Annotated in this window: 123 protein-coding genes and 2 pseudogenes (1 of these 125 only partly in view); 29 read left to right on the top strand and 96 right to left on the bottom strand. The window is 43.5% G+C overall.

Annotated elements, in window-relative coordinates:
• From JOJ89_RS11160 to cdaS, 4 genes are all read right to left on the bottom strand, one after another.
• Positions 1-136 carry the start of a C40 family peptidase gene (locus tag JOJ89_RS11160; protein ID WP_203287399.1) on the bottom strand. 893 nt of this gene lie to the left of the window's left edge, so only the first 136 of its 1029 coding nucleotides appear in the window; the start codon lies at positions 134-136; its stop codon lies off the left edge, out of view.
• A 410-nt stretch (positions 137-546) separates the two neighbouring features.
• Positions 547-1743 (bottom strand): MFS transporter, encoded by a 1197-nt coding sequence (locus JOJ89_RS11165; RefSeq protein WP_029280800.1) that lies wholly within the window; start codon positions 1741-1743, stop codon positions 547-549.
• A 131-nt stretch (positions 1744-1874) separates the two neighbouring features.
• Positions 1875-3209 carry an NCS2 family permease gene (locus tag JOJ89_RS11170; RefSeq protein ID WP_029280799.1) on the bottom strand — a complete coding sequence of 445 codons (1335 nt, stop codon included), beginning with the start codon at positions 3207-3209 and terminating at the stop codon, positions 1875-1877.
• 126 nt (positions 3210-3335) lie between these two features.
• Positions 3336-3938 carry a sporulation-specific diadenylate cyclase CdaS gene (gene cdaS, locus JOJ89_RS11175; RefSeq protein ID WP_051827199.1) on the bottom strand — a complete coding sequence of 201 codons (603 nt, stop codon included), beginning with the start codon at positions 3936-3938 and terminating at the stop codon, positions 3336-3338.
• 299 nt (positions 3939-4237) lie between these two features.
• Between cdaS and JOJ89_RS11180 the strand changes: the two genes are divergently transcribed.
• Positions 4238-5599: an MATE family efflux transporter gene (locus JOJ89_RS11180; RefSeq protein WP_029280796.1), complete on the top strand. Its 1362-nt coding sequence runs from the start codon at positions 4238-4240 to the stop codon at positions 5597-5599.
• Positions 5600-5676: 77 nt separating this feature from the next.
• Here JOJ89_RS11180 and JOJ89_RS11185 read toward each other — a convergent pair whose 3' ends face one another.
• On the bottom strand, positions 5677-6084 hold the full coding sequence (locus JOJ89_RS11185; protein ID WP_029280795.1) for an Lrp/AsnC family transcriptional regulator: 408 nt from the start codon (positions 6082-6084) through the stop codon (positions 5677-5679).
• A 116-nt stretch (positions 6085-6200) separates the two neighbouring features.
• Between JOJ89_RS11185 and JOJ89_RS11190 the strand changes: the two genes are divergently transcribed.
• Positions 6201-6959, top strand: a complete 759-nt coding sequence (locus tag JOJ89_RS11190; protein ID WP_029566372.1) for an MBL fold metallo-hydrolase — start codon at positions 6201-6203, stop codon at positions 6957-6959.
• Positions 6960-7009: 50 nt separating this feature from the next.
• Here the strand turns inward: JOJ89_RS11190 and bshB2 are convergent, their stop codons facing one another.
• The 4 genes and pseudogenes from bshB2 to rarD all read right to left on the bottom strand — a co-directional run.
• On the bottom strand, positions 7010-7675 hold the full coding sequence (gene bshB2, locus JOJ89_RS11195; RefSeq protein WP_029566373.1) for a bacillithiol biosynthesis deacetylase BshB2: 666 nt from the start codon (positions 7673-7675) through the stop codon (positions 7010-7012).
• Positions 7676-7691: 16 nt separating this feature from the next.
• Positions 7692-8042, bottom strand: coding sequence for a YojF family protein (locus tag JOJ89_RS11200; RefSeq protein WP_029280790.1), 351 nt, complete (start codon positions 8040-8042; stop codon positions 7692-7694).
• Positions 8043-8054: 12 nt separating this feature from the next.
• Positions 8055-8327, bottom strand: a complete 273-nt coding sequence (locus JOJ89_RS11205) for a hypothetical protein (protein ID WP_029280788.1) — start codon at positions 8325-8327, stop codon at positions 8055-8057.
• A 130-nt stretch (positions 8328-8457) separates the two neighbouring features.
• Positions 8458-9345: pseudogene (gene rarD, locus JOJ89_RS11210) on the bottom strand (EamA family transporter RarD); the annotation flags it as partial.
• A gap of 136 nt (positions 9346-9481) precedes the next feature.
• Between rarD and JOJ89_RS11215 the strand changes: the two are divergent.
• A complete protein-coding gene (locus tag JOJ89_RS11215) occupies positions 9482-9949 on the top strand; it encodes an Hsp20/alpha crystallin family protein (RefSeq protein WP_029280786.1) in 468 nt (155 codons plus the stop codon).
• Positions 9950-10021: 72 nt separating this feature from the next.
• On the opposite strand, the gene JOJ89_RS11220 is transcribed toward JOJ89_RS11215, so the two are convergent.
• The 4 genes from JOJ89_RS11220 to JOJ89_RS11235 all read right to left on the bottom strand — a co-directional run bounded on the left by JOJ89_RS11220 (position 10022) and on the right by JOJ89_RS11235 (position 11900).
• Entirely contained in the window at positions 10022-10261 is a 240-nt protein-coding gene (locus JOJ89_RS11220; RefSeq protein ID WP_029280784.1) for a hypothetical protein, read from the bottom strand.
• An 89-nt stretch (positions 10262-10350) separates the two neighbouring features.
• Positions 10351-10731 (bottom strand): DUF2188 domain-containing protein, encoded by a 381-nt coding sequence (locus tag JOJ89_RS11225; protein ID WP_029566375.1) that lies wholly within the window; start codon positions 10729-10731, stop codon positions 10351-10353.
• A 120-nt stretch (positions 10732-10851) separates the two neighbouring features.
• Positions 10852-11580 (bottom strand): SDR family NAD(P)-dependent oxidoreductase, encoded by a 729-nt coding sequence (locus JOJ89_RS11230; RefSeq protein ID WP_029566376.1) that lies wholly within the window; start codon positions 11578-11580, stop codon positions 10852-10854.
• Positions 11577-11900 (bottom strand): winged helix-turn-helix transcriptional regulator, encoded by a 324-nt coding sequence (locus JOJ89_RS11235; protein WP_029280780.1) that lies wholly within the window; start codon positions 11898-11900, stop codon positions 11577-11579. Before JOJ89_RS11235 ends, JOJ89_RS11230 begins: the two co-directional genes overlap by 4 nt.
• Positions 11901-12047: 147 nt before the next feature.
• On the opposite strand from JOJ89_RS11235, the gene JOJ89_RS11240 reads away from it, so the two are divergent.
• The 3 genes from JOJ89_RS11240 to JOJ89_RS11250 all read left to right on the top strand — a co-directional run bounded on the left by JOJ89_RS11240 (position 12048) and on the right by JOJ89_RS11250 (position 14858).
• Positions 12048-12671, top strand: a complete 624-nt coding sequence (locus tag JOJ89_RS11240) for a nitroreductase family protein (RefSeq protein WP_029280778.1) — start codon at positions 12048-12050, stop codon at positions 12669-12671.
• A 102-nt stretch (positions 12672-12773) separates the two neighbouring features.
• Positions 12774-14060, top strand: a complete 1287-nt coding sequence (locus JOJ89_RS11245) for a GntP family permease (protein WP_029280777.1) — start codon at positions 12774-12776, stop codon at positions 14058-14060.
• 21 nt (positions 14061-14081) lie between these two features.
• A complete protein-coding gene (locus JOJ89_RS11250) occupies positions 14082-14858 on the top strand; it encodes a 3-hydroxybutyrate dehydrogenase (protein ID WP_029280775.1) in 777 nt (258 codons plus the stop codon).
• Positions 14859-14898: 40 nt separating this feature from the next.
• On the opposite strand, the gene JOJ89_RS11255 is transcribed toward JOJ89_RS11250, so the two are convergent.
• The 3 genes from JOJ89_RS11255 to JOJ89_RS11265 all read right to left on the bottom strand — a co-directional run bounded on the left by JOJ89_RS11255 (position 14899) and on the right by JOJ89_RS11265 (position 18118).
• Positions 14899-15504, bottom strand: a complete 606-nt coding sequence (locus tag JOJ89_RS11255) for an alpha/beta hydrolase (protein ID WP_029280773.1) — start codon at positions 15502-15504, stop codon at positions 14899-14901.
• A gap of 61 nt (positions 15505-15565) precedes the next feature.
• Positions 15566-16177 (bottom strand): NAD(P)H:quinone oxidoreductase, encoded by a 612-nt coding sequence (gene wrbA, locus JOJ89_RS11260; protein WP_029280772.1) that lies wholly within the window; start codon positions 16175-16177, stop codon positions 15566-15568.
• A gap of 537 nt (positions 16178-16714) precedes the next feature.
• The gene (locus JOJ89_RS11265) at positions 16715-18118 is read right to left on the bottom strand and encodes a S41 family peptidase (RefSeq protein WP_203287403.1); all 1404 of its coding nucleotides are present in this window, start codon (positions 18116-18118) and stop codon (positions 16715-16717) included.
• A 178-nt stretch (positions 18119-18296) separates the two neighbouring features.
• On the opposite strand from JOJ89_RS11265, the gene JOJ89_RS11270 reads away from it, so the two are divergent.
• Together JOJ89_RS11270 and JOJ89_RS11275 are read left to right on the top strand one after the other, a co-directional pair.
• Complete coding sequence (locus tag JOJ89_RS11270) at positions 18297-18995, top strand: class I SAM-dependent methyltransferase (RefSeq protein WP_203287405.1); 699 nt, start codon at positions 18297-18299, stop codon at positions 18993-18995.
• A gap of 79 nt (positions 18996-19074) precedes the next feature.
• Positions 19075-19341, top strand: coding sequence for a hypothetical protein (locus JOJ89_RS11275; RefSeq protein ID WP_029280767.1), 267 nt, complete (start codon positions 19075-19077; stop codon positions 19339-19341).
• Between the two features lie 28 nt (positions 19342-19369).
• On the opposite strand, the gene JOJ89_RS11280 is transcribed toward JOJ89_RS11275, so the two are convergent.
• From JOJ89_RS11280 to deoD, 3 genes are all read right to left on the bottom strand, one after another.
• Positions 19370-19900 (bottom strand): mismatch-specific DNA-glycosylase, encoded by a 531-nt coding sequence (locus JOJ89_RS11280; protein WP_203287407.1) that lies wholly within the window; start codon positions 19898-19900, stop codon positions 19370-19372.
• Entirely contained in the window at positions 19900-20715 is an 816-nt protein-coding gene (locus JOJ89_RS11285) for a M15 family metallopeptidase (RefSeq protein ID WP_029280766.1), read from the bottom strand. The genes JOJ89_RS11280 and JOJ89_RS11285 overlap by 1 nt, the downstream gene beginning before the upstream one ends.
• 156 nt (positions 20716-20871) lie before the next feature.
• Positions 20872-21576 (bottom strand): purine-nucleoside phosphorylase, encoded by a 705-nt coding sequence (deoD, locus tag JOJ89_RS11290; RefSeq protein ID WP_029280764.1) that lies wholly within the window; start codon positions 21574-21576, stop codon positions 20872-20874.
• A gap of 180 nt (positions 21577-21756) precedes the next feature.
• On the opposite strand from deoD, the gene JOJ89_RS11295 reads away from it, so the two are divergent.
• Positions 21757-21900 carry a hypothetical protein gene (locus JOJ89_RS11295; protein WP_168713764.1) on the top strand — a complete coding sequence of 48 codons (144 nt, stop codon included), beginning with the start codon at positions 21757-21759 and terminating at the stop codon, positions 21898-21900.
• 33 nt (positions 21901-21933) lie between these two features.
• Here the strand turns inward: JOJ89_RS11295 and JOJ89_RS11300 are convergent, their stop codons facing one another.
• The 10 genes from JOJ89_RS11300 to JOJ89_RS11345 form a co-directional block, all read right to left on the bottom strand.
• Positions 21934-22242 carry a hypothetical protein gene (locus tag JOJ89_RS11300; RefSeq protein WP_203287409.1) on the bottom strand — a complete coding sequence of 103 codons (309 nt, stop codon included), beginning with the start codon at positions 22240-22242 and terminating at the stop codon, positions 21934-21936.
• Positions 22243-22294: 52 nt separating this feature from the next.
• Positions 22295-22918 carry a phosphatase PAP2 family protein gene (locus JOJ89_RS11305; RefSeq protein ID WP_203287411.1) on the bottom strand — a complete coding sequence of 208 codons (624 nt, stop codon included), beginning with the start codon at positions 22916-22918 and terminating at the stop codon, positions 22295-22297.
• Between the two features lie 24 nt (positions 22919-22942).
• Positions 22943-23089 carry a hypothetical protein gene (locus JOJ89_RS11310; RefSeq protein ID WP_161781200.1) on the bottom strand — a complete coding sequence of 49 codons (147 nt, stop codon included), beginning with the start codon at positions 23087-23089 and terminating at the stop codon, positions 22943-22945.
• Positions 23090-23432: 343 nt separating this feature from the next.
• Entirely contained in the window at positions 23433-24302 is an 870-nt protein-coding gene (locus tag JOJ89_RS11315; protein ID WP_051865313.1) for a sulfite exporter TauE/SafE family protein, read from the bottom strand.
• 89 nt (positions 24303-24391) lie between these two features.
• Entirely contained in the window at positions 24392-25426 is a 1035-nt protein-coding gene (locus tag JOJ89_RS11320) for a class I SAM-dependent methyltransferase (protein WP_029565873.1), read from the bottom strand.
• A 780-nt stretch (positions 25427-26206) separates the two neighbouring features.
• Positions 26207-26428 (bottom strand): hypothetical protein, encoded by a 222-nt coding sequence (locus JOJ89_RS11325; RefSeq protein WP_029280757.1) that lies wholly within the window; start codon positions 26426-26428, stop codon positions 26207-26209.
• 37 nt (positions 26429-26465) lie between these two features.
• Positions 26466-26756 (bottom strand): hypothetical protein, encoded by a 291-nt coding sequence (locus JOJ89_RS11330; protein WP_029280755.1) that lies wholly within the window; start codon positions 26754-26756, stop codon positions 26466-26468.
• Positions 26757-26933: 177 nt separating this feature from the next.
• The gene (locus tag JOJ89_RS11335; protein ID WP_029565874.1) at positions 26934-27704 is read right to left on the bottom strand and encodes a sporulation protein; all 771 of its coding nucleotides are present in this window, start codon (positions 27702-27704) and stop codon (positions 26934-26936) included.
• Positions 27691-28506: a serine/threonine protein kinase gene (locus tag JOJ89_RS11340; protein WP_029280751.1), complete on the bottom strand. Its 816-nt coding sequence runs from the start codon at positions 28504-28506 to the stop codon at positions 27691-27693. Before JOJ89_RS11340 ends, JOJ89_RS11335 begins: the two co-directional genes overlap by 14 nt.
• A complete protein-coding gene (locus JOJ89_RS11345) occupies positions 28506-28670 on the bottom strand; it encodes a hypothetical protein (RefSeq protein ID WP_087946320.1) in 165 nt (54 codons plus the stop codon). The genes JOJ89_RS11340 and JOJ89_RS11345 overlap by 1 nt, the downstream gene beginning before the upstream one ends.
• Positions 28671-28781: 111 nt before the next feature.
• Here JOJ89_RS11345 and JOJ89_RS11350 point away from each other — a divergent pair, with 111 nt between their 5' ends.
• Positions 28782-29876 carry a DUF2515 family protein gene (locus JOJ89_RS11350; RefSeq protein ID WP_203287412.1) on the top strand — a complete coding sequence of 365 codons (1095 nt, stop codon included), beginning with the start codon at positions 28782-28784 and terminating at the stop codon, positions 29874-29876.
• 24 nt (positions 29877-29900) lie between these two features.
• Here JOJ89_RS11350 and JOJ89_RS11355 read toward each other — a convergent pair whose 3' ends face one another.
• Positions 29901-30077, bottom strand: a complete 177-nt coding sequence (locus JOJ89_RS11355; RefSeq protein WP_081414131.1) for a YozD family protein — start codon at positions 30075-30077, stop codon at positions 29901-29903.
• 139 nt (positions 30078-30216) lie between these two features.
• Between JOJ89_RS11355 and JOJ89_RS11360 the strand changes: the two genes are divergently transcribed.
• Complete coding sequence (locus tag JOJ89_RS11360) at positions 30217-30387, top strand: hypothetical protein (protein ID WP_203287413.1); 171 nt, start codon at positions 30217-30219, stop codon at positions 30385-30387.
• On the opposite strand, the gene JOJ89_RS11365 is transcribed toward JOJ89_RS11360, so the two are convergent.
• Positions 30384-31058 carry a hypothetical protein gene (locus tag JOJ89_RS11365; protein WP_029280748.1) on the bottom strand — a complete coding sequence of 225 codons (675 nt, stop codon included), beginning with the start codon at positions 31056-31058 and terminating at the stop codon, positions 30384-30386. The genes JOJ89_RS11360 and JOJ89_RS11365 overlap by 4 nt on opposite strands.
• A 162-nt stretch (positions 31059-31220) precedes the next feature.
• Here JOJ89_RS11365 and JOJ89_RS11370 point away from each other — a divergent pair, with 162 nt between their 5' ends.
• Positions 31221-31343: a DUF4023 family protein gene (locus JOJ89_RS11370; RefSeq protein WP_029280747.1), complete on the top strand. Its 123-nt coding sequence runs from the start codon at positions 31221-31223 to the stop codon at positions 31341-31343.
• Positions 31344-31501: 158 nt separating this feature from the next.
• Here the strand turns inward: JOJ89_RS11370 and JOJ89_RS11375 are convergent, their stop codons facing one another.
• The 5 genes from JOJ89_RS11375 to JOJ89_RS11395 form a co-directional block, all read right to left on the bottom strand.
• Positions 31502-32215: a YwaF family protein gene (locus JOJ89_RS11375; RefSeq protein ID WP_203287414.1), complete on the bottom strand. Its 714-nt coding sequence runs from the start codon at positions 32213-32215 to the stop codon at positions 31502-31504.
• Positions 32216-32309: 94 nt separating this feature from the next.
• Positions 32310-33104: an ABC transporter permease gene (locus tag JOJ89_RS11380; RefSeq protein WP_029565879.1), complete on the bottom strand. Its 795-nt coding sequence runs from the start codon at positions 33102-33104 to the stop codon at positions 32310-32312.
• A gap of 14 nt (positions 33105-33118) precedes the next feature.
• Positions 33119-33907, bottom strand: a complete 789-nt coding sequence (locus JOJ89_RS11385; RefSeq protein WP_029280741.1) for an ABC transporter permease — start codon at positions 33905-33907, stop codon at positions 33119-33121.
• A 13-nt stretch (positions 33908-33920) separates the two neighbouring features.
• Positions 33921-34916, bottom strand: coding sequence for an ABC transporter ATP-binding protein (locus JOJ89_RS11390; protein WP_029280739.1), 996 nt, complete (start codon positions 34914-34916; stop codon positions 33921-33923).
• A gap of 325 nt (positions 34917-35241) precedes the next feature.
• Positions 35242-36963 (bottom strand): LTA synthase family protein, encoded by a 1722-nt coding sequence (locus tag JOJ89_RS11395; RefSeq protein WP_203287415.1) that lies wholly within the window; start codon positions 36961-36963, stop codon positions 35242-35244.
• 261 nt (positions 36964-37224) lie between these two features.
• Between JOJ89_RS11395 and JOJ89_RS11400 the strand changes: the two genes are divergently transcribed.
• Together JOJ89_RS11400 and JOJ89_RS11405 are read left to right on the top strand one after the other, a co-directional pair.
• The gene (locus JOJ89_RS11400; RefSeq protein ID WP_029565880.1) at positions 37225-40287 is read left to right on the top strand and encodes an efflux RND transporter permease subunit; all 3063 of its coding nucleotides are present in this window, start codon (positions 37225-37227) and stop codon (positions 40285-40287) included.
• Positions 40288-40367: 80 nt separating this feature from the next.
• On the top strand, positions 40368-40937 hold the full coding sequence (locus JOJ89_RS11405; protein WP_029280736.1) for a GNAT family N-acetyltransferase: 570 nt from the start codon (positions 40368-40370) through the stop codon (positions 40935-40937).
• A gap of 24 nt (positions 40938-40961) precedes the next feature.
• On the opposite strand, the gene JOJ89_RS11410 is transcribed toward JOJ89_RS11405, so the two are convergent.
• The 15 genes from JOJ89_RS11410 to JOJ89_RS11480 all read right to left on the bottom strand — a co-directional run bounded on the left by JOJ89_RS11410 (position 40962) and on the right by JOJ89_RS11480 (position 57307).
• The gene (locus JOJ89_RS11410) at positions 40962-42119 is read right to left on the bottom strand and encodes an MFS transporter (protein ID WP_029565881.1); all 1158 of its coding nucleotides are present in this window, start codon (positions 42117-42119) and stop codon (positions 40962-40964) included.
• A 232-nt stretch (positions 42120-42351) separates the two neighbouring features.
• Positions 42352-43815: an alpha/beta hydrolase gene (locus JOJ89_RS11415; protein ID WP_407656363.1), complete on the bottom strand. Its 1464-nt coding sequence runs from the start codon at positions 43813-43815 to the stop codon at positions 42352-42354.
• A 194-nt stretch (positions 43816-44009) separates the two neighbouring features.
• On the bottom strand, positions 44010-44303 hold the full coding sequence (locus JOJ89_RS11420) for a DUF3817 domain-containing protein (RefSeq protein ID WP_029280732.1): 294 nt from the start codon (positions 44301-44303) through the stop codon (positions 44010-44012).
• Positions 44304-44471: 168 nt separating this feature from the next.
• Entirely contained in the window at positions 44472-46100 is a 1629-nt protein-coding gene (locus tag JOJ89_RS11425) for an MDR family MFS transporter (protein ID WP_029280731.1), read from the bottom strand.
• A 10-nt stretch (positions 46101-46110) separates the two neighbouring features.
• Positions 46111-46536: a MarR family winged helix-turn-helix transcriptional regulator gene (locus JOJ89_RS11430; protein WP_029280729.1), complete on the bottom strand. Its 426-nt coding sequence runs from the start codon at positions 46534-46536 to the stop codon at positions 46111-46113.
• A gap of 508 nt (positions 46537-47044) precedes the next feature.
• On the bottom strand, positions 47045-47278 hold the full coding sequence (locus JOJ89_RS11435) for a YozE family protein (RefSeq protein ID WP_029280728.1): 234 nt from the start codon (positions 47276-47278) through the stop codon (positions 47045-47047).
• A gap of 84 nt (positions 47279-47362) precedes the next feature.
• Positions 47363-47644 (bottom strand): YokU family protein, encoded by a 282-nt coding sequence (locus JOJ89_RS11440; RefSeq protein ID WP_029565887.1) that lies wholly within the window; start codon positions 47642-47644, stop codon positions 47363-47365.
• A complete protein-coding gene (gene kamA / locus JOJ89_RS11445; protein ID WP_203287416.1) occupies positions 47637-49049 on the bottom strand; it encodes a lysine 2,3-aminomutase in 1413 nt (470 codons plus the stop codon). The genes JOJ89_RS11440 and kamA overlap by 8 nt, the downstream gene beginning before the upstream one ends.
• Before the next feature lie 429 nt (positions 49050-49478).
• On the bottom strand, positions 49479-50885 hold the full coding sequence (locus JOJ89_RS11450; protein ID WP_203290322.1) for a sigma-54 interaction domain-containing protein: 1407 nt from the start codon (positions 50883-50885) through the stop codon (positions 49479-49481).
• Between the two features lie 34 nt (positions 50886-50919).
• Positions 50920-51774, bottom strand: coding sequence for a putative beta-lysine N-acetyltransferase (ablB, locus tag JOJ89_RS11455; protein ID WP_035319141.1), 855 nt, complete (start codon positions 51772-51774; stop codon positions 50920-50922).
• Positions 51775-51848: 74 nt separating this feature from the next.
• Positions 51849-53279 (bottom strand): aldehyde dehydrogenase family protein, encoded by a 1431-nt coding sequence (locus JOJ89_RS11460; RefSeq protein WP_029565893.1) that lies wholly within the window; start codon positions 53277-53279, stop codon positions 51849-51851.
• Positions 53280-53345: 66 nt separating this feature from the next.
• Positions 53346-54614 carry a peptidase gene (locus JOJ89_RS11465; protein ID WP_029280714.1) on the bottom strand — a complete coding sequence of 423 codons (1269 nt, stop codon included), beginning with the start codon at positions 54612-54614 and terminating at the stop codon, positions 53346-53348.
• Between the two features lie 22 nt (positions 54615-54636).
• Positions 54637-55275, bottom strand: coding sequence for a 3-oxoacid CoA-transferase subunit B (locus JOJ89_RS11470; RefSeq protein ID WP_029280712.1), 639 nt, complete (start codon positions 55273-55275; stop codon positions 54637-54639).
• Positions 55254-55952, bottom strand: coding sequence for a CoA transferase subunit A (locus tag JOJ89_RS11475; RefSeq protein ID WP_277987887.1), 699 nt, complete (start codon positions 55950-55952; stop codon positions 55254-55256). The genes JOJ89_RS11470 and JOJ89_RS11475 overlap by 22 nt, the downstream gene beginning before the upstream one ends.
• A complete protein-coding gene (locus JOJ89_RS11480; protein WP_203287418.1) occupies positions 55952-57307 on the bottom strand; it encodes an aspartate aminotransferase family protein in 1356 nt (451 codons plus the stop codon). Before JOJ89_RS11480 ends, JOJ89_RS11475 begins: the two co-directional genes overlap by 1 nt.
• Before the next feature lie 231 nt (positions 57308-57538).
• On the opposite strand from JOJ89_RS11480, the gene JOJ89_RS11485 reads away from it, so the two are divergent.
• Entirely contained in the window at positions 57539-57733 is a 195-nt protein-coding gene (locus JOJ89_RS11485) for a DUF6954 family protein (protein ID WP_029280706.1), read from the top strand.
• Positions 57734-57770: 37 nt separating this feature from the next.
• Here the strand turns inward: JOJ89_RS11485 and JOJ89_RS11490 are convergent, their stop codons facing one another.
• Together JOJ89_RS11490 and JOJ89_RS11495 are read right to left on the bottom strand one after the other, a co-directional pair.
• Positions 57771-58214, bottom strand: a complete 444-nt coding sequence (locus JOJ89_RS11490; RefSeq protein WP_029280705.1) for a GNAT family N-acetyltransferase — start codon at positions 58212-58214, stop codon at positions 57771-57773.
• A 17-nt stretch (positions 58215-58231) separates the two neighbouring features.
• A complete protein-coding gene (locus JOJ89_RS11495) occupies positions 58232-58942 on the bottom strand; it encodes a nucleotidyltransferase domain-containing protein (RefSeq protein ID WP_203287419.1) in 711 nt (236 codons plus the stop codon).
• Positions 58943-59138: 196 nt separating this feature from the next.
• Between JOJ89_RS11495 and JOJ89_RS11500 the strand changes: the two genes are divergently transcribed.
• The 3 genes from JOJ89_RS11500 (at position 59139) to JOJ89_RS11510 (ending at position 61307) form a co-directional block, all read left to right on the top strand.
• Positions 59139-59798 carry a phosphatase PAP2 family protein gene (locus JOJ89_RS11500; protein ID WP_203287420.1) on the top strand — a complete coding sequence of 220 codons (660 nt, stop codon included), beginning with the start codon at positions 59139-59141 and terminating at the stop codon, positions 59796-59798.
• A gap of 116 nt (positions 59799-59914) precedes the next feature.
• On the top strand, positions 59915-60331 hold the full coding sequence (gene speD, locus JOJ89_RS11505; RefSeq protein WP_203287421.1) for an adenosylmethionine decarboxylase: 417 nt from the start codon (positions 59915-59917) through the stop codon (positions 60329-60331).
• Positions 60321-61307: a spermine/spermidine synthase domain-containing protein gene (locus tag JOJ89_RS11510; RefSeq protein ID WP_051827235.1), complete on the top strand. Its 987-nt coding sequence runs from the start codon at positions 60321-60323 to the stop codon at positions 61305-61307. The genes speD and JOJ89_RS11510 overlap by 11 nt, the downstream gene beginning before the upstream one ends.
• 596 nt (positions 61308-61903) lie before the next feature.
• On the opposite strand, the gene JOJ89_RS11515 is transcribed toward JOJ89_RS11510, so the two are convergent.
• The 10 genes and pseudogenes from JOJ89_RS11515 to JOJ89_RS11560 all read right to left on the bottom strand — a co-directional run bounded on the left by JOJ89_RS11515 (position 61904) and on the right by JOJ89_RS11560 (position 69040).
• The gene (locus JOJ89_RS11515; RefSeq protein WP_029280697.1) at positions 61904-62332 is read right to left on the bottom strand and encodes a MarR family winged helix-turn-helix transcriptional regulator; all 429 of its coding nucleotides are present in this window, start codon (positions 62330-62332) and stop codon (positions 61904-61906) included.
• A gap of 21 nt (positions 62333-62353) precedes the next feature.
• Positions 62354-63064, bottom strand: coding sequence for a GTP pyrophosphokinase (locus tag JOJ89_RS11520; protein WP_029280696.1), 711 nt, complete (start codon positions 63062-63064; stop codon positions 62354-62356).
• 40 nt (positions 63065-63104) lie between these two features.
• On the bottom strand, positions 63105-63512 hold the full coding sequence (gene spx / locus JOJ89_RS11525) for a transcriptional regulator Spx (RefSeq protein ID WP_029280695.1): 408 nt from the start codon (positions 63510-63512) through the stop codon (positions 63105-63107).
• A 337-nt stretch (positions 63513-63849) separates the two neighbouring features.
• Positions 63850-64439 (bottom strand): annotated as a pseudogene (locus JOJ89_RS11530) (GNAT family N-acetyltransferase).
• Between the two features lie 162 nt (positions 64440-64601).
• On the bottom strand, positions 64602-66095 hold the full coding sequence (locus tag JOJ89_RS11535) for an amidase (RefSeq protein WP_203287422.1): 1494 nt from the start codon (positions 66093-66095) through the stop codon (positions 64602-64604).
• Positions 66096-66126: 31 nt separating this feature from the next.
• The gene (locus JOJ89_RS11540) at positions 66127-66570 is read right to left on the bottom strand and encodes an NUDIX hydrolase (protein ID WP_087946321.1); all 444 of its coding nucleotides are present in this window, start codon (positions 66568-66570) and stop codon (positions 66127-66129) included.
• 170 nt (positions 66571-66740) lie between these two features.
• Positions 66741-67418, bottom strand: coding sequence for an amino acid ABC transporter permease (locus JOJ89_RS11545; RefSeq protein ID WP_029280690.1), 678 nt, complete (start codon positions 67416-67418; stop codon positions 66741-66743).
• Between the two features lie 15 nt (positions 67419-67433).
• Entirely contained in the window at positions 67434-68282 is an 849-nt protein-coding gene (locus JOJ89_RS11550) for a transporter substrate-binding domain-containing protein (RefSeq protein ID WP_203287423.1), read from the bottom strand.
• A 77-nt stretch (positions 68283-68359) separates the two neighbouring features.
• Positions 68360-68611, bottom strand: coding sequence for a DUF2164 domain-containing protein (locus JOJ89_RS11555; RefSeq protein ID WP_347401496.1), 252 nt, complete (start codon positions 68609-68611; stop codon positions 68360-68362).
• Between the two features lie 78 nt (positions 68612-68689).
• Positions 68690-69040 carry an avidin-fold protein gene (locus JOJ89_RS11560; RefSeq protein WP_203287424.1) on the bottom strand — a complete coding sequence of 117 codons (351 nt, stop codon included), beginning with the start codon at positions 69038-69040 and terminating at the stop codon, positions 68690-68692.
• Between the two features lie 114 nt (positions 69041-69154).
• Between JOJ89_RS11560 and JOJ89_RS11565 the strand changes: the two genes are divergently transcribed.
• Positions 69155-70120 carry a DMT family transporter gene (locus JOJ89_RS11565; protein WP_203287425.1) on the top strand — a complete coding sequence of 322 codons (966 nt, stop codon included), beginning with the start codon at positions 69155-69157 and terminating at the stop codon, positions 70118-70120.
• Positions 70121-70546: 426 nt separating this feature from the next.
• Here the strand turns inward: JOJ89_RS11565 and JOJ89_RS11570 are convergent, their stop codons facing one another.
• A complete protein-coding gene (locus tag JOJ89_RS11570) occupies positions 70547-71590 on the bottom strand; it encodes a serine hydrolase domain-containing protein (RefSeq protein ID WP_481825256.1) in 1044 nt (347 codons plus the stop codon).
• Between the two features lie 296 nt (positions 71591-71886).
• Between JOJ89_RS11570 and JOJ89_RS11575 the strand changes: the two genes are divergently transcribed.
• Positions 71887-72264 carry a KGG domain-containing protein gene (locus JOJ89_RS11575; RefSeq protein WP_203287426.1) on the top strand — a complete coding sequence of 126 codons (378 nt, stop codon included), beginning with the start codon at positions 71887-71889 and terminating at the stop codon, positions 72262-72264.
• A gap of 45 nt (positions 72265-72309) precedes the next feature.
• Here the strand turns inward: JOJ89_RS11575 and JOJ89_RS11580 are convergent, their stop codons facing one another.
• Together JOJ89_RS11580 and JOJ89_RS11585 are read right to left on the bottom strand one after the other, a co-directional pair.
• A complete protein-coding gene (locus JOJ89_RS11580; protein ID WP_242524596.1) occupies positions 72310-73674 on the bottom strand; it encodes a PstS family phosphate ABC transporter substrate-binding protein in 1365 nt (454 codons plus the stop codon).
• A 204-nt stretch (positions 73675-73878) separates the two neighbouring features.
• Positions 73879-74103, bottom strand: a complete 225-nt coding sequence (locus JOJ89_RS11585) for a helix-turn-helix domain-containing protein (RefSeq protein ID WP_242524597.1) — start codon at positions 74101-74103, stop codon at positions 73879-73881.
• Between the two features lie 159 nt (positions 74104-74262).
• Between JOJ89_RS11585 and JOJ89_RS11590 the strand changes: the two genes are divergently transcribed.
• Positions 74263-74541, top strand: a complete 279-nt coding sequence (locus JOJ89_RS11590) for a hypothetical protein (protein ID WP_203287427.1) — start codon at positions 74263-74265, stop codon at positions 74539-74541.
• A 345-nt stretch (positions 74542-74886) separates the two neighbouring features.
• Here JOJ89_RS11590 and cysI read toward each other — a convergent pair whose 3' ends face one another.
• Together cysI and JOJ89_RS11600 are read right to left on the bottom strand one after the other, a co-directional pair.
• The gene (gene cysI, locus JOJ89_RS11595) at positions 74887-76605 is read right to left on the bottom strand and encodes an assimilatory sulfite reductase (NADPH) hemoprotein subunit (RefSeq protein ID WP_203287428.1); all 1719 of its coding nucleotides are present in this window, start codon (positions 76603-76605) and stop codon (positions 74887-74889) included.
• 25 nt (positions 76606-76630) lie between these two features.
• Complete coding sequence (locus tag JOJ89_RS11600) at positions 76631-78454, bottom strand: assimilatory sulfite reductase (NADPH) flavoprotein subunit (RefSeq protein WP_203287429.1); 1824 nt, start codon at positions 78452-78454, stop codon at positions 76631-76633.
• Between the two features lie 195 nt (positions 78455-78649).
• Between JOJ89_RS11600 and JOJ89_RS11605 the strand changes: the two genes are divergently transcribed.
• Positions 78650-79558 (top strand): LysR family transcriptional regulator, encoded by a 909-nt coding sequence (locus tag JOJ89_RS11605; protein ID WP_029280670.1) that lies wholly within the window; start codon positions 78650-78652, stop codon positions 79556-79558.
• Positions 79559-79631: 73 nt separating this feature from the next.
• Here the strand turns inward: JOJ89_RS11605 and JOJ89_RS11610 are convergent, their stop codons facing one another.
• Together JOJ89_RS11610 and JOJ89_RS11615 are read right to left on the bottom strand one after the other, a co-directional pair.
• Positions 79632-79916: a hypothetical protein gene (locus JOJ89_RS11610; protein WP_029280669.1), complete on the bottom strand. Its 285-nt coding sequence runs from the start codon at positions 79914-79916 to the stop codon at positions 79632-79634.
• 19 nt (positions 79917-79935) lie between these two features.
• Positions 79936-80805 carry a cation diffusion facilitator family transporter gene (locus JOJ89_RS11615; protein WP_029280668.1) on the bottom strand — a complete coding sequence of 290 codons (870 nt, stop codon included), beginning with the start codon at positions 80803-80805 and terminating at the stop codon, positions 79936-79938.
• A 320-nt stretch (positions 80806-81125) separates the two neighbouring features.
• On the opposite strand from JOJ89_RS11615, the gene JOJ89_RS11620 reads away from it, so the two are divergent.
• Positions 81126-82310, top strand: a complete 1185-nt coding sequence (locus JOJ89_RS11620; RefSeq protein WP_242524598.1) for a M14 family zinc carboxypeptidase — start codon at positions 81126-81128, stop codon at positions 82308-82310.
• A 446-nt stretch (positions 82311-82756) separates the two neighbouring features.
• Here JOJ89_RS11620 and bioB read toward each other — a convergent pair whose 3' ends face one another.
• Positions 82757-83755, bottom strand: a complete 999-nt coding sequence (bioB, locus tag JOJ89_RS11625) for a biotin synthase BioB (protein WP_029280664.1) — start codon at positions 83753-83755, stop codon at positions 82757-82759.
• A 181-nt stretch (positions 83756-83936) separates the two neighbouring features.
• Between bioB and JOJ89_RS11630 the strand changes: the two genes are divergently transcribed.
• Entirely contained in the window at positions 83937-84428 is a 492-nt protein-coding gene (locus JOJ89_RS11630) for a hypothetical protein (protein WP_029565911.1), read from the top strand.
• A 26-nt stretch (positions 84429-84454) separates the two neighbouring features.
• Here JOJ89_RS11630 and JOJ89_RS11635 read toward each other — a convergent pair whose 3' ends face one another.
• Positions 84455-85342 (bottom strand): peptidylprolyl isomerase, encoded by an 888-nt coding sequence (locus JOJ89_RS11635; protein WP_203287430.1) that lies wholly within the window; start codon positions 85340-85342, stop codon positions 84455-84457.
• Between the two features lie 185 nt (positions 85343-85527).
• Here JOJ89_RS11635 and cls point away from each other — a divergent pair, with 185 nt between their 5' ends.
• Entirely contained in the window at positions 85528-86739 is a 1212-nt protein-coding gene (gene cls, locus JOJ89_RS11640; protein WP_051827243.1) for a cardiolipin synthase, read from the top strand.
• Here cls and brnQ read toward each other — a convergent pair.
• From brnQ to JOJ89_RS11665, 5 genes are all read right to left on the bottom strand, one after another.
• Complete coding sequence (gene brnQ, locus JOJ89_RS11645; RefSeq protein WP_203287431.1) at positions 86736-88055, bottom strand: branched-chain amino acid transport system II carrier protein; 1320 nt, start codon at positions 88053-88055, stop codon at positions 86736-86738. The genes cls and brnQ overlap by 4 nt on opposite strands.
• Positions 88056-88254: 199 nt before the next feature.
• A complete protein-coding gene (locus JOJ89_RS11650; protein WP_203287433.1) occupies positions 88255-88929 on the bottom strand; it encodes a DUF4352 domain-containing protein in 675 nt (224 codons plus the stop codon).
• 86 nt (positions 88930-89015) lie between these two features.
• Positions 89016-90416, bottom strand: a complete 1401-nt coding sequence (locus JOJ89_RS11655; protein WP_203287435.1) for an alkaline phosphatase — start codon at positions 90414-90416, stop codon at positions 89016-89018.
• A gap of 156 nt (positions 90417-90572) precedes the next feature.
• The gene (locus JOJ89_RS11660) at positions 90573-91763 is read right to left on the bottom strand and encodes an MFS transporter (RefSeq protein ID WP_203287437.1); all 1191 of its coding nucleotides are present in this window, start codon (positions 91761-91763) and stop codon (positions 90573-90575) included.
• On the bottom strand, positions 91760-92806 hold the full coding sequence (locus JOJ89_RS11665) for an ArsR/SmtB family transcription factor (protein ID WP_203287439.1): 1047 nt from the start codon (positions 92804-92806) through the stop codon (positions 91760-91762). Before JOJ89_RS11665 ends, JOJ89_RS11660 begins: the two co-directional genes overlap by 4 nt.
• A gap of 227 nt (positions 92807-93033) precedes the next feature.
• Here JOJ89_RS11665 and JOJ89_RS11670 point away from each other — a divergent pair, with 227 nt between their 5' ends.
• The gene (locus tag JOJ89_RS11670; RefSeq protein WP_029280648.1) at positions 93034-93381 is read left to right on the top strand and encodes a cyclic-phosphate processing receiver domain-containing protein; all 348 of its coding nucleotides are present in this window, start codon (positions 93034-93036) and stop codon (positions 93379-93381) included.
• Between the two features lie 572 nt (positions 93382-93953).
• Here JOJ89_RS11670 and JOJ89_RS21275 read toward each other — a convergent pair.
• The 7 genes from JOJ89_RS21275 to JOJ89_RS11700 form a co-directional block, all read right to left on the bottom strand.
• Complete coding sequence (locus tag JOJ89_RS21275; protein WP_267881646.1) at positions 93954-94082, bottom strand: hypothetical protein; 129 nt, start codon at positions 94080-94082, stop codon at positions 93954-93956.
• A 430-nt stretch (positions 94083-94512) separates the two neighbouring features.
• Positions 94513-95772, bottom strand: a complete 1260-nt coding sequence (locus tag JOJ89_RS11675; protein WP_029280646.1) for an FtsW/RodA/SpoVE family cell cycle protein — start codon at positions 95770-95772, stop codon at positions 94513-94515.
• Positions 95773-95776: 4 nt separating this feature from the next.
• On the bottom strand, positions 95777-96184 hold the full coding sequence (locus tag JOJ89_RS11680) for a PadR family transcriptional regulator (RefSeq protein WP_029565919.1): 408 nt from the start codon (positions 96182-96184) through the stop codon (positions 95777-95779).
• Positions 96185-96721 (bottom strand): sigma-70 family RNA polymerase sigma factor, encoded by a 537-nt coding sequence (locus JOJ89_RS11685; protein WP_203287441.1) that lies wholly within the window; start codon positions 96719-96721, stop codon positions 96185-96187.
• Positions 96722-96895: 174 nt separating this feature from the next.
• Positions 96896-97141 (bottom strand): hypothetical protein, encoded by a 246-nt coding sequence (locus JOJ89_RS11690; protein WP_203287444.1) that lies wholly within the window; start codon positions 97139-97141, stop codon positions 96896-96898.
• Positions 97142-97201: 60 nt separating this feature from the next.
• A complete protein-coding gene (locus JOJ89_RS11695; RefSeq protein WP_029280639.1) occupies positions 97202-98266 on the bottom strand; it encodes an undecaprenyldiphospho-muramoylpentapeptide beta-N-acetylglucosaminyltransferase in 1065 nt (354 codons plus the stop codon).
• Between the two features lie 14 nt (positions 98267-98280).
• Complete coding sequence (locus JOJ89_RS11700; RefSeq protein WP_203287446.1) at positions 98281-99159, bottom strand: LysR family transcriptional regulator; 879 nt, start codon at positions 99157-99159, stop codon at positions 98281-98283.
• Positions 99160-99267: 108 nt separating this feature from the next.
• Here JOJ89_RS11700 and JOJ89_RS11705 point away from each other — a divergent pair, with 108 nt between their 5' ends.
• Positions 99268-100374 (top strand): citrate/2-methylcitrate synthase, encoded by a 1107-nt coding sequence (locus JOJ89_RS11705; protein WP_203287448.1) that lies wholly within the window; start codon positions 99268-99270, stop codon positions 100372-100374.
• Between the two features lie 11 nt (positions 100375-100385).
• On the opposite strand, the gene JOJ89_RS11710 is transcribed toward JOJ89_RS11705, so the two are convergent.
• The 6 genes from JOJ89_RS11710 to JOJ89_RS11735 form a co-directional block, all read right to left on the bottom strand.
• Positions 100386-100781 carry a hypothetical protein gene (locus JOJ89_RS11710; protein WP_242524599.1) on the bottom strand — a complete coding sequence of 132 codons (396 nt, stop codon included), beginning with the start codon at positions 100779-100781 and terminating at the stop codon, positions 100386-100388.
• 270 nt (positions 100782-101051) lie between these two features.
• On the bottom strand, positions 101052-101657 hold the full coding sequence (locus JOJ89_RS11715; RefSeq protein WP_203287450.1) for a class D sortase: 606 nt from the start codon (positions 101655-101657) through the stop codon (positions 101052-101054).
• Entirely contained in the window at positions 101654-102847 is a 1194-nt protein-coding gene (locus JOJ89_RS11720) for a processed acidic surface protein (RefSeq protein WP_203287452.1), read from the bottom strand. Before JOJ89_RS11720 ends, JOJ89_RS11715 begins: the two co-directional genes overlap by 4 nt.
• Before the next feature lie 598 nt (positions 102848-103445).
• Entirely contained in the window at positions 103446-104501 is a 1056-nt protein-coding gene (locus tag JOJ89_RS11725) for a glycerophosphodiester phosphodiesterase (RefSeq protein WP_203287455.1), read from the bottom strand.
• A 126-nt stretch (positions 104502-104627) separates the two neighbouring features.
• Entirely contained in the window at positions 104628-105854 is a 1227-nt protein-coding gene (locus tag JOJ89_RS11730; RefSeq protein WP_203287457.1) for an efflux RND transporter periplasmic adaptor subunit, read from the bottom strand.
• Positions 105851-106531, bottom strand: coding sequence for a YIP1 family protein (locus JOJ89_RS11735; protein WP_203287459.1), 681 nt, complete (start codon positions 106529-106531; stop codon positions 105851-105853). The genes JOJ89_RS11730 and JOJ89_RS11735 overlap by 4 nt, the downstream gene beginning before the upstream one ends.
• 283 nt (positions 106532-106814) lie before the next feature.
• On the opposite strand from JOJ89_RS11735, the gene ppc reads away from it, so the two are divergent.
• Positions 106815-109565, top strand: a complete 2751-nt coding sequence (gene ppc, locus JOJ89_RS11740) for a phosphoenolpyruvate carboxylase (RefSeq protein ID WP_203287461.1) — start codon at positions 106815-106817, stop codon at positions 109563-109565.
• A gap of 18 nt (positions 109566-109583) precedes the next feature.
• On the opposite strand, the gene JOJ89_RS11745 is transcribed toward ppc, so the two are convergent.
• On the bottom strand, positions 109584-110150 hold the full coding sequence (locus tag JOJ89_RS11745) for a hypothetical protein (RefSeq protein WP_203287463.1): 567 nt from the start codon (positions 110148-110150) through the stop codon (positions 109584-109586).
• A 252-nt stretch (positions 110151-110402) separates the two neighbouring features.
• Here JOJ89_RS11745 and JOJ89_RS11750 point away from each other — a divergent pair, with 252 nt between their 5' ends.
• Entirely contained in the window at positions 110403-110792 is a 390-nt protein-coding gene (locus JOJ89_RS11750; RefSeq protein WP_029280620.1) for an SET domain-containing protein, read from the top strand.
• Positions 110793-110820: 28 nt separating this feature from the next.
• On the opposite strand, the gene JOJ89_RS11755 is transcribed toward JOJ89_RS11750, so the two are convergent.
• The 5 genes from JOJ89_RS11755 to JOJ89_RS11775 all read right to left on the bottom strand — a co-directional run bounded on the left by JOJ89_RS11755 (position 110821) and on the right by JOJ89_RS11775 (position 113899).
• Positions 110821-111177 carry a glyoxalase superfamily protein gene (locus JOJ89_RS11755; protein ID WP_203290328.1) on the bottom strand — a complete coding sequence of 119 codons (357 nt, stop codon included), beginning with the start codon at positions 111175-111177 and terminating at the stop codon, positions 110821-110823.
• A gap of 677 nt (positions 111178-111854) precedes the next feature.
• On the bottom strand, positions 111855-112448 hold the full coding sequence (locus JOJ89_RS11760; protein ID WP_242524600.1) for an ABC transporter permease: 594 nt from the start codon (positions 112446-112448) through the stop codon (positions 111855-111857).
• Entirely contained in the window at positions 112432-113301 is an 870-nt protein-coding gene (locus tag JOJ89_RS11765) for an ABC transporter ATP-binding protein (protein WP_203287465.1), read from the bottom strand. Before JOJ89_RS11765 ends, JOJ89_RS11760 begins: the two co-directional genes overlap by 17 nt.
• Before the next feature lie 24 nt (positions 113302-113325).
• A complete protein-coding gene (locus JOJ89_RS11770; protein ID WP_407656364.1) occupies positions 113326-113670 on the bottom strand; it encodes a DUF2178 domain-containing protein in 345 nt (114 codons plus the stop codon).
• Positions 113660-113899: a helix-turn-helix transcriptional regulator gene (locus tag JOJ89_RS11775; protein WP_203287468.1), complete on the bottom strand. Its 240-nt coding sequence runs from the start codon at positions 113897-113899 to the stop codon at positions 113660-113662. Before JOJ89_RS11775 ends, JOJ89_RS11770 begins: the two co-directional genes overlap by 11 nt.
• Between the last annotated feature and the right edge of the window lie 148 nt (positions 113900-114047).

Consider the following 114047-nt stretch of genomic DNA (forward strand, 5'->3'; position numbering starts at 1 on the left):
TTGTTTTATAGTCACGTGACAATTTCCACAGCGAATCGCCTTTTTGTATGGTTACACTTGCTGCTGAAGCTGCAGAACCAATGAGGCCTGAGCCTATGACAGCTGAAGCAGTCAACCCGAGAATCTTCTTTTTCATCTTCTGCTATGTACCTCCTTTTTTCTTACTTCACTATTTTAATAGATTAGGGCATTAATTACTACAAATTTCTAAAAATAGTATGATTTTCTTACTTTTTACGACGGAAAATGTCAATTTTATCCCGAAAAATCCCCGTAAAATGACATACTGATGCTTTTTTCCCTGGAGCATCTTTTGTCTCAGGAACATATACTATTTAAAAGGAAACAGGGTGTTTGGGATGGCAAAAAGATCAAGAGGCAAGACTTTATGGAGAATGGCATCACGGGCCAGGGGAACGTGCCCAATATGCGGAACACAGCGTATTAAGCTCCTTTACCCGAGCCTTCAGGACGGACAGAAGCTGACAGTCTGCAAAAAGTGCAGAAATAAATAAAACGAAAAAAAGAGAGGTCTCACCTCTCTTTTTACTTGCTTTCACTTAAACCAGCAATCTCATTTCTCTGAAAATACTTCATACCGTATAAAATGACGAGCAGGAGCGAAAGCGTGCCGAATATAAGGACCATAAACTGCAGTCCAATCGTATCAAGAAACAGCCCTGTACCCAGCAATACGATCTGAAACATGACCCGGTCAAGCATATTCCTGAATGAAAAGAAGCGTCCGTGATACTCTTTTGGTATTTTTGTCTGAAAGATGGTTGAAACGATTGGGAAGAAGCATCCGACGCCAAGTCCAAATACCCCAAACGAAACAAGTGACATCCACATAATATCACTGAAGAATAAACTTAAATGAGCAATGGAAATAACGAGCGCAAAGACAAACAGCATGTGAACAGATGAAAAACGGTGCGTAATTTTCTTAACGAAAAAGGCGCCGATCATAAAAGCAATTCCCTCTACCGTATACAGCAGTCCTTTAATGGATGTGCTGTCCTGCAGTTCACTGATGTTGATGACCATGAGATTAAAACCGCCGATAAAAAGCACTGGTATAATTGTCAGGACAAGCGCTGTGATCGCGATAGGCGCAGCCTTCAGCACCGGAAGAACTTCTCTGAAGGAACCCGAACCTCCTGTACCGTTCTTTTCTTTTTTCTCTTCCTCAAAATCAAGCAGGAACGTTGCTCCGAACAGTATGGCATAGGCAGCCATAGAAAGAGCATAGATGGATGTTAAACTCATAAAGACAAGCAGTGCCCCTGCCAGTGCCGTCCCAATGACCCTTGCAATGGTCGCAACGTTCATATGGACCCCGTTCATCTGTATCAGATCCTGATCCTTGACGATAATCGGAATAACAGCCTGCAAAGCAGGAAAATAAAAAGCAGCCGACAGCTGAATGCTGATCATAAACAAAACCATAAATAAGAGTGAGTCAAGACCGATTGCAATAAACATAAACACGACACTCACCATCCGCCCGAGGCCGGAGTAGATCAGCACCGTTTTTTTCGAACAGCTGTCAATCAGTCTCCCCGCCAATGGACCGACAAGCACTCCGGCAAGCAGACCAGTAAACAGAATGAGCGATTTCATAAAGTCTGATGGTACATTTTTCTGCATGAACTCAAGGTTACCAATAATTCCAAACCACAGTCCCAGTCCGGCAATGAACTCTCCGCTAAGCACAATCCAGACATTTTTATTTTTCCACATCGTATTGTCCCCGTTTTCTTAGCTGATCCAGCTGAATATTTTCTATCTATACTATAGCACCGGCTGATTTATTTCGCCACACGAAAAAAGTTGCTTTTCATACGAAAAAAAGAGACCGTTTTTGGTCTCTATTAAATCATTGTATAAAAGTTGATTAAGAACGCAGCCGTAATGACATACATCATCCAGTGAAGCTCTCTCACTCTGCCTGTAAATACTTTTAGGAGTGTATAGGAAATAAATCCGAAAGCCACTCCTTCCGCGATGCTGAATGTAAGAGGCATCATAATAATCGTTAAAAAGGCAGGTATCAATTCTGTCAGATCATCAAAGTGTATTTCCTTCAGCTCTGTCAGCATGAAGGCGCCGATGATGACAAGGACAGGAGCGGTAGCTGCATTTGGAATGAACTGAATGAGCGGTGTGAACAGGAGTGTCAGCAAAAACAGCAGCGCGGCGAAGACTGCTTTCAGACCCGTTCTTCCGCCTTCTGCAATTCCGGTTGCATTTTCAATATATGTGTTCATGGCTGTGCTGCCGAAAACGGCGCTTATCATGGTGCCGAGTGCACCTGTTGTAAGTGCACGCTTCATATGAGGTGTTTCACCGTTTTCATCGGTCAGATTGGCTTTTTTCGTCAGCCCGATTAATGTAGCAAGCGTGTCAAAAAGTTCAACAATCGTGAATGAAAAAATGACTGAGAAAATCCCGTATCCGATGGCTGCCATAATATCCAGCTTCAAAAACGTCAGTTCAACAGAAGGCCAGTCCGTCGAAAAGATGTCGCCTGCTGATGCCGGAACAGGCGAATGGCCGGTTGCCATTGAAAGAATGGTAATAATAAAAATGCTCAAAATCAAGCCGCCTTTGATGTTTCTCGAAACGAGAGCGGCTGCCAGTATAAGTCCAAGAAGCGAAAGCCACGTACCTTTATCCGAGATGTTTCCCAGTGCAACATAAGTGGATTCATCAGGTACAATAATTCCTCCGTTTTTCAGGCCGATAAAGGCTACAAAAAGGCCGATTCCGGCTGTAATCGATGCTTTAAGCGTTTTTGGGATAGCCGAAACAACTTTAGAACTTACCCCGGTAACCGAAAGCAAAAAGAAAACGAGTCCCGAGATAAACACAGCGCCAAGTGCTGTTTCCCACGAAAGGCCCTGTCCAAGCACCACCGTGTATGTAAAAAAGGCGTTGAGCCCCATCCCCGGGCCGATGACGATCGGCAAATTAGCCCACAGACCCATGAGCATTGTTGTTAAGACGATAGCCAAAATGGTACCCGCAAGTGCTGCCTCTTTCGGCATCCCCGCTTCTGAAAGAATAATCGGGTTGACTAAAATGATGTAGCTGACAGTCATAAATGTTGTCAAAGCTGCCAGAAATTCCGTCTTAACGGATGTATTCCGTTCATCAAGCTTGAAATAATCATTCAGGAGTGAACGGGATTTGCTGCTGTCTTTCATGTCTATTCTCCTCCTCAAGTTATGAAGAGCGCTGTCTTACTATGATGAAAGTTCAATCAAAGAATAAAGGCAAAGCTCGTCAATTAAAAACTACATTATATGCTTTTTTTCAAAAAAAGAAAAGCCTTAATCCGAGCTGAACGGATACAGCCCCCCGTCAATCGCAAAGGACATTTTCCCCGTTTCTTCTGATACAACTAAAGCGATGGCGTCTGTTTTCTCTGTTATGCCGAGTGCGGCACGGTGCCTTGTCCCCATCTTTGTTCCAGAATTTTTAATGGAAAGCGGGAGCACGTTTGCTGCTGAAACGATTCTTGTGCCCGAAATAAGCACGGCCCCGTCATGAAGAGGATTTCCGGGATAAAAAATGCTCTCAAGCAGTGATTCTGTTAGCTCTGCATTTATCTGAACCCCGTTTTGAAGTAACCCCTTCAGCGGATCTTTCCGTTCAATCACGATTAATCCGCCATGCTTATGCTTTGCAAGCTCCTGAATGACTTTGGAAAGCACCTCATAGTGCGGTGTATATTCGGACAAATAGGCCTGAAGATAATAAGACGAAGCCTGTGCCTGCAGCTGCTGGAAAGTTTTATGCAGCTCATCGAGTTCGCACAGGAGGCAATAATTTTTCACATGCAGCGAGGACATAAGCTGCTCTGATTCTTTTATGATCACGCCAAGCTGATGATAAATATGTTTTTTAATCGGGTCCAGCGGTTCATGTTCCACTCCGCACTCTCCTCTCCGGAAAATCTTTTTTAGTGTTTGAAACGAAGAGTCATCTCATGCAAGAAATTCCCAAAAACGGTTAATACTAATAAAAATTTTCGGGGAGGGTTTACCGTGACTGTTATGAAAATTGTTCAATATTTGTTCTCTGGAATGGGTGTCGTCATCCTTGGTTTCTTCTATTATCAAATGTTTAAACCGCAAAAAAAAGAGATGGAACAGAAACCGAAATAATGACTGGCCATTCTCTTTTCGTGGTATAATTCTTTCGTTACTCTACAGAAACGGAGAAGGCAGCCATGAAACAAACATATACGTTATGGGATAAAAGCAAACAGTTCTTCCACATTCTGCTTCCAATCTTAATTACACAAGTAGCGCTTTATTCAATGAATTTTTTTGATACCACGATGTCCGGAAAGGTCAGCCCTGGAGATCTTGCAGGTGTTGCCATCGGTTCAAGCGTATGGGTTCCGGTTTATACAGGACTGAGCGGCATTTTGCTTGCTGTCACTCCAATTGTCTCTCAATACGCCGGCGCAAAGCAAAGAGACAAAATTCCGTTTACCGTCATTCAGGGACTATATTTGTCTGTTCTTCTTGCTTCAGCAGTTGCACTCGCCGGATTTTTTGTCTTGGATCCGATCCTGCATTCAATGAACCTGGAAGATCATGTACGGGAAACAGCAAAATATTATCTTGCGGCGCTCGCTTTAGGAATACTTCCGCTGTTTTCTTACAATGTTCTCCGGTGCTTTATAGATGCGCTGGGCTTTACACGGGTGTCAATGTTTATTACCCTGCTTTCCCTGCCGATCAATATCGTATTTAACTATCTGTTTATCTTCGGAAAGTTTGGCTTTCCGGCTCTTGGAGGCGTGGGAGCTGGTGTAGCTTCTGCGATTACCTATTGGTCGATTATGCTGATTTCCGTTTATGTCGTTCATAAAAAAGTTCCCTTCTCAGATTACGGCATTTTCAGCAAATGGTATAAAGCTTCCGTCAAGGCATGGGTTGAGCTTTTGAAGATCGGCATTCCAATCGGCATTGCCATTTTCTTTGAAACAAGTATTTTCGCCGCTGTGACCCTGCTCATGAGCACTTACGATACCGTGACGATCGCTTCCCACCAAATTGCCCTTAATTTTGCTTCACTCCTGTACATGCTCCCGCTGAGCATATCTATGGCCCTCACCATTGTCATAGGGTTTGAAGTCGGAGCAAAACGCTACAAAGATGCAAAAGAATACAGTTATCTGGGAATTGTGCTTGCTGTTTTGCTCTCGTTGCTGACAGCTGCTGTCATTTACTTTTTCAGAAGCGAAATTGCAGGCATTTACACAAATGACCAGGTTGTTGTCGCCCTATCGGCACAGTTTTTGATTTACGCCATCTTCTTCCAGCTTTCCGATGCGATTGCTGCTCCTATTCAGGGAGCGCTCAGGGGATATAAAGATGTAAATGTTACGCTATTAATGGCCCTGGTCTCCTACTGGGTGATCGGACTGCCAACAGGATACTATCTTGCAGCAAACACAGATTTCATGGCCTTCGGCTACTGGATTGGCCTGATTGCAGGACTTGCAGCAGCGGCAGTAGCTCTTTCTGCAAGGCTCTGGTTCATACAAAACAGAGTATATGGTGAAAAACAGCGGGGCTGAGCGATTTCTGCACTTATTCATATAAACAAAACCCCCGGATCTACCGGGGGTTTTGTTTATAATCAGAACATTTTTTATCAGCTGGATTTGATAACGATTGAAAGTTTGTAGTTCGCATACAAATTCAAGCCATTTAGGAATTCATCCAGGTCTTCATTTTTATGAAACTTACATTCAATTAAGTAACAGCCTTCCCCGCTTATTTTATAAAGACTGGAGACATCTTTTTTATCAATAAACTCAAGTAGGGGTTTATGATTTTGGTTTCTTGTATAAACATTGATAAATGCATGAATCAGTTTTCCTGTTTTCTGATCATTTACATGGATGGTATAACCTTCGATAATGCCCTCTTCCTCAAGTTTGAGTACTCTGGCTGATGCTGCCTGACCAGTCAAATGAACTTTTTTGCCCAGTTCTTTCATCGTTATTCTTCCGTTTTTTCTAAGCTCCCCAATGATCTTAAGGTCCGTAGCATCCGGCACGCGGCAAACACCCTTTCAATAATCAAGCCAAATCTCCTAAAGACTTGATTTTATCTATGTATTACCTTCTGTCTGTATTTTATACTAATACAGAAAAGTTGAGAAGGAGGAACACAATGTACATTCAACAAATACGAAACGCAACTTTAAAAGTGCAATATGCAGGTAAAACTTTTTTGATCGATCCATTTTTCGCAGAAAAACACTCGATGCCTCCGTTTCCAAACACACCAAATCAGAATAGGAGAAATCCGCTTTTGGATCTTCCTGTACCGGTTGAAGAACTCATACACGCTGATGCTGTAATTGTTACACATTTGCACCCTGATCATTTTGATCAAGCTGCCGTCGAAGCATTGCCTAAAGACATAACCATTCTTGCGCAGAGTACAGAAGATGCAGAAGAAATCCGTAAATATGGTTTTACTGGGGTTTCAGCCATTGATGATGTTCAGTTTTTTGAAGGAATTAGGCTGATGCGTACATCAGGACAGCACGGAAGAGGAGACATCACTAAAATGACAGGGCCCGTTTCAGGGATTGTCTTTAAACATGCTCATGAGCCGGCGTTATATGTTGCCGGAGATACAGTCTGGTGCAGTGAGGTTGAAGCAGCACTCGATCTTCATCAGCCGGAAGTTGTGGTTGTAAACGGAGGTTCAGCTCAGTTTCTTGAAGGCGGTCCTATCACAATGACAGCTGAGGACATTTTTGCTGTTAAGGAAGCTGCTCCTCAGACCGAGATCGTCGTTTCACACATGGAGGCTTTAAATCACTGCCTTTTAACCCGAAGTGAGCTTCACCGTATAATTAAAGAGAAAAATCTCTGCAACTCTGTTTTTGTACCCGAGGACGGGGAAACTCTAAAATTCTAAACAGAGAAAAACAGAAAAACGAGTGCGGGACAGAGTCCGGCACTCATTTTTCAGTCGTTCCATTTATATGTCCAGAAGATTTCCTTCTCAATCCATTGTGAGACTTCGGGATCTTTGTTTTTGAATTTCTCTTCCATTTGCTTCAGCATGCCTTCTGTCTGGCTGCGGTGAGCACGTAGCGCGTTCAGCTTCATGTCAGCAACACCTGTAATATCGATCGTCACATCATGCTCGCCAAGTACCTCCGTACGGTTGCGTGTTATGGCGATGCAGTACGTTTCAGGTCTTTCTTCAATCGGCTTTCTCTTCAGGGCATGAATGACTGCTTCCCCAGTTGCATCATGATCCGGATGGACGCCGTGACCCGGATAAAATGTCACAACAAGCGTCGGTTTGACTTCATCGATGATTTCTTCAATGATATCTGCAAATGTGTCAATGTCTTCAAATTCAAGCGTCTTATCGCGAAGACCGAGCATTCTCAAATCCTGCACATTGAGCGCTTCACATGCATCCTTCAATTCTTTTTTGCGGATTTCTGGAAGCACTTCTCTGTTGGCAAACAGCGGGCTTCCCATGTTCCGTCCCATTTGTCCGAGTGTTGCACAAGCGTAGGTAACCGGAATTCCTTCTTTTCGTTTTAAAGACATTAATCCCCCCACTCCGAATGATTCGTCATCGGGATGAGGCAGGACAACTAATACATGTTCTCTCATCATTTCTTCTCTCCTTCTACTCAGCAAACGGTGTTTCGCTGATCTGAAGCGCGATGGCAAGCTTTCCGTCGCGGTCATGCCCAGCCATCAGCAGCTGATTGTTTTCATTGTATACCCAGTCTGTCAGGCCTTCTGCATAAATCCAGCCATGATCCATTTTAAGTCCTACCCTGTATGGGCCCTGTCCTGTAATTTTTGCCTGATTAAACGAGACTTTTGCATTTCGGATAAAAGCAACGACCGTCATGTTGTTTTCATTCATATGGGCAGAATATGCGCCAGTTGTTGTTTCAAGATGCACATATACTTCTTTGTTTACTAAAACATCCAGGTATTTCTGAATATCTTCTTTGGAAATTGGGACCATGTGATTGCTCCTTTATGTAAGTACTATCCGTTCTTCTGCTACTTTTATATGCAGGTCCATCAGGGCGGCTTTCTCCTGATCACTGAGTCCGGATGCTGAAATGCGCTTCATAGCGGAAAAGAATTTCTGCTCCGGCTTTTTGCGGAGCCTTGGATGGGTGTGTTCATCCCTGAGGTCTCTTTCAATGGCGTCACAAAGAGTCTTCATTTCGTCGGATGAAGCCTCCAGACTGCGGTTTGACCAAAGGTTTCTGTATGCATCAAGCAAGCTTCTATCAAAACTCATCTTCCTCAACCCTTCCTGCAAGTCTTATTGTATACCTAAAATTCATTTCAATGAAAGAAAAAAGCCTCGCACAGGGGCAGGCTTTCCTACAATTCCATTGTTTTCTTTTTTTCCATTTCCATGCGCTTCCCTTCACGTGTGAGAAAGAGAATAGAACAAGCGCAGACCAAATTAGTGAGAATGTAATCATTTCCGTTCCTGAGAACGATTCATTGTAAACAAGAACTCCGAGAAGCAGTGTAATTGTCGGGGCGATATACTGCAGAATACCGACCATAAATAAAGGAATGTGCTGTGCTCCTTTTGCAAACAGCAAAAGCGGAACAGCCGTGACGATGCCCGCTCCGATTAAAAAGGCATTTGTTGCAGGGGACCAGTCAAAAAAGGCTGACTGGCCTTTTGCCGCAATCGAGAAAATATAGATCAGAGCTGCCGGCATAACCATCAATGTTTCAAGTGTAAGCCCTATTGACGCGTCAAGCTTGGTTACTTTTTTCGTGAGGCCGTAAAAACCAAAACTTAAAGCAAGCACGATAGCAACAAATGGAAACTTCCCGTACTGAATTGTCATAAACAGCACTCCTGCGGCTGCAAGGCCAAATGAAGCATATTGCCACTTATTAAGGCGCTCTTTCAGGAAAATCATTCCGAGCAGAACACTGATTAAGGGATTAATATAATAACCGAGACTTGTTTCAAGAATATGGTTGTGGTTCACAGCCCAAATGTAGAGATACCAGTTTATGCTGATCAGCACAGATGAAAGAACAAGAGATAAAAGCAGCAGCGGTTTTTTCAGCATGCGTTTGATCACTTCCGCGAGCTGTCCCCACTGTTTTTTCATCTGGATCAGGAACATCATGAACAAGAATGACCAGAAAACACGGTGTGCCAGAATTTCCTCAGATCCAACATGCTCAATCAGCTTCCAGTAAATAGGGAGAATCCCCCATAAAAAATAGGCGAGTGCCGTATGCATCAAGCCTGTCTGATAGGTATCATATTGTTTTTGTTTCATTTTTACAGCACCTTCCTTTACAAGCAACATGCCCATTATAATCCTGAAACAAGGATTGCGACAAGAAAAAAATCTTAACCGTTGCCCTGAATCATTCATATAGTGAACTATACCTGCAAAAAAGGGCGTGACATGCATGTTTCCCTGGAATAAAAAATTCCCTTTCAATCAGACAGACGCACAGATGCCGGATGCCTTTAAAAACATGAACCCTAAAAATGTGGAGGATTATATACAAAACATTATGGGCAACGTTTTTGGCGAAGGATTCCAGACTCAATTTCCCTATCAGGGAAATGTAGCGCCGTCAAAAACACAGCAGACTGTCTCCCGGAAGCCTGAACTGTTTGAAACGAACGATCACATTTTTGTGAAAATCAGTGCAACGGAAGAACAGGCTTCAAACCTCAGAATACAGCACAACAGCAATCAGCTCTTCATTATGAACTACCCGGAGAACGGCGGGCAGGAAAAAATCATCCTGCCGTCACTTGTCAGGAGAAAAGGCACAAGGGCTTCTTACAAAAATGGTGTTCTGGAGATCCGAATGCAGAAAAATGAAGATCTTCAAATGTCAGAAATTGATGTTGTGTCAGAAAACTAAAACCCCGGCAATAATAATGGACCAGAGAATATACGCTCTCTGGTCCATTATTTATCTGCAGAATCGATTTCGTCAGTATGGTCCTCCCGGGTATGGTCCTCCCGGATAGCCCGGATAGCCGCCCGGTCCTGGGTATCCTCCATAAAATGGAGGCGGTGGCGGCGGATAATAATAAGGTCTTGGATAGTTAAACAAGGCACTGCCAAGAAATCCTCCAAGCAACCCTCCTACAAGCGGCGCTCCAAATCCAAAAAAGAATGGTCCTCTGTTGCCTCCGCCTCGGTAGCCTCTGGCTGGATAGTACGGGTACATGCATTCCCCTCCTCTTTATTGCTTACCTTATAAGGGTATTCACCTAAAAGGTTTTGGAGTGGGCACATGTCTTAAAAAACCGAAAATAATCACTTGCTGTTTACGGTGTTTTCAACAGAGCCGTCCTTCAGATGCACAACTAATGAACAGTCGTTGTTTCTTACAAGCTCCCTTCCTTTTTCAACAGCTTCCTGTTTGGTATCAAATCTGTAGCTCGCCCTCTTGCTTCCCTCTTTTTTAACCATCCATCCTTGTTCGTCAGAAACAACATGATATTCTTCTTTTGAATGGCTGTCATCCGGACTGCTGCCGTCTGCCCATTTTTCAGCCTGAGACACGGCAATCGGTATGGCACGGCCTTCATCATATCCGTCATCTACAAGTGCATTTCCAATTTCAATTGCTTTGTCTCGCGTTTTTGCGGGCAGGTTTTTCATTGATTGGGGATAATCCTCTTTAGTCCATGGCATTTCCTTCATTCCTTTCCGATTTTTTCTTATCTATTACCCGCCCTGCACGAATGCAAACAGAGTTGTCCAGTTTCACTCTTCATAAAAGAACATAAAAAAAAGACTGTTTAACACAGTCCCTTAATGCTCATAGATCATTTTTCTGGTCATGCCCCCGTCTACCACCAGGTTTGTTCCTGTGACGAAGTCATTTTCGGGGTCTGTCAGATAAAAGCAGGCTTTCGCAATATCCGCAGGCTTTCCTACCCTCTTAGACAGGTGCTGCTCGTGGTCGACAGATCTCAGCTGATCGTATTCCTTTGTCTCAATCCATCCGGGCGAGATGCAGTTTACTTTGATCCGGTCATCGCCAAGCGAGGCTGCCAGCGCATGAGTAATGGCCACGATCCCGCCTTTTGTCGCTGCATATGCCTCGGAATTAGGCTCAGACATTTGCGCCCTTGTCGACGCTATGTTCACAATAAAACCGCCAGCTTTATTTTTCTTCATCACTCTGGCAGCTTCCTGAGAAGCAAGAAAAACGCTTCTTAGGTTTGTATTCAGCACATCATCCCAGTCTTCAATGGTTAATTCGTAGAAAGGCTTAAAACGGGACACACCTGCATTGTTGATAAGGATATCGATTTTGCCGGTTTTACTGGCAGCCGACTGGATCAGCTTCTGAATATCTTCCATTCTTCTGACATCTGTCTGAACGAAGTGAATGTTTTCAGAGCGGCCAGCAATGGTATTGCCTTTTTCCGCATCGACATCAGCAAGGAAAACTGCATCTCCTTTTTCTGCATATTGTCTGACGAGCTCTTCGCCAATTCCATTAGCTCCGCCGGTAATGATAACAGTGCGGCTCATTTCATTTCCTCCCCAAGACAAAATTTATCCGCCCATTCTTTTACCTCATTCATAACCTTTTCGAGAGAATAGCCCATTTCTGTGAGCTGATACGTCACTTTTACAGGAGTATCAGGGATGACAACCCTCTCGACAATGCCAGCGGATTCCAGTTCTTTCAGCCGTTCAACAAGCATCTTTTGACTAATACTAGGAATGGTATCTGTCAGATCTTTAAAACGTTTAGGTCCGTCAAGAAGCACGTGCACGATTAAGCCTGTCCACCGCTTGCCTAAAAACCCGAAAGCCTTTTCCATTTTAGGGCACAAGTTAGATTCCATCGCGAATCTCCTTTACAGCTTATTTCTTGACATCTATTCATCATCATATTATGATTTTTAACATCAACACTTACTAAAAGTTAGTTTGTAACTTTTTGTATATTATACCTTATTTAAAATACTTATTCAACTTTGGAGGTTTTTCACATGACAGCAGCAACAACTGAAAGCATCTTATCTATTATGTCTGAACGCAGTTCCGTGCGCAAATATGATCCGTCCGTCAAAATCAGCAAGGAAGAATTAAAAGAAATTCTGGAACTGACGGGAAAAGCTCCATCTGCATGGAATCTGCAGCACTGGAAGTTCATGGTTTTTCACAGCGATGAATCGAAAGAAAGACTTCTCCCTATTGCATACAATCAAAGCCAGATTACCGAATCGTCTGCTGTAGTTGCCATTCTCGGCGATCTTGAAGCAAATAAAAACACAGATAAAGTATATAATCCTCTTGTATCAGCAGGTTTCATGAAAGAAGAGATCAAAGATACATTGGCGGGCCAGATTCACGGAGCTTATCAAAATCCAGTATTCGCACGTGACGCCGCATTCAGCAACGCATCTCTTGCCGCTATGCAGCTCATGCTTACAGCTAAAGCAAAAGGTTATGACACATGTGCGATTGGAGGCTTTAACGCATCTCAGCTTTCAGAAACATTTAAAATTGAGAATCGTTACATCCCTGTTATGCTGATTACAATCGGCAAAGCAGCAAAGCCAGCTCACCAAAGCTCGCGCATCAGCATTGATGAACTGAGCACATTTTTATAAGAAAAAGACCGGCGGTTATAAAAACTTGCCGGTTTTTCGTTTTTTTCAGCTTCTTTTGGGGAAAGTAAGGTCAGATAAATCTACTTAAGGAGCTAATGCAGCATGATAAACATCATCATCGGATTGGTTTTGCTGATGGCACTTGCCTATCTTGGCTGGTCCATCATCTGGATTGCGCCGCTTATTGCCTTAATCGTAGCCGGCCTTGAAGGGGTTGACCTGCTTCCCGCCTATACAGAGACATATATGAAAGGGTTTGTCGATTTCACCTTCAAATGGTTTCCGATTTTCCTGCTTGGTGCAATATTTGGAAAACTGATGGAAGAAACCGGCATGGCGCAGTCTGTTGCCTTTAAAATTACACAGTTTATCGGAAAAAAACGAGCTGTTTTAGGCGTTCTTGTCGGAGCAGCTGTTCTGACATACGGCGGTGTCAGTCTGTTTGTCGTCGTTTTTGCCATCTATCCCCTGGCAATCGCTCTGTTCCGGTCTGCAGATGTATCAAGAAATCTGATTCCCGCAACGATTGTGCTGGGTGCTTTTACCTTCACGATGACCGCGCTGCCTGGAACACCGCAGATTCAGAATATCATTCCAACCGATTACTTTGGCACAACTCCGACAGCAGGTCCGATTATGGGGATTGTTTCCGGTCTCATCATGGCTGCAGGGGGCTATTTCTATTTAGCCTGGCGAGGCAAAAAGCTTCAAAACAAAGGGGAGAAATTTACAGAGCCCAAGGGCGGTGATGAAGTAAAGGACATTGATCCGTCCCAGCTTCCAAACGCCTATCTTTCCATTATCCCCCTTATAGTCGTTGTAGTGGTTCTGAATGTTTTCAAATTGGACATTCTGCTTGCACTTGTTATTGGGATCTTATCCATCATGCTTCTTTCCATTACTAAATTTAAAATGTTTATCAAATCAATTAACGGCGGAGCGGCAGGTTCTGTCATGGCCATCGTCAACACAAGCGCCGCAGTTGGTTTCGGAGCGGTAGTGACAGCTGTACCGAGCTTTGAACAGCTTACTGATCTGATTCTTGGTGTTAAAGGGAACCCGCTCATTTCAGAGGCGATTGCCGTTCAGCTTTTGGCCAGCATAACCGGTTCAGCCTCCGGAGGAATGGGAATTGCCCTTGAAGCACTTGGAAGTCAGTATATGGAGCTTGCCAAAAGCACAGGAATTTCGCCTGAAGCTTTTCACAGGGTTGCAGCAGTTGCCTCCGGCGCCTCAATCCTTCCGCATAATGGAGCCCTGCTTACGCTCCTTGCGGTTACAGGACTTAAGCACAAACAAACCTACCTGGATGTTGCCGTAGTAGGACTGATCATTCCGATCATCGCTGTCATTGCAGCGATTGCACTTGCATCCATGGGATTATATTAAAGAATAAAGGAGCGGTTGAATATGTTAAAAGATAAAGTTGTATTTATAACAGGAGCGGCACAGGGAATCGGCTACGAGGTTGGCGAGCGGTTTGCTGAAAACGGAGCAAAAGTTGTTTTGACAGATGTAAATGAAGAAGGTGTAAAAAAAGCCGCTGAACAGCTCGCTCAAAAAGGTTATGAAACACTTGGCCTGAAATGTGATGTCACTAGCGAAGAGGAAATCAAAAAGGCCATCGATGACACTGTTGCCCATTTTGGCGCCTTTCACATTCTCATCAACAATGCAGGACTTCAATATGTATCGCCAATTGAAGAATTTCCTACAGAAAAATTCGAGCTTTTAATCAAGATCATGCTGACGGCGCCGTTTCTTGCGACCAAGCATGTTTTTCCGCATATGAAAAAACAAAAATACGGACGCATCATCAACATGGCATCCATTAACGGAGTTATCGGATTTGCCGGAAAAGCTGCCTACAACTCAGCCAAACACGGAGTTATCGGGCTGACAAAGGTTTCAGCGCTGGAAGGAGCTGCTGAGGGCATAACAGTGAATGCTCTTTGCCCGGGCTATGTAGATACTCCGCTCGTTCGCAACCAGCTTCAGGATCTTGCAAAAACGCGAAATGTGGAACTTGAAAAGGTGCTCGAAGAAGTCATCTACCCTCTCGTTCCTCAAAAACGTCTGCTTTCAGTTGACGAAATCGCTGATTATGCCGTCTTCCTGGCAAGCGAAAAAGCGAAAGGCGTGACCGGACAGGCCGTGCTTCTTGATGGCGGATACACGGCTCAATAATAAAGAAATTGCCTGGATTCGAAATGAATCCAGGCATTTTTTAGTTCAAGTTTTCTCTGTACCATGCAGCCGCTGCTTCCACCTCAGAAGATGTCAGCTGATGGCCGTGGTTTTCCCAGTGCACCAATACATTTCCCCCTGCACCCTTCAGCAAATCAGAGAGCTCCTCTGTTTCTTCCGGACGGCAGATCGGATCGTTCATGCCTGCACCTATGAAAATCGGCAAGTCATTCAGCTCTGGTACTGTTACACCTCTCCTTGGCACCATCGGATGATGAAGGATCGCTGCTTTTAATGGCCGTTCAAAGTGAAATAACAGGCTCCCTGCAATATTTGCCCCATTTGAATAGCCAATTGCCGTTACCTCTGAACGGTCAAATGAATATGTTTCTGCTGCTTCAGATAAAAAGGCATTCAGTTCATTCGTTCTGAAAATCAAATCTTCTTCATCAAAAACGCCTTCAGCGAGTCGTTTAAAGAACCTCGGCATCCCGTTTTCAAGGACATTTCCCCTTACACTGAGAATATTTGCTTCAGGATCAATATGTTTGGCAAGCGGTATAAGATCATTTTCATCTCCGCCAGTGCCGTGAAGCAGCAGCAGAGTTTTATTACGGTTCTTTCCTTTTTCAAAAAGATGTTTCATGATGTGTCCCCTTCCATGATGACAGGGTCTGGCTGCACGCAAAACCCCTTATTTTTGAAATTTATTGCATTCCTTTTTTAATAGAATCAGCTACCATCACTGTCCGTTTAGCCTGATACTTAACGGCTGGTTCAACATTCTCTTTTAAATTTCCGTCCTGATCTGCTGTAACGGAAGTGCCGTACGGATTTCCGCCAGCCTCAAACAGCACCTGGTCTGTGTATCCCGGAGCAGCAACAATTGCACCCCAGTGGTACATCGTTGTATAAAGGCTTAAAATGGTTGCTTCCTGTCCGCCATGAGGATTACTGGCCGATGCCATCGCACTTACTACCTTATTAGCAAGCTTACCCTGGAACCATAGACCTCCCGTTGTATCAAGAAACTGCTTCATTTGAGCAGGTACATTTCCAAACCGGGTCGGAACGCTGAAGATGATGGCATCTGCCCATTCAAGATCGTCAAGCGTAACTTCAGGTACATGCTGTGTGGCTTCGAGATGCGCTTTCCATGCTTCATTCGATTCAATCGCAGATTGCGGAGCCAGTTCAGGAACTTTTAACACTTTTACTTCTGCTCCCGCTTCCTTTGCTCCCTCTTCAGCCCATGAAGCAAGCTTGTAATTTGTACCTGTTGAACTGTAGTAGATGACGGCTAATTTAACATTTGACATTCCGGTCTCTCCTCATTTCGGTTCATTTTTTATCTTTAAGTAATATATCTCGAAGTCGAATTAATTATATGATGACCCTATAGAAAAGTCAACAATTAACAGTTTCTATAGGTAATATACCCATGTAACGAGGGAGAAAACATGTTTATTACAGTTTGGGAGGGTTAAGGTAGTGCGCTATAGTTTAGAACACTTTCTGTGATTGGGATTCTTGACTTCCATTAACTCCGGTTTAGAACACTTTCTGCGGTCGGGATTCCCTACTTAATGCTGCTTACTCCGGTTTAAGACACTTTCTGCGGTCGGGATCCCCTACTTAGTGTTGCTTACCCCGGTTTAGAACACTTTCTGCGGTCGGGATGCTCGATTTAATGTAGCTAATTCCGGTTTAGAACACTTTCTTCATGCCAAATACCTGACAAAGTGCTGCTAACTCTCCATAGAACACTTCCTCCTGTTTTACCGAGAACCCCCGCTTAATCAGCAAAATCCATTGCATAAAAAAAACCGAACTAATAAATAGTCCGGTTCGTTTTTTTACTTCATTTGCTCATTCAGCACTTCAAGCGCTTTAGACATCTGAGTGTCATTTTCTTTTAGTTTTGCTTGCAGGAGTTCCAGCATTTTAATAGTGGTTTCTCCTTTGATTGTTCCTGTTTGGCTAAGATTGTTTTCAGACTGGAACCTGGTAACGGCTTTTTTGGTCGTTTCTTCAAAGAATCCTTCTGTTTTAATGTCCTCATAGCCCAGTGCCTGCAGCATCTGCTGTGCTGCTTTTACTTCTGCTGATGAGTCTCCCTGTTTCAGTTCTTTTTCAGGGTTTAAATACGGGAGATTGGCATACGCAGGAAGGGAAGCTTTATGCTGGGGCTCAATTCCCTTTTTATGAATCCATGATCCATCAGGCGTCAGCCATTTGGCAATTGTATATTTAATGGAAGACCCGTCTTCAAAGCTTTTGGCTGTCTGAATTGTTCCTTTACCGAACGTTTTTTCACCGACGATCGGGATGCCTGCAGACTGATGAAGGGCTCCGGCCATAATTTCAGCAGCACTTGCGGTTCCGTTATCGACGACAACGACAACAGGTACGTTCACTGCTGAATCGTTTTGTGATTTTTGAACTTCTTTTGTTCCGTCCTTATTTTCAATCTGCATAATCGTTTTGCCTTTTGGAACGAAAATATCGCTCATGGCAATGGCCTGATCAAGCAGGCCGCCCGGATTCTGGCGCAGATCGAGAACGAGGCCCTTGACATTCTGATCATTTAATTCGTTTAATGCATCTGCGAGCTCTTTGCCGGTAGTTTCAGAAAACTTGGTAATTTGAATTTTTCCGATTCCATCTTCTACTTCAGTGTAAACTGTTTCGAGCGGAATGGTATCTCTGGTCAAATTAAAATCAAGCTGTCCGACTCCATCGCGTTCAATGACAAGCTGAACCTTTGAGCCTTTTTCGCCGCGGATCAGCATGACAGCTTCATTGACTGTCATTCCTTCCACACTTTTGTCATCCACTTTAAGAATTTTATCTTTTGGCTTAAGTCCCGCTTTTTCAGCAGGCGAACCTTTGATTGGCGAAACAATCATGATTTTGCCGTCAGATTCCTGAACTTCCGCCCCGATTCCTTCAAAAGAGGATGAAATGTTTTCATTGAAGCCTTTTGCTTCTTCCTGGTCCATATAGGCTGAGTATGGATCACCAAGTGACTGAAGCATTCCTTTAATGGCTCCGTCTACAAGCTTTTCTTCATTGGTATTCTGATAAAATTCGCCCTGAAGCGTGTCGTATGTAGAATAGAGCTTTTCAAACGGATCATCGCCGGTTCTTTCAGCACCGCTCACTCCTGTGCCTTTTTGAACTACGGCAAACGTAATTCCTGCACTGATGACAGCCGTCAGCACAATGGCAAACAAAAATTTCAATTTGTTGTTGGACAAAGTAACACCACCCTCGTTATGTAATCATTATGAGTAACGGAGAGAAAAACGTCAACTAAAATCACCGTCAAACAGATTCCTTAAAACAGTATGTGCTATATATGAAAATCCATTCTTTAAGCCTGCTTCCTCACACCAAAAGCAGAGCCTTCATACCTTAATCAGAAAGGAGTGGTTCATGATGCCGACTTATTTGGATCTGCTGGCACAGCTCGGCGTTGGCGGCGCCCATCCAGGGGGCTTTATGCTGACAAAAGAAATCATTGAAGCAGAAAAAATCCCAGAAACGGCAGCTGTTCTTGATGCAGGATGCGGCACCGGGCAGACCATGCAGTTTTTAAAGTCCATGATTACGGACGTGAAAGGAATTGACCCTGATCCTGTCATGCTTCAAAAAGCAGCGAAAAGGTTAAAAGATTCTTCCTGTCTCATCAAAGGATCGCTTGAGAAGCTGCCTTTTGAGAGCCGCGCATTTGATTACGTTTTTTGTGAGTCGGTTTTAAGCTTTACTGATGCAGAAACTTCCATAGAAGAAGCATACAGAGTTTTAAAAGACGAAGGCATTCTCCTTGCAATAGAAATTGTAAAATCGGAAAATGCTGAGAAATTGATGGCAGAGGAAATTGAAACGTTTTATGGGTTTAAGTCCATGCTGAATGAAGTTCAATGGATGAATCATTTTAAAAGCGCAGGATTTACTGATATCTCTGTTCATTCTCAACAGGACTTTCTAATAGAAGAAGATGAACCAACGACAGAATTTGATATGTCTGAGGATATTCCCTCCCTCTATTTTGACATGCTTGCAAAACATGAAAGTCTCAGGGAAATCTTTCACCGCGCCGTCCAATTTCGCATTTTCAGGTGCGTAAAATAAGGGCACCGGGGTATTCGTACAAACCCTTTATGCTGTTTTTTCATAGTTTATGGTGAAGCAGGTGAAGGGAGGAAAAAAAATGTCGCAAAATTATTATAATCTATGCTGCCAATACAACGGGCAGGTAGTGCGCATCAGCGACCGTTTCGGCAGACAGCACGTTGGAAGAATAACAAATGTCACTAGACAGCGTGTATTTATCCAGCCGCTTGGCGGAGGCGGACGAGGACGCGGAGGCTTCGGCATGGGCTATTATGGCGGATACGGACCAGGATACGGGTACCCATACGGCATCGGCCTGGCATTTGTAACAGGTGTTGTCCTTGGCGGATTGCTGTTCTGGTAATCAAATAGGGAATTAAAAAAGCAGTCCATCACCTTTCAGAGATGGACTGCTTTTTCTTCATAATCAATGGGATTTCTTTGTATATATCAACAATTTCGCTGATTTTCATCCTGACAAGTCCGCTGGAAGAAGGAGCCGCAAATTCAAGAACACCACCGGCAACCGAATCGGGCTGGAGTCCCCATGCGGCTTTTTTCTTGCCGCTGTATGCGAGGTAAACTCCCTTTCCAACAAAACAGGCAAGCTTGGGCTGATAGGTTTGAAGTTTATTGAGCAGCTGCACTCTGCCAGCTTTGTATTCGCCTGGAGTAATTTCAGCAGCCGTTTTAGTCGGCCTGTCAACAATGTTTGTGAAACCGATTCCCTGCTCAAGAAGATCCCTGTCTTCAAAAGGGGAAAACTGTCTTTCTGTAATACCAGCCTCATAAAGAATCCGGTAGAAACGGTTGTTTTTGCCCGCATAGTGATGCATGACCTGTGCGGAATACAGGCTGGGATTGTAGCCAATGAACAATAAATCCAGTCCGTGTCTGATTCGGTCGAGCTCGGGCCTGCTCATCAGATTTTCTTCACTTTTTTAAAATATTCTTCAAGAGTCAGCTGATTTTCATATATTTCTGTCGCTTCTTTTACTCCTACATAACGCAGGTGCCAAGGTTCATAAGAGAACTTTGTAATCTCTTCTTTGCCTTTTTGATACCGGATAATAAATCCGAATTTATGCGCGTTCGCCTGTACCCATTTTCCTTCGGGAGTATCTCCGAATTTTTCCGTAATATCCATATCAGCGCTTTTGCTCGTAACATCCATCGCAAGTCCTGTTTGATGTTCGCTTTGCCCCGGAAGCGCAACCGTCTCAAGTGCTGTTGTGTCTCCTTTTCGTTCCTTTTCTACATTTAGAATGCCGGTCTGGCGCTCATAAGACCTGTAACCGGAGACTGCAAATAATTCTATCCCCTCTGCAGCAGCCTGTGCGAACAATCGTTCAAGGGCTGCTGCTGCTTCTTTTCGAATATAGCGCTGAGGCACCTCTGCATCTCCAAAAGAAAATGGAACATTCGGGGAGACCAGATCAGCAGGCTCGTAGTCAGCCGGCAAGGAGAACTCTTTATTCACGAGTACCATGCGATTCTCGGGATTGGCGATCGTTTGCTTTCCATTTACCTCTTTAATCTGATTAAAAAACGGCTCTTCAAGTGTCAGAATTTCTTCTTTACCTTCTTTTTCGGGATCTATTTTCTCTTGATGCTCCTGTGTCTTTGCCTGTCCTTCTTTAAAAGGGTTCAGGCTTTTGGAAAAATCCAAGCCGGAACATGCTGAAAGCATCAGCGTCAGCGGCAAAACAGCAGCCATCGTTTTTTTCGTTCCATTCATTTGATTCACCTTACCTGCATTTTGACATTTCATAGCTTTTATTCTATCACTATTGCCTAAAATGAGGAAAACTATATCTGTCATTTGTGACAGATTTTGTCGAAAAATGAGAAAAACGCACGAAAAAGTTTCGCGCGTTTCTAAAAAACATTTAGTTTACTTTTTGATTGCTGCTTCAAGCGCAATTTCCATCATTTCATTGAAGGTTGTCTGACGCTCTTCAGAAGTCGTTTCTTCCCCAGTAAGAATGTGATCGCTTACTGTAAGGACAGAAAGTGCCTGGCGGCCAAATTTAGCAGCGAGTGTGTAAAGGGCAGCGGATTCCATTTCGATGGCAAGTACGCCGTATTTCGCCCATTTTTCCAGCTCTGAATTGTCGTTGTAGAACATATCAGCGGTGAACACGTTGCCGACTTTCAATTTTAAGCCCTTCTCGTTTCCTGCTTCATAAGCAAAGCGCAGCAGGTCAAAGTCAGCAGTCGGAGCATAATCAACTCCGCCAAATGTCAATCTGTTCATTTGCGAATCTGTTGATGCGCTCATCGCAAGAATGACGTCACGGACCTTTACATCCTGCTGAATCGCACCGCAAGTTCCAACGCGGATCAGCTTTTGAACGTTATAGCTTTGAATTAATTCGTTTACATAAATCGCGATGGACGGCACGCCCATGCCAGTACCCTGGACGGAAATTCTTTCGCCTTTGTAAGTTCCTGTGTATCCTAACATACCGCGCACTTCATTGTAGCAGACAGCATCTTCTAAAAACGTTTCTGCAATATACTTTGCACGCAGCGGATCTCCTGGCAGCAGAATGGATTCTGCAATTTCATTTGGTTTTGCTCCTATATGAACACTCATTTTCATTCCTCCAGTTTCTATGTAAAAAAGGTGCTTTTTCAATATACCATAATCCTGCTGAAAAAATCTTTTCCCTTTCTACATTTTTCGGGATTCCTTTCAATTCTATACATGATACTTATTTACTGGTGTGAAAACGGCTTATTTCGAGAAAAATAGGTGGGAAAAGGAGGGATACTAATGGGCAAAAAACATCGAAACAGAGTCAATGGACAGAAGAAGAACAATCATATTCCGGCTGAAGCTATTGAGGCTGAGCATAATGCGCACGGAAAAGAAGCTTCCCCCGAAAAACGCAAAAACGGTCCTGGAAACCACATGTAAGGAAAAGAAAAAGGGCAGCCGCTGGTGCTGCCCCTACCTTACTTGCATTCTGCTTATTTTCTTCCAGCCGCCTGAAAACAGCTTATAAAAAGTCTGTCCTCTCTTCCGCTCATCAATCAGCAGAATATCCCCGGTGGCAATAAACCTTGCCTTGTAGTCTTTAGGAACTCTGTCTTTCACATTAAACATGCCAAAGATGAGGTGCATGGCATCAATGTGCCCCGCTGCTTCGAGATTCATCCTGTATACTTCCTGATATCCGATTTTTTGTCCATATTCCTGCGTTTGAAAGATGGTAACCTCATATGTCTGTGGCCTTGCTGCAAAAAGACTTAATCCCATACATGCCACCCCCTTCTTACATATTAGGTGACTGAGCCCTTAATTCCTTCGTCTAAGTTGCACTAGTTTTGTCGATTGCCCTTTTCAACCATTCATAAAGACGGATCAGTATCAAGAGCAGTACGATGCCTGCAGAAAATCCCGCGGCTACATCAATGGCATAATGAACGCCTAAATACACTCTGCTTAACCCAATCAATCCTATAAAACAAACAGCCGCCCAAAACCTTTTCTTTTTGTTACGGCCCGCTGCTGATGTGTTTGCCAGCAATAAGTAGCAAATAAATCCATAAAAAACGGTGGAATTCATTGCATGGCCGCTTGGAAAACTGTAATGGGCAGCGTCAATGACCGCGTGAAAGGATGGTCTTTCCCTTTCGAAAAGATCTTTTAGTCCGGTGTTGAGAAACCGTGCAGAATAAAACGCAATCCATAAAAAGGCTGGAGCTAAAACGTTTTTATTCAGCAATAGAAGAAAGGTTGCAAATAAAAGCACAGGATATTCGGCTTTTATGGAACCGGCATCGCTGACTGCCAGAAAAACAGCTGTTGCCGGTTCTGACCGCCAAGTTTCAGCCTTTTGGACAACGAAATTTTCAGCATGCTGAACACCATCTATCCTGTAAATACATGCAAGTAAAAGAAACAGGAGAAAAAAGGCGGCTATCTTTTTCACGGCTTCTCCCCTCCCAATAACTGCTTAATTCATTTTGTTTCGTTTATGTTCCTTATGTCCTGGAGCAGGCTGGGGTTTATGTGCGACTTCTGTTGAGTATTCTTCTTTATATTGACCCGGAGCTTGTTTTTTTGCTTTTTGCTCAGCGCTGTTCTGATGTTTATGTGCCATGGTTCATTCCTCCTGATAATAAATAGGTGCCTTCTTATTTTTACTGAAAATACGGCAGCCATTCATGTGTTCAGGAGCCATTCTTTCCATAAATATGCTGCCTGTCCCTCAAAAAGACGCGGGTCAGTCCGGTTTTTCCTTTTTCATACAGGAACAAAAGCGTAAGCGCCTTGGTCAGATCCGATAGGCAGATAAGAATCCGGCGGAAAAGTCCGGTTTTGACTTTTTTGACGGATTTGTTCTGACAGAGGATCTAGGCGCTTCCGCTTGCCGATGATAACTTTGTTATGTTATCAACAGCCTTTTATTTTTTATCATTTCGCTTAACAACAAAAAAATCCGTTCACTTTGAACGGATTTCCTTTAGCTGCTTTCCAATTTTGAGACCCATTTTCACATAGAGTCCTCCAATAAAAACGATAAGAACAATGATCCCGAGATATTCCAGGCCTGCAAGCTTCAATCCTGTGCTCAGCGCGGTAATGACATACAAACTGCCAAGCAGCGTCCTGATTTCCGTCTGTTCGAACCTGGATGTCAAATATGCTCCTGCCTGCGCACCTGCAAGTCCTCCAGCAATCAGCATAGCTCCAGCAGAAAGGTCAATCGGTGACTTTGCGAAATACGTGATAAAACCAGCCGTAACAATGAAAAGAACACTCATAAGACTTGTCCCTACTGCTTCCCTCGGTTTAAATCCGGAAAGGGAAATCAAAAGCGGAACAAGGATAAAGCCGCCTCCAACCCCAAGAAGAGTTGAAACAAAACCTCCGGTCGCGCCTGTAAACACAAGAATCAGCAATTTCATGCCCTTTTTTCTGCCTGATGATGTTTTCTTATCCTTCCTGAGAAGCAGACTCCATGAAAAATAGCCAAGAAGAAGAACATAAGCAAGGGGAATCACCGTTTCATCCAAATGATGATCATTTAAAAAGAAAACAAATGGATTGGCAGCCTGTGTAGCTGCTGCTCCGCTGGCGCCAATCAGAGCTGCATCCTTCCACTTGACATTTTTCATTTTCAGATGGGCGAATACACCTGAAACCGATGTTCCGATTGTATACATTAGACTTATCGTGATGGCAGTAATCGGATCCACTGAGAGCAGCAGGAGTACCGGGGTGAGGATAAAGCCTCCTCCAACGCCGAAAAACCCCGATAAAACACCAATCAGTAAACCGAGCACTGCGTATAAGATAAAAATAAGAATCACACCTCTGGTAAAAATAGCCGTCAATTCCTATTTTATCGGTCCTGAGGAGAAAATAAAAGGTGATGCCCCTTAATCAGAATCTTTCAACTTCACCTTGGGCGTGCGATTACACCGTTATGAACTTTAATAAAGCCGTGACGCAGAATATCGAAACCGCTTTCATAAATATATAGGCCCATTTGCTGAATTGTCATTAATTCTCTGTACGTATGATTCATGACATCCGCCATAATCTGATAGTACAGTTTTGATTTTGCCTGTGCCCTTGGCGTTGTCAGAATGGCATAACCGCCGTCCTTTAAAAATTTCCTGTGCCAGTCGATGGCTTCGGGCTTTTGCTCATCGGGGAAATGCTCAATCATTCCAACGCTGATGACAATGTCGAATTCTTTGCCAAAAGAAAGATTGCGGATATCATCGACCAAATAGGTGATGTTAAAATCATTTTTGTAATAGACTTTGTGGCTTCCTGTCTGTGGGTTTTGGCCTAAAAAAGGATAGTGCTCAGGGAATTCTGCAAACCGGCTGTCCCTGCAATACGCATCATAATCAACCATAACCACTTCTGCACCAGGATACATGGCTGCAAGCTGCATAGCCTCATATCCTTCTGCGGCGCCGAGAAACAGTATTTTCGGTTTGCTTACGTCCAGCCCTTCAAACAATGCACGTTTTCCCCGAGGGTCCCAAATACCGTCCTCCATCCTGTGGATGTAATTCCAGAGCCTCAGCTTTAATGAACGGCCCAGTACTTCCCTGACCTCTGCCGGACGAAAAGCAGAAAAATGCATCCTTAATTCCTTGCTGAGCTCCTCCATTTCTCCCGGCACATCTTTTATGAACCACTCGTGAAACGATTTATTGAAATATTCCCAAGAGGTGTGTACCGGCATGGACAACCCGTTCTCTTTTTCCCATTCCTTCCGGTCCTTTGATAAAGTTTTCACTTCATAAGGTTTTCCTGTATCTTTCCAGGAGAGCTGCGACCAGTCACTTACAACATTTGACGTAAAAAACGTATCTTTCTCTTCATCTGTATATGTGCGCAAGTCAATTTTAAAACTTTCTGTCAAAGCTGTTTTACCAAGATCTTCTTCTGTAAACGGCCGATGTGCGGTGATCATTGCAGCACCTCATTTTAGTCAGAATTTTACATTCATTTTAACAACGTTTATCTGTTGAATCAATCAATTTGTCCAATCATCCTTTCTTGAAAAAAGCTGAAATACTTCGAAAAAACGAGTTAGAAAGAGCTGAGATCGGTAAAATGACTATATTTAGGTTTATACAGATAATTCTGAATCTTTAAATTATGTAAAGATTTTGTTAAGATGAATTTACTCAATCAAAGGAAGGCGTGATTCCAATGAAGACGGTCAGCGAAGCATATCAGTAGCAAATCTCGGAAAAGATCAGTCCGTGAAAACTGATTTTGAGATGTGTGGATATGCGGGAAATCAGTGAATCCGACTTTTTAAAGGGGATGATTCCAATGACTGACGTTAGCGAAGCATATTGTAATCATGCTGCCGCAGGAAAATAGCCGGTGAAAACTATTTTCGGAGCATGTGGATATGCGGGGAAGCCAGAGCAAGAAAGCAAGATAATTGGATGAGTTAGAAACAAAAGAAATCTGAATTAAAAGTGTGATGGTAAAACATTTCATAGATTGAGTTTAATGAGCAATGGGAATAAACTGATTCATCGTGCACTATGTTAATTGAAACAAATCAATTGATCGATAGCAGCGAATGGGTTTTAGTAAGAAAGGATCGAACTAAAAAGTGAATATGTTTGGATTGAAATAAGACGCTGTTTATGTCCGGTATACATAGACAGCGTTTTGTTATGTTCTCATTTTTTCAGACAAAAAGACGCTTCATTAGAAACGCCTTTTTGCAATATCAGCCTGCAGCGTCCTCTGAAGAAAGAGACTCCTCCTTCAGAAACTCCAGAAATTGATCTCCTGCATCATGAACGGGTCCATTATTTCCCGTTTCCTGAATCCTTAATTTTGCAGCATCTATGTATGGAAAATAGGAAGCCGGTATTTCCAGATCTTGAATCAGCTGCTCTCTTGTTTTATCGAGGACTGTATACTTTTTTATCCAGACATTCTCGTGCATTTCTATTCATCCCTTCCCTTTTACAGAACTTTTATCTTTATAGCGCCTTCTCATAAAGCAAAGAAGTCAAAAATGGAAACTTTTCAGTGATTTCTTCCCCGTACTCATCTTTTAATGCTTCTGTCAGCATAGACGGCACTGTTTCACGCTTTTGAATATCGAATGAAACGATTTCATTTGCATTAAGACCGAATGTAAGGCCTGTATGAGTATATCCGATAAAGAATCGGTCTGTCTGCAGACATTCTATGACTTCATCTTTTTCTTTTCCAAGGGTAATTAACGACAGTTTGCCTTTATCCGTGCCTATTTCTATTTCGTAAATCATGCTGCATCCTCCTCAGTTCTCTCTTTTCTGACCGGCCTGACTCCCTATACTATTCGAACAGGCATGGTCATTTTCTGACTGTCCTGAAGCCTCAAGCAGAAAAGGATGCTGAGCTGGATGAAAAAATGCTTCTTCCCGGAATAAAAAAAGCAGCATGATGAACTTGCCGCTTCTACATCAGCTGTACCTTTGGATAACATCTTCCAGTGTTCTGCGGATGGCTTGCTGATCCGCATTTGGAATCATCACTTTAACAAGAGACTCATCCATTTCAAGCGCTTCTGACAAAAATCCTCCCAGGCCTCTTGCTCTCCTGTCAATTTCAAGCAATAGCTCTACTCCCTGCGGACTGATGTTCGAAATCACGACCTCCAGTTCATCCAATTTCCCCCTGAACGGACCTGCTGTCGGATAAAATTCAAATTCCTGTATGAACGGCAGTCTTTTTCTCAGATGGTATGGAGCTGCCTCGTTTTCTGCTTTGCGCAAATTGAATCCGAGATCTCTTAATGCGGCAAATACGGTTTGAACAATGGCGGGCGGAAGGACTTCAATCCGGTCTTTATCACTCGGATCAACGGCGCCTTTAATATCCAGCCCTGTTTCAAGCCACACTTTTGATGAGCCGAGGGTAATCGGCGTATCCGAAGGAAGCTGAAACGCAAACGGAATTTCTTTCACTTCGTTTGCCATGATGACGAACGGCTCATTGATTTTGATTTTGGTGATGGTTGCGTTTTGATAATACTTTTTATCATCCGTCTCTTTTAAGTAGCTTGTTTGCAGGGACAGATAGATCTCATCAATCTGCTGTTCAACATTTCCCCCCTGAACGTGAATAATGCCTTTTACTTCATCCATAAGAGCAATCCTGTCAGATGCAAGTCTTGCATCCACTTTTGCAGCCCCAATTCCTACGCTTGATAAAATCTTATTAAAAAACGACATTTTCTTCTCCCCTATCTGCACACTTCAAAACATCAGCTTTCAGGTCTTCTATCCTGTCATAAGGCTGCTGAAGCTTGAGCATCCGTTTAATCGTATCTTTTGAGTGCTGAGTTAACGCAAGTTCCTCTTCCCAGCTTCTGTTCTTTTTCGAAACCGGGACATATTGTGAATACAGCAGAAAAAGAACAAAGTGGCCAAGCGCATAAAAGTCGCTTTGAAAAGAACGTTCTCTGTAGTGTCTTTTTTCACGGGAAAAAGACTTCCCCAATTCTGCCGGGTCCGGCCCCTCACCGATTCTTGCCGCAAGTCCGAAATCAATGATTCTGATGGATTCATGCTTTAAAAGGATATTCGGAATCCTCAAGTCCCTGTGCACGATCCCTTTTGCATGAAGAACCTCTACAGCCTCTATTACTTTCAACAAAATACGGAAAGATTCCTTCTCTCCGAATGATTCTTTTTTCAGGAAGATTAAATCTTCAAACGTATCTCCGCTAATATACTCCATTGCAATGAAATGCTTGCTGTTCCAGATAAAAGAGCCTGAATATGCCGGAAAATACGGACTGCTGAGTTGTTCCAGCAGTTCTTTTTCAAGCCTGAATGACGAGAGGCCGCTATCTGATGCAGCCTTATATGCCCTAAGCTGTTTGAGCACAAGCGGCTCATCTCTTTTTGTTATTGCAAGATACGTTATGCCGTAGCTTCCTTTTCCAAGAACTTTCTGTATGGTATATCGATGATCGATTACATCACCGGCCTTTAGCGGCCGCTCTCCGTACTTTAGGAGAAGGTTCTTCATCAGCTGCTGTAGGATCCTGAAAATCTGCTCGATCTTGATTTGCGTTTGTAATGCTTATAGCCGTATTTTGAAGGATTTCCGTATGGTCTGCCTCTTCTGTCGCTGCTGCTGTATCTGCGGTGAGATTTCTTTCCTAGAAACGATTGAATCAGTTTTTTGAGCATGACAATCCCTCTTTCATTAAAAGTTCCTGCTCTTTTCATACGTGCCGCGAGAACAAAAGTTTCAGGTTTTTCATATGTAAGTAAGAGGCAAGGTTTTAGGAGCTGGCAAAAATGACAATCCTCCCCCTTTTTAAAAAACCAACGGTCGCATCTCTTATGGATCACGCAGAAAAAAAAGCATTTATAGATTCCTTGATTGCTGTTCAGCCGGGTCCATCTATTGTGTACGGTGAAGAATCAAAGATGATCCGGAACATCCAGGCTGTTACTGCATCTTGCAACCTGAATAATCTAACGCGGACAAAAGCTTATCTTTCCTTCTATTTAAAACATCCCGAGGTGCATTGGGCTTTTTTGGCCCACATGGTTTCCCGAAACGGCGGCTACAGCATGACTGATTTGAAAAACAGTCTGGTGAGCCACTTTCTATCCGAAAAAAATGAACGAAACTCTCTGTTTCATTTTCTTGAAACTGCAAATGCCCTGATTTTCCACGATGCTTATCCTCAGCTTCTGCTTTATGAGGAGAGCAAAAAAAGAGGAAAGCCTTTCTTCCGGCTGCTTCCCGCCCTACATGTTTCGAGATTTATGGAGCCAGTCTGGGCGCAGTTTTATGAAAGAAAGCAATCTAATTTGCTTACCCTTGCGCTGATAACGAATGAACAGCAGTATGTCGAGCAGCAGCTTATATCAAAATCATCAGACATTTTAAAGTCCATTCCTTATCTGCTTCAAGAGAGGTGCGGTTTTACAAACGTTATTTTCCCCTTTAAAAAAAGAGGGTACGATAAGTATTTTTCACTGGCAGGAATTGAAATTGGACAGTTCAACGATCCGAAAGCAAGGATCAGCATTGGTAAATCTCTTTACAGCACCTTGTTTCATCCTGCGGTTTTCCCGTCAGCTCTTTTATTTGCAAAAACATTTCCTCATTCAGGCTCACGGGAGGATTACTGGCCGAACCTGTTTTCAGCGGATCCCCATCAAAAAATATACAGTCCGAAGCTGACAGATGTGTGGAATGATGTATCCCATAAATATTATCCGTGGCCTGACTGGCTGAAAGATCCGGACATGGCAGCTGACTTTGACAGCTTTGATAAGAAGCAAGCGTACAGGGACATGACAAAAAACGTAAAAATGGATCTTTTGAAAATGGGGTCGATGAAACTTCTGACAAAGCCCTTCTTAAAACGCGGCATGTAAAAAAACGGCGAGTCATCTCGCCGTTTAATCAACATCTTCCAGGTCTTCGTCGATAATGCACTTTTCAAGCAAATAATCAAATGCAATATCCGCGATCGTATCAAGCTCCGATTCCGAGGGAACATATCCCCGCTTTGTCAGCTCATTGTAAAAGAATTCAGCCATTTCTTCGGTATCAATGATTACTTCAATTTCTTTCACAACATCGCCCCCTTAGTAATTGTTTATATGTCCAACTTGTGTAATCTATGTCTTGCAAAATAAACATTTTTCTTTTCATATCCTTTTTGCGGCCTGCATACGATGTGATAAATAGATCAACAAAAAAGGAGATGCTGAAATGAAAAATGGACAAGCTGCTGCAAAACAGGAAACGAATAAATTGCTTGCTTTTTTGGACGGAGAGGGATTTGAATGCGTTCACAAACAGATGATTGCATGCCTTCAAACACTCATGGTGTATGGATGTTTTCCGTTTTTCATTTACGTTCTTATATCTTTTTTTAACTAAGCGTTCGTATATTTTCTTAAACTGTCGATGATAAAATCCATCATTTCCTTATATTCCTGATCTCCAAACAGTTCATACATAAATAAATAGTCATTATAGATATCTAAAAGTTCATCCACGATATCACGTTTGCTGCGCTTGACTTTCTTCGCGGGGAGCTCTTGCTTTGGCAGCTTTTCTTTTGACAGAAGCTGCTCAATTCCATTTGTTTCCTGCGAAACAATATGCATCAGGCTCAGCTGCTGGACAAATGTGCCTGCCTGCTTTTTCCCCATGACGAAAACAAGCTCTTCTTCGGATGCTTCCAGCCATTCCCCGTCATTGATTCTCATCAGTTCATAAATGATATCTTCCCAGCCGTCTTCTGTGTATCTCCAGATTTCAGTCCGGAATCCAACCACCTTGAAAAGCTCTTCTTCATAGCCCTTCACCTGAACAATATCCCCGATATGGTATTGAAACTCAATTTCAATCTTCTCTGAATCAATCACCTTTCCGGTGTATTCAGAGTATAGCTGTATCGCGTTTTCAAAGTACAAAATCTCGCTGTGGTTCACTTCGTAAAGATAATGCTGATCGATCTGATGAACGTTCGTCACTGTCCCGACCGTGCTGTACATAACAATCACGACAATATCCCCGACTTTGTACTTTGGTATTTTTTTGTTCACGATAGATCCTCCTTTGCCGCGATTCATAAAAGTTAAAATAGTATATGCCGGAGCGCAAAATAAGTAATAGGCATAACAGCAAAGGATTCCGAGTTGGACTCATGAATGTTCATCAAGAAGGAAATAGTAAGAACCTAAAAAACAATTCAAGGAGGACTCACCGTGGAAAACACATCAAACTTCGTGAACAGCCTGCAGCAAAAACAGCAAAAAGACGAATACAACCGCGAGCACCAAGGCAGCAGCAACCCTGGGAAAAAGAAGCCTAATAAGACGAATAAATAAGAAAAGCGGAGCCGACTGTTCAGGCCTGGCAGTCAGATAAGAAATCCGCCGAAAAGTCCGGTTTTGACTTTTTGGCGGATTTTGTTCTGACAGAAGGGCTGGGAGGCGGAGCTGGACAATAAGAAAAGCGGAGCCTTTAAGCTCCGCTTTTCCTATGATCAATGATGCAGTCTTCCTTTCTTGTACACCCAAAACAGCAGCAGAAAACTGACAATCATGATGAGCTCCGCCCAGATTAAATACCACGGCCATTTGCCAAGTACGTTAAGCAAGGACACACCCTCAGGCTTTTTCATTAGGAACATATAATTTGACCACAGCCACTTGTTCACAGCAAAAATGATGACGGCATAAAGGTTAACAATCAGAACACTTTTCCAGACGGTCCGGAAGGTTACACGATAAGAGAACGCCATCAGCATGACCACCACCGCTAAAATAACGGTCCCATGTGAGATAAAAAAGACGATGTACTGAAAATGCGGAAAATGATACGTGCTGAGGTCTGGGGTCAAAAGCGCCTGCACAGAGCTTGCGATGCCTGCGAAATACAAAAACTGAAAGAGTTTTTCCGACCCGTTTAGGAGCATGATGAAAGCGAGTATGACGGACAGATCGCTTAAATGCAGTGGCAGTGCAGATGCTGCAGACCACGCATGTTCGGTCAGCAGCCACATTTGATGAGTGATCAGCGCAAGAAACAGCACAGCTGCAAGAGCCAGCCTGATGGGATGCTGATACGGCATCCAGCTCTTTTTTAACAGCATCATTCCAACAATGATTACAGCTATGATTACAATCGTCCATATGTGCTCTACAGAAAACAGGCTGAATTTTTCTCCCTCCGGATGAACCTGCAGGTATTTTCCCATGCCACTCGCCTCCTTCTCTTTTGATATTAGAATTCACTTCTGCAGAAACTCTATCCAATAAAAAGAGCTGAACGAATTCGTTCAGCTCCCTCTCTTACGTTCCGGTACTCGCGTATGCCCGCAATCCATACAGCCAGAAAATATACGCAAGCGCAATGCTGCCTAAACCGACCAGCGGGGACATGATGCCGACAAAAGCATACCCCTCTCTGTCAAGGAACCACGCCGCCGGATAAAAGGCCGTAAATCCGTACGGAATGACCCATGTTAAAAAGACACGAATGGTTTTGTTGTATATTGTCAGCGGGTATTTAGCAAACTCACTCAGATTAAAAACAGCATACACAATAGGCAGACTGTCGATCATCCAAAAGGAAAAGGTGGCAAAAAACAGGTTGATGGCAATGTAAATCAAACCGCTTGAAACAATCATCACAACGAGCATCAGCCAATCTGCGAAGCCGAATGCCAGATCCAGCTGCGGAAAGGCTGCTGCCAGAATAAGTATCCCGATCACAAGCTGACCCAGTCCGTCCTGCTGCAGCCTGTCTGCACACACGTGAAACAGCGGATTGATCGGCCTGATGAGTAGACGGTCCATCTGCCCGGGCCTTACATACTGCCACCCAAGCGTCCATAAATTATCAAAGAATATATGATGCAGAGACCTGCCCGTTGCGGCAATACCGTAAATAAAAAGAATTTCATAGAACGTCCAGCCGTTAATTTGCTCAATATGATCGAACACCACTTTCACAAAAAAGATGCTTGCGAACTGCTGGAGCATCACGCTGATCACACCGATGAAAAAGTCCACCCTGTATTCCATCATCACCTTAATGTGATTTTTCGCAAAAATATAATACAGCTTTGTATACCGTTTCAGCATTGTTTATTACCCCCTTACCCGCCGAAAATGGTCACTTTTTTGATCGCCTGGGACCAAATCAGTTTCATGATGAGAAACATTCCGAGGCACCAGCCAAGCTGAATCAGCACGGCAATGTATGCATCACTGCCTTCCAGAATACCTGTATATATAGAAACAGGCGTAAATACCATCGCCTGAAACGGCAAATATGAGCTCAGCGTTTCAAGCCACCCGGGAAAAAGCGTAATGGGAACAAGTGCTCCGGAAAAAAACGTGATGACTCCCTCTTTCAGGACTCTCAGACCCCAGACATTTACTGTCCAAAAGGCAATAATGCCAATCATCAGATCAAAAAACGTGCCAATCCAGACTCCAAGTGCCGCACTGATCAAAAACAGGAGCGCAGCTTCCGCCGAACCTGGAAGAGACAGATCGATGAACACAAAAGCAATCACCATCAGAGGGAGTGTTTCCCTGAAAAAATGAGTGATCTTCCCTCCGAAATCCATGAAAATCAGTTTAAAAATGACATCATATGGTCTCATAAGCTCAATGGCAATGTTCCCGTCCCGGATATCATGCGCAAGTTCGTTTCCGACTCCAGAAACATACCCCTGTATAAACATGGCCACCACAATATACGTCAGCATATCCTGGAGCGTAAGATTCTGAATGGTGTCCTTGCCGTCATAGACGGCATGCCAAAAATAAAACATGATCATCAGACGCATGATGGATGATGCCGTTCCAGCCCAGTACCACGCGGAGTATGCAGTGTTGATCTGCATTTGGGATTTTGCAAACATCAGGTATTTCGTCATTTCTATACCCCCCCTATAGCCCGCGGTTATAAATTTCTTCTACAATGGTTTCAATTTTTGGATCGTTTAAAGATAAATCGATAATGTCATTTTCAGATAAAACGGCGGAGATCACTTCTGATGCAGCCACATCCTTTTGAGAAAATGCAAGAATGACTTTTTGCTGCTGGTCTTCATCGACTGCCCTGAGCTCTGTTCTGTCCTTAATAGCGGCCGGGTATGAGAACGATTGCACACTTTCGACTTCAAAGTGGATTTCCCGTTTGGCCGCGAATGTGTCTTTAATTTCATGGAGGCCGCCGTCGTATAAAATGGAACCATTGTCAATGATGATGATTCGGCTGCAGATCTCTTCAATGTCCTGCATATCATGCGTTGTCAAAAGCACCGTCGTACCAAACCGGGCATTCATTTCCTTAATAAATTTCCGTATCCGCACTTTCACTGCTACATCAAGCCCGATTGTCGGTTCATCTAAATATACGACATCCGGCCTGTGGAGAAATGCCGCCGCAAGCTCACATCTCATTTTCTGCCCCAGTGAAAGCTGCCTTACCGGTATCGAAAGAAGCGGCTTCAGCTGCAGAACCTCTGTGAACAATTCAAGTGTTTCCTTAAACTGTTCTTCAGGCACTTCATAAATATGTTTAAGCAGATCAAACGACTCAGATACCGGGATGTCCCAGAACAGCTGTGTCCGCTGTCCAAAGACCGCACCGATCTGTTTCGCATTTTGTTTTCTGTTTTTATAGGGAACAATCCCCCCAACCTTTACTTCCCCGGAAGATGGAGTCAGAATTCCTGTCAGCATTTTGATGGTTGTAGACTTTCCGGCACCATTTGCACCGATGTACCCGATCATTTCCCCGCGTTCAATCTTGAAATTGACTCCTTTGACAGCCGTCTTAGTCACGTATGTACGTTTAAAAAGTGCTCTCACTGCGCCTCTTAAGCCGGGATCTCTCTTTACAAGCTTGTATTCCTTCTTTAAATCTCGTACTTCGATCAATCTGATGTTCCCCCTTTGCTGTCTGTATTTTTTGCAACTATAAAATTATAGAACTAGTAGAAAATTTTGTAAATCATTTTTTGATGCGCTTTCAAAAAAATATTCTGCTGCCTAGGACATCTTTTCAAAATAAAAAACCGTGTATCCGGTTGGATACACGGTTTCAGGAGGGCCCAAAGCCTCATCCATTAATCTCGCGTCTCAGTCAATACTTGTTGAAAAGCTCTAAGAGGAGGTCATTTTCAAGAAACATGGATGACCATTCAATATCCTGGACAAGTTTTTCATAGTTTTCTCTGCAGGCTTCAACATCCGTTACTTTTCCTTAACGGTTATCTATGCACTTTCCTGATTTAAAGTTGCCAGTATGCGAAGCTGCATAATCATACTTATCGGAATAAAATGAATATCTCGTCGTTTCATATGCAAAGCCCGCAAAGCCTTCCGTAACGGTGTCAAGCGGCTTGCCGAATTGTATTAGCGGCTGTTCAATTCCAAGCAGTGAAGTTATTGTCGGTGCAATATCCATCTGGCTGGCAGTCACTTCATTGACAGTGCCTTCTTTTTGACCCGGATGATGAATAATGAGGGGAATATTAAATTGGGCTTTTTCATCAAAAGGAACTCCAAGCAGATTATTAATCTCTTTTTCATCCATAGGGAGAGGTCCGTAATGATCGCCATAAACTACGAAAATGGACTCGTCCCACAGGCCCTTCTCTTTAAGATCCTGAATGAAAAGACCTAACGTTTTGTCAAAATAATGGACAGACTGCAGATAATGCCCTGTATTGGTATCGTCAAACCTGTCCGGAAGATCAAGTTCACGGTATTCCTCAGGCATGACAAACGGTCTGTGGTTCGTCAGGGAAACAATAAAACTATAGAACGGCTTTGTTTCACTCGCATAAATTTCTGTCATCTGTCTGAATATACTTTCATCTGATATGCCCATTCCGATGATTTCATCAGATGCTATGTTTGAATGATTTTTATGATAAAACGTTTCGTAGCCCTGTTTGTCATAGGCTGCTTCCCTGTTCCAGAAGTCCGGAACATTTCCGTGGGTAGCACTTGTTGTATAGCCTCCGCCTTTAAGGATGTTCCCAAGCGAAAGATAGTTGTTTTCCGGGAAAGCATTGTAAACTCCTTTTGGTGCCATCGGGTAAATGGAATTGTTGGCTACAAATTCGGCGTCCGACGTATTTCCGCGGCCAATTTGAAGGTACGTATTGGGATAATACTGACTCTCCTTAATCAGCTTATCCAAATTCGGTGTAATTTCTGCCCCGTCAATGGTGAGTCCCACGGTAAACACGTTAAGGGATTCTGCCTGGACCATAATGACATTTTTGCCTTTGAATTTGCCGAAATACGGGGAGTTCTTCTGCAGTTCCTGGTTCTTCCTGAAATATGCCTGAAGATTTTCAGTCTTCTTTTTATCCCCGACAAATGTTTCATTGGCAAATGCTTCATTTACGGTCATCTGTTTAAAATCGTAAATATGTGCAGGCAGAATTCCAGTCAGTGAAACTTTGTACTGATCTGAAAACGTTTCTTTAAACGGGAAGAAAGAAGTAAAAATTAGGGCAGCAGCACCAGCTGCAAAAATTGCCCTGCTTTGCCATTTCAGCACTTCCTCTGTTTTCAGCCAGTAACAGAATATTAGAACTGAAGCAACTGCCGGGACATCAGCCCAGTAAAGATAATCGGTCTGATAAACCAAAGAAAGAATGGAATCTTTGACATCTCCAAGCTGACCCGCCTGCCCTGCAAGCTTTAAATTTAGAATACCGTCATAATAACGTTCATACAGAACGTCTGCATACAGCAAAAGCGACAGTAAAAAATATATTAGAAAAACGGATGTGAATTTCACAATGGATCTGCCTGTGGCAAGGAGGGCAGCCAGACATAATGCCAGCCCAGCCGATGCTGTGAGAATGAACTTTTTGTGGGGGGACATTCCCAGTTCATGTACGAAATACAATGATTTCAAAAACCAGAATCCGCTGATTGTAAAGACAATGGTAAAAAAGAGAAACATGCTTTTTTTATTCCTATTAAAATATGACAATCCTACACTCACCTTTATCATATAGTTACATATGTTCACTCCATCATATCAAAATGCCTAGAAGAAACAACAAAAAAATTTACAAAAAATTAATTTTGTAATCTTACATTTACATTCTCCCTCTCTCTACAAGTTCACAAATTTTTAACACATTCGGAAATGAAAATCACGCAGCAAGTGTGCTATAGTTTACTTAGTCAAATTTGACCTAATTGAAGGAGGAACTTATTTATGTTCGAGAGCTTTCTCAAACGCGGAAAATTAATTATCATCTTATTTTTCGTTATTATTCTTGTCGGAGGCTATTTGTTTTACCAGCTTCCCAAACGCGAACTGCCCGAGTTCTCGGCAAACATCGTAACCATTTCAACGGTTTATCCGGGTGCAGATGCATCCGTTGTTGAAAGTGACGTAACAGAAGTGCTTGAAGATGCCATTAATAACTCCGATGGCGTTGCGAGCCTGAATTCTGTTTCAGCAAAGGAGTTTTCAAATGTCATAGTTGAAGTAGAAGATGGTGAGGATCTGGAAAAGATCACATCCGACCTAAAACAAAAAGTATCGGATGCCGCTTCCAAACTGCCTGATGAAGCATTTGATCCTGAGGTCAAACAGGCTCAGACAGGGCTGCCTGTAGCCTCATACATGTTTACAGCAGATAGCGCAGATACGCTTAAACAGAGCCAGGAAGAAATACTCCGTTTAAAAGAGAAGATTCAGGAACTTGATGGCGTATCAGGCGTTACTATAAAAGGATTCAAAGAAAAAGAGGCTGTCCTGGAGCTTGACAGTGAAGCTCTTGCAGAAAATGGCCTGAATGTCTCTAACATTATTGAAGCCATCAACAGCGAGTACAAAACAACACCGCTTGGCGAAACGTCCCAAAATGGTGAAACGATCCGTCTCACTCTTGATCAGTTCAAGGATATTGATCAAATTGAAGACATAACTGTACTGTCTCCGATCACTAAGGAAGCTGTCAAAATCGGAGATACGGCAAACCTTGTGCTGACGGAAAAAACGCAGGAAGATATCGTTTCATTTGAAGGCAAACCTGCCTATTCATTCACCGTAAATATCGAATCCGGTCTTGATATTCCTGCCACTTTTAAAAAGGTCGATAAGGAATTAAAAGACGAACTCAGCCTTCCGGACAATGTGGAACTGAAAACCTACTACTCGCAAAAAGCGGATGTAGACAAAATATTTGATGAGTTGATTAAAGAGGCTGCTATTGCTGTACTGGCCGTTATTCTTATTACTACTCTCGGTCTTACTTTGAGCGGAGCCTTTATCGTGTCACTTGCGATTCCGCTTTCAATTACGCTTGGAACTCTTCCGCTGCCGTTTTTGGACGTAGATCTGAATCAGATCTCAGTCATCGGCCTCATCATCGCGCTTGGAATACTTGTCGATGACGCGATTGTCGTCAATGACAATATATTAAGGCAGTATAAGCTTCAGAAAAACGGCAATGCCCTGCAGGCAACCAAGGATGGCGTGAAAGAGGTTTGGGGATCCATTGTGACTTCTACACTCGCTGTTATCTTTGCTTTCCTGCCGCTTACTCTCTTATCAGGTGCGAATGGTTCATTTATCCGGTCCCTGCCATCTGTACTGATTCTGACGATTGCGGCTTCAATGATCATTTCATTGACCCTAGTGCCTGTTTATCAATATGCCGTCAATAAGCGCAAAATCCGTGTCAGTGAAAAAGAACCCGGCTTCCTTGGCAGGCCATTGCTTAGATTATCGAATTTTTATGCTGATACACTGCTTGCAAAAATCGTCAAACGTCCGGTTCTAATCGGAATTACAGGGATTGTCGGAACGACGCTGATTTTCCTGCTGGCATTCTTTGTGCCGTTCGAATTTTTCCCGTCAGCGAACAAGAAAGAAGTGACCGTGACGGTTACCATGCCGACAGATTATACACTGGAAGAAACGAATACTGTCCTTGAAGAAATGGAAACTGATCTTCTTGCTATTGAAGAAACAGAAGAAACAGCTATTTTTGCAGGCTCCGGTGTTCCCGGTCTCTTTAGTGAAACGGTTGAAAATGCAGGTCCAAATACGGGACAGATTGTCACTCGCATCGACAACGAAGCCGTTACAGCTGACGCATTTATTGCAGAACATACAGATACACTCAGGGAAAAGTATCCTGAAGCCGAAATTTTCTTAACAACGATTGTTCAGGGTCCTCCAACGGGTGCACCTGTTACTGTGAAATTAAGCGGCGAGGATTTCAATAAACTGAACGAGATTAAAAACAAACTCGCTTCTGACATTAAAGAAGCAGACAGCGGGCTGATTATTGATAATGTGAAAGAGCCGGTATCTTCTGTTCAATATAAGCTTGACCGTACAGCTTTAACAGAAAGCGGCCTGGATCCGAAATTTATAAGTGATCAGATCCGTCTGGTAACCGAAGGCGTGCCTATGGGAACCTTCAAAAGCAACAACGAAAACATTGACTTATTGATTAAGCAGGACCCTGCTGTACATGAAGAAGGCATCAAACTGGATGAAATTCTGGTACCCCTTCAATCTGAAGGTCCAGTGCCTCAAACAGCTCCCCTAAGTCAATTTATCGAAACTGACACAGTGGAGCAGTATCAGACCATTCCGCGTGAAAACGGAGAACGTACGATTACACTAAAAGCATATCCTGGTGAATCAGAAACGTTCAAAGAGGATGTTGCATCCATCGTAGATGACTATAAGGAGAATTATTCCGGTGAAGGTTATACATTGACTCTCGGAGGAGAAAACGACGATCAGACGAAATTCTTCGTTGAAATCAGTCTTCTGTTCTTAGTTGTACTCGTTCTGATCTACATCACGATAGCGTTCCAGTTTAATTCTCTTTCCCTTCCATTGCTTGTGCTTGGAACAGTCTATCTTGCAGTTGCCGGTGCTGTTGCAGGATTATTCGTTACTCAGACACCGTTCAGCTTCATGGCCACAATGGGAATCGTTTCTCTAGCTGGAATCGTGGTCCGGAATTCTGTTGTTCTCTTTGAATTTATCGAACAGCGGATGAGAGCTGGTTACGACCGTGCCGAAGCGGTTATTGAAGCCGGACGCGCAAGAATCCGTCCGATTTTACTGACAGCATTCACGGCGCTTGTTGCCCTTCTGCCTGTGGCATTCAGCAACGATCCGCTCTTTAAACCGCTCGCCATCAGCATCGTTTCAGGGGTTCTCTTCTCGACAATCCTGACCCTGCTGATTGTGCCTGCCCTGTTTATTACGGTCGATAAACTCCGTTCAAGAAAGAAAAAAGCATGATTTAAGTAAGGCTGCCGGGATTGGCAGCCTTTTTCTTTTTATGTATAGTAGACGAATAGACAAAGATTGGGGGAATTTCAATGTTTATACATAAGATTAATGATGAACTCTCACTTAAATTGACGGATGTCAGAGATTCAAAGCAATTGTTCGAACTGACAGACGGGTCCAGAAGTTATCTGAAAGAATGGCTTCCGTGGCTTGATTTTACGGTCAAGGAAGAAGATACAAAGGCATTTATTGAAGGCACCCTCCGTGGATTTGCCGATCATAAAAGCTTAAGCACAGTCATTCTTTTCAAAGGAAAAATAGCGGGTACAGCAGGATTCAATTCCATCACCTGGCCAAACAAAACCGCCTATATCGGATACTGGCTCGGTAAGGATTTTCAAGGCAACGGCATTATGACAAAAGTGGCGGAAACACTGACTGAGATTGCGTTTAATGAATATGGACTGAACAAAGTAGAAATAAGGGCTGCAGTAGAAAACATGAAAAGCAGAAGCATCCCCGAACGCCTCGGTTATAAGCATGAAGGCACCATCCGCGAGGCAGAATGGCTGTATGATCATTATGTTGATCATGCTGTATATGGAATGCTTGCACGTGAGTGGGAGCAAAAAAAACACTCAACTAAAAAGCAGGTCTGATGGATGTTCAGACCTGCTTTTTTATCACGTATTCTCTTTTAAAACCAAATGCTCTTTTTTGCTTAGTTTTTCTTCAAGAAGCGTCAGCACCACCGGAATAAGCAGAAAAATGCTGGAGATTTGAAAAAGCACGGCCGTTTCGACAAACTGAGCAAGAATCCCGAAGACAATTCCGCTTAAGCCGATTCCAAAATCGATCGCAGAGAAGTACATGCCGTTTGCCACACCCCTTCTGTTGTCAGGGGTCATGGAGAGCGTCCATGACTGAAGCGTCGGAAGCAGGGAACCAAAGCCGATTCCAAACAAAATTCCGGCAGCAGCTATTCCTGCATTTGTATGGGAGAATGACAGAACCCAAAGACCCGAGAAGGTTAAGACCGAACATACAATAATTAAACCCTTCGGCCCCTTCTGATCAAACCATTTCCCTGAAATCGGTCTTGAAACAGATGCCATTATGGCATTAAACAGGTAAAACAGAAAAATCTGCTCAATCCCCCGTTCTTCACCGAATATCACAATGAATGTCACAACCGACCCATAACCAAACGTCGCGATCATCGTTATGAAAGCAGGATACCAGCTTGATTTTTCAACAAGCGAACCAACATAGGAAAATGTTAAATCTTCCTTTTTAGTGTTCGTCACTGATTGAGGCGTATGGTAACGCACAGCAGCAAGCAATCCAATCGCAATCAGACCGAGTGCACATGAAATGTAAATTAAGTTGTTAAATGACGTAACCCCAAAAAGATATATTCCAAGGCTTGGAGCAATAATCATGCCAAGCGTAACGGACAGGCCAAAATAGCCCATGCCTTCACCAAGACGCGATTTCGGAATCACATCTACGGCAGCCGTACCGTTTACTGTTGTTGAAAACCCCCAGGCAAGACCATGCACAAACCGAAAAAGCAGAAAAATAAAAATCATGCTCGATAACGGATATACGATGGTAATGGCAAGAAGGGCTGCAGCTCCGGCAAGCACGAGCGGCTTGCGTGTCCGGTATTCGAGCATATAGCCTATAAACGGCCTGCTTAATACAGCGCCTATTGAAAACAGTGCAGTCACAAGCCCGATCTCAAGACCTGAGGCCCCAAGAGACTTTATGTAGGGCGGAAGTGTCGGGATCAGCATCTGAAACGACATAAAAATAAACAAATTTCCAACCATGAGCATCACAAACGACTTTGTCCACAGCGGTGCTTTTACTAATGTACTCACTTTATCTCTCCTAAATTATCTGTGTATCTGTCAATATATTTCGCATTCCTAAATAATAGCACAGACAGCGTCTGGATTATACTGATTTAGCTCCGTGAATTATTGACAGAAAATTTCGAAAGGATAATTTATACATTTCCAAAGATAAAGCAAAAAATCCCGTATATGAACGGGATTCTGTCAATTTTCAATACGGATCTGTCTCTTTTCCAGTTTTTAAATCAATGACCTTAACTGGATCCGCCGGTGCGGGAATGTTCTTGCTTTCTGGAGGCCTTGCGCCGTTCTCCACCCAGTCTGTAAGTAAATCAAAGGATTGATGGGCATACGGCAAAAGCGGCTGGAGCTTCTTCCCGGCATCCGTTGAAGCATTCCAGACCAAGCTGTCGACATGATTGCCATTTTCAATGTAATACATGCGGTGCAGTTTATCCTTCCCTGCTTTTTTAACAAGCTTCTCATATCCCGCTGCATGAATGTCAGGGAAAATCAGAGTGTCAAGGGTACCCGTAAAACTGATAAGCGGAACATCGATACCTCCCGTGTTCGCAACCTCTTTAATGCTTTCTTTTACGCTTTTAGGACGGGATGGATAGCGGTAGTTTTCGAAAATAGAGTCATAGGTTCGGTCTCTCACTCCATTAATAAAATTCAAGTAATTTTTCCAGTCAATCCGTTCAGGTGCATTAGGATCAAAATGATCGCGGTAAATATTTGCAGTAATAAACCAGTACACCTGGTCATGATAGCTCCATAATGCTTCTGATCCTTTTGGAACCCCTGCTTTATACAACTCTTTTACCGCTTTTTCTTTCTCTTTTCCACTGCCGTATATGGCAGGCTCGGCATGATTGACAACCGCTGTCAAAGAGGAAATCAGGTTGGGCTGCTTCTCTGTCCAGAGAACACCTTCCCAGTCAACGCCGCCATCAAACAGCCTGTCTTCTTTTTTCTGGCGCCCGTCATGCTCAAGCGCGTACCTGACCACATACCCTCCGTTTGAAATTCCAATTGCATATGTAGGAACACGGTGGTTTTTTCTAATAAGGTGATGCGCAGGATTTGACTTGTCTTTAGGCGAGATAAGCTTGTCCGCATAATTTTCCTGGAGGTAAGCTTGAGCTGACGCCGTTATCTGCCGGTACCTTTTGTGCCATTCGGCAACCGAATCATCTTCTTCAACAAGAGCATTTTTTGCTTTTGCAAATGGATCTGCAGGATCTAATCTACCTTGTGTTCCCTTATCAATGGCCGCAAAAGCGTATCCTTTTTCCAGGACAAAATCACTGAAGAGCAAGTCTGTCGAGGTTTCATTGCGCGTTGCAGGAATTCCGGCAGATACCAGTTTCCCGTTCCAGTTATCGGGAATCCGGATCACAAATTGTGCATCCTCAAATGCTCCATTAACCTGAGTTCCGGTGACTGGGGCTGGATTGTACATTTTGTGCCAGCCTGTTTCATCTTCTGCACTCCCCCACAAATGCGGCGTCAATCCGAGATTCCCAAAAAGAGTTGCCTGCTGATATTGAACGGGATTCTTTGTCGTTAAATAATTCTCATTTATTCCGTCAAAATAAGTTTTTTTCAAGCTGTGTGCATCAGGAATAGAAGCTTCTTGTGCGGCAGACACTCTGGCAGGCTCATTTGTCATGGGGATAATAGGCGCAAGCAGTGCTGCTGATAATGTAACCGCTATCATTTTTCTCCTCAAACAACCACACCCTTTTTAGAATTTTCTGTAAACCGAACATACTCAGTTTACTCTTTTTGGGAGCGTAGGGCATGGGACGAAAGATGCAACTATAAAAAGCAAAAAAATAACCCGTATTTGGGTTATCTCTTTAACTATAAATTGGCTTTTTTTAGTCTTGAATCAAGAACCATATTCCCAAATGGAATAAATGCAACAGCCACTGCACTGAATACCCAGGCAAAAGACCATCTGATTTTATACGTTGTATATGCAATGATCAGGAGGTAGGCAATAAAGAAGAATCCGTGCAATGAGCCGACAATCGTAACGGCCATTGGAATATCCGCCCAGTACTTCAGCGGCATGGCAATAAAGAGAAGGATAAGCAGCGAAGCTCCTTCAATGAATCCCATAAATCTGAAACGCTCAATCGGTGTTTGAGGCATAGGTGTTCCTCCATCAACTTTTTTCTTCATTATAAAGCAGAATTTTAGCAAAAACCACTCTTCCCGGACAGACGTCATAGAATGTTCAATTCTATATGTATGTCCACTGCACCGCTTTATACCTCTTCACGCAGGAAAAACCAAGGTGCTCATGCACCTTGGTTTTCATTAGTTTTCGCTGCCCTGCAGTTCTCCGGTTTTTATTGCTTTTTCTTTTTTTACTGAAGGCTGATCCTTTGCACTTCTTAATGGAATTTCTTTAATAAAGAAGGTTAAGAGAATCGCAAGCGCCATTGTAATCGTCACGAAGATGAAAACACCGGATAACGCGTAGCTGAGGGAATCCTGCAGCTGACGGATGACGTTTTCAAAGAAAGGCACCGCTTCAGGAGGAAGTGTGTTCTTTAAGCCGTCAAGCTTCTCATGATCAAGCAGCAGCTGAGGGTTTTGCAGAGATTGAAGTTTCCCCGCAAGCTCAGGTGATGCTGCCATCTGATTCGTGTCACTGGCGCTGCTCATTGAAGCCATTTTATCCTGCATGCGCGAATTAAGAAGTGTTCCCATGATGGCAACTCCAACAGTCCCCCCGACGGAACGGAACAGCTGTGAGGATGCCGTTGCGACACCAAGCAGCTTCTGCTCTACCGCATTTTGCACTGTAAGCGTAAAGACAGTCATGCCAATTCCGATGCCAAATCCGACAAGTGTCAGGTAAAATACGAGCAAATACTGCGAGGTGTCTACCGTCATGGTTGACAGCAGGTAAAGGCCTGCTGCAGATATGCACAGCCCGATGATTGCCTGCAGTTTGTACTTTCCTGTTTTAGAAATAATCTGTCCGCCAAGAGCACTTGCAAACACAAGGCCGAGCGTCATGGACATTGTCAGGAAGCTGGAATGAGTAGCCGAGTAGCCGAGTACACCCTGAATGAAATAAGGAACATACATGACACCTCCGAACATGGAGACCCCAATGACAAACCCGATGACATTTGAAATGGTGAAGATGCTGTTTTTAAACAGATCGAGCGGCAGAATCGGGCTGACAGCTTTTCGTTCGACTAAAATAAAGATGATCACGGACAGAGCTGCTGCCGCGAATAGAGAAAGGATTTGTGCTGAGCCCCAGTCATATTTCGTTCCTGCCCATGAGAAAGCGAGAAGTGCTGCAACAATGGCTGATGAAAGGAATAACGATCCAAGATAATCAACCTTCTGGCCGGGCTTTTTCTCCGTGGACGGGAAAAGCTTCCAGATAAGTACGAGCGCGACAATTCCAAGCGGAAGGAAAACCCAGAATACCCACTTCCATTCAAGGTTATCGACAATGTATCCGCCGAGCGTCGGTCCGAATACACTTGAAACCCCGAACACGGCACTCATGGCACCCTGCCACTTGCCCCGCTCTCTTGGAGCAAATAAATCCCCTACAGCCGTAAAGGCAGTTGACATGATCATACCTGCTCCAAAGCCCTGAATCCCGCGGTAGCTGATCAGCTGAATAATGTCAGTTGATGTACCTGCAAGAAAGGCTCCAATAGAAAAAATGATGATCCCGATGATAATGAAAGGTTTCCTTCCATACATATCTGATAGCTTTCCGACAAGAATGGTTGTAATTGCACTTGTCAGCATATAGATGGTGAAAACCCAGCTGTAATAATCAAGCCCTCCAAGCTCTGAAATGATTTTTGGAAGAGCATTCCCTACAATTGTCTGATTTACTGCCGCAAAAAACATCGCTGCAATGATGGCAATCATTATCGTTATTTTTTCTTTATGACTTAAATGTTCCATGATTCCACCTCTAGTTTTCTTCTAATAATTTTTTTAAAAGGCGATTAAATACAATCATTTCATCATCGGTTACGTTTTCCAGTTTCCGGTGAAAGTATTCTGTGATGGTCGCCTCTACTGTTCTTGCCACTCTCTCTCCTTCTTCCGTCAGCTGAAGAAGGACAACTCGTCTGTCGTCACTTGCCCTGACACGTGTTAAGTAGCCTTTTTTTATCAGCCGTTCACTGACTGATGTAATATGACTGCACGAAACGCTCAGCAGATCTGCAATCCGGCTGACATTTGGATGATCCTGTTCATGCACGAGCCGAAGCACCATAAATTCATTGAACGGCAGCATGGGTTCAAGCATGTCATTCAAATGTGCCCTGGTCATCTTGTTCAGCTTTCTGTAATTCGAGAGAAATTCGTAGGTGAGCTCCTGGCGTGTATTCATGTTCCCCTCCCGTTTCCAAATCAATTTAATACTTAACTTACTTAACTATTAACTTTATTAACTATATGACGGAGCTGAAAAGTTGTCAAGGGATAAATGATGGATGAGTTTTTCTGAAAAAAATCCCTTTAACGAACGGCATTTTAGACACTGGGTTAAGTTCTAGCGTAAAATTTGCGCTTCTGCTTATGCTACTTTTTACACTCAAGAGGGTTTTACCGTACGATTCACCCTTTTGCTTATGCTATCTTTCACGCTCAAGAGGGTTTTACCGTACAATTCACCCTTTTGCTTATGCTATCTTTCACGCTCAAGAGGGTTTTACCGTACAATTCACCCTTTTACTTATGCTATCTTTCACGCTCAAGCAGTTTTACCGTACGATTCACTCTCTAACTCTCGCTTTTATTTGTAGCATCATGTTCTTCAGCATAATGTGGCGGCACTTCCTGCAAGTCCAAATAACAAGTTCTGAGGCACAAAAAAACAGCCCTGGCCAGGACTGCTCTCAAAATGCTGATTTTTTTACTATTTCCGCTTCATACAAGTCCCAGGCGTCATCAAATACGACAAGACCCGGGAGGTATGAGCCGTTAAGCTCGAGGTATGAGCTGATTTCGTGGTAATCGTCGGATGATTTTGGAAAGCTGTGATCATCGTAAGCATCATTGGCAAAACGGCTGATGTCATCCTGAGGCTTTGGATGCCTGAATTTCATCAGGTAGTGATAAAAAGATTTCATGCGGGTCCCCTCCGTTGGGTTTGTAAAGTGCCCCTATTATAACGCGGATTGGACAAGAAGAAAACCTCAGAATTCTCTGAGGTTTCACGTAAAGTCAAAATAATTTCGCTTTAAATGGCGCTTCCATTTCATGAGCTCATCAAAATTGACTCGGTTTGGCAGTTCTTTCACATTAATCAGGAGGAGCTGATTTTCGATTTCATTAATTGTATCCTCGCTCTGATAGCTGATGCCGCAATCTGGACATTCCGTACAAGGCGTTTCAGAAATTTCGATGGCCCGTGATCCATCCGGCAGCTCCCAGTGAACAAGGTTGCTTGTTTTTACGGCATTTTCCGATTCACACCACTCGCAGCGCTCACTCATTTTCTGCCGCCTTCTTATCTTCGGATTTTAAAAGCTGGGCACGGTATTTCTTCTCTTTTAATTCGTCCCGCTTTTCCCGCTTGTTCTTTAAACTTGCATGCTCGGGATTGGTTTCAAACGTTTTTCTTCGGCTGATGCGTCCGATACCCTCAGGAATCAGGTTAAACTGTGCATCTTCATATAAACCTGCAATGCCTGACAATGATTTTTTCGAATCTGAGTCAGGATAGATTTCATTGAAATAATCTTCAGCAAGTCCCGGAACATAATTCTCCGGCTCCGGATACGTTGTGATTACACCTTCGAAGTTTCGAAGAACGACTTTTCCCGGACTTTGGGAAATCAGATAGTTTGGCTGCAAAGCGATTTTCCCTCCGCCTCCCGGTGCATCCACTACGAATGTCGGTACGGCATAACCGCTTGTATGACCTCTCAGGCCTTCAATAATTTCAAGCCCTTTTGAAACAGGTGCACGAAAATGGCCGATGCCTTCAGAAAGATCACACTGGTAAATGTAATACGGGCGGACTCTGATCTTTACTAAATCGTGCATGAGCTTTTTCATAATTTGAACGCTGTCATTGATGCCGGCAAGGATAACTGCCTGATTGCCGACAGGCACACCTGCATTAGCGAGCATCTCACAAGCCTTTTTGGACTCTTCTGTAATTTCGATCGATGTATTGAAATGGGTATTCAGCCAGATTGGATGGTATTTATTCAGGATATTGCAGAGATTTTCGGTAATGCGCTGCGGAAATACGACCGGAGCACGAGTGCCAATCCGGATAATTTCAACGTGATCAATGGCTCTCAGGTTCTTTAAAATGTACTCTAAAATAGTGTCATTGATTAAAAGACCGTCACCGCCTGAAATGAGGACATCCCGCACTTCCGGTGTTTGAGCAATATAGGCGATGGCATCGTCAAGCTGTTTCTTTGGCACACCCATGCCGATTTGTCCTGAAAAACGTCTTCTTGTACAGTAACGGCAATACATGGAGCATTGATTTGTCACCAGGAAAAGAACACGGTCCGGATAGCGGTGTGTCAGGCCGGGTACAGGAGAATCTTCATCTTCATGCAGCGGATCTTCCAGGTCATACTTTGTTTTATTCAGCTCCTGTGAAATCGGCACCGACTGCATGCGGATCGGGCACCTCGGATCATCTTCGTTCATCAGCCAGGCGTAGTATGGAGTAATATTTAAAGGAATGGTTTTCGTAGAAATTTTGACTCCTTCCTCTTCATCAGGAGTCAAGTTCACAACTTTTTTCAAATCTCCGAGTGTCCGGATCGTGTTCGTCAGCTGCCACAGCCAGTCATTCCACTGCTCTTCCGTCACATCTTTCCAAAGCTCAATATCTTTCCAATGGCGTTTCGGCTTATACAAGTCGTATCTCACAGCAGTTCCCCCATTTCGGTCTTTACCACTATTACATGCAAAAAGCGTGCCAGCGTGACTCGAAAAGCGGAAGCGCTCGTTTAGCTCCGGGAGTCAGATAAGGAAGTGGCGGAAAAGGCGCTTTTTGCCTTTACCGACAGTTCCGTTCTGGCAGAGGAGCTGAGCGCTGGAGCTAGACAATGCGAAAAGCGGAGCCGACTGCCCTTTCAGGCAGAAAAGAAAACGATCAGAAAGGCCGGGTTTGCCTTTTTGGGCGATTTTGTTCTGACAGAGGAGTTGGGCGATGGAGCTAGACAATGCGAAAAGCGGAGCCGACTGTCCAACCCTTTCAATCAGATAAGAAATCCAAGGAAAAATCCGGGCTTAGCTTTAAAAATAATTTATTTTGCCCTCCACAAAAATACCACCCAACCCCACCCCAAACTCCCCCTACCCCTTTGATTCCACTGCCGAATATTGGTCACTAAGATATTTTTTGAGCTTGTACTGCAGGGTCTGTCTTGGGATGCCGAGAAGCTTTGCAGCTTTCATGACATTTCCATCTGTTTGTTCCATTGCATCAAGGATCAGCTTGCATTCATATTTTGACAGCCTGCTTTGCAGGGAGCCGCCCCTTTCATCTGATTCATCCTCATTCATCAAGTACGGCGGGAGGTGGCTCGGCAGAATCTGCCCTTCATCACACATGTTCATTGCAAATTCCAGACAATGCTTGAGTTCCCGCACATTGCCACGCCAGCGCTTTTTGCCAAGCAGGCTCTCCGTCTCTTTTGATAGGCCTGATACACGTTTGCCGAATTCCTGATTGTATTTTTTGATAAAAGCAGCCGCAAGGAGCGGGATGTCTGCCGGTCTTTCCCGGAGGGGAGGAAGGCTGAGGCCGAACACATTAAGCCTGAAATAAAGATCTTCTCTTATCTTATGTTCTTTTAAACATTGCTCAGGCGGGATATTCATGGCGGCAACCACTCGGACATCAACGTTTATAGCCCTGCTGCTGCCGATTCTTCTGATTGCCCCGTCGTCAATGACGCGAAGAAGCTTTGCCTGCAGGTTCAGGGGCATCGACTGAAGTTCATCCAAAAAGAGAGTGCCTCCGTGGGAAAGCTCAAATAAACCAGCCCGGTCTGCAGCGCCTGTATAGCTCCCTTTCACCGTGCCAAACAGCAGGCTCTCAAGCAGGGCTTCCGGAAGGGCGGCACAGTTTTGTGCAATAAAAGGTGACTGTCTTCGCGCAGATTCATTATGCACCGCCTGAACAACCAATTCTTTTCCCGTTCCTGTTTCCCCGTAGACAAGCAGATTGGAAGATGTTCTTGCGGCCTTTTTTATCAGTTCTTTTACACGGAGCAGATTGCTGCTGACTGTCATTATGTCTTCTAGCCTGTACACGGTGCCGTTGACAGCTTTTGCTTTAACCGGTGACGATATTCTTGATTGAAGGTCTGCCAGTCTTTCTGTCAGCTGTTTGATGGCAGAAAAGTCCTTTGCAATTTCAACTGCTCCGATGACAGTGTTTCCTGATAAAATGGGCAGGCTTGTATTCACGGTTTCAATTTTTTCGCCTTTTACATTTATGTAGGTCTGCGAGTGATGGTAAATCGGCTTTTTCGTCCTGATCGCCTTTAGAAGGGTGCTTGTTTCTTCTGACAGAGAGGGAAAAGCGTCAAATAAATGTTTCCCCAGGACTTCTTCCGGTTTCAGTCCGTCGTGATAGGCTGCAATCTCATTGTAGAAAACCGTCATCCCTTTTTCATCAACCGCATGAATGCCCTCATCAATTGTTTCTAAAATATGCTGAATGATTTTCTCTCTAGTTTGGTCTGCCAATGAAATTCCTCCTCAGTGCCAGCTTTTCGGCAGCAAATGCTCATTTTCCGGCAGACAGGTCTTTACACCATACATTCATATTTTCATAGTCCGTGCTGATGATGCAGTTATTTGTGAGCCTGCCGGTATAATCATAATCCAGCTGATAAAGCACCGCGTTCATCCCGAAAGAGGCCGCCCTTGCGATAGAATAGGCACAGTAAATGCCCTCTTTCCTGAGCACGTCTTCAAGCTTCAGCAGCAGTGTTCTCATAAGCCGGTGCTTTCTCGCTTCAGGAAGCGTCGCACAGTCTGTCAGTTCTGCATTATGATAAAATCTGTTCAGCTCCGCTGATGCTGCACTGACGATCTTCAAATTCTCTTCGGCCAGTAAATAAATCGTTCCTTCTTTCATTGTCTTTACAATATAATCCGGAGAATGAAGAGGAGTCGGATACACTTCGAATACCGTTTGGTAAAGAGAAGCCAGCCCTTCTGCGTCCTTTTCTTCCGCTTTCCGGAATATAAAATCTGACGTGTCCGGACATGCCGACTTTTCTTTCTGATATATGGCACTCATCATGCTGTCCTGCTCCGTCCATGCCGTTGTAGTTCTTCTGTCCTCGCTGAAATATTTTGTAAAAAAACAGGCGGGGTCACCGTGGAAATATCCTCTGATGACCGCTTCGAGCTGATATTGTTTGTTAAGAAGCTCTTCAATCGACGAGCTTTTTCCCTTTACAATCAACTTTGTGAAACCTTTGTTCAAAGCGGCTTTTTCTGCATCAGCAAGGAGATCTTCCATATTTCCCCGGTAATCATCAATTCTCATCCGGCTGTTAAAATGGTCAAAAACCGCTGTCGCCCTGTATGAGATGCCTTCCAGTTCTTTTTCCTCTGTTTTATATTCGTTCACGCTCTTTCCCCCTTTTGTTCACTCCAGAAAAAAAGAGTGCAGAAATCGCACTCATTCTTCTTTTCACGGCTTCTTTATCTATGCGCATGATTAAATGAAATCAGTTTCAGCTCGGTCAGCTCTTCCATTGCGTATTTAATGCCTTCTCTTCCAAACCCGCTGTCTTTGACACCGCCGTACGGCATATGATCAACGCGGAATGTCGGGATGTCGTTGATCATCACCCCGCCGACATGAAGGTCTTTTGCCGCTTTAAATGCAAGGTCCACTCTGTTTGTAAATACGCCGGCCTGAAGTCCGAACCGGGAGTTATTGACTTCTTCAATGGCTTCATCAAATGTCCGGAATGAATTGATGATGGCAACAGGTGCAAATGCCTCCTGGCAGGAAAGACTGGCATCAGAAGGCACATTCAGTAAAATGGCCGGTTCAATCGTCTGATTTTCTGACCCTTTTCCTCCGCAGGCGCGCGTTGCACCTGCTGCTTCGGCTTCCTCAATCCAGGCGAGGGCGCGATCCACATCATCACCTGAAATGAGTGACGATACATCTGTCTGCTCATCCAGCGGATTCCCGACTTTCAATTTCCGTGTATGTTCAACAGCCTTAGACACGAATTCATCAAATATAGCCTCATGCACATAAATACGCTGTACCGAAATACACACCTGCCCTGCAAACGCAAATGCTCCGGTGACGCATCTCGCTGCCACTTCATCTGCATTTGCATCATCATTGACGATCACTGCAGAGTTCGATCCGAGCTCAAGAAGGGTTTTTCTCATGCCGGCTTCCTGCTTCAGCTTTTTCCCTACCTCCGGGCTGCCTGTAAATGTCAGGGCTTTTATCCGGTCATCCGATGTAAAATGCTTCCCTATTTCGCTGCCCTTGCCTGTGACAATGTTCAGGGCGCCGGCGGGCAGTCCCGCTTCGTGAAAAAGCTCTCCAATGAAATAGGAACTTAAAGGGGTTTGGGTTGCCGGTTTCAAAACGACCGTATTTCCCGAGGCAAAAGCAGGACCCAGCTTGTGTGCCACCAGATTCATAGGAAAGTTAAACGGGGTAATGGCTCCAATCACACCAATAGGTTCCCGCACCGTATAGGCTGTGCGTTTTTCCCCTCCTGGAGCTGCATCCATAGCTATTGTTTCACCGTCAAGCCTTCTTGCCTCTTCAGCCGCAAATGTATAGGTCATGACTGTGCGGTCTACCTCTGCCCTGGCCGTTTTGATCGGCTTTGCCGCTTCTTTTGCGATGATTTGAGCCGCTTCCTCTTTTCGTTCCGCAAGAAGCTCTGCCGTTCGTTTAAGAATCTCTGCCCGTTTATGTGCTGGAAGCTCCTTCATTTTTCTGAACGCGTCAGCTGCAGCGTCCACGGCTGCTTTCACCTTGCTTTCGTCTGCGATAGCGACTTCTGCAAGCAGATCCTTTGCGTAGGGAGATTTTAGTTCTACATACGTTTCTGATTCTTCATGTTTACCATTAATCCATAAATGCTGCTTCATTTCCGGTCACCTCTATTAGTAAGTCGTTTCCTGTACTTATTTCCCCTCTCCCAAGCCATAAAAACATCACTCAGACACTTCGCACCAGTTTAATAAGAAGGCTGCAATCACTTTTGTGCAGGAGATCATCTGATCGATGTCGATAAATTCATTTGGAAAATGCGCCATCTCTGTTTCCCCCGGCCCAAAGACGATTGAGGGTATGCCGCCGGCTTGAGAAAGGAGACCGGCATCCGTCCCCCATGGGGATGCTTCTATTACAGGCTCACTTTCCAGAATGTCGACATATGCTTTTGACAATGCCTCTGTCAGCGGATGCGTGCCTTCAATTTCATTCGGGAGCCACCTTGCCCCAAACCATTCAAGCTCAGCCGGATGCTCTTTAAACCATTCATCTTTAGAGGACAACTCGTCTATCCATCCTTGAAATTCGGCCTGTACGTCCTCTATTTTTTCATTCGGTGCAATCCCGCATCTTCCTTCAAGTGTCACAAGATCGGCGACAGAAGAGGGCCATGTGCCTCCTTCTATTTTACCGATATTAATAGGAACTGGAATAGGAATTGTCTGATAGAGAGGATCGGTAATCCGTTTATTCCTTTTTTGTTCAAGCTGGAGCAAATGCTCTACAACTAAGGTCGTTTTCTCAATGGCACTTACGCCTTCATACCTTGTTCCTCCGTGTGCAGAGCGCCCTTTCACCTTGAGCCTGAACCACATCGACCCCTGCTGTTTTTGAAAGATTTTCATTTTAGTAGGCTCCGGAACAATGGCTGCATCCGCTTTATACCCGCGGAGAATCGCTGCGAGTGTTCCTGCTCCACCGCTCTCTTCTTCTATAACACTCTGAAAAATCACATCACCCTTAAGTGAAATGCCTGATGCTTTAATGGCTTCCATGGCCATTAACAGACAGACATTCCCTCCTTTCATATCTGTTGATCCGCGGCCGTATAGCCGGTTATCCTTCACAACAGCCTGGTAAGGATCAACTTCCCACTGTTTGAGATCTCCCTCGGGAACAACATCTACGTGTCCGTTTAAAATAACAGACTTGCCGCCGCCCGACCCTTTCATCACCCCAACAATATTCGGGCTGTCCTTAAATGAGGTTCTTGTCGCAACGAAATGGGGATGCTGCTTCAATGCTTTTCCTCCGGGTTCCCATAAATCTATGTCCAGGCTGAGCTGACGGCACTTCTCAAGGACGACAGCCTGGGCTGATGCTTCATTCCCCTGAACACTCCGCTGTTCGACCATTTTCTTCAGCAGCTTAATGGAGCGGTGCCGGTTGTCATTGATCCAGGCGCAAACTTGCTTTTGTGAGTCTTCCATCCCTTCACCTCTTCACTAATTTTCAGGTTTCAAGCTTCACCCCTGTATGTTTGATCACATCCTCCACTGTGAAAGGAGGCATGACCTCAAGCAGCTTCAGACCACCCGGCTGCACTTCGAGCACAGCCATGTCTGTAATGATCATATTGACACATTTTTTTGAAGTGAGAGGCAGCGTACACTCTTCAAGAATTTTCGGTTCACCGTTTTTATTAACATGGTTCATCACAACGATGACCTTTTTTGCTTTGGCAGCAAGCTCCATGGCTCCTCCCATTCCAGGCACTCTTTTTCCCGGTACAATCCAGTTCGCAAGATCTCCTTTTCCGCTTACTTGTAGAGAACCCAGAATCGTCATATCCACGCAGCCCCGGCGGATCATGCCGAATGCCGCTGCAGAATCAAAGTACGAGGCCCAATTGCCGGTGGTGACCGGATAGCCCGCTGCATTGCACAGAGTGCCATCTTCTTCACCGGCTGCAGGTGTCGGGCCTATCCCGAGAATTCCATTTTCAGCCTGAATCATGACCTGCGGCTTTCCTGTTAAATAATTCGGCACGAGCGAAGGAATGCCTATTCCGAGGTTGACGATCATGCCGTTCTCAATTTCCTGTGCAGCCCTTCTCGCAATTTTCTCTCTCACTTCGGCTCCCATACCCATTTCCAGTTCACCCCTTCACTTTGGACAATTGCTTGAACAAAAACGCCCGGCGTAATAATCGTTTCCGGGTCGAGTTCTCCGGAACCTACAATCTGATCGACCTCTGCAATCGTATAATCGCCTGCCATTGCCATTAAAGGATTCATATTTCGGGCACTTTTTTCATAAACAATGTTCCCGAATTCATCTGCTTTCTTGCCGCAGATGATTGCTACATCTGCCGTTAAAGCCGTTTCAAGCAAATAGGTCTTCCCGTTTACAGTCAGCCGTTCCTTTCCCTTTTCGGCAATCTCGCTGCCTATTCCCACGTCACACAGGATCCCCCCAAGGCCCATCCCGCCTGCCCGGATTCTCTCTGCAAGCGTGCCTTGAGGAGAAAACTCAACATGTAGCTTTCCTTCTGACATCAGAGCCCCTGCTATAGGATTTGATCCTATGTGTGAAGCAATCAGCTTTCGGACTCTTCCCGAAGAGACGATCCTTCCAATGCCGATATGGGGGAAACCGGCATCATTACAGATGATTTCAAGGTCCCTGACCCCTTTTTCAAGAATGGCATCTACAAGTGTCGGGGGAGTGCCTGCTCCTCCAAATCCTCCGGCCATTAGAGTGCAGCCATCATTTACTTTGGATAGTACATCGTCTATTTGCCTGATCTTTTGAAAAGCATTTGAAATCATACGCACTCTCCTTTATTACGGATAATCTCAGCCTCTATCTCCGAAATAGTTTTGGAAAAAAGCCGGACCAGCTCGGTCAGCTCTTCCTCACAGATCGTAAGCGGCGGAGCAATCAAGATTGCATCTCCGTCTCCCCCTTCGATTCCAGCTGCAGCGGGATAAACGAGCAGTCCGTTCATCTGGGCTTTCTTAATGATGCGGCTTGTCAGGTGACAGGCTTTTGAAAAAGGCTTCTTTGTCGCTTTGTCTGTAACAAATTCAATGCCGATCATAAGTCCCATCCCTCTGACATCCCCAATAATGGAAGTCTTTTTCTGCAATTTCTGAAGCTGTTTCATCAGTGTTTTTCCTTTTTCCGCCGATGCGTCATTCAGGCTGTTTTTTTCGATATAATGCAAAACAGCAAGACTGGCTGCGGCAGATTGGGGATTGGCACTGTAAGTATGGCCGCTCATAATCAGTTTAGACCCCTGCTGAATCGGCCTCATCACTCTGTCGCTTACAAGTGTTGCCGCTATCGGTGCATACCCTGCGCTCATTCCTTTGCCGAGGGCCACAATATCCGGCAATACTCCCCAATGCTCCATTGCCAGAGTTTTCCCTGTTCTCCCTATGCCGGTCATGACTTCATCTGCAATCAGGAGGATATCATACCGGTCACAAATATCCCGGATTTTCTCATAATAGCCTTCAGGGGGAGTAAGCGCCGCTCCTGCTGCACCTACAAGAGGTTCAGCCACGAATGCGGCAATATGCTCTGCACCGGTCCTTCTGATTGCCGTTTCAAGTTCGTCTGTACATTTTGCGTTGCAGGATGCCGGGTTTAGTCCAAATGGACACCGGTAGCAGTATGGCGGGGAAACTTCCGGATTTGACTCAAGCAGCTGCTGAAAGCGGAACCGCCTTTCAGGATGGCCTGAAAGGGATAAGGCGCCTAATGTAATGCCGTGATAACTCATCCATCTCGATATGATCTTCGTTTTCTGAGGACGGTTCTGCTCCTGGAAATACTGAATGGCTGTCTTCATTGCCGTCTCAATTGCCTCTGACCCGCTGTTAACAAGAAATGTCCAATTAAGGTCACCCGGTGTAATTTCTGAAAGCTTCTTTGCAAGTCCTTCAGCTGCATGGCTTGAAAACTGGGATCTGTATACAAAAGAAACGGCATTTGCCTGCTTGCCCATCGCATCAATGATTTCCGGTACCCCGTGGCCTATTGAACACGTAACCGCTCCTGAAGAAGCGTCCATGTATTTTTTTCCATCCGTATCAAAGAGATAAACACCTTGTCCATGGCTGACTATTTTATAGCTCTCATCAAGCATGGGTTTGATTAAATAGTCCCTCTCCACCCCGCCATTCACCCCAACCTTCTAATGTATCTTGCTCATTAATACATATGTGGAAGACAAAGCGGTTATTTCTCATGAGCAATCAAAGCCATCGACAAACCATTTTCGGGCTCTTTACAGAGGGCTGACGCCTACAGTACCCACAACGCCGTATTTTTTGTAAGCGCTGTCATTAGTTTGTAAACAAATTTCTTTTCACCTGCATACCATATCTTATTGAAGGGTCAGGTGATGGTTGTGCTGAAGTGGCTGTTTCACGGTGTCTTTTTCGCGATGTTTATTCTGCTTGCCTATTTTGGAGGCGGATCAGTCCTGTTTGCAGACGGGGAGACAGGGGAACGCGTCGTTACGGCTTTTTTTGTCATAATGACAGCAGCTTTTCTCGGAATGGTCTACCATTCTCTTTGCAGGCATTTTTTCAAATAAACGCTTGGAAATTTTCCAAGCGTTTTTATCTGCCATTTTATATGGAATAGGTGAGGAATTCACCTTTTTTTCCGCCCATCCTGGCATAAAAACGCTGAGCCCTTAGATTGCTTTCGGCGGTCTCCCATGTCATGGCAGTGAAATGATGCAAGGCCGAGTATGTATGGCAGCTTTTAAAAAGCTGTTCAGCAGCACCTTTCCCCCTGAATTCTTCCTTTACATATAAATCATTCATTACCGCAATCTCGCTTGCTCTTGTTGTGCTGTACGTGAAATAAAGGGTTGCAAATCCGACAAGGTTATTTCCTGACTGTGCAACAAACTGGATGCCTTTTTCTCCTTTTAATAGGGTATCAATAAGATTTTCCAGCTGTTTCTCAGGAGGTTTTTCACACTGATAGAAATCAACTATATATTCATACATCAGCCCCATCAATGCTTCTGTGTCTTTCTTCTCCGGATGCCTTACGATTGTCTCCAAAATGATCCATCCCCTTCTTATTCGTTTTTCCCTAATGAAAACCCTTCAAAAAATCTTCCTCCATACGGCTTTAAAATGTCATCAGCCAGACGGATGACGCTGTCTTTTTCCCCCTGGCGGTAGTAATCCTCAAATGCGGCAAAAAATGATTCAGCCAAATGTTCGTCAAATTGTTTTAACGCTCTATGTATCCATTTTGATTTACCTATATATCTTCCGTTTGTAAGGAGAACAAATTCATGGAGGAGTTCAGCAAGATTCCCTGCAACATGAATGCCCTCTGCGCGATTTGCACACCCGGTAAAGTCGTCCAAAGCATCGGTAATAAAATAGCGTCTGCTGTCAATTTCCTTTTGTGTCAGGGGCTCAGGACCCTTTTCAAGGAGGGCTGATGCTTCTTTTTTAATCGGGACAAGCCGTTCTTTCCCCTTCAGCACAATTCCTTCAGCTGTCATTCTTGGCATGGATGGTGTTCCGCTTTTGCAGTCTTCCTCAAAAAAATAACGATAAGATGAAAAGTTATGTACAAATGCCTCTACAGGCCAGCCGAAATAGACAAACGATTCTCTGTATGACTCCTTAATGCTCTCATCAAATATGACAAGATCCAAATCTGATGTAGGAGTGCCTTCCCCTCTCACTACACTGCCCGCAAGTACAGCTGCTGCACATGAAGGAAACCTTTTTTCAACGATTTTCAATGCTGCCTCTGCAGGCTGAAGCCTCATATTGATTCCCCCTTATCTCTCTTTTTAAAAATAGATTTCTTTTTTTCACTGAAGCAGGTATAGTAGGAATGTTCTGTCTCCATTATACTCATAATCTGGAAGATTGTAAGATCATGATTTCCAATTTGATACAGATTAATTTGACGTTAGGCAGGGTATAACATTTTTATCAAACTTATTGCAGGAGCGTTTTCTTATGACAAAAAACTATATTCTTAAAATAAGAGACTTATCAGGGTTTCTCGTATTTCCCCTTCTCGGACTGATGTATGAATTTTTAAATGAAAGGCAGACAAATGCGGTAGACATGACCGCTCCGGCAGATGCTTATATTCCATTTGTCCCGGTTTTTATTCTTCCGTATATCATCTGGTATGTGTATATGTTTGGGTTTCTCCTGTATTTCTGGTGGAGGGATTCACACATTTACTGGAAAACTGTGATTGCCCTGACGGCAGGAGAATTAATCTGCTTCGGTGTTTATTTTTTCTTCCAATCAACCGTTCCAAGACCCGAACTGACGAGTGATGGTTTCCTTATCCATCTTGTTTCGGTGATTTATCAGAACGACCAGCCGTTTAACTGCTTCCCAAGCATTCATGTTCTGACAACCTTTATCATCATGCTCGTCCTTCCAAAACTCAAGCTCAGCAGAATGGTTTCCTTTCTATCTCAGCTGACGGGAATTTTGATAATCCTGTCAACATTATTTGTAAAGCAGCATGTCATTTATGATGTGATTGCATCGATTGCCCTTGGCCTTTCACTCTGGTATGTCCTTTTTGAGCTTAAGCGAGCCCCGGCACGTTTGCCTTCCGTCATCAAAGAAGGAGTTTCTGAAAGGAATGCCGGCTGACTTAAAGAACCTGATTGGGTTCTTTTTTTTTATAAAAATGGAGATATCTGTACAGGCATGCTCCGAAATTCGACATACACTGTATGAAATATGTCGAAAAAGGAATGATGCAACCGTTGAATATTGAAGGAAAACATTTAATTATTGATGCTTTTGACTGTAACCCTGACCTTTTGAACAGCAAAGATTACCTTGAGCTTCTCATGCTCCAGGCAGCGAATGACAATGGCATGCAGGTGCTCTCTTCGTATTTTCATCCTTTTCATCCCCAAGGTGTAACAGGTGTGCTTGTTTTATCAACTTCTCATATGTCGATCCATACTTGGCCGGAGGAAAACTATGCGTCTCTAGATTATTACACGTGCGGAGATGCTGATCCTGAATTTCAGACACGGTCCTTATTAAGAGGGCTCGGCGCAAAGAGAGCTCTTGTTTACACGGTTTCAAGAGGTGTAAACGGGACACAGCTGATCTTCCCAAAAGAAATTTTTGTTTTGATACGTCAAAAGGAGGAGATTCAAAATGAACCATAATCAGCATTCCAAGCCCTGGGTGGCTTCAGACTTAAATGCCGCTCAATCACGCTCTACAAACAGGCTTGAAAAACAGGAAGCGGATGAAAATGTTCGTGGAGATAAATGGGATCAAATTGGACTGGATGAAATGAAAAGAAGAAATCACCGTGATCTTTTTGACCAAAAAAGCAGCTACCAAAAGATCCAGATCTTAGAGGCAAATGATTTGAGAATGTATTTGAATGGACAGCTTCAGTTCAGCTCACTGGATGAAAAGCTCTACCATGAAGCTCTCGTTCATCCTGCATTTGCAGCGTCTCCTGCGCATGAACGCGTGCTTATTTTAGGCGGAGGAGACGGTCTTGCCTTAAGAGAAGTGTTAAAATACAGCCGGGTTAAGCACGCTGACTTAGTGGACCTTGATCCTCTGGTGCTGAAAGCAGCAAAAGAAGTAAAAAGCCTTGCATCTTTGAACGATTATTCGCTCCGAAGCAGACGGGTTACCGTCCATCCTATGGACGCTCAGGCATACCTTGCTTCCGAACCTGATCCCTATGACATCATTTTTGTAGACTTTCCTGATCCTACAGGCAAAACCATCAGTGATCTTTATACGACAGAATTTTACTCCCTTTTGAAAAAATCGCTTAAACCCCATGGTGTTTTTGTGTGTCAGGCGAACTCTCCTGATGAGACCCCTCTAGTTTTCTGGACAATTGGAAAAACAATTGAAAGCGCAGGTTTTGCCGTAACAAGCTATCACACAACCGTTCCATCATTCGGGGACTGGGGCTTTCACCTGGCATCCGCATCGCGCAAATCCCTCTCAGGCAAAAAAGCTCAAGTACCCGCAAAATCACTTCCATCTAATCTTGGTGACCTTTCCAAATTTCCTACCTATGTCACAGAAAAGAAAAATCAGGGGATCATCAATACGAAAAACAAATCTGTACTCCATGCCATTTTCAAAAAAGAAAGCTTTTATATGGATTAACAGAACAAAAGCGCAAGCGTCAAGGCCCGCTCCGATAGGCAGATAAGAATCCGGCGGAAAAGTCCGGTTCCCGCCTTTTTTGACGGATTTGTTCTGACAGAGGATCTAGGCGCTTCCGCTTGCCGATGATAACTTTGTTATGTTATCCACAGTCTTTTATTCTTTATAACTTCCTGATTAACAACAAGAAATGGACAGCTCTCTGAAGCTGTCTATTTTTTTTAATCGATCCGGATTATTGAAAAAATATTTTTTCTGAAGAAAGGCATTCACGGCGTATCTGTCGAATTACTATCCATCACTTATTAGTACACTTCAAAGCGGCACAGGGATAAATGTGGGAAGGTTTCCATTCCATTATGGAGGGGTATATTTACCATCATAATCATAGGTATTAATATGGCTTCTGCTCGGATGGGGACTTTGAATGAAGGAGGCTGAAGGATGAATAACGAAAATGAAAGAGAAGACCTTTGTGATGAGTGTTCTTTTCACAAAAAGCTGACGTTTTCAGAAACAGAAGAGTTATGGCTGTGTGAATCCTGCGCATCAGAAGAATAATAAACAAAAAAGCCGGAATTTTCCGGCTTTTTTGTTTATTGACCCATCAGACATTTGTAGAAAATGTCCCGCAAATTTTGAATCTCCTCATCTGAAAGCATGCCGAACATGTTTTCAATCTGCTGGTTGATCTGCTTTCTTGCGGAATGGAGCAGTACCTTTCCTGTCTCTGTTATTTCAAGGTTATAAGCTCTGCGGTCCCTTTCGCTCTGGCACTTTTGAACGAAGCCGTCTTTAATCAGCTTGCTAGTCAGTACGGTGACTCCGCCCGTCGTTATCTGCAGCTGCTCTGCAAGCAGCGAAGGACGCTTGAGCCCTTCTGTCTCGAGAATCTGCAGGATGAGAATATGGGTTTTGGAAAGTCCCACCTGATTCACATGGTTCCAGTCATTCATCCATTTGCGTTCCAGTGAAACAAAAATCTCAAACAGGGAGACGATATTTTCGTTTCGTTTCGTATTCATAGGGGTCATCTCCAGCATGCGTTATACTTTTGTCTGCCTAAGTTTAGCGAGCAGTTCTAAAGGAAGCAGCATTTGTTCCTCAAGAGGATTCTGTTGTTCTCCGTTTTTTTTCAAATCAGTGATCTCATTGTGCAGCCTTTCCATCTTCCGGTCAAGCTCGGCTGCAGATAATGCCGCTTCTCTGAGTTCATCAGTCAAATGTTCAGGTATTGCCTGGTTATATTTATAATAAATTTTATGTTCAAGACTTGCCCAGAAATCCATGGCTATCGTCCGGATTTGAATCTCAACCATCACATTCTCCTGTCTGTCAGACATAAAAACAGGAATTTCTGCCAATAAATGAAGGCTTTGGTACCCATTCGGCTTTGGGTTCTTAATATAATCCTTGCATTCGACGATGTGAATGTCTTTCTGGTTTTGAATCATATCGCTGATCTGATAAATATCAGATAAAAACGAGCATGTTATACGAATTCCCGCTATATCTTTCATATTTCTTCTGATTTCTTCCAGTGAAAAAACATAGTTTTTACGATGCATTTTTTTCATGATGCTTTCAGGCGATTTGAGCCTCGAGCTTACGTGCTCAATAGGGCTGTAATCATGAATATATTGAAATTCCTGTTTTAAAATATTTATTTTCGTATTCATTTCTTCAAGTGCAAACTTGTAGGACATCATAAAGCGCGTGAGTTCTCTCTTGATGGTCTTAAGCTTCTCTGCACTCATTTCCGGCACTTTAAAATCTTCCACCGTAAAACCCCTTCAGTTAATTTGGAAGCATCGTTTTTGCTTCAAGCAGTCTAAGTAAGTATGCCCTGATATTTCTGGGCAAAAACTTGCGGATTTCATCTTCATTGAATCCTACAAGGAATTTTTTTTCATCCATGACAATCGGGCACCGGAGCAAACCGGGTTTGGACTTAAGAAGCTCCAGCAATTCGTGCATGTGCAAAGAATCGAGGTTAACGTCAAGCTCCTGAAACTGCTTTGACCGGGTTGAAAGAATTTCATCTGTTCCTTCTTCTGTCATACGCAAAATCTGTTTAAGCTCTTTCATTGTCAGAGGTTCAATTAAAAGATTTCTTTCTGTATATGAAATATCGTGCTCTTCCATCCAAAGCTTTGTCTTTCTGCAGGATGAGCAGCTGCATGATGTAAACAACGTAATGGCCATAAATGATTCCTCTCCTTCAAAGATTGATCATAAGTTCCACCTGTTTGTAAAACATGTACGATATATATATCTTACAAGTAAGATATATATAAATCAACTAATATGCTTTTACTTGTTCATGTGTTTTTATGCAAGAAAAAAAGCCATCACTTAAAAAGGGATGACTTGACAGGCCTTCTGCGGCTGTTTGTTCTAAGGGATCTATCCGGGTATAAAGCCAGAATGGAATCCATTACGCTGTGTCCGCACACCAGACACTTGCTGTCTTCGTGCTGCTGTTCACACTTGCATTTAGGACAATGTTTTTGTTCTTCCATAGGATATGCTTCCCTCCTGCTTAGATATCTTTCTTGGTATTATCGGCTGATGTTTTAATTTCTTTACTGCGCCAATCCATTTTTAAAAGTGAATACATATACAAATCTTCAAATTTTCCGCAAGTGTATTCATAATGTCTAAGCAGGCCTTCCCTGATAAACCCTTGCCTTTCCGCAAGCTTTATAGAAGGTGCGTTGGAAGGTTCAATTAAGGCTTCGATTCGCTCAAGGTTCAAATGATCAAAACCGTAGCTGATAATGGCCTGAAGAGCTTCAGAAGCAATCCCTTCCCCCCAATACTCACGGCTTAATTCATAGCCAATTTCAGCGCGGAAATGGTTAGGTTTTCTGTTTAAGAGCCGCAGCTTCCAATCATGATGCCGGATCCTTTAAGAGAGATTGCCCATCTGATGCCAGTGCCTACTTGGAAAATTTCCCGGTACCAATCCAATTCGCCGTAAACGTCCTGTAAAGAATTAAATGGATTCAGACCCATATGCCGGACAACTTCTTCATCAGACAAGTAGCGGAGCATGTCCGCTGCATCTTCTTGAACAGCCTTTCTCAAAAGCAATCTCTCTGTTTCAATAACAGGAAATGATGTTTCCACTGTGATGCATCTCCTTTGCCTGACTGTTCACGAATGCTGGCAGAGCGGATATTAAAAGGTTTTTTTCAGCATTCAGACACACAGCAGTCTCTTTGATACGGAATTATTCGCCATGTTTTTACAATTATCCTTCTTTTTCTCTCTATTTCTAAGTTCCGCTGGTCAAAAAAACGGATTTCCTTCCATCCCAATCCACAATCGCGTTTGTTCAATTTCCCCTGCAAGTGAAATAAGCAAGTCTTCTCTTCCTTTAGGCGCTATAAACTGAACTCCAAGCGGGAGTCCCTGTTTTGTCATATGAGTCGGCACACTCATTGCAGGCTGTCCCGTCAAATTGGCCAGCTGAGTAAACGGCGTGTACGTCAAGCTTTTCAGGAACATATCGTAGACAAATGGAAGATGCTCGTCCTTATGGCGTTCGCTGATTTTCAGCAGCGTCTGAATTTCTTCTTCTGTTTGCATTAATTCTCCAATTTCCGGTGCGGCAAAGGCAGTGGCCGGTGTCAGATACAAGTCAAATGTCTCATGGAAAGCAGCCATTTGAGCCGCTGCGAAATCCCACTCTGCAAGACTCTTAGAAAATTCGGCCGCTGTTACAGAATGCCCGGCCGTACTCAGAACCCAGGTCACAATGTCCACATCATTCGCGGTAATCGGCCTCCCGAGCATCTTCTCAAGATCCAGGATCGTTGCCGACATTTCCCCATTGTTCATCGTATAATAATTTTCCATGAGCCTGACTCCGTCTATGCCATTGCCGCGTTCCTCTACTTGGTGCCCATTGCCCTCAAGCCATTCGACCATGCGATGAACGGCCTCTTCTGCTTCGCTGCTTACTTTTGTGCCAACTGGAGACTGGGTCTGAAAAGCAATCCGCAGCGACTGTTTTAATCCTGATTTCAGGGTGTCCGTGTATTTGCCTTCAAAAAGCGGTGTATGAAATGCTGCTTCCGGCTGAATCACTTGCAGTTGATCAAGCATCGCAGCACTGTCCCGCACTGATTTTGTCAGGACAAAATCAATGGATGCCCCGTGCCATTGCCTGCCCACACTTGGCCCGACAGGAGTTCTTCCTCTTGTAGGTTTTAATCCGAAAAGGCCGGTAAAAGAGGCCGGGATCCGGATGGAGCCTCCTCCGTCGCTTGCACCGGCTATCGGCACCATTCCTGATGCCACAGCGGCTGCTGAACCGCCGCTTGAACCGCCGGCTGAAAACTTTGTGTTCCAAGGATTTTTAGTTGCACCGTGCAGTTCTGGTTCCGTAATATTTCTCAAGCCGAATTCCGGTGTGTTTGTGTGGCCGATGAAAGTAAAACCTGCTTTTCTTAACCGCGCGACAAAATGGGAATCTCTTTTCGCTGTATGGTTTGTAAGAAGTTTTGAACCCGCAGTCAGAGGTTCTCCTTCAATTGCCTGTGAAATATCTTTCAGCAGCATTGGTACACCCGCAAAAGGCTGGGAACCATCCAGCTTCAGCTTCTTTATTTCCGCTTCTGTCTTTTCCTGCCTTGTTCTGACCACACCGTTTACTAGAGGATTGACATTTTCGATCTGTTTAAAAGCAGCAGCGGCCAGTTCTTCCGGGGAAACCTCTCTTTTTTTGACCAGTTCAGCAAGGCCGGTTGCATCGCAGGATGCGTATGTATGCAAATCCATCGTTTTTTTCATCTCCTGTCATTTTTATTTGTCATAGCATTCCAGTCAGCTCTTCTGACTCATTACCTTTAAATTCAACATAAAAAGGCTGCATTTCTTCGTTTAAGCAATATTCGATTCTCTGTCTGAAATTTTTCCAGGTGACCATTTCAAGTGCTATCTCAATCGGGAAATACCCTACTTCTAAACTCTCAGGACTTGTCTCGGGCTTTCCTCCAACCGGCTTTCCCTTAAAAAGTGTATTGCAGATTGAGCGGTCAACATTTTGAAAAATCCCGCAGAATTTCGTTACCTCAATGATAATTCCCGATTCCTCATGCGTTTCTCTGATGGCCGCTTCTTTCAGTGATTCCCCTTCTTCTACCTGTCCTCCGGGAATTTCCCATCCTCTTTTTGGTCCTTTTATCAGTAAGATTTCTCCCTGTTCATTTAGTACGATGGTCGCTGCGGAAACAATATGTTTTGGCGGCTGCATGACCGGTTCCCCCTCTATTATCATTTTTTCTTCTTCCAGAATTTTAACATGAATATCCAGTTTTGATTACATCGTGATAAAACTTTGAGTATTAAAAAAAACGGAAGACAGCACCATTATTACCATTTCAAAAAAACCAGATGCTGCATTTGCAGCAATCTGGTTTCTGATTAAAGCAGGTATTCATATCTTCTCTCAAGATAATTTTGAAAAAGAGTAAGCAGGGAGCAAATCCCCCAGTAGATGAATGCGACGAGAATATACATCGTCATATAGTCCAGCTCTCTTCCTCCAACGATTTTTGCCTGCTGGAACAGCTCAGGCACTGTAATCATTGCTGCTAAAGAGGAGGCTTTTGTTAAGTCGAGCAGTACATTCGACAGCGGCGGAAGCGCTATTCTAAAGGCTTGAGGAAGAATGATTCCTCTCATTGTCTGCCAGTACGACATTCCAAGCGAACTTGCTGCCTCCCACTGCCCCTTGTCAACAGATGCGAGTGCAGAGCGGTTGATTTCAGCCATATAGGCAGCACTGTTCAGACTGAAGCCAATCAGTGCTGCGGTTACCGCTGTAAACTCAATTCCGATGATCGGAAAACCGAAATACAAGATAAACAGAATCACCAGAATAGGAACGCCGCGCATAAATGAAATGTAGATTCTCGCAGGCCAGCTGAATACAGGAGATTTGGACGTTCTTCCTAAAGCAAGGAAGAAACCTAGCACCAAACCAATGCCCATGCTCACAAGCGAGATAAGCAGAGTGTTCCAGATTCCTTTCAATACAAAAGGAAAGGATTTGACGGCAAGCTCCCAGTCAAAGAGGTATTCCCATTGAATCGCATCCATTGCCGTCACCTGCCGCTACTTAAAATCAGCATCTGTTTCTTTTGAAACATCTGCCCCGTCAAAGAATTGCTTCGAGATTTTGGCAATCGTTCCGTCTTTAAGCATTTCGTTCAGTACAGTATCAATCTCTTTTTTCAGCTTGGCACTGTCTTTTTTCATAATGATGCCCTGGCTGACTGGATTGAATTTGATATCAGGATGAATGGTAATGTTCAAATCCGGAAAAGCGGCAACAGCCAAGCGCTGCAGATAATAATCATTTAAAATGACATCCGTTCTTCCAGTTGACACGTCACGCAAGTACTGATCATTTGTTGCATTGTCGTAAATGACTTCTTCAGCTCCGTACTCGCGGGCTACAGCCATATAAGTCGTTGTTGCTTCTCCTGCTGCTTTTTTCCCTTTCAGGTCTTCAAGTGATTTTATGCCCGAAAGATCATCTTTCCGCACCATAGCTGTCCCGTAAGAGTGTTTATAAGGCACGGAAAAGTCGAACTTTTCTTTCCGCTCATCAGTCATCGTAATATCATTTGCAGCAAGATCAACTTTGCCGCTTTGAACAGACGTCAGCATACCGTCAAACGCCATTTCTGAAAATTCAGCTTCAAGATCCATGCGTTTCGCCATTTCTTTGACCACTTCCACTTCAAATCCAGTCAGCTCATTTGTTTCTGAATCATGATAGGAAGCAGGATATAGCGTGCCGGAAGTTGCTACTTTCAGCTTGCCTTCTTCTTTAATTGTGTCCCAGGCTGTTTTTTCTTCCTGTTTTTCCTGAGAACTGCTGCAGCCTGCAAGCATAAATGCAAATGCCATTATTGCAAAAATGGCACCTGTTTTATTTAGTGAAAAAATATTCTTCATGCAAATCCACCTTTTTTCTATAATCCTATAAAAGATAGCATTACAGGATGAAATTCGCAATATTTATGATTGAACGTCTACCTTTTCACAGACCGTTCCAGAGCGTACAAATCCTCCTCCATAGACTGCATTCTCTGTTCTACCAGATTTTTCGCATCTTTTACAGCCTGATTATAAAAATGGGGACCGATGGATTCTTTAATGAATTCAAGCAGATTTTCAGCTGCTAGTTCACCAATTTCATCTCCATTTTCCCGATAATAATAGCGCTGAATATCTTCAATCATCATCATCTTCTGTTCTTTCGTAAATTGAATAAACACGGTCATCAGCCTTTCCTGAAATAGATTCAAGCCTGAGGATATCAGAAAATAAAGCAGATTGTCAGACTGTATTTTTTAGAAATTTTATGTACAAGGAAGGATTTCTTCGATGACAGACTCTCCATTTGTCCGCTCCTCATCCGTCCACTGCCATTTTTCAAAAAGCCTAATTCTTCCGTCAGCCAGCTTTTCAGGTGCAGAAAAGCATCGGCCTCCCCTGATCTGATTCTTATCATTAATATGATGATAGCTGAATTCGAGGGATCCGTCTTCCTTTACCAGCCCCATCAGCGACCCTTTAAGGATTTCCCCTCCCTCATATGATCCTGACAGAATGTTTCCTTCTTGCTTGTAAATAAAAATCGTCTTTGATGAAACTTCCCCATTATCAGAGTTTGATACAGCAGTAAAACGGCGGTTATCGTAGTTGATCATGAGCAGCATCCTTTCAGCATGTTTTTGCTATCGTATCATATTTCTTTCGTTTTAACTGAATTTTCCGTCTGGATATTTGTATAATAGAGGCACACGTTTTATTAGGGGGAAGCTATGAAAGAAATTGGAACAGGCATCATTGCCTCCATGTTTTTTGCTGTAACGTTTATCTTAAACCGGTCAATGGAGCTTTCAGGCGGCAGCTGGCTCTGGAGTTCGTCGCTCAGGTTTTTATTTATGATTCCGTTTTTGGTTCTCATCGTTGCTCTTCGAAAAAACAGCAGACAGCTCTTCTCTGAAATGAAGGATCAACCCTCTAAGTGGGTTCTTTGGAGCTTCACAGGGTTTGTGCTTTTTTATGCGCCCATCACATTTGCGGCTGCATACGGGCCCGGCTGGCTTGTAGCGGGCACATGGCAGCTGACCATTGTTGCCGGGACATTGCTTGCCCCGCTTTTTTATGAAAGTTCAGAAGGTGTGAAAAACAGGAGGAAAATCCCTCTGCCTGCCCTGGTCTTTTCTGTTATCATTTTTTCAGGAGTCGTTCTCATTCAGATGAAGCATGCATCAGGAGCTGGAAGCTGGGCCCTTTTGGCGGGTGTTCTTCCGGTTGCAGCAGCAGCGTTTGCTTATCCGCTCGGGAACAGGAAGATGATGGAAGTATGCGGAGGGAGGCTTGATACATTTCAGAGAGTGCTCGGGATGACACTCGCAAGCACTCCGTTTTGGATCATCCTGGCTGTATGCGGGTATGTCTCAACCGGCCCTCCCTCATCTGCTCAGGTCGTACAATCCTTTGTCGTGGCCGTCAGTTCAGGTGTAATCGCAACGACACTTTTTTTCATTGCAACAGACAGGTCACGCCATGATGAAGGCAAGCTTGCATCTGTTGAAGCTACTCAATCAACCCAGGTTCTTTTCGTCCTTGCCGGGGAAATGGTTCTTTTTTCAAGTCCTTTTCCCGAAGGCATTACCCTCGCCGGCATCGGACTGATTATAGCCGGAATGTTTATGCACAGATACTTTAATGAAGGCCGTTTGAAGAAAATCCTCTATTCACGTGCAGCTAAAAACATTTAAGTTGAATAAGAAGTCACTTTGCACCGCTTTTTGCGGTGTTTTTTGTCTCAATAAACAAAATAATAAATGACAAAATAACTGATAAAAAATAGGATAGACCCTACTAAGAACGGACTGACAATCAAATAATTTTCCTCGCGCCTGGGCTGGTAGCTTCCTGCCATCGCAGCGAAAACGGAGAACTCAGCGTTATTGGACAGGAATCCACCCGAAGAGCTTATGATGAAAGCAATAAACAGAAATATGAAGGAGCCAAAAAACATGGTTTCAGGAAAAGCCGTGTTCCATATAAGGATTGTTCCGGTTATTAATAGAGACTCGATGATCACTGTTAACAGAACAAAAAACAGGTATTTTTTCATTTTGCACCCCGCAGTCTTTGAATGACTTTATATACGAAGCAGCTTTATTAAAAGTTTCAATTTTCTAAAAATTTATAACCCACTCCCTGCAGATCTCTCCGATTATCCCTTCCAGTTGATGTACACCGGTATCCGTATTTGTCATAATCACTAAACCTTTTTCTAAAAACGGGTATGTTACCAGCATACATTGAAAACCGGCTCCCCAGCCTAAAGATGAGATTTCAATCCCTTTTTGGTTATGATCCAGAAAAACACCCAGCCCGGTCCATTCCTTGCATCCCTGGGATTCAATCACTTCCATCGCTTTATTTGCAGAAAGCTTGAGGCTGCTTTCACCTTTAATGGATTTCATTAGTTCTATCACTAAAAGAGCTAAATCTGCTGGTGTTGTCCACATTCCCGAAGCTGCAGGAAAAGGATAAACAGGATATTTTCCATTAACAAGAGCACCGCTTTTGCTGTGACCGCATGAGAAATTCCCTTCCTCTGCGGATGATACATGTATAACAAACGTGCTGTCCGACATATTTAAAGGGTGGAAAATAAGATCATGTACCAGCTTAGTGAAAGGTATGCCGGAAGCATCCTCTATTACGAGCTGTATGATACAGTAACCTGCGTCAGAATAGCAATACTCGCTCCAAGGCTCAACCTTCAGTTCAATAGGAGCTTTGCAATAGGGAGTCATACCTGCTAATAGCTCTGCTGTCTCAGGGCTGTCTGTCATTGAAATCCTTTCGGTAAAACTATCTGGAGGATCAATTACGCCAGACTGATGACAAAGCAAATTTCTGAGCGTCACTTTTTTCCTTTTCATAAACTCATGATCCGGAACTTTCCATGAAGTTAGTTTTTCATTTACATCTTCATCTAAATCAAGCATGCCTTGTTCTGTCAGGATCATCACAAGCATTGATGTTACAAATTTACTGATTGAACAAGCACTGAAAATCGTATTCCTTTTGACCATTTTATCCGTTCCCGCTTCAAGCAAACCGAAACATTCGGTGTTGCTTATACGGCCTTGATCAATAGATGCCAAGCTTAATCCAGTTATCTGATAATCAGCCATACGTTTTTGAATCTTGACACTTAGCGGCTTCACAATAATCCCCCCCATAGAAAATACCTCTAATTCCCAATTATACAATACTATCGTAAATACATGTCCTTACCGTGCTGTAAAATGGTTCTTTCCTTGTCCGTGAGACATGCAATCGATGCCAATATCCCAGCAGGAACCTCCTTTGCATGGAGATGCCCTTTTTTGACCTCGAAACGAAAAAAATTCATTCATCTAATAATTAACAATTTTTAACCGTGAAAACCGTTTAAAGCTCTGGCTCACGGGTATAAGGTTACCGTAATAAAAATACCGCATTTGCGAGGAGGAATGTGTCCATGACAAATCAAAATGACGGAAAGATGAGCCGCGAGGAAGCCGGAAGAAAAGGCGGGCAGGCAACCGCTGATGCACACGGGAAAGAATTTTTTCAGGAAATCGGCCAAAAAGGCGGAAGCGCCAATGCTTCCGGCCACCACGGGAATTCTGCAGAGAATCAGGGCAGCCAGGATGGTGATAACGGCACAATGAGCCGCGAGGAAGCAGGGCGTATGGGTGGACAGGCAACCGCAGATTCCCACGACAGAGACTTCTATCAGGAAATTGGCCGTAAAGGCGGTCAAACCTCTTCGTCACACAACAGCAATGAAAACCGAGACGAAAAAATGAGCAAAGCAGAAGCAGGACGCATGGGCGGAGAAAAAAGCAGGCGGTAAAACAACAGGCACCTCCACTTTCATGGAGATGCCTTTTTTTGACCATTATTGATCCGTAAGTTTTACATACCCAACCTCTTCAACCAGTTCCTGTCCCTGCGGCCCCTGCATCCATTGAAGGAATGGTTCAATCTGTTTGTTCTGATTGGATTTCAGCGTAATGGCATAGAGGGATGCAGTAAACGGATAGGTTTCATTGCTGATGTTTTCAGAGTCCGGCTTTATTCCGTTTACTCCAAGCAGCTTAATGTCTTCATTTTTCCTCATTCCTGTTGCAAAATAGCGGAAGGAAAAGCCGATGGCATTTTCAACATTTCGGTAATCTGCCACTTGTTCGATGATTCCCCCCATCCCCTGCACCACTTCTTCTTTCAGCGGTTTCTGAATGGGAGTGTTCCCCATAATTTTCTCAAGCAGCGTTTGGCTACCTGAATTTTTTGGGCGCTGAAAGGGCATGATTTCTTCCTTATTGCCTCCTGCTTCTTCCCAATTTTTGATTTCACCGGAGTAAATTTTCTTGATTTGTTCAATATCCAGGTTTTCCACTGGATTATCCGGATGAACAAAGAAAACAAATGCTTCTTTCCCGATTGGTGTCATGACAAGCTCTTTGCCGGTTTTTTCAGCCATCATTTGCTGTTCTTTAGAAGGCTCGGCACCAAAGTAAATATCAGCTTCCCCCGAAAGCAGACGCTCATATGCATAAATCGTATTCGTAAAACTGACGACCTCTTTCTCAGATGTCATGACGCTGCTGACATTTTTGTAGACTGAATTCGCAAAAGCAGAATAAACCGGATAAGCGGCTTCAGCTCCGTCAAGGACTGGCATTTCATCTGAGTTCTCAATGATGAACGTTGACTCGCCTTTTATAGTCGGAAGCTTGTGATAAGGATTAGTTACATCATAAGGCGTCAAATCTGTACTGGAATAGCCTCCTCCATGTTCATACCCGTAGGTAGGAAGTACGTTTTTGCTTCTTTCAGCATGTATGTAAGTGCCAGCACTTAAACTAATTACGATAACTGCAAACAGAGTAAATGCTTTTTTTGCAGCAGGAAACAAATTGTTTCGATGATTGCGCAGCATCAAAAGAATGCACGGGATGCTGAATGCCGTTCCATATGCAATAGGAGCCCAGAAAAGGGTACTCATTTCACCAGCGAAAGCTGACATGAAAAATCCCGGTGCATACGGCAAGTGCAAAACCCCATAAATTACCCAGCTGTCGTGACCGTAAAACCCTCCGCTGATCCACATGAAAATTGCCCATAGCAACGCTGTATAAGCAAGCGGAACAAAGGCGAGAAATTCTTGTCCCTGAACTCGATTTTTAAACCACCTGTACCCAAAGACGAGTCCTCCAATAGAAAAAACAGCGATGGATGAAAATAAAAATGAAGTGAACACCCGCCATCATAGAAATGACCACCAGCAGTGATAAACTAAATGGGACAAGCCCAAAATAGATAAACAGCTTTGCAGCTTTCAAATTCCTTCTCCTCACCTTCCTCTTGTTAGTGTAATTTTACACTTTAATCCTATTTTTTACAATATATTTTTTTTAGAATTTAAAAAAATGCCCTTCACTTAGAAGGACACCGTCATAGTATTTCAGCTCTGTTTTTTTGCGAGTTCTTCTTTGCTGATTAATTCCGAAGCTGGTACGTCCAGCACGGTTGAGAGTTTTAAGATGGTTTGCGTATCAGGGATTTTTTCCCCTGCTTCATACTTTTCAATGGTCTGACGCCCTAGTCTCGCTTTAAAAGCAAGCTCCTCCTGACTCATCTTCTTCTGTTCGCGGTAATGCTTTAATTGCTGGTGAAAAGCAGCCATCATCCATTCCTCCCTAAAATCATCCAATTTTATACTTTTAGTGTATCACTGGAGCATCCATTTGCACCATTGTAAACGTGAACATTATGTTACTAAAATGCACTAATATTCTTCCGCTTTAGGGGCAATCTAATTGGGAATAACCAATACAGGAGGTTTACGATGAAAAATAAATGGCTAGTACTCATCATGGGTGTCCTTTTTTCAGCATTTATGATGGCAGGCTGCAATGCAAATGACGATCAGGATCCGGCACCGCCTGAAAACCAGCAGGAAGAAGAACAGGATCAAATGGATGAAAACAACGAAGATGAAAATGCACCAGGCATGGATGAAGATGATACAATGATGAAAGATGATGAAAAAGACGCAGATCCGGACCCTGAAGATCCAATTGAAGATCCGGAAGATATGAATGATAAAGACCGCAAAGACGACTGAGTCGGGAAAAGCCTTCTGCTGAAGGCTTTTTTTGTGGCTGATTTTAGGTGGAAAACTGCGGGATTTTTGGTGCCCTGTATTTTCGACCGGTGGATTTATAGGGCAGCATTTTTCCTTTTTGGTGACCTGTATTTTGGATTGGCGAATTTATAGGGTAGCATTTTTCCTTTTTGGTGCCCTGTATTTTGGAACGATGAATTTATAGGGCAGCATTTTCTCTTTTTGCTGCCCTGTATTTTGGTCGAGCTGACATATAGGGTCCATTCTCCATTCTGATGACTCCGCCAATACTCTCTTCTCCATCCTATTTCACGCAAAAAAGACAGGGTTTTCCCTGTCTTTTCGTCAGTCGTGAAAATTAGTTCCGTCTGTTACTGCTTTTACTGTCCCGGTCCGGACAACAAAGTCTCCGAAGTGTTCTCCCGGCTCCCGCTCTTTTGCAAATTGGGCAATCAGGACGCGAAGTTCGCTGAGAATTTCTTCTTCTCCGATGTTTTCGCGGTATAATTTGCTCAGTCGGCTGCCGTCGAATGCGGCACCGAGATACATATTATATTTTCCAGGCGCTTTTCCGATAAAGGCAATTTCACCGAGGGCGTGGCGGGCACATCCATTTGGACAGCCTGTCATGCGGATCGTGATTTCTTCGTTGCGCAGTCCGTTTTCATCCACAATTTCTTCAATTTTGTCGATCAGTCTCGGCAAATATCTCTCTGCTTCTGCCATGGCAAGGCCGCACGTTGGAAGAGCCACGCAGGCAATGGAGCTGCGGCGCAGTGCAGAATAGTGTTTGCCGTCTGTTAAGCTGTACTTCTCCATAAGCTCATTTATTTTTTTCTTTTGCTGAGATGACACGTTTGAAATGATCAAGTTTTGGTTAGGCGTCAAACGAATGTCGCCCTTAAGCACCTTTGCAATTTCGCGCAGGCCAGTCATCAGCGGGTACCCGTCGTAGTCAGCGATGCGGCCCCCTTCTACAAACAGCGTGAAATGCCATTTGCCGTTCCCGCCTTTTACCCAGCCGTAGCTGTCGCCATTGCTGTCAAAACGGAAATCTTTTGCTGCGCCGAGCCTGTAGCCAAGACGGTTCTCAAGTTCTTCTTTCACATTCTGAAGACCTAAACGATCGACCGTATATTTAAAACGGGCATATTTTCTGACAGACCTGTTTCCGTAATCACGCTGGATAGTAATAATTTTTTCAGCCACATCAACAAGTCGATCCGGGGCAACAAAACCGATGACTTTTCCAAGCTGCGGGTATGTTGCCGTATCCCCGTGAGACATGCCCATTCCTCCGCCAATGACAACATTGAAGCCTGAGAGCTTATTATCTTCAACAATAGCAATAAACCCAAGGTCCTGAGAGTAGACATCAATATCATTTGACGGCGGTACAGCAATCCCGATCTTAAATTTTCTCGGCAGGTAAAGCGGGCCATACATTGGCTCGACTTCTTCTGCATCGGGGGTGCCTGCTACCTTTTCTTCATCAAGCCAGATCTCATGGTAGGCTCTGGTGCGAGGAAGAAGGTCATCGCTCAGTTTTCTTGAAAGCTCGTACACTTCAGCATGAAGGTCAGATTGATAAGGGTTGACATTGCACATGACGTTCCGGTTTACATCTCCGCAGGCGGCGATTGTATCCAGCATGGAAGCGTGGATTTCCTGAATCGTCTTTTTCATGTTCCATTTCAGAATTCCGTGCATCTGGAAAGTCTGGCGAGTTGTCAGTTTAAGCGTGCCGTTTCCGTATTTTTGGGCAAGCTCATCCATGACCAGCCATTGATCCGGCCTTGCGACTCCCCCTGCCATGCGGACGCGCAGCATAAACTGATAGGCAGGCTCAAGCTTTTGTTTCTGGCGCTCGTTCCGAAGGTCGCGGTCATCCTGAAGATAACTGCCGTGGTGCTTCATCAGGCGATTATCATCGTCGGGAATACCGGCGGAAATGCGCTCCTGCATCACTTCTGCGAGTGTCCCGCGCAGATAATTGCTTCGCTGTTTAATATCTTCTACATCACTCGGAGGGCCTTCAGGCGCACTCAGTACTTTATTTGACATGATGGTATACCCCTTTCAATCGTTCTCAATAGACGTCGCGCTGATAGCGTTTTTGCTGCTGCATGCCGGCAAGAACTTCTTCCGCTGCCGCGCGGCTCATGCCGCCCTCATTTTCAATAATGCTGATAAGCGTGCTGTGAACATCATGGGCCATGTGTTTTTCATCTCCGCAGATGTAGACATATGCCCCTTCTTTAATCCAAGCGTACAGCTCTTTGCTTTGCTCAAGCATGCGGTGCTGAACATACACTTTTTCTGCTGTATCCCTTGAAAAAGCGACGTCCATTCGTGTCAAACTACCATTTTCAAGAGCCTTTTGCCATTCCGTCTGATAAAGGAAGTCTGTGACAAAGTGCTGATCGCCAAAGAACAGCCATGACTTCCCTCCTGCTCCTGTTTCTTCTCTTTCCTGAATGAATGAACGGAACGGGGCGATGCCTGTTCCGGGTCCGACCATAATGACCGGCACATCAGGATTCTCAGGCAGCTTAAAATTCTGGTTTTTCTGTATGTATACAGGGAGGGTATCGCCGGGCTGAAGCCGCTCGGCTGTTAAAATGGAGCATACCCCGCTGCGCTTTCGTCCGTGTGTTTCATACCTGACTGCGCCGATGGTCAAGTGCACTTCATCGGGATTTGCCGTCAGGCTGCTCGCAATCGAATAAAGGCGCGCCGGCATTTTGCGGAGGTTTTGAACAAATTCCTCTGCCGAAACAGTCCAAGGACCAAAATCTTCAATCAGATCAACAAGGTCGCGGCCTTCAATATACGCTTTCAGTTGATCTTCTTTACCAGGTGAAACAAGCTCCTTAAGCCCGCTGTGATCCGATACGCCTGCCAGTTTTTCTAAAAGCGGCTTTGAAAGCACAGTTATTTCAAAATGAGTTAAAAGGGCGTTCCGCAAGGACAAACGGTCTCCCTGTTTATTGATCATCACACTGCTCTCGGGATCCCATCCCGTTTTTTCAAGCAACAGATCAACTAGCACGGGATCATTCTCGGGATAAATGCCAAGACTGTCTCCGGGTTCATATGTAAGACCTGAGCCTTCAAGGGACAATTCAAGATGACGGGTTTCCTTATTTGACCCGCGTCCATTTAAATTGATGTTTTCAAGTACTTCTGCACGGAAAGGATTTGTGCGTGAGTAGGCAGAAGGCTGTGCTGATACAGCAGAAAGTTCAGCAGCAGGAGCTGCATTGTCCCCCTGCTTCTCTTTTAAGCTAGTAATCACACCGCTGATCCATTCTGCAGCCGGCTCATCAAAATCAAGATCGCAGTCAGTGCGCGGAAAGATTCTCGTTCCGCCCAGTTCTTCCAGCTTCCCATCAAAGTCTTTGCCGGTCTGGCAGAAAAATTCGTACGAACTGTCACCAAGTGACAGAACGGAAAAATTCAGGCCATCAAGCTTAGGTGCCCTTCTTCCATGCAAAAACTCATAGAATGAGAGTGCATTGTCAGGCGGAGTTCCCTCACCGTGTGTACTGACGACAATCAAGAGGTTTTTTTCTTTTTTCAGCTGATTCGGTTTATAATCGTTCATAGAAGAAATAGTTACTTGAAAGCCTTGTTCGGACAGTGTTTTTGCTGCGTTTTCAGCAAGGCTTTGTGCATTTCCAGTCTGTGAGCCGTATAGAACGGTCACTTCTTTTGAAACGGGTGCTGTGTTTTGAACAAGTGCCGACTCTCCTGCCTTAGGCGCCAGAACACCAATAGGTCCAGCAGCCTGTGCGGCTGTCAAATATCCCGTCAGCCAGATCTTCTGTGTTTCTGATAATGTTGGCAGAAGGCGGTTAAGAAGCTCTGCCTGCTCCTGATTAAACGGACTGTTACTTACCTGAAGTTGCAACGATACCCACCTCGCAAACGAATTTGGAACTGCCAATACAATTAACCCTATACGCAAAGTCGGTTTTATGACTTTGTTTTATAAAGCTTTTATAAAAAAATACTATTTCTACTTTACCTGAAAACAGAAAATTAGTAAAATACATTTAATTTATGATGATTATTAAGATTTCTAATGATAAGGTGGCTTTCTATTTTGCACTATGATGCTTTGAAAACATTTATTACTCTTGCAGAGGTGAAAAACTTTACAAAAACAGCAGAAACTCTCCGCATGTCCCAGCCGAGCGTCAGTCTTCATATTAAAAACCTTGAAAAAGAATTTGAGACAAAGCTTTTTATCCGGTCTCCCAAGTTTCTTCAGATTACCCCAACGGGCGAAATTCTGTATGACCGTGCAAAAAGGATGATTTCTTTATATGAACAATCCAAACAGGATATTCTCGAACACCAGAATGCCATCCGCGGGGAATTGAAAATTGGCGCAAGCTTTACAATTGGAGAGTATATCCTCCCTTCCCTGCTGCTTGATCTGCAAAAAGATTATCCTGAGCTTGAACTGCAGGTACTGATCGGAAACACACAGGAAATTGTACAAAGCGTGCGCATGCATGGGGTCGATATTGGTCTCATTGAAGGGCATACGAACGAAAGTGAACTTTCCGTCCACCCGTTTATGCAGGATGAGCTTTTTATCGTTGCCTCCATGGATCATGAGCTTGGTCTGAAAAAAGAGGTCACTTTTGCCGACTTGCACAACCAGCCGTGGGTCACCCGCGAAGTTGGTTCAGGTACACGTGAATATTTAAATCACGTCATACGGACGAACGGCCTTAAAGTAAAATCACTGCTTACCATCAGCAGCAATCAGGGAATAAAAGAAACGCTAATGAACGGAACGGGCCTGTCCTTTCTTTCAAAAAGCGTCATTGAACGGGATGTTGCAAATAAAGACCTTTCAATTATTCATATGAAAAATCAGCGGTTTACAAGGACTCTTTCCTACCTGTACTCGCCTGTTAGTGAAGATAAGAAGATAGTGAAAACGTTTATTAATTCACTAAAGAACAAGTGGCCGGATGAGATGAGGCTGGCAAAAAAATAACGGCGAGTGAGTAAGACCGGAATTCAAGTTTTGCGCCATACGAAAAAGGCCCAGCATGTGCTGGGCCTTTTTGCTAATTCTTCTTTTTATTGAAAAACAAAGCAGCTATAAGACTCAGCATACAGCTGAGCATCAGGGTCATTGTAAAATACAGCGTCAGCAGCACATCATTCAGATCCTTGTCATTTCCCTGTAAAAAGGTTGGGATGACGTATACAAGAGCTGCTAAAATGGCGAGTGTCACAGGCGGTATAAACCTTCTGCTATAAGGAAGTTTCAGAGTAAGAAAGACCGAAGCCGCCATAACCAGAAGCGGAAGGCCTATACGAATAAAATTTGACATGAGTTCAGAATCCACTTGCACACCCTCCTTTCTGTTAATTCGGTTCTACATGTACATGTACATTGTACACTTCATGCTTCTTCATTAAAATCGTTTCGACTTTTGTAGAAATATCGTGTGCATCACGGATATCGAGATTGGAATTCACCAGGATCACGATGTCTACTACTGTATTGTTTCCATAATTTCTCGCCTTAATTTCCTTTACCCCTTTAACCCCGTACAGAGAAAGGGCCGTTTCTTTAAAAGCCTCTATTTCCTCTTCGTCAAATCCATCCGTTAAATGGTGCGAAGCTTCCCTGAAAATATCCCATGCTGTTTTGCAGATCAGTAATCCGACAATGACGGCTGCAGCCGGATCCAGCCATGGAAGGGAGAATTGAGAGCCGATAATGCCAATCGCAATCCCAATACTGACCCATGCATCTGACAAATTATCTTTCGCAGCCGCAGTCACTGCCTGGCTGTTAATTTTTTCTCCAAGCCTTTTATTGTAACGATAAACAAGATACATAACGGCAGCACTGAATAAACCGGTCCATGCCGAGATCATGTCCGGTGATTCCTGTTTCCCTTCAAACACTGACAATACAGCTCCGTACAATACTTGAAGTCCTACGGCCATCATGATAAAAGATGCGACAAGCGACGCAACTGTCTCCGCTTTCCAGTGGCCGTATGGATGATCTTTGTCGGCAGGCTTCTGTGACAGCCGAAGCCCTATGAACACAGCAACTGAAGCAACGATATCTGTTGCGTTGTTTAAGCCGTCCGCTTTAAGTGCCTCAGAGTTCGCTGAATATCCGATCAGCAATTTCAGAGCCGATAAGCACAGGTATGCAGCAATGCTGATGATCGCTCCCCGCTCGCCTTTTTTTAAATCTGCATATTTTTGTTGTTCCATCAAATGATCCTCCGCGTTTTCGTTCCTTGAACATCTTACCAGTCAAGGTTTGAGTGAGTCTACAGCAACCTTTTTTCGCGGTTCAACAAGAGTAACAAATGTCTAAAAAAGTTTGCTCAGACAAACTTTTCTTCTTTTGCACATCTATTTCTTTCGTAAGACGAAAGAACTTTCTCAAATCTAGGCAAAAGGTTGGCAATACCATTAAAATCCACTATTTTTCTGAACCTATAGCGTCATTTCTGTCAAAAAACAAGGAATACCCTCACTTATTGCAGAAAATTCTGATTGTTCAACAAAAAATGAAGAGGTGAGCTTATTTGAAGAAGAAAACATTTGTTAAAGCAGCAGGTACAGCCTTGATGGCAGCTGCACTCGTCTTTCCGCAGGCAGGCAGTTTCGCTCCGCCTTCACAAGCTGCAGCAGAGACGCTTGAGACACAAGGGTTTATAAGCTATGCAGAGCTTCAGAAAAAACTGAGACAGCTAGAACAGACAAGCGGAGGAAAAATTTCAGTTGATGTTGCCGGATCTACCAACCAGGGACGAGAAATATATACAGCAAGGGTTGGCACTGGAGATAAAGTACTGCTAGTTCAAAGTGAAATTCACGGCAATGAAAAGACCGGTACAGTGGCGCTTTTGAACATCCTTCAAAAGATCGGATCAAGCAATTCGGAGGCAGCAAAGAAAATACGTGAAGAGATGACGATTGTTGCCATTCCGATGATGAATGCAGATGCTTCTGAACTCGACCGCCGCGGAAATGACATGAGCTGGTCGGAGGTTACGGAGCAATACCCGCAATTAAGTTCAGCAACCCCTTCCTGGAATTACTATACAAGGGTTCTCCAGGGGGATGACTATGCAGCTAATCCGGGCTTTGATGTAAACCGCGATTTCCACCCTGATTTAGATTACGTTGCTAATGCAGCAGATTTTCCTGGAGCTTCCAACAAACCTGGCTGGTACATCACGCCTGAAGCCCAGACTGTACGAGACGTCTATAAAGATCTGATGGAAGAATTCGGAAAAGTAGATGTCTTTATGGACATGCATCATCAGGGCTTCCCTTATGTCGGGGATACAGGTGAAATCGCTACAATGTCCATTTCCGCTCAATTTGTACCTGATCCGGCAACTCCTGAAGGAGATAAATATGCCCAATACGCGAACGGGTACGATTATGATTTTTCAAGGCAGCTGAATGTTGCCGTCTATGATGCCTTGCAGGCAAAAGGAGATTCCGTATTTACAAACATTTCACTCTATCAGCAGGATCTCGACCTTCCTGGAACAGCTCTTGGGTCCTTTGCATTAAACGGAAGCGGAACCGTTCTTTTTGAAGTCAAAGGCCAAACACAGAACTTTGGCCAAAAGCAAAAAGGGATGCTTGTCAAAACGGTTGAAACCGGATTAATGGGCGTAATCAACGGTGTAACTGACGGCACCGTATACTCTCTCGATCCTGAAAAGTATGAAGAAATTCCGGAATCCACTTATTAATATACGCAAAAGAAAAATCCGAACTTGTATGGAGTTCGGATTTTTCTTTTGGAAACGGGATGTGTTTCCTGCTTTGTACGTTTATGACCCTTCAGCTCACTCAGTCCAGCATGAAGGGTCATTTCACGCCTGCTTATGACCACTCAGCTCACCCTGCCCTGCATGAAGGGTCATATCATGCTCGCTTATCACCACTCAGCTCACCCTGCCCTGCATGAAGGGTCATATCATGCTCGCTTATGACCACTCAGCTCTCTCTGCCCTGCATGAAGGGTCATATCATGCTCGCTTATCACCACTCAGCTCACCCTGCCCTGCATGAAGGGTCATATCATGCTCGCTTATGACCACTCAGCTCACTCCGCCCTACATGAAGGGTCATTTCACGCCTGCTCATGACCACTCAGCTCACTCCGCCCTGCATGAATGACTCCTACAGCCAGCAATCAGACCCTAACTGCCTCCTGATCTTCAAAGTCAAACTCCACTTCAAAACCGAGGTCTTTCAGCATCTCATGGTCACTCGTGCTTTCTTGTCCCCTGGTTGTTAAATAGTCTCCCACAAAGATCGAGTTGGCTGCATAGAGCCCAAGCGGCTGCAGGGATCTTAAATTGACTTCTCTTCCTCCGGAAATACGGATTTCTTTCGTCGGATTGATGTAGCGGAAGAGTGCGAGCACCTTCAGGCAATACCTCGGGTCAAGTTCATCCGTTCCTTCAAGCGGAGTACCGTCAATGGCGTGAAGGAAGTTTACAGGAATACTGTCTGCGTCTAGTGCGCGCAGGCTGAATGCCATATTGACGACATCTTTTTTTGTTTCTCTCATGCCGATGATCACACCCGAACACGGAGAAATACCGGACGCCTTTACAGCTTCAATGGTTTGTACGCGGTTATCATATGTATGCGATGTTGTAATAGATTCGTGGTGCTCTTTTGATGTATTAATGTTGTGGTTGTAGCGGTCGACTCCGGCTTCTTTGAGGCGTTCTGCCTGTCCCGGCTTCAACAGCCCAAGGCACGCACACACCTTAAGACCGAATTGATCTTTGATGTCTTTTACGGCTGATACAACTGTGTCCAGTTCTTTTTCAGAAGGACCTCTTCCGCTCGCAACAATGCAATAGGTTCCGACCTTCAGGTTATAGGCGCGTTCTGCTCCTTCTAAAATGCTTTCTTTGTTCATCATCCTGTACTTTTCAATAGGTGCCGTTGAAATGCTTGACTGAGAGCAATAGCCGCAGTTTTCAGGACAAAGTCCTGATTTCGTGTTTACGATCATGTTCAGTTTTACTTTTTTCCCGTAATAATGCTTTCTGATCAAAAATGCTCCATGAAGAAGACTAAGAATCTCATCATCTTCGCTTGTTAAAATTTCAAGTGACTCTTCCTCTGTTAATACCTTGCCGTTTATGACTTCATTTGCAAGCGTTGACCAATTCATTGCATTCCCTCCATCTCGTCGTTCTCTTCCATCGTAAAGAATAGCAAGGATTTGTGTCAACTTATTTTTAATTCGGTTAACAAATTTATGTAAACGTTCTTAAAACGTTCAATATATACAAATTATTACATTTATATGAATGGTACGATTAAATCAGCCAATCATTAGGAGGAAAAAGATCATGCTAAAAAGAATGATGAATACTCCAAAGAAAAAAACAGCCGTTTTTTTTGCTCTATACGCAGGTCTAATGGCGTGGCTGATTCTTATGGCCGTAAATTTCACCACAGTTAATGAACAGAAGACTGATTTTGCAGGAGAATTCGCCGAGCAAGTCAAGGTACAGGAAGCTAAAAGAGAAGAAGAGAAAAAGCGGGAAGATAAGCCTCTTTGGGAAGTCTCTGATCGAACAGCCATTATCGCCGTTACAGCTGGAGCAATCGCAGATATCCTGGTTGTTTTATGGTGGGCAAGAAGAGAAAACAGACGTATGGATGAGAAGCAGGATGTACCGGCTAAGAAAAGATGGCGGGACAGCAAATGGTTCTGGTACATCGCAGCAATGGGTGTTATTCAGCCCTCAGGCAGCCGCTACATCATTAATTGGAAAAACATGATTGCCTCCGCGGTACTAATTCATGTACTTCTTTATTTGCTTATCAAAAATGCATAAAAAAAGAGAGGTTTCCCCCTCTCTTCTCAGCTCTCTAATGAATTCTGGATTTCATATTCTTCTTTTTTCTCTTCCATCCAGCCAGTATAGGCTGTCTGCATTTTCTGATCGAAAAGGGCTTCCTTGATTTCCTCTTTTTTCTCAGCATATACTGCCGGGACTGCCGCTTTTTTGTCTTCGAATTTGATAATGTGGTAACCAAACTCTGTTTTTACAGGATCACTTATTTCCCCTTCTTTCATAGAGAAGGCTTTTTCTTCGAATGCTGCCGTCATCTCGCCTTTTGCGAAATAGCCAAGCTCTCCGCCATTGCCGCTGTTAGAGGTATCTGTTGAATATTCTTTGGCTAGCTCCGCAAAATCAGCTCCTCCATCAAGTTTGCTTTTGACTTCTTTTGCTGCCGCCTCATCTTCCACTAAAATATGGCTTGCATTTACTTGTTCTGGTTCAGAAAGACTTTCTTTGTTTTCTTCAAAATAGGTTTTCATCTCATCTTCCGAAATGTCAATCTCAGGCTCGAGCAGTTTTTCAATTTTTAAATTTGTTTTCAGTTCCTCTTTTACCGCCTCTGCAGAACCGCCGGAAGCCTCAATCTGCTGGAGAAAGGCCTCTTCTCCCCCGTACGATTCCACGATTGTTTGATACTCTTTGTCAACATCTGCATCAGATACTGTAATCTTCTTTTTTTCCGACTCCTGATTGATGATTTCTTCTGTAATTAAGTAGTCTACAAGCTTAGATCCGCCCTGATCTGCAAGCAGCCCGTAAAGCCTGTCCTGACTGATTTTTTCGCCGTTCACACTGGCTACAGCCCCGTCGTCATCCGCAGAACCGACAGCCCAGCCGATTCCCCCGCTGAGCAGACCTGTCATTAAAAAGGCGTACGTCAGTTTATTTGCAAGTATGTTTTTCATTTTGATAACTCCCAACTATTTTCTTCCTATCTTTTGCTGAACACCTTCCAGTATAACGGGCAGTTATGAATAAACTATGAACAAAGAGAGAAGAAGATATGAAAGTGATATTCCAAAGATTCCCTTCGTTATTTAGAAGGAGATTATCAAACCATAAGAGATAACTACGTTCCGGGAGTTTTTTTATGCTGAGAAAAATGATGATTATGTTTGGAGTATGCATTTCACTGGTGATTTGCACTTTTTTCATTCTTCAGTGGGATGTAAAAAGCGGATATAAGGACTATACCAATGAACACGGCATGATTAAAACCCCCGTATACCACGGGGATCTGACCCTGTTCCCCGAAGGTGACAGCCTTTATAAATCACTCTTTCAAGATATTAAAGAAGCTGAAAACTACATTTATATTCATTTTTTTATCATCAGGGACGATCCTGTCAGCCTGAACTTCTTGTCCCTTCTTCAAAAAAAGGCCGAAAACGGAATAGATGTGATGCTTTCTGTCGACCGCATCGGCGGAAAAGAGATCAACAGGAAAATAATTAATCGCCTTGAAGCGAGCGGTGTGCACTTCACGTTCAGCAGGAAAACCGGAATCACTCATCCTTTTTACAGAATGAATCACCGCAATCACAGAAAGCTTGTCATTATTGACGGAAGGGTGTCTTATTTAGGCGGATTCAATATGGGAGAAGAATATCTGGGCCAGGATAAACGCTTCGGGTACTGGCGGGACTATCACCTGCGGATTGCCGGTGAAGGCGCGTATGAAGTGGAGGAGCAATTTTTGAAAGACTGGGAAGAAGACACCGGGCAGAAAAGGCCTCCTAAAAAACATCAGCCTGTCCGGACGGACGGTTCTGAATATCGGCTGTTTTTCTCAACCGGAGGAGAATGGGAAAAAGAACTCCTGTCTTTAATAAGAAGTGCAAGAAAACAGCTTGTTATTGCAACTCCCTATTTCATACCAAACAATGAGATGATGGATGCGCTGATTGATGCGCGGAAAAATGGCGTCAAAGTTGAGATCCTCGTCCCTGACCATACAGACGCATGGTTTACAAAGCCTCCAAGCTATCCAAAAACAGAAAAGCTGTTAAACCGCGGCGTGGATATTTATTTGTATACAAAAGGATTTTTTCATGGGAAAGTGATGCTGATTGATGGTAAAACGGCGAATATCAGCACAGCAAACTGGGATCCGCGGAGCTTTTATTTAAATGATGAAGCGAGCTGCCTGATCTACGACACAGAAGTCATCAAGACCATTTCAGCTGAGATTGAAGAGGATAAAAAAAACAGCCGGAAGCTGAACGAAGCGATTATAAAAGAAATTCCATCCTGGGAGCGTTCATTTATGAAAACCCCAGAATGGATTTATTATTATTTTTAAGCTGGAACGCGTGATGGTTTTCTTTTTCCTAAAACCAGCCCAACAGTAGCTCCCAGTAATGCCGGAACAAGCCAGCCAATGCCTTCGCCGTAAAGCGGAAGGTAGCTTAGGGCAGGTGTCAGTGCTTCACTGAGAAATGTTTGATTAACTGTATCCGCCAGACTGAAGAGGCCTGTGAAAAGAACCGTAGTTACATAGATGTAAGGACTGTTTTGGATGAAAGAATGAACCAGTGCAAGAATGATCAGCACGATGGCAATTGGGTAAATCATGCCCAGTATCGGCACAGAAACGGTCAAAATCTGAGTCAGTCCAAGATTTGCAACGGCTGTGCTTGCCAGACATAAAATCAATACCCATACCTTATACGGCACTCTAGGCACAGCCCCTGCAAAAAACTGGCTGCACGATATCACAAGCCCAATGGATACGCAGAAACAAGCCAGTGTAAAGACAAGCCCAAGTATGACGCTGCCGCTTGTACCGAACAGGCTCGTCATAATATTCGTCAGAATCTGGGCGCCGTTTTCAGATGTTCCAAGAGATGCGCTCGCTGCACCCATTGTGCCAAGAAGAATGTAGATGATGGTTAAAAGCAGGCCTGCTCCCATTCCTGCAAACATCATATAGCGGGAAAGTGCTTTTTCATTTGTTACACCCTGTGATCTGATAGCAGTTGCTATCACAATACCGAAAGCAAGCGCGGCCAGTGCATCCATCGTCAAGTATCCATCAAGAAACCCCTGAAAAACAGGACTCGAGCCATAATTGCCTGATGCCTGTCCACTTTCTCCAATCGGTGTAATCAAAGACTTCACAAAAATAACCAGAATCAGCGTCAGCACAATCGGCGTAAGCAATTTTCCGAATAAGTCCACAAGCTTAGAAGGGGACATGCTGAGCCAGTACACTAAGCCAAAAAAGACCGCTGTATAAATGAACAGTGCTGCAGGAGCACCCGCAGCCTCAGCGGGAAGAAAAGGCGCTGCCCCCATTTCAAAAGCTAAGCTTCCGGCTCTTGGAATCGCAAGTCCAGGTCCGATCGAAACGTAAATAATAAACGGGAAAATAAGGGCAAATACAGGGTGAACCCTTGTATTTAATTCATGAAAGCTCCCTGCTTTAGCAACTGCGATAACCCCGAGAATGGGAAGACCCACCGCGGAAAGAATAAAGCCTGCAAGAGAAGGCCAAAGATTGTCCCCTGCTGCCTGTCCAAGAAAAGCCGGGAAGATTAAGTTCCCTGCTCCAAAAAACATGGAAAATAACATAAGACTGATAAACATGATCTGTTTTGCTGAAAATTCCTTTGCCATACAAAAACTCCTTTAAGATGAAGGTTCTATGATGAAAATAATAGTTCAAAGTATAACAGCTAAAAAATTGATTGACTAGTTCCTTTTTTCAGCATTTTTAAGCGCCTTTTATCAAACCTTGTTCTATAGGCAATGAATGCGTTTACCTTCATTTTATAAATTTTTTCCAAAAGAAAAAACAATACTTGATCGTATTGTCTCATTTGAATGGAACTGTTATTTTCTGAGCTTTGCTTTCTGTTTTCTGATTGGCATTCAGCACATCGCTAGTCAGCATCGTGACACTTTTAACAGGCTCTTCGGAATGTTCCAGAATAAATCCGATGTTACCCTTTTTGGTCTGATTTGCCCCAAGTTCACCGTTTAGATCTTCAAGGTAAATATCGGATTCCCAGTCACACCGCTGGCCGCTGTTTGTTTCCAGCATAGCAACAGGTGAGAAGTAGACGGGCTGATCTGACGTGTTTTTCACTTCTACCTCCGCTTTGATGATGTCAAACGTTTCATCATGTGTGAATGTGTGAAAAAAATCAATCATGCTGTAGGCAGGTGTATGCTCGATAATTTTCACATCTTTAATCGTCAGTTCCACATCGCCTGCTTTAATTGTCTGATTCAGGCTGCTGATGGCTTTCAGCTCAGCTGCGCCTTTGTCATCTTTCACGGTTTGACCCGGTTCAAGGAGTGAACGGTCATCCGTTATCTGCGGGTTTGGTACGTAGCTGTCTTCAGCGGCTTTTTGATTAGAGGGTGATGGTGCGGCCGTTTCAGTCTTCTGTTCTTGTTTCTTCTCAATTTGGGCAGGTTCTGTCGCCTGTGCAGAACAAGCAGAAAGTACGATTGTCAGAGATAGCAAAAGCCATGCATGTTTCATCGTGTAGTCCCCTTTCTCCATTTGCCAATCTGCCGGCATGAACACAGACTCCGCCGCCCATGCGGCAGAGTCGTGATACAGCCTGGTTATTTCTTTTTGCTTTTTTCTAGGATATCAAAGATGATTTCTGCGTGATCTGTGTTGTCTTTATGACCGGCGAACAATTCTTTACCTGGTCCGTAAGCAAAGACAGGAACGTCTTCCCCTGTATGTCCGTCTGTCGTCCAGCCTGTATTGGAGCGCTTATTAAAGATGGCTTCTATCGCATTATCAACACGGAGAATTCCTTTATCTTTGTCTGCTTTCCCTTTTTCTGCTGCATCTTTGACAGCATTGATTTCTTCTGCCGTCAGTTCAAGATCGATATACTGTTTTAACGTTTTTTCAGGATCTGCGCCTTCTTCAACGATTTGGGAAGCCATAAAGTCAGGTGTGCGCTTTGCAGCTTTGATCGGCTCTCCAAACCAGTTGTAATCACCGTCAGCTCCGATTGAATAACCGCCAGTTGAATGGTCTGCTGTAGCCACAACAAGGGTATGCTTGTCCTTTTTGGCAAATTCAATCGCTGCTTTGTAGGCTTTTTCAAAATCCTGCATTTCACTCATGGCTCCTACAATATCGTTGTCATGTCCGGCCCAGTCAACCTGGCTTCCCTCAACCATCAGGAAAAACCCGTCTTTATCTTGATTTAGTCTTGAAAGAGCTGAACTGGTCATGTCTTCAAGAGAAGGTGTTTCTTTTTTGCGGTCAATCATTTTTGGAAGGCCGCCATCCGCAAACAGTCCAAGAACCTGCTGATTTTTATCCTTCATCATTTCTTCTTTCGATGTCACATAGCTGTACCCGTCTTTCTGGAATTCTTCTGTAAGGTTGCGGTCAGCCCGGTCAAAGTTGCTTAAACCACCGCCCAGCATGACATCCACTTTATGTTTGCCGTTGATCAGTTCATCATAATAATCATCTGCTATTCCATTCATGTTTTTCCGGCTCATATCATGGGCACCGAATGAAGCAGGTGTAGCATGCGTTATTTCAGACGTAGCAACAAGACCTGTCGCCTTTCCTTTTTCTTTTGCCGATTCTAACACTGTTTTAAGCTCTGTACCGTCATTGTCTACGCCGATTGCAGCATTGAATGTCTTATATCCTGTTGACATCGCTGTTGCAGCCGATGCTGAATCTGTTACATTTTCTTTAGGATCTTCAGGATAGGTCATTTGATTGCCGACAAGGTGCTGATCAAATTCTGTACGCTCAGCCTGCGGTGTAGAAGGGTCGTCTTTCAGATAGCGGTATGCTGATGTATATGATACACCCATTCCGTCTCCAACCAGGAAAATAACGTTTCTTATTTCATTCGGTTTATTTCCAGCAGCTTCTGCTTCACTTGCCTTCGCATTTGGAAAATTCCCAATGACACTTGCGGCAACTACAGCTGAAAGCACTGCAACCGGAACAGTAATTTTTCCAAGCTTTCTATTAAACAATCAAAAAACCTCCAATAGAATGTTTTTGTATACAAGTACTAGTCTATGGGAAGAGTTTTAAGGAAGTTTTGAGAGATTGTAAAGTATAGATGTCCGTTGTTTACATTTTCTTTACAGAAAACAAATAGAAAACGATTGCATTTTTTACCTTTACAGTCACTTAAGCTGAAAGACAGATGATCTGCGTCTGAATGCAAAAAAAAGAAGTCCTCCCCCCGAAACTGTGCAAATGATGGCACCAATTGAAAGAAAAAGAAACTGTATACCGAATTGAGCAGCACATACAGTGCCGTAAACAATTCCAAGCGGCGCAGCTGCCTTTGCCATAAGAAACCTGACTGAGAAAACCTGCCCAAGAATGGACTGCGGCACAAGCTTTTGATAAAGCGTCGTGCTGTAGACATTCCAAAAGGGCATAGCTGTACCTGCTGCGATTTCAATGACCATCGCCGCTGCCAGAGTCTTTGCAGCACCAAGCGCCAAGTAAGTAGAGCCTCCTATAAACAGGGCAAGCATCATGATTTGATAGATGGATGTATCTTTTACTTTTATTCTGGATGCCGCAAAACTGCCGGCTATGTAACCAAGGGGAAAAGAAGCGGCAAACAGGCCATACTCAAATGATGAACCTCCCAGTACTTCTGAGACAAATGGAATATACATGGTCTGGGCAGCAAACACGCCAAAGCTTGTAATGGAGACAAGCCCGCCGAGAAATAGAAGCACTTTATGTTTCCGGTAAATGTCAGCCCCCTCTTTGAATTTCTTTATCCATGATGCTTTTCCCTCAAATTCTCCAGACTTTTCTATTAAAAAACCGATCATGATAAAAGAAACAGAAAATGCACTGACAACAAGAATAAGAGAACTTTTCTCATCCAAAACGGATACAAGGAAACCCGCTGCGGGCAGCGTCAAAAAACGCATCAGCTGCACCCCGCCTGAAATTCCTGCATTTACTTTGACCAATATCTCCTTTTGAACAAGCTTCGGAACAAGTGCTGCCGCGGCAGAATCATATGCAGTAATGGAGGTTAAGAAAGCCGCTGCATATAACAGGGCCGCCTCATGGAACCCGACTGTAAAAAATAGGAGAAGCAGCAAGTATACGAAAGCCCTTAATGCCTCTGACGCTCTCATTACTGTTGTTCTTTTAAACCGGTCTATATAGGGTCCGGCTATAAACTGAACGATCAGCTGCCCCGAAATGCTGACCAGCCACAAGGTGCCCATCGCAAGCTTAGAACCGGTCTCTTCATATAGGATCCACGAAAGGAGGAACGTTCCGAACGTGCTTGAAAAGACCGACAAAAGCTGATTATAAAAAAGCAGCTTGACCGGTTTCATGTTTCCTTATGCAGAAAAGTAAAGATTTCCTTTTCTATCCCCTTAATTGAGTCTCCAGTTGCTTTATAAACACTGCCTTTAAAGTGAACAAGTCCAGCTGCTTTCAAGAGGGTCAAATGATGATGGACTGTCGTTTTCCCCATTCCGACCAGAACTGTCACTTCTTTTAAAGTCAGCTCTTTTTTTACAAGAAGTTTGAGAATCCTGAGCCTTTTTTCATCGCCAATTGCTTTAAGCTTTTGCACAAGCTGTCCCGGCGGTTCAAAAGGATCCGTGCTCTTCATTAAGCTGCTGTCGCTTACAGGGTAGTAAAAAACCTTTGCAGCAGGCAGGTCTGCCTGAATCGTCCAGGGCCTGTATGCCACGTGAGGAATTAAAATCACATCGGCAATTCCCTGTTCAGGCTTATAATCAATTCCAGCAGCTTTCAGGACCGTTTTATGAGGACTTTCTAATTGGCTAATGCTTCTCTTTTCAAGAACATCCCTTTCCAAAACACCGCTGGTCCAGTCCTTTTCAGGCAGAATGACTTCGTTATACCAGCCGTCTACTAGCGCCTGGAAATGATTGAGCAGTTCAGTATGTTTGCTGCTGCATACAAAATGAATCATTTGCGGAAAAAAGGCATGCCCCTTGCAGGCCAGAACCAAATCATTTTCAGCATCCTTATCCCCTTTAGAAGCCGCAAGGCGGTTATTTTCATGCATGACATCCACGAAAGGCAGTGCGTAATATTTAAGCTCACTCTCCGAAAGTGACTTTAAGAACTGATAGAATTCCCCCGGACTGGAGAAGTCCTTCACATGTAGCAGCTGAAGCAGCATTTTCCACGTGTTGTGCTCCTGGCAGTAGTCAAGCTCTGCTGTCAGTTCACTGGAAAGACGTATCTTGAGCTCGTCCAGTTCCGCCCTCGTCATTTCAAGCTGATTATGAAGCTTTGGATAGGTAATCATGGCTATGCCAAGAGCACATTCAAACAACAAGGATGTTTTAATCTGAACGCCGTATGATATCCGTTCAAATGACGTATTCAATAGATTCATATTTTTTCCATCTCCTTTCTTTTCATTCTAAATAATTAGTATGATTAATTCAATACTTTTAGAATAAACTCCCTTGCAAAAATAGGTGATAAAACGCCTTTTTCTGCAGATTGGCGGGCTTTTTGACTTTCTTTGTCTGTTTCCCTCGAATGGAAATTCTTTTCCTGTTAATTAGATTCAAGTATGTTACACTGAAGTCAGGTCACATGAGATCGGAGGAAATCATCATGACAATCAGTGTCTTTATGGATGATTACCGGACCTGCCCCAGCGGATATGTTTTGGCGGAAGATATAGACCAATGCATTGCGCTATTAGAAACTAATCGCGTAGACCATCTGTCCCTTGATCACGATCTGGTCAGCAAGACCAGAAACGGGCTCATGCTGGTACAGTACATGGTCAGGCATCATCTTTATGCAAACCGCATTACCATCCACTCGGCCAATGCAGCCGGAAGCAAGGCGATGTACAGGCATTTTAAACAGGCACAGGAAGACTTCGAAATGCCAAAATCAATAAAAGTGATTCTCAAACCAATGCCTCTCCATGCTTCGGATAGAAAAATGCGATAACATACTAAATTATTGAGGGACTCTCCGGGGTGCCTCTTTTGTTTTGTCTTAAGAAAGAGAACTTTGCTCGCAGCCGTTTTGGGCATTTAACGCTTGAAAACGTGGACCTGGGCAGCAGGCAGTGCGTTACTTGCCGCATAGGGCGAAATACTTGCTCGAATGCCTCTTTTACTAGAAAAAGAAGATTCGTTACTTGCCGGAAACAGAGGTTTTCTTGAAAATTTCCATCTGCCTCCTAAGTGACAGAGTGCACCATCTATATTTGTGTCTTACTCGCAGAAGGTTTTGGGCATTTAACGCTTGATAACGTCGATCGAGGCAGCACCCAGTGCGTTACTTGCCGCATAGTGCAGAATACTTGCTTGAATACCTCTTTTACTTGAAAAAGAATATCTGTCACGTGCCGGAAACAGACGTTAACTTGAAAATTTCCATCTGCCTCCTAAATGACAGAGTGCACCATCTATATTTGTGTCTTTCTCGAAGACGGTTTTGGGCACTTAACGGTTGAAAACAAAATTCGCCGTAAATTCTCCATATAAAAAGACTGCCATCAGCAGTCCTTCCAAAGCTTATTTCTTCTTTTGCTGGCTTTTCGCACGGTTGCTGTCAAGCTCAGCAGCATATTCCTCCTGCGTTTTTCCTTGTTTCTGGCTTTCTGATTCAATCTTTCTAAACTTATTGTCATTGCGGTTTGGCATGTGTCTCCACCTCCCCTCTAAAGAGTATGATGCTCATACTCCAGAGTAGAGATTCATTAAAATATCTCCTTGTTTATTGTATCCTTCTTATGTAAACCAATTTGTTGAAAGCTAATGATTAAACTTTTCTTGGCAACTAGTTTGTCTTTTTAAGTGTGATTATTTGGAACACAGTTTTTTTAGTTCATCATTTAGAACTTTATGTGCTGAATCAGTACTCAAGTTTCCAGAGGATGTTTTGTTAGAACATAGTTTATTTAGAATAAAAAACAGGCATTCAATTTTAAGAGAATTATCTTATTTTCTTTTAGAACATATATTAATTTAAAAAAATCTTGCACTGGAGGTAAGCTCATTTTCCCAATAAAAAAATTCCAGTTTCATCAACTGGAATTTTTTTTAACATGTTCCATTTATTCTTTTCTACCTATTACCTGGATTCGAAACCTAACAGATCTTTTCGCCGATATACACTTAACACTACCCCAGTTAAAACTGAATTTAAAAGGACAGGCATCAGTCCATAGCTTATAAATGGAAGAGACATTGTCATTAATGGAAGCAGTCCTAGAGCCATACCAATGTTTACGGCAACCTGCATTGCAAAAAGTGAGATTGCGCCTGCCAACAGTAATCTTCCAAATGTATGTTTCATCCTTGGCACATAAACCGCAAGACGGAAGATAAAAAGGAAGAGCAGGATGACAACTGCACCGGCAACCAGCCAGCCGAAGCTTGCTGTAATTGAAACAAAGACAAGATTTGTCAGTGAATCACCCATTAGAAATTCATTTTGCGTCTGACCAAACCAGCCTGCATCCAGAATAAAGTCTCTAATATAGAGGATGGGAAAACCCGCGTCGTTTGAGTGCTTTTCAGGGTTAAGAAAAGCGTCAAGACGGCTTTTTCTCTCAGCTGATGAGAAGACAAATACGGAAAAAAGCAAAATGCCTGCCAGAACACCTCCCGCTGTCAATAATGATAGGATGACTTTTTTTGAGAACTTGCTGAAGCAAACCATAGAAATGACCATGACCGTATATAGTACAGCGGCAGATACAGCAGGCAGCTGGGCAAAAAGCAATATTGGCACGATATACAGCAAGATGGCGTGCCAAACTTTTAAGCTGCGGTTATTCAAAAAAGACGCCCAGCCCACGAAAAAAAATGGGATGCTTATAAGACTTTCCAATCTGAAGAAACCGATCTGTATGGATAAACTTCCATTAATAATTTGGTTTGCAAAAGCTGGTACGATAAGCAAAAAACCTATTCCCAGTATGTAAAAAACCCAGCCCGTCCTTTCTAATCTTCGGTAGTCGACCATCATAAACACGAATAGAGTGATTGCTCCAGCTATAGAAATCAGGATTTTCTTAACCAGCATAACAGGTTCTCCAATGAAAACCGGAAGAAATCCTGCCCCCATACATAGTGTGAATAAAAGAATCAGCACCCAATCTGTTTTTGGCCGGTGAATCTTATTCATATCCTTTCCGATTCCTACAGGATTCCCCATTTGGGCAATGGCTTTTGTTTCTGCTTCATCTGCGGTGAGACCATTCTTCACCAAGTCTTCCTTTATGCTTTCTATATGAGCATTTAATTCCATTTCAACCATCATTCTTGCATCTTTTGACTTTATTTGTTCTTTTACTTTACTAAGATAGGAATTCCTTGTCTCTCTCATATTTTTATCCCTCCAATAGTTCACTGAGGGAGATTTCTGTACCTGCGGATTTTTTTTCTTCACGCTTTAATATCTTCTTTCCCCTGGAAGTAATCACATAACATTTTGATTGCTTTCCGTGCCAGGATGACTGGATCCATTCTTTCTTTTCAAGCTCATGAAGAAAGGTGTAGATTGCTCCCTCATTTTCATCAAAAGCTGAATTGCCTCTTGCTCTTAGGAGAACGCTCAGTTCATACCCTGTTTTCTCATGAATCAGAAGCTGCAGAACATCTTTCAGGAGACAAGAAGGTGATTTCTCCTTTTTACCGATGCGTTTCCATACGCCTTCTCTGTGTTTTTCTGAAAACGTCAATTTGTCAAAATTCTGGTTCCCGGAACTTTCACTCAGCTTTCTTAATTGTTCTTCCACCTACAACTCCTCCTTCAGGCCCGCTTTTAAAAGCTGTTTTGCACGTCGCATTCTTGTTTTTACCGTGCCTGCCGCACAGCTTGTTATCCTGGCAATATCATCTATAGAAAGCTCTTCAAAATAATAAAGATAAATGACCTCCCGGTAGTTTACAGGCAGATTCATTACAGCAAAAAAGAGTTCAGACTCTTCTTCTTTTTTTATCACAGCGTATTCTGTTTCCTCACTTGAAGGTGAATCTTTCCATTGATCATTTGACGGAGTTACATGTTTATAATCCCAGCTCTTTAAATAATCCTTGCACTTATTGATTGCAATTCGCCATAACCATGTTCTGAGCTTTGATTTTCCGTTATATGTATGAAGCGACCTGTAGCATTTAACAAATATGTCCTGAGTCAGGTCTTCAGCTGTCTGCTGATTTCGGACGTAAGTGTACACAAGCTTCAGAATTTCAGTGCCGTATTCGTGCATGATTTCATCTATAAGAGTTTCATAGTCTTTTGTTTCTATGAAATCTGCTGCCCACTCTTCCATTTATCCCCCTCCTTTCCTTTACTTAGACGATTCTGAATGCGACTTGGTTTTTGATTATGTAAAAATAGTGGCCACATTTGCCTGAAACCGAAAAAAAATGCCCAGCTGCTTCGCTGCGCATTCTATTATTTTTCCGAAAAAGTTTTTGTGATGAAAGCTGTGATCTTGTGCAGCTTACCCCTTCTCATTTCCCCGTTTAAAATTCCCAGTGATTTTAGCCATGATCAGCTGCTTTGCTTTTTCATCTGCTGCAGCCTCCATCTTTTTCAGGAATTGTTCCGCTTCTTTTCCTTTTAGGATTTTTACCTGCTTGTGAAAATAATTTATAAACACGATGCCGTTTTTCGTGCTGCTGCAGCTGAATGGGAGTTTATCCAGCTGATTGTGCTTGTCAACGCCGGTTTGCTTTTTTTCACTCATGAAAACACCACCTCGTCCCTGTTAAAAAACACGCCATTTGTCATGACGTGTTTTGTTTAGCTATCCAATCTTATTGATTTCTTCCACAAGGATGCCGATCGCATCTTTTTTATTCAGTCTGTTCATCGTATCTTTCATGTCCATTTTGTTCGTTTTCAGATCGGCCAGATGGGTAAGTAGAGATTCTTCTGTCAGGTTTTCTTCTTCGAGCATCATCGCATAGCCTTTTTTCTCAAATGATTTGGCGTTCATGATCTGGTCTCCCCTGCTCTGGCTTCTTGTCAGCGGGATGATCAGCATCGGGATTTTCAGTGCCAGAAACTCAAAGATTGAGTTAGAGCCGCCTCTTGTAATGACGTAGTCAGTGGCTGCAAGATAGTGGGAAAGCTCGCCGTGTACATATTCAAACTGTCTGTAATCCTTGTTGCCGATCAGGGATTCGTCCACGTTTCCTTTTCCGCAAAGATGGATGATCTGATAGTCTTTCAGCTTAGGCAGTGCCGCTCTTACCGTTTCGTTGATTTTTCTGGCGCCAAGGCTTCCGCCCATGATTGTTAGAACCGGTCTTCTTCCATCAAAGCCGAGAAGTTCTCTTCCCTTGCCAGGTGATCCCTTTAACATTTCGCGGCGAATCGGAGAGCCGATCGAAACGGTTTTTTCATTAGGGAAATAGGCCAATGTTTCTTCAAATGATGTGAAAATTTTTGTCGCAAAGCGCTGGGCAATTTTATTGGCAAGACCCGGTGTCATATCACTTTCGTGGATGAAAACCGGGATGTTGAGAGATTTCGCTGCAATAATCACCGGAACGGTAACAAAGCCGCCTTTAGAAAAGACAACTGACGGCTTCAGCTTTTTTAAGACTCTTCTGGCATCAAGGCAGCCCTTCATAACCCGGAAGATGTCCTTCACGTTTTCAAGGTCAATGTAGCGTCTTAATTTCCCGCTCGAAATGCCGTGATACGGAATCTGGATATTTTCAATCAGTTCCTTCTCGATTCCTTTTTTTGAACCAATGTACTGGATGTCCCAGGCACTGCGGTCAAGCTCATCAATGATGGCCATATTCGGTGTAACGTGGCCTGCAGAGCCGCCTCCTGTAAAGACAATCGTTTTTTTCATCAGGCGTAAGCCCTCCTTCAAATTCTGAATTGCGCTAAAAAAGCCAAAAATTCTTTTTGTTTTTTATGAACGTCTTTCATAATGGCATATGTACAGGCTTCAGGCAATGGAAGAAATGGACAGTCCACTTCAAGCAATCTTCCTTCAAGCAATTCTCTGCGCACTGTTGAGGCAGGAAGAAAGGAAACGCCAAGCCCTTCTGCGATAAAACGTTTTGTGATGTGGATCTGAGTGACTTCCATCATCCGTACTCCGGGAATTTTCATTTTAACTGCTCTGCACAAAGAATCCCAGTATACAGGATGATTATGTGTGAGAAGGTAATTTGATGTCAAGAGCTCTTCCGGGTCAAGGGGCAGCGCACTCTCTGAATCCGCACCGTCGTGTGGAGCTGCAAGAAGAACCCTGTCCCTGTAAAGGATCTGCGAAGTGAGTTCACTGTGAAGGCTGTCCATGCAGGATAGACCAAGATCTGCGTTCTCACTCAGCACTGCATGTTCAATTTCTGCCGATTCTACTATTTTAACGGATATTTCGACCTGTGGATACGTGGAAGTATATCTTTTTAATACAAACGGCAGGATTGTATCGGCAATTAAGGGCGAAATGGCAAGGGTAAGGTGTGAGGTATATCCCTGTTGAAACGAGTTTAGCTTGAGGATGCCCTCCTGATAAACAGCCAGAAGTTCTTTCGCATGGGTAAGGTACACCTTCCCCTCTTCCGTCAGCCTGACCTTTCTTCCTTCGCGAAGAAAAAGCAGGATTCCAAGCTCTTTTTCCAAAAGCTGAATATGAACCGTCACAGATGGCTGTGAAATAAACAGCAGTTCTGAAGCCCGTCTGAAATTTTGACATTCGGCAGCTGTTACAAATGTTTGAATCCAGGAAAATTCCATAAGCCCCTCCTGATTAATTATCTTAATCAACCCAATTAAAAAGATTTAATTTTCTTAATAATCATTATTTTATAAAATAAAGACATCAAAGGAAAGGGGAGATTTTTCATGATTCATTATGGATTAAAGGGAGTAACGGCAGCCGAAACACGAATCAGCTTTATTGATGGTGCTGAAGGAAAGCTTATTTACAGGGGGTATGACATCAGCGAGGTATCTCAGCGCACATTTGAAGAGGCGGCTTATCTGCTTTGGTATGGAGAGTGGCCGGATGCGGAACAGCTTTTAATGTTAAAGGGAAAATTACAAAAGGGACGGGAACTGCCGGGTCACGTGGCATCTCTGTTAAAAAATCTGCCTCGCGAAATGGATTTGATGAGTGTGCTTAGGACAGCAGTATCAGCTCTAGGTTCAGGTCCTCCGTCTATTGAAGAAGCCATTCGCTTGACCGCCGTCGTCCCTGTCATGATTGCCTGCCGAAAAGCCTGGATGGATAACAGCGTTCTTCCTGATTCCGTTAATCATCTTGATCATGCAGAACATTTTCTATATATGCTCTTTGGCAGCATGCCGACTGGAACACAAAGAAGGGCCCTTGAAACGTATATGATTTTAACGATGGAACATGGAATGAATGCATCTGCTTTCTCTGCCAGGGTCACGGCATCAACGCTGTCAGATATCCATTCAGCCGTAACATCTGCTATTAGCACGATGAAAGGGCCTCTTCACGGGGGAGCACCTTCTGAGGTACTATCCTTTTTAGCTGAAGCGGCAGAAAGCAGCGATATTGAAGAATTAATCAGGCAGAAGGTGTGCAGAGGTGAACGGTTAATGGGGTTTGGGCACAGAGTCTATAAGACCCGGGATCCCAGGGCAGAAGCACTGAAAGCGGTTTTGCTTTCAGAAGCGGGAGATGATGATTGGATGAAGCTTTCGTTGAAAGTGGAGGAAGCTTCTGTGAATATTCTGTCGGAGCTGAAACCTGGAAGAGCGTTATATACAAATGTTGAGTTTTATGCAGCAGCCATCATGAAATCCATGAACATGAAGGCTGACCTGTTTACGCCGGTCTTCACTGCTGCCCGGATAACCGGATGGACTGCCCATATTCTTGAGCAGGAAGGCAATAACATTTTGTTCAGACCAGATGCGCAGTATGTTGGTCCCTGGCGTGTGCCGAACGGGCATTCTTCCCAGGAGAAAAAATCCTAATTTCTGAGTTTCTAATGGAAAATAGCTTCCTCTTCTTCTGGAAGCTTTTTATAAAAATCATCAATAAGAGGATATAAATCAGGCTCTGTTTGATAATAGGTTCCATCTACTTCATTTATAGTGAATTGAAAAGTTTGTATTTCTCCTTCAAAGAAGGCAATGGCATATCTGAATCCTGAGCGGTCCTCCTGATTCTCTTCTTGAATGAAGGTGACATTTTGCATCCTGTTCATCAATTCTTTTATCTCTTTTTGGTCGCTGATTGTTTTTCTATATCCTGAACTGCCGTCTGTGATGACGGCTTTTGTTACTTCATCCAGTGTGCCTGTATAAAATTCGGTCAGATATTTTGGCTCCATAGAGCAGCCGGATAGAAATACAACAATTGCCAATAAGAGTTTCTTCATAAAAATCCCCCTCAAACATATGACGTTTTTAAGAAGGATATCGTTACAACTAATCAGGCAGAAAAAAGCTTTTTTATTTTCACAGTTCCGGGTGACGTTCGTCAGCGACCTCTCCCAGAGCCCTTTATGTAACGGAGAATTTTTTTTATAGTAAGCATGAGGATTCTCCTTTGCTCCTTATTCTCCTAAACAATACCATACATTCAGCCTTTATGGACTATTGGATTGCAAAAAAAGACGCGCCTTTATGCGAGGCGCGCCATTCACATTTTATTTTGAAGCAAGCAGGTCTGCTGTTAGGATATAACGCTCAGGGGCAGGCCCCGCAAACGCAAATGGATAACAGGTTGAAACTGTAAGGACTGCTTTTGGTTTCGGTACAATGACGGTACGGTCATCTTTGTCAACAATCCGGACCTGCCTCACTTTATAAGTGAATTCTCCTGCAGATGTCGTCACAATGAGAAGATCACCTTTCCCAACTTCTCCGAGCTTTCGAAAGACAGTATCCCTGTGTCCGGATAGAACAGAGTTGTCCTTTTCGCCAGGCAACACGCTTCCGGCGTAGTGGCCGACTCCCTGTTCTAATTCTTCTTCAGCTGTTCCGTGGTAAATGGGGAGATTTGCTTCAAGCTTTGGAATGTAAAGATTACCTATTTGATCGCCTTTTGCCGGTCTTTTCGGATAGAGAATATCCTCAGCTGCAGCTGTCTGCTTTTCAGCTTTGTTTTTCTGTAAAGTCTCAGCCTTTGGTTCAGAACTGATTTTGTAGAGAAAATACCCTTTGGCCATGGTGACAGCATTTGTTGTCGTCAGCCATATTCCGCTGCTTATTAGAAGGACGGAAACAAGCAGAAAGAGATTCCTTTTTTTCATGACTGGCGTGATTGAACCTTGTTTTTGCGGAAAAACCAGCTTCCTGCAAGAATCAGCGCCATACCTGCAAGTACGTATCCTGCAGCACCTGTTGAGGTTTCAGGGAGCTCTCCGCCTTTTACGGTCTTAACCGCAGGCTTGGTTTCAATAACAGATTTCGTATAGATAGGATGCTCTTTAACGATTTGATTTGCTTCCTTTAAATCTTTCCCTGTTTCCTGAATGAGATCTGAACCAAACATTTCAGCTGTGACGAGAATATCTGCCAGTAATTCCTCCTGCAGGTTTGAAAGTTTAATGAGGAGACGGGAGCCTTTCTCAACATTTACTGTAAGGATGCTTTTTAGAGATACCGGCTGCATGTTGCCATCCTTCACTATATAGTAGTCTGTTTTAATCTGCAGAAGATCAAGCATGCTTTTGAAAATATCCAGAAGCTCTGCCATTTGCTCAGCGGACAGATCATTCAATGACTCAAACTCTTCAAAAGCCATCATTCGTTCGCTGAGTTTAATCATTTCCTCTTCAATCATAGGATCATCCATTTCAAGAGTTGAAAGATAGGTGAGTAGCGCTTCTATCTCTTCATCAGTCAAACCAATTTCAGAAAACAGTTCCGAAATTGCATCCTCAGCTTCGGAGCCGTTTATATAAAAATCGACCGCATAATCAAGATCTTCAATGAACTCATAGTTTTCAATGGAATCCTCATGTTCTCTTAAAAACTGCTCAAGTTCTTCTCTTGATTGGAACCCGTAAATGTCCAGGAGTTCTCCCAGATTTTTCTCATCAATAGGCGTTCCTTCCCATCCATTTATGTAAAAATCGATAAACATGTCCACATCTTCAGCAAAAATAAGATATGTGCCATCCAGGACATCCTGCCCCTCTTCGATGTCACCGTTTTCACTAAGCAGCTCGTTCAGCTGTTCGGGGGACAATTCATAGTTTCCCAATATCACTGAAATAGACTCTTCAGAAAGAGGTGTTCCCAGTTCATCAGCCGATTCAAAATCAGCAAGTGACCATCCTTTACTTTCAAGATAGTTTAAGTAGTCCTTTTTCCCCCATCCAATCTCTTTAAGATGCGCTTCAAAATCAGCTTCATCCGGTCCGATCGCAAATGCCCCTGCCGGCATTAGAAAAAAGGTTGCGGCTATAGTCAATAAGAATGATATTATGTGTTTCATGGTTTCTTCCCCAGTCATAGTAAAATAGTATGAGATCAACTAGAATAGTATAATCTCAGCAGATGAAAAAGAGTATCTGTATAATTTCCCTTAACTGGTTGCTTTTGCATATTACAAATACCCCTGTGACTTTTCGTTATCTGTAATTCATGGACTCTTTTTTATGGGGATGCATTTTCGCTATCCTCTAATACTGAAAAGCGGGGTTGGTTGTAAAATGAGGAAAGTTGGTAGTTACGCAATGATTGCTGGTAGTAAATCGAAAGAAGCTGGTTGTGTTCACCGGATTATCGGTAGTTACGCATCCTGCCCGAATAATCGCATCCGTTCCGTCACGGATTTTGTTGACTTACATAGTCTAGGACTAGAAGTCAACTGACAAATACCCAAGACCTTGCTAGAAAAAGAGGTATTTGAGTGTTAAAAAGGGGATTGGTTGTAAAATCAAGAAAGTTGGTAGTTACGCAATGATTCTTGGCAGTAATTCAAATGAAGCTGGATGTATTCGTCGGATTGTCGGTAGTAACAACCCTGCCCTTACTTTCCAAAAACCCGCAGAAAAAAGCAGTCCCAATTCTCCAGGACTGCCGAATGTTCATTATTCATTTTTTGGTGCTTTATACGATTTCGGAAGCTTGTACCCGCGCTCTTCCATGACGTTCCGCAAACGGTCAGGATAATCGGTAATCATGCCGTCCACACCGTCATCAATAAGTTTGTTCATTGTCGGAGTGTCATTTACTGTCCATGGAATGACCTGCATGTCTGCTTTGTGTGCACGATCAACCATTTCTTTTGTCACATAGGGTTCATACCCACCCTCTGTAACAGCTCCATTTTGCGGAAAGCCGTGTACAGGCGAGATGGCATCTGCTCCAAACGATTTGGCTACGGCAACAAGGTCCCCGTCAAAATCATCAATATCAATGCCGCCGAGCCACGGAGAAGCCCCCGGCTGTCCCGGCTGAAGAAATTGCGGGCCGTTTGTAAGAGCCACAATCGGCAGGCTTGGCTCCACCTCGCGCATTCTCATGAGGGAGCCCCAGTCAAAGCTTTGAATCGTCACTCTGTCCAGCATATCCGCCTCGCGGACCTGTTTTGCCACAATCTGCACAAATTCTTCTCTTGGAGCCGTTTCGTGAGGAGCTCCCGCTTCTACTTTTGTTTCAATATTCATTTTTACTTTTTTTGCTTTATATGAATCTACTAAATCAAACACTTCAGTAAGCATCGGCATTTTCGCTCCGGGACTTGTTTTTTGACCTGGATATTGAGGTTTGCTCAAAGAGCCGCAGTCCATTGTCCGGATTTGCTCAAGTGTCAGATCTTTTATGTATTTTCCCACATAAGGAAATTCCGGATCACCAGGAAAAGCAGGTTCCGTATCGCGGCAGTTTCCGCCTGATATTTTACGGTCATGAGTCACAACGGCCTGTTGATCCTCTGTGATTTGCACATCGAGCTCCAATGTATTCACACCTAGCTCTAAGGCGTGTGAAAATGACGCAATAGTTGATTCTACTGTCACTCCCATTCCCCCGCGGTGAGCCTGGAGATCAAATTCTCTGTCCGCTGCCGAGGCACTGCTTTCCGGCATTATTCCTGCAGAGATTAAAAGCATGGCCGCGAGTGCTGGTCTTGTCCATCTTTTCATAGCATGTTCATCTCCTTCATCAGATTCACTTTCCAGTGTAAAGGTCAATTGTTAACTGAAGATAAAGGATTTAATAAGTTGCGTTAAAGAATGACGCAAAAAAAAGAAAGTGCTTTAAAAGCACCTTCATTTCACCATTCCGCTGATAATCAGGCGGATTTTCTGCTCGTTTGTAAATGATTTCAGTGTTTTCTTTTCAAGGTAGTGATGATTCATCGGGATAAATACTTTCATGTTGTTTTTGAGGTCTGGAGATGGATTTGTGACAATGCGTTCACCTTTTTCAAGACCCTGAAGGACTTCATTTCGGCTGTTTATTTTCAGGCCGACATCAAGCTTTCTTTTTTCGAGTTTTCCTTTTTTCAGCACATAAATGTATTGGCTGCTCTTTTGTTTTTTCATCACTGTGTCGTCGATGACGATGACCCCGCTCCGCTCTTCAAGCACGATGTCCAGGCCGACATGAAATCCGTGATGCCAGTTTTCTGAGGGTTCAATCAGTTCAGCGAGAAACGGATAATAAGTTTCGCTTTGATCTACGGAAGGCTTGTCGATTGGAGTCATCGTCACTTCTCTGATGATCGCTTCTTTTTCTGTATTTGCTAGGGCTTCTGCTTCGGCAGTTGCCTTTTGACCCTCTTTTACCAGAACAGCTTCTTTTTCGGACAGCTTGCCTTCTATTAGGAAGGGCTCGCTGGATTGAATGACAATCATAGGATCTTCGGGATTTTGCGGAAACGGATTGACTGCTGTTACAATGCCATCCATTTTGCTTGTCACATTATAAGCTTCCTTTTGAGCTTGCAGTCTTGCTGCTTTCTGCTCGTTGCTGTCAATCTGCTGATTTAAGTAGGCAATTTGATCCTGCTTATCGCCAATTTGACTGCTTATCGCTTTCTGGCCCGCGGAATCATCCAGGTAGACGCCTTCTTCCACTTCAACAGGAACGCTTGCCTCATCCAAGTCGTCCTGCAGATCAGACAGGTCTGATTCTGCTGAGGATATTCTGGACTGAAGATCCGCATTTTGAGACTGCAGTTCTTCTATTTCAGCGTCCAGGTGGCCGGTTTCATAAGTAATGAGAGGAACTCCTGTCACTACGGCATCACCTTTGCTGACAAGTACTTCCCGAAGCGTTCCAAGGTCTTTGCTGTACATGACCTTATAATCTGAAGCAGGAACAACCACCCCTTTTGTGAAAAGAAGTTTCTGCAGGTCTCCCGTTTCAGCTTTTGTAAACTGACTGATTGATTTTGATCTCTCGATTTTGTCTGATGTGAAAATAACGGCTATGTTAACGGCTATAAATAGAACGGCTAAAGAAATGATTCCGATCATTGCTTGTTTTTTCATACGTCCCCCTGAAGCGAGATTCCTATATCCTGCACAAGAACTGTAAAGACAGCTGCAAGCAGAATATAAAGAAGGTTTGAAAAGATTACGGTTCCTGCAGCATGCTTCCATGATTTATCCGAAAGCATTTTGAGTCCAATGATCTGGACATATGCGCTCCAAATAAGGAACACCGTTATAAAGCTGACTAACGTTACGGCGAAGATCTGATCTGTCATAAGCTGAATCAGAACGCCAAATCCAAATGGCGAGGAATCACGCTGCACGCCAAGTAAATGAAAAAACGGAAAGTTCAGCAGTTTTTCCATCGTCATTAAAAACAACGGAAACAGCTGAAGCGTGATCAGCTTGTCCCACTCTATATCTCTATAAAACACTTTAAACACGAAAGTAAAAAAGAGAACCATAATGAGAGGTGCAGCAATGGAAGCAACGATGCCGCCGATGCCGAATAATAGCTTGGCAAACTCAAATTTCTCCCTTTTTATCAAGTCAAGATAAGCAGTAATGTCCTCTGTATGTACACCGAGGTAAGCACTTGCTGCTGCAAGAAGCACGCTGAGCACGATCAAGGCTGTAAATCTTGGGTAAAATCCTTTAATGGCTTCAGCTTCCTTCAATTTTCCAAAGTAAGCAGAGGGTTCTGTTAAGCCTTCTACTATACGAACGTGGTGCATTCTATTTCCCCCTGTCAAAAAAAAACGATTACTAGAAATTTATAGCATATTTCCGGCATGGTTAATAGTCACTTTTGGCATATTATGAAAAATCAGCGCAGATTTCGGTCTATTTTAAGACATTTTTCAACCACCTGCGACCAATTTTTTCAGTAAATTGGTTTGATAGATAACCTCACACTATGCATCTTTATACGTTTTATGGTAAACTTATCATTATTTTAATTTTCAAAAAACATCTTCAATTAGAGATGGAATCCATTCCAGTAAAGAGGTGCTGAATATGACAGCTAAAACAGAAACGATCAAGGAACGCGATCATCACGCTGCTTTGAGGCGCGATGTGAAGTTTTTAGGAAATATGCTTGGAGATGTTCTTGTTCATCAGGGCGGTCAACCGCTGCTTGAAATGGTAGAAAAGATTAGAGAGATGACAAAATCACTTCGCAGCCATGCGGACGAAAGCATATACGCAGACTTAAAAGCTGAGATTTCGACACTTGACCCCGAGCTCAGAAAACAGGTGATCAGGGCTTTTGCTGTTTATTTTCATCTGGTGAACATCGCAGAACAAAATCACCGCATCAGAAGAAGACGCGAGTATCAATTTCAGGAAGACTCAGGCAAGCAGCCGGGCTCCCTTGAACATGCTGTAGCTTCACTGAAAGAAAACGGCGTTTCTTCAGAAGTAATTCAGCAGCTTTTGAAAACTCTCTCCCTTGAGCTGATTATTACCGCCCACCCGACTGAAGCGACGCGCCGCAGTGTTCTTGAAATACATAAACGCATTGCCGGCCTACTGCACAGTCTTGACCAGCCAATTCATACAGAACGCGAGCGTGCAGAACTTGAAGACAGGCTGTTCAATGAAGTGGTTATTCTGTGGCAGACGGATGAACTGCGTGACCGTAAACCTACCGTAATGGATGAAGTCGCAAATGGACTTTACTATTTCGATGAAACTCTCTTTGAAGTGCTTCCGCAAATTCACCAGGAGCTGGAGCTTTGTCTGTCTAAAAATTACCCGGGACAGGAATGGCATGTTCCAAACTTCCTCCGCTTTGGTTCATGGATTGGCGGAGACCGCGACGGAAACCCTAATGTTACACCTGAAATCACGTGGAAAACCTTGACGAAACAGAGAGCGCTTGCGCTCAGGAAGTACAGAGAATCGCTGAAAGTCCTCAGAAAACGTCTCAGCCAGTCGACGAAACGGGTTGCTGTCAGCGATGAACTGCTTGCGTCTGTGCAGGAGGAAACCCCTCTTTTAAGCAAAGGAGAAAGATGGCAGGTAGAGCATGAAATCTACCGCTGCAAGCTGACCATCATGCTGAAAAAACTTGATCAGCAGCAGGCCTTCTGCTACAGAAGTTCTGATCAGCTGCTTCAGGATTTGAAAATGATCCAGCAGAGTGTTCTGCTTCATCATCCAAAAGGGTACGAACTGAAAAGCCTGCAAAAACTGATCAGGCAAGTGGAGCTGTTCGGTTTTCACCTTGCAACGCTTGATATCCGGAACCATAGCGGAGAGCATGAGGCTGCCATTAAAGAGATCTTCCATTCCGTTAATCTTGCAGAAGACTATTCAAGTCTCCCTGAAGAGAAGAAAATGCAGCTGCTGCAGGACGTGCTTCAGGATCCAAGGCCTCTCGTTTCATTTAAAGAAAACTATTCGAAAGAAACTCAGGATGTACTGGATGTTTTCCATATGATCAGACGCGCCCATAAAGAATTCGGTACACGTTCGATTGAAGTTTACTTGATCAGCATGACCCAGTCTGCAAGCGATCTTCTTGAAGTGATGGTGCTTGCAAAGGAAGCGGGCATCTACAGGCTTCATCCTGACGGCAGAATCGAAAGCAGGCTGAACGTCGCTCCGCTGCTTGAGACGATTGACGACCTCGTGGCAGGACCAAAAATTATGGAACAGCTGTTTCAGCTTGATTTTTACCAAAAGCATCTGAGCGAACAGAATAATCTGCAGGAGATCATGCTCGGCTATTCCGACGGCAGCAAAGACGGAGGAACGCTGACAGCGAACTGGAAGCTTTACAAAGCGCAGCAGGAAATCCATGACATGGCTAAGCATTACAACGTAAGGCTGAAATTTTTCCATGGACGAGGCGGTTCCCTCGGACGCGGCGGCGGTCCGCTTAATAGAAGTCTTCTTTCTCAGCCTGCTGAAACACTTGGTGACGGGGTGAAAATTACAGAGCAGGGTGAAGTTCTTTCTTCCCGCTACGGCTTGTATGACATTGCCTACCGAAGCCTTGAACAGGCGGCGTCCACGCTGATAACAGCCGCAGCACACGTTTCAACAGAAGCCGAACAGTCCAACATCCGGACCGGGGAATGGGAAAAAGAAATGGATGAAATCTCATCTGTCTCCCTGAGCAAATATCAGGAGCTGGTCTTTAAAGATCCTGACTTCCTGACCTATTTCAAAGAGGCCACACCGCTTCCGGAACTTGGTGCCCTCAACATCGGCTCGCGTCCAATGAGCAGAAAAGGCAGCGAACGGTTTGAAGATCTCCGCGCAATTCCGTGGGTATTTGCCTGGACTCAAAGCAGACAGCTCCTCCCTGCCTGGTATGCAGCCGGCACTGGATTGTCTGAAGGAAATCTTGATAATTTGAAACAAATGTACAAAAAATGGCCGTTCTTCCGTTCGACCATTGATAATCTTCAGATGGCCCTTCTGAAAGCAGATTTGATGGCTGCAAGAGAGTACTTGGCGATGGTGGAAAATAAACATGCTGCCGAACGCATCTTCAACGATATCGAAACGGAGTATGTACAGACAAAAAAGGCGCTTCTTGCGATTACAGGCCAGAATGAACTGATGGATCACATTCCTAATATCCAGGAATCTGTCAGACTCCGTAATCCTTATGTCGACCCGCTGAGCTTTTTGCAGGTGGATGTCATTTCAAAGCTTCGCAAGACAGATGAAGAATCAGATGCAGGAGAATTGTTAAGCGAAGTGCTGCTCACAATTAACGGCATTGCCGCAGGACTTAGAAATACAGGCTGATTGACCAAACCGGACGCGTCATGCGTCCGGTTTTTTTCGAATTTTTTCATACACCCAAATTATGAGGCCTAAAAACACAACGCCAAAACTGGCATAAATAAGCGACCACTTAAAAAAGGAAAAAACAGGCGTGAGTTCGGCTGCGACGGGCGTTTTGGCAGGATACCTTGCCATTACCGCTGAAGCACTGATGTTTTCCAGAAAGTCAAAGGCTGCTCCTCCAAACGGAAGAAGATTAGCCAATTTCAACAGCTGCGGTTTGAGGCCTTGCAAGAAAAAAGTGATAACAGATGCCAGAAAAAACAAGTACACAAGAGGCCATATAACATCAAACGTGAACCTTGCTTTAATGTAATAGTCCCTTCCCTTCTCACCATAGCTTTCAGCTATTTCATAAAGAGTCTGAGCTGAATAAAGGTACGACCCGTCGGGTGATTCTCCTGTGCCTGTTGCCTCCTTGCTCGATTGTGCAGCATTCGGCAGGACAAAAACCATAAAGAGTATGAAGACAGCCGAAGCAGCAAAAGCAGTTTTCCAGCCGGTTTTTTTGTAGAGCCAGGCTGAAAATACATGTACGTTTTTCATCTCAAATCACCCCCTGTTGTTTTTTAGAATGTATTCAAGGAAAAGCGTTTTCCTTACAAACAGATTAACAGTCCGGATATGTTTTTTAACAGTCCAAATACTCTGTCTTACAATCGGGACATGTATTCTAACAATCCTAATACACGCTTCACACGATAAAAGAATTTCCTTAAAACAGTTGCTTTTTTACCAGTAAACTGTCAAGCTAGGATAGGTATAAAAACGCAGCAGGAAAGAGAAATAGGTGACAGAATGATTGAAATAAAAACATCCTCCCTGAGTGACGGGGAATTTAATAGAGGCGTTTTCGCAACGCGTGACATAAAAAAAGGCGAGATTATCCACGAAGCACCGGTAATCCCCTACCCTAACGCAGAGCATGCCCACATTGAAAAAACAACACTGGCTGATTATGCATTCGAGTACGGCAAAAACCACACCTGCATTCTCCTTGGCTACGGAATGCTCTTCAACCATTCCTATACACCGAATGCCACGTATGACATCAGCTTTGAAAAACATGTGTTCATTTTCAGCGCTTACAAAGACATCAAAGCCGGAGAAGAAATTCTCATTAACTACAACGGCGATGAAGAAGATCAGGAGCTCCTCTGGTTTGACCGGGAAGACGAAAATAACTAAAAAAACTGACTCTCAGGAGTCAGTTTTTTTACATGGATTCATAAAACACAATCCGGTTTCCAAATGGGTCTCCAACCCTGACTTCACGGGTATTCCATGGCGTCTCTTCAATCCCCGGTCTGGCGTATTTATACTGTTTAGCTGTCAGGCTGGCATGAAGTGCCTCTATATCTGAGACTTCAATTCTCACAGCTGACCCAGGACAGCAGTCCCCATAGTTTTCCGAAAGTTGAAGAAGACAAGCCCCGAAGGATATTTGCATGTAAAGAGGCAGTTCTTCTTCAAAACGGTGCTCCCAGTCCACTTTAAACCCCAGAAATGAGAGATAAAACTCTCTGGCCTTTTCCTCATCAAATATGCGGAAAATAGGAGTTGGACTTTTCATTTCAAATGCTGGATTCAATAGCTTCCTCTCCTTTTTCAATTGACTATTTTCACCCGCTAAAGCTATTCATAAGTGAAACTGGTTTGGCGGTTCTTCACTGGTTGATAAGTGCCATAAACAAGAGAGATTCCTCGTTTGATGGTTCCGTTCTGCCTGATAAGTGCCATCAACAACAGAGATTCCTCGTTTGATGGTTCCGTTCTGCCTGATAAGTGCCATCAACAACAGAGATTCCTGGTTTGGTGGTTTCTTTCTGCCTGATAAGTACCATCAACAAGAGAGTTTCCTCGTTTGCTGGTTCCTTTCTGCCTGATAAGTGCCATCAACAACAGAGTTTCTCGGTTTGATTGTTCCTTTCTGTCTGATAAGTGCCATCAACAACAGAGATTCCTGATTTGGTGGTTTCTTTCTGCTTGATAAGTGCCATCAACAACAGAGATTCCTGGTTTGGTGGTTCCTTTCTGCATGATAAGTGCCACCAGCAACAGAGATTCTTGGTTTGATTATTCGGTGCCAGTTATGTCCCAGCCATTTCTATTAATTAAATTTCAATTTTTTCACTTTTTTTAAGGACTAGCATGAGAAGTACAATTAATGTTAAGCATCCAATAAAGTACTGCAGAGGCGAAAGTGGATTTGAGCCAACCATGACTGGATAGAAATAACCAGGGAAATTTTCAACTAATTTTGAAAAAAAATACGTTGTTAGTGCTCTCCATCACATTGGACATAATATTGTGAAAAAATAGCAGGGACGCTGTCAAAATCCCATAAACTGCACCACTTACGACACCATAAAGTAATAAAAAATATCCGAACAAGAAAAAAGTCAGCACTAGAAGGAACACGTTAGCAGAGAATCCGAGAAGAAAGGAAATCTTCAACTCTCCAGACACCCCAAGTTGTTGTGCAACTAAAAGTAAGGCAATTCCTACTGTCACATATATGAAACTGACCCATAGCGCAATTACGACATTTGCCAGTACATAGTTTTTTCTGTTTAGTTTTGAGTTGTTAATCAATGAGACTGTCTTTGATGAATAGTCTCTGTTAACAAAATAAAGGGGGTGTAATACAGCAGCGAGCATTCCCAACATACAATAAAAGTTTGAGACATGCTTAATGCTAAACGATGCAGCAGTTCCTGTTAGGATGAGATAACTTATGAGTATTGCTGGCCCTAATGCTCCCAATACTCCAACAATCAAATGTCCCCTCTTTACTAACTCACTTAAATTGCAGTTAACATAATTTTTAATATCCAATTCCACGTTCTTCACCCCCAAGTTTTTTCATGTAGACATTGCGAAGCGTTTTCTTTTCACTAGTAAAATCAACTAATTTTAACCCTAATTTATTTAAGAAATGGAAAATATCAGCGTTTTCTGAAGTTGTTTCAATTTCAATTGTTTTTTCACACGAATAAATGATACTACCAAACTTTTGATGTTCAATAAAAGTGGCTAATTCATTAGGATGATCGAAAACTAGTTTTAATATATACTGGGTTTTGTCATTGAATTGCTCTTCTTCAAGAATGTTCCCTTTTTCTAAAAATAAGACACGATTACAGACTCCCTCAATATCTTCTAACTTATGGCTGGATATCAAAACACCCACATTCCACTCCTCAGCCATTTTTTTCAATTGCTGTAATACTTGGATGGATGTTTCAATATCCATACCATTTGTCGGCTCATCCAGTACCACGTACTTGGGGTTATTCAATAGACTTATAACAATCCCCAACTTTTGCTTCATTCCAAGCGAATATTCCTTTACTTTTTTATTCAATACATCAATTAAATGTAAACTCTTCAAAAGCTCCTCGTATTCACTAAGCTTGAATTTGTTCCCGTAAATTCTCGAAAAATAAGATAAATGTGCTAGCCCAGTCTTATTACTAAACAGCTTAGGTTCCTCAATCAAGTATCCTACGTGATTATTGTCTTTAACTGATCCATCAAATTTTTGAATTGTTTGAGCAATTATCTTCATTAGCGTACTTTTTCCAGCGCCATTATTACCAACTAAACCAACGATTTCCCCTTGTTTGAAATAAAAAGACAACTCATTTAAAGCGACAGTGTCCTTGTATTTCTTGGAAATTGATTGAATATGCACTTAACCATCCCCCTGTTTTTTTCATTAATTTGATATATCTTTCCAGTATCGAACGGCAAGATATACTGCTGAAGCCATGAAAGCGATTGAATATTTAAACAAAAAGAAAATCTGCCACATATAATCTTTCGGAAAAAACATATCGCACAAAATGATTCCACCCAACATGATAAAAGAACTTTTTAAATAAATTTGGTTTGTTCTTTCGTCCTCTTTACCTATTTTGTTTCGAAGGATAAATATAAGCCCTATGCCCACAAACAAAAGCAGAAAACCGCTAACAATCAGTATGTTCCAATTACCATTTGATTGTTCCACCCATGCTTTTAATGGCAAAAAAAGTGTATTTGTTACATAATCAAACATCATTTCCATGATCCCCTTTCTCATAAGTAAAAATTTCGTTTACATCAACATCAAAAAAATCGGCAATCCGGAAAGCCAGCAGCATGGTCGGAATATAATTTCCTTTTTCCATTACAAAGATCGTTTGTTTGGAAACTCCGACTTTCTCTGCTAATTCTTGCTGAGACATTCTTGCTAGTACACGGTACTCGTAAACTTTGTTGGATATGGAATCCCCAAAATCTTTCTTCATCTTCAACACCTCTTGATATGAATTATAAACTTAGTTTTTACAAAAGTAAAGTAAACTTATACAAATTTATTAAATGTTTTTATTTTTTTCTATTTAACTTTGATTAAATAAGACTAATAAAGCAGAAAGAACCTGACGGAAATTTTCC

This window comes from Metabacillus sp. cB07, assembly GCF_016839225.1.
Lineage (GTDB): Bacteria > Bacillota > Bacilli > Bacillales > Bacillaceae > Bacillus_P > Bacillus_P indicus.

Coding starts and splice junctions, on each gene's coding strand:
- JOJ89_RS11325 (WP_029280757.1), bottom strand. CDS start 26,428: ATGCACGAGAATGTCTGGATAAAAAAGTATACAGTCCTCGATAAAACA.
- JOJ89_RS11190 (WP_029566372.1), top strand. CDS start 6,201: ATGTACATTCAACAAATACGAAACGCAACTTTAAAAGTGCAATATGCA.
- JOJ89_RS11635 (WP_203287430.1), bottom strand. CDS start 85,342: ATGAAAAACATACTTGCAAATAAACTGACGTACGCCTTTTTAATGACA.
- JOJ89_RS11540 (WP_087946321.1), bottom strand. CDS start 66,570: ATGCAGCCGCCAAAACATATTGTTTCCGCAGCGACCATCGTACTAAAT.
- JOJ89_RS11535 (WP_203287422.1), bottom strand. CDS start 66,095: ATGGATTTGCATACATACGCATCCTGCGATGCAACCGGCCTTGCTGAA.
- JOJ89_RS11700 (WP_203287446.1), bottom strand. CDS start 99,159: ATGGAATTTTCCTGGATTCAAACATTTGTAACAGCTGCCGAATGTCAA.
- JOJ89_RS11340 (WP_029280751.1), bottom strand. CDS start 28,506: ATGAAGAACCTTCTCCTAAAGTACGGAGAGCGGCCGCTAAAGGCCGGT.
- JOJ89_RS11440 (WP_029565887.1), bottom strand. CDS start 47,644: ATGAGTGAGCGCTGCGAGTGGTGTGAATCGGAAAATGCCGTAAAAACA.
- JOJ89_RS11690 (WP_203287444.1), bottom strand. CDS start 97,141: ATGAGTGAAAAAAAGCAAACCGGCGTTGACAAGCACAATCAGCTGGAT.
- JOJ89_RS11165 (WP_029280800.1), bottom strand. CDS start 1,743: ATGTGGAAAAATAAAAATGTCTGGATTGTGCTTAGCGGAGAGTTCATT.
- JOJ89_RS11380 (WP_029565879.1), bottom strand. CDS start 33,104: ATGCTGAAACGGTATACAAAGCTGTATTATATTTTTGCGAAAAATCAC.
- JOJ89_RS11235 (WP_029280780.1), bottom strand. CDS start 11,900: ATGGAATCTAACTTGTGCCCTAAAATGGAAAAGGCTTTCGGGTTTTTA.
- JOJ89_RS11550 (WP_203287423.1), bottom strand. CDS start 68,282: ATGAAGAATATTTTTTCACTAAATAAAACAGGTGCCATTTTTGCAATA.
- JOJ89_RS11730 (WP_203287457.1), bottom strand. CDS start 105,854: ATGAAAAAACAAGCAATGATCGGAATCATTTCTTTAGCCGTTCTATTT.
- JOJ89_RS11670 (WP_029280648.1), top strand. CDS start 93,034: ATGACAATCAGTGTCTTTATGGATGATTACCGGACCTGCCCCAGCGGA.
- JOJ89_RS11375 (WP_203287414.1), bottom strand. CDS start 32,215: ATGGGAAAATACCTGCAGGTTCATCCGGAGGGAGAAAAATTCAGCCTG.
- JOJ89_RS11345 (WP_087946320.1), bottom strand. CDS start 28,670: ATGCTCAAAAAACTGATTCAATCGTTTCTAGGAAAGAAATCTCACCGC.
- JOJ89_RS11710 (WP_242524599.1), bottom strand. CDS start 100,781: ATGAAGAAACTCTTATTGGCAATTGTTGTATTTCTATCCGGCTGCTCT.
- JOJ89_RS11245 (WP_029280777.1), top strand. CDS start 12,774: ATGATAAACATCATCATCGGATTGGTTTTGCTGATGGCACTTGCCTAT.
- JOJ89_RS11425 (WP_029280731.1), bottom strand. CDS start 46,100: ATGGAACATTTAAGTCATAAAGAAAAAATAACGATAATGATTGCCATC.
- JOJ89_RS11360 (WP_203287413.1), top strand. CDS start 30,217: ATGAAAAATGGACAAGCTGCTGCAAAACAGGAAACGAATAAATTGCTT.
- JOJ89_RS11420 (WP_029280732.1), bottom strand. CDS start 44,303: ATGCCTCAAACACCGATTGAGCGTTTCAGATTTATGGGATTCATTGAA.
- JOJ89_RS11430 (WP_029280729.1), bottom strand. CDS start 46,536: ATGAATACACGCCAGGAGCTCACCTACGAATTTCTCTCGAATTACAGA.
- JOJ89_RS11230 (WP_029566376.1), bottom strand. CDS start 11,580: ATGAGCCGCACTGTTATCATTACCGGCGGAGCTAATGGAATTGGCGAA.
- JOJ89_RS11405 (WP_029280736.1), top strand. CDS start 40,368: ATGTTTATACATAAGATTAATGATGAACTCTCACTTAAATTGACGGAT.
- JOJ89_RS11720 (WP_203287452.1), bottom strand. CDS start 102,847: ATGAAACACATAATATCATTCTTATTGACTATAGCCGCAACCTTTTTT.
- JOJ89_RS11560 (WP_203287424.1), bottom strand. CDS start 69,040: ATGATCAACTACGATAACCGCCGTTTTACTGCTGTATCAAACTCTGAT.
- JOJ89_RS11395 (WP_203287415.1), bottom strand. CDS start 36,963: ATGTTTCTCTTTTTTACCATTGTCTTTACAATCAGCGGATTCTGGTTT.
- JOJ89_RS11705 (WP_203287448.1), top strand. CDS start 99,268: ATGATTCATTATGGATTAAAGGGAGTAACGGCAGCCGAAACACGAATC.
- JOJ89_RS11770 (WP_407656364.1), bottom strand. CDS start 113,670: ATGATGTTTGATTATGTAACAAATACACTTTTTTTGCCATTAAAAGCA.
- JOJ89_RS11460 (WP_029565893.1), bottom strand. CDS start 53,279: ATGAAGCAGCATTTATGGATTAATGGTAAACATGAAGAATCAGAAACG.
- JOJ89_RS11675 (WP_029280646.1), bottom strand. CDS start 95,772: ATGAGAGAGACAAGGAATTCCTATCTTAGTAAAGTAAAAGAACAAATA.
- JOJ89_RS11240 (WP_029280778.1), top strand. CDS start 12,048: ATGACAGCAGCAACAACTGAAAGCATCTTATCTATTATGTCTGAACGC.
- JOJ89_RS11220 (WP_029280784.1), bottom strand. CDS start 10,261: ATGTACCCGTACTATCCAGCCAGAGGCTACCGAGGCGGAGGCAACAGA.
- JOJ89_RS11585 (WP_242524597.1), bottom strand. CDS start 74,103: ATGATGGCTGCTTTTCACCAGCAATTAAAGCATTACCGCGAACAGAAG.
- JOJ89_RS11735 (WP_203287459.1), bottom strand. CDS start 106,531: ATGCACCACGTTCGTATAGTAGAAGGCTTAACAGAACCCTCTGCTTAC.
- JOJ89_RS11755 (WP_203290328.1), bottom strand. CDS start 111,177: ATGAAAAGTCCAACTCCTATTTTCCGCATATTTGATGAGGAAAAGGCC.
- deoD (WP_029280764.1), bottom strand. CDS start 21,576: ATGAGTGTTCATATAGGAGCAAAACCAAATGAAATTGCAGAATCCATT.
- JOJ89_RS11660 (WP_203287437.1), bottom strand. CDS start 91,763: ATGAAACCGGTCAAGCTGCTTTTTTATAATCAGCTTTTGTCGGTCTTT.
- JOJ89_RS11590 (WP_203287427.1), top strand. CDS start 74,263: ATGAAAAATAAATGGCTAGTACTCATCATGGGTGTCCTTTTTTCAGCA.
- JOJ89_RS11415 (WP_407656363.1), bottom strand. CDS start 43,815: ATGACAAATGAGCCTGCCAGAGTGTCTGCCGCACAAGAAGCTTCTATT.
- JOJ89_RS11225 (WP_029566375.1), bottom strand. CDS start 10,731: ATGCCATGGACTAAAGAGGATTATCCCCAATCAATGAAAAACCTGCCC.
- JOJ89_RS11685 (WP_203287441.1), bottom strand. CDS start 96,721: ATGGAAGAGTGGGCAGCAGATTTCATAGAAACAAAAGACTATGAAACT.
- cls (WP_051827243.1), top strand. CDS start 85,528: ATGCTGAGAAAAATGATGATTATGTTTGGAGTATGCATTTCACTGGTG.
- JOJ89_RS11565 (WP_203287425.1), top strand. CDS start 69,155: ATGAAAGAAATTGGAACAGGCATCATTGCCTCCATGTTTTTTGCTGTA.
- JOJ89_RS11310 (WP_161781200.1), bottom strand. CDS start 23,089: ATGGCACATAAACATCAGAACAGCGCTGAGCAAAAAGCAAAAAAACAA.
- spx (WP_029280695.1), bottom strand. CDS start 63,512: ATGGCCATTACGTTGTTTACATCATGCAGCTGCTCATCCTGCAGAAAG.
- JOJ89_RS11470 (WP_029280712.1), bottom strand. CDS start 55,275: ATGGGTATGGGAGCCGAAGTGAGAGAGAAAATTGCGAGAAGGGCTGCA.
- JOJ89_RS11270 (WP_203287405.1), top strand. CDS start 18,297: ATGATGCCGACTTATTTGGATCTGCTGGCACAGCTCGGCGTTGGCGGC.
- JOJ89_RS11435 (WP_029280728.1), bottom strand. CDS start 47,278: ATGAAATCTTTTTATCACTACCTGATGAAATTCAGGCATCCAAAGCCT.
- JOJ89_RS11180 (WP_029280796.1), top strand. CDS start 4,238: ATGAAACAAACATATACGTTATGGGATAAAAGCAAACAGTTCTTCCAC.
- JOJ89_RS11295 (WP_168713764.1), top strand. CDS start 21,757: ATGGGCAAAAAACATCGAAACAGAGTCAATGGACAGAAGAAGAACAAT.
- JOJ89_RS11385 (WP_029280741.1), bottom strand. CDS start 33,907: ATGACGAAATACCTGATGTTTGCAAAATCCCAAATGCAGATCAACACT.
- JOJ89_RS11285 (WP_029280766.1), bottom strand. CDS start 20,715: ATGAATGGAACGAAAAAAACGATGGCTGCTGTTTTGCCGCTGACGCTG.
- cysI (WP_203287428.1), bottom strand. CDS start 76,605: ATGTCAAATAAAGTACTGAGTGCGCCTGAAGGCCCTCCGAGTGATGTA.
- JOJ89_RS11665 (WP_203287439.1), bottom strand. CDS start 92,806: ATGAATCTATTGAATACGTCATTTGAACGGATATCATACGGCGTTCAG.
- JOJ89_RS11575 (WP_203287426.1), top strand. CDS start 71,887: ATGACAAATCAAAATGACGGAAAGATGAGCCGCGAGGAAGCCGGAAGA.
- wrbA (WP_029280772.1), bottom strand. CDS start 16,177: ATGTCAAATGTTAAATTAGCCGTCATCTACTACAGTTCAACAGGTACA.
- JOJ89_RS11515 (WP_029280697.1), bottom strand. CDS start 62,332: ATGAATACGAAACGAAACGAAAATATCGTCTCCCTGTTTGAGATTTTT.
- JOJ89_RS11335 (WP_029565874.1), bottom strand. CDS start 27,704: ATGTCGTTTTTTAATAAGATTTTATCAAGCGTAGGAATTGGGGCTGCA.
- JOJ89_RS11630 (WP_029565911.1), top strand. CDS start 83,937: ATGCTAAAAAGAATGATGAATACTCCAAAGAAAAAAACAGCCGTTTTT.
- JOJ89_RS11775 (WP_203287468.1), bottom strand. CDS start 113,899: ATGAAGAAAGATTTTGGGGATTCCATATCCAACAAAGTTTACGAGTAC.
- brnQ (WP_203287431.1), bottom strand. CDS start 88,055: ATGGCAAAGGAATTTTCAGCAAAACAGATCATGTTTATCAGTCTTATG.
- JOJ89_RS11485 (WP_029280706.1), top strand. CDS start 57,539: ATGGTTGTGCTGAAGTGGCTGTTTCACGGTGTCTTTTTCGCGATGTTT.
- JOJ89_RS11410 (WP_029565881.1), bottom strand. CDS start 42,119: ATGCTCATGGTTGGAAATTTGTTTATTTTTATGTCGTTTCAGATGCTG.
- JOJ89_RS11555 (WP_347401496.1), bottom strand. CDS start 68,611: ATGACCGTGTTTATTCAATTTACGAAAGAACAGAAGATGATGATGATT.
- JOJ89_RS11545 (WP_029280690.1), bottom strand. CDS start 67,418: ATGGATGCGATTCAATGGGAATACCTCTTTGACTGGGAGCTTGCCGTC.
- ppc (WP_203287461.1), top strand. CDS start 106,815: ATGACAGCTAAAACAGAAACGATCAAGGAACGCGATCATCACGCTGCT.
- bioB (WP_029280664.1), bottom strand. CDS start 83,755: ATGAATTGGTCAACGCTTGCAAATGAAGTCATAAACGGCAAGGTATTA.
- JOJ89_RS11250 (WP_029280775.1), top strand. CDS start 14,082: ATGTTAAAAGATAAAGTTGTATTTATAACAGGAGCGGCACAGGGAATC.
- bshB2 (WP_029566373.1), bottom strand. CDS start 7,675: ATGAGAGAACATGTATTAGTTGTCCTGCCTCATCCCGATGACGAATCA.
- JOJ89_RS11465 (WP_029280714.1), bottom strand. CDS start 54,614: ATGGAAGACTCACAAAAGCAAGTTTGCGCCTGGATCAATGACAACCGG.
- JOJ89_RS11520 (WP_029280696.1), bottom strand. CDS start 63,064: ATGAGTGCAGAGAAGCTTAAGACCATCAAGAGAGAACTCACGCGCTTT.
- JOJ89_RS11510 (WP_051827235.1), top strand. CDS start 60,321: ATGAACCATAATCAGCATTCCAAGCCCTGGGTGGCTTCAGACTTAAAT.
- JOJ89_RS11215 (WP_029280786.1), top strand. CDS start 9,482: ATGTTTCCCTGGAATAAAAAATTCCCTTTCAATCAGACAGACGCACAG.
- JOJ89_RS11750 (WP_029280620.1), top strand. CDS start 110,403: ATGATTGAAATAAAAACATCCTCCCTGAGTGACGGGGAATTTAATAGA.
- JOJ89_RS11615 (WP_029280668.1), bottom strand. CDS start 80,805: ATGGAACAACAAAAATATGCAGATTTAAAAAAAGGCGAGCGGGGAGCG.
- JOJ89_RS11330 (WP_029280755.1), bottom strand. CDS start 26,756: ATGATTTACGAAATAGAAATAGGCACGGATAAAGGCAAACTGTCGTTA.
- JOJ89_RS11300 (WP_203287409.1), bottom strand. CDS start 22,242: ATGGGATTAAGTCTTTTTGCAGCAAGGCCACAGACATATGAGGTTACC.
- JOJ89_RS11715 (WP_203287450.1), bottom strand. CDS start 101,657: ATGAAAAAAAGGAATCTCTTTCTGCTTGTTTCCGTCCTTCTAATAAGC.
- JOJ89_RS11170 (WP_029280799.1), bottom strand. CDS start 3,209: ATGAAAGACAGCAGCAAATCCCGTTCACTCCTGAATGATTATTTCAAG.
- JOJ89_RS11320 (WP_029565873.1), bottom strand. CDS start 25,426: ATGATCACCGCACATCGGCCGTTTACAGAAGAAGATCTTGGTAAAACA.
- JOJ89_RS11280 (WP_203287407.1), bottom strand. CDS start 19,900: ATGAGCAGGCCCGAGCTCGACCGAATCAGACACGGACTGGATTTATTG.
- JOJ89_RS11255 (WP_029280773.1), bottom strand. CDS start 15,504: ATGAAACATCTTTTTGAAAAAGGAAAGAACCGTAATAAAACTCTGCTG.
- JOJ89_RS11275 (WP_029280767.1), top strand. CDS start 19,075: ATGTCGCAAAATTATTATAATCTATGCTGCCAATACAACGGGCAGGTA.
- JOJ89_RS11500 (WP_203287420.1), top strand. CDS start 59,139: ATGACAAAAAACTATATTCTTAAAATAAGAGACTTATCAGGGTTTCTC.
- JOJ89_RS11205 (WP_029280788.1), bottom strand. CDS start 8,327: ATGAGTTTTGATAGAAGCTTGCTTGATGCATACAGAAACCTTTGGTCA.
- JOJ89_RS11200 (WP_029280790.1), bottom strand. CDS start 8,042: ATGGTCCCAATTTCCAAAGAAGATATTCAGAAATACCTGGATGTTTTA.
- JOJ89_RS11350 (WP_203287412.1), top strand. CDS start 28,782: ATGACAATCCTCCCCCTTTTTAAAAAACCAACGGTCGCATCTCTTATG.
- JOJ89_RS11495 (WP_203287419.1), bottom strand. CDS start 58,942: ATGAGGCTTCAGCCTGCAGAGGCAGCATTGAAAATCGTTGAAAAAAGG.
- JOJ89_RS11725 (WP_203287455.1), bottom strand. CDS start 104,501: ATGAAAAGATGGACAAGACCAGCACTCGCGGCCATGCTTTTAATCTCT.
- JOJ89_RS21275 (WP_267881646.1), bottom strand. CDS start 94,082: ATGCCAAACCGCAATGACAATAAGTTTAGAAAGATTGAATCAGAAAGC.
- JOJ89_RS11400 (WP_029565880.1), top strand. CDS start 37,225: ATGTTCGAGAGCTTTCTCAAACGCGGAAAATTAATTATCATCTTATTT.
- JOJ89_RS11745 (WP_203287463.1), bottom strand. CDS start 110,150: ATGAAAAACGTACATGTATTTTCAGCCTGGCTCTACAAAAAAACCGGC.
- JOJ89_RS11650 (WP_203287433.1), bottom strand. CDS start 88,929: ATGAAACATGCATGGCTTTTGCTATCTCTGACAATCGTACTTTCTGCT.